Here is a 115343-nt window from a genome sequence, read left to right as displayed (position 1 = left end):
CCCGCGTTTTCAGCCCTCTGGCTCGCAGCCAAGCTACCGGGGTTTTTTACCAAGAACGCAGACATCGACCTCAATCTGGTGACCACTCAAAACTTTTTGTCGATGGAACCGGGTGTCACTCCGGACATCTTCATCACCAAAATGGCCAGGATTCAGGATGGCTACCGTAGTTATCCGTTGTTTCATGACGTCATCTACCCGGTGTGCACACCTCGTTATAAAGAGGAGCATCCCGAACTGTCCAGCCTGGAAGGATTACGCGACGGGGTTTTGCTAAACCTCAGCCCCTATGGCAGATCCCAGGTAGCGGAGCACGTTGACTGGGGCGTTTGGCTGGCTTATCACGATGTTGATATCGAGAAACGCCCCCACGACAGCCCTCACGTTTTCAACGCGAACGACTACAACCTCGTGATAAGCATGGTGTTGACCCATCAGGGCGTAGCCCTCGGATGGAATCACCTGGTTTCAAACCTGATCGAAAACGGCACGCTGATTCGTCCGATCGGAGAGGAAGTGGTTCTCCATGAAAGTCAGCACTATCTGACATTTCGTGAAGACCGGATCAATGACGACGCCTGTTGCCGGCTACGCGACTGGATTCTCGCCCAGTTTTCCTGAACCGTTTAGAAGAAAGAAACCCGGGCAGTGGCTGAGCAGTCACTCGGGTTGCGGGGAGGGAGAGAGGTTTGAAGGTGAACTGAAGGGGATGCCGGTGGTGATCCTTCGTGGTTCTCACCACCGGCAGTGACGCACTTAACCGACAGATCTTAACGGGATCGTGTCATTGAGCTGCTCAAGCATCGTTTTGCAGTACCAATCATCGAACTGGCACACGCCAATTTCGCTGGCCACCGATAACGGACCTGGCTCGTAAGCAGGAGAGCTGACACCCACCTGTGCGCCTTCAACCAAGGTGCGATCCTGGTCATTGGTTGCAAGCCAAACCTTGGTCAGGCGATCGATGTCGTAGTCGACACCTTCCTGCGCGTCCTTCTTGACGATCCATTTTGTAGTGACCATCGTCTCGCCCGGACCGATGGGCAGAACGCGGAAGCTCAGTGCGTGATCGCCCAGAAAGTGGTTCCAGGTTGATGGGTAGTTGAAATAAAGCAGCGCACCGATGTTGGCTTCACCGGTTGTGTCCAACCGGCCAGCGACCGCAGGCTTGCCATCCATTGTGTAGCTGACGGCCCCGGAAAACAGGGGAATGCGCGTCATTCGGAAACGACCTTCATCATCCATGACCAATCGGCTAGGCAGACCTGCCGCTTCGCAGCGATCCCAGTGCTCTTTGAGTTCGAGATCCTCATCGCCGCCAGCACCCCCCACCGATGGGTTGTCCACGAATGAGTGCATCAATTCCGGGTGAGTACAGTCGCAGTGGTAGCACTCACGGTTGTTCTCGAAAACCAGTTTCCAGTTGCCTTTCTCGATGATGTTCGACTCAAACGCGACTTTGCAGTCGTCCAGGTTATGAGGCGCAACGAAAGGGGTGACGGATTTTCTGAACGAAGAAAAGTCTGGGGCGACATCAGCTACGCACACATAGATGTACGTTTCGACGACCTCGCAATGCACGGACTTCAATCCATGCTGAGACTTGTCGAAATCGTCCCCCATGTTCCCGGCGAAAAGCAGTCTGCCATCCAGCTCGAATGTCCATTTGTGGTAAGGGCACACCAGCTTGGCTACCTTGCCGCTGGCTTCCGGGCACACCTTTGAACCGCGATGACGGCAGGAGTTGTGGAAGGCCCGAATCTGTTTGTCTGCGCCACGGACGACCGCGACGGGGTAGTCGCCGACTTGCAGCGACAGGTACTGACCCGACTTCTCCAGCTCAAATGTGTGCCCTGCGAAGATCCAGCTTTTGTGCCAGATCTGTTCCAGATCCTGCCTGTAAACGTCTGGATCGCTATAAAGGGCACCTGGCAGCGCGTGGTCAGGCTTGCGCTGCGCGATTAGATTTGAAACTGCCGATTTAGTGCTCACGGTCAACACACTCCAAAATACCAAGGGGGCGACACGTTCAGCCTGCTCTGCGAGGTGAGGCCAAACGGTCTTGAGTTCGCAGTACCGTCTGTGGATGCAAGCCCATCAAACCGTGCTGCTTCAATCCGCGAACCGGAACGGTTTGCCACGTCCGGGAAGCGCCTTACGAAAAATGTGCCTTCTTGGATGGTGGTGCCATCCGTGCACTCATTTCGTTCCAGTCCTTACTAATGCAGACATTTCTGTAATGCCGATGTTTGCATCAATAGCGATATTTTCTACAGTTCCTTATTCGAGCTCGGGCAAAGGGATCCTAACTAATGGAACGAGTGTACGAGAAGTCTTCGTCGCCAATTCGTCGGTAAATTATCGCTGTTGTAAGGCTACGACGGTAATCATGCACCAACAAGAAACTTTTACGCTGATCAATGCATAAACAAATGTTATCGATTGAAGCTATGAGCTCAGCGACGGCGTTTCAAGTCATTGAATATCAAGGAGAAATTTTTTTATGCGGTGGTCGATTTTTCGATCTGAGAATGTATGCGGCAGAAATACACGCTATTGACCGTCTTCTTGGCCCATGCCAGTCTGGATTCAACAGTTAACCGTACTAGTCGATCAAGCAACCTCTGGAGGTCATTTGTGAAAGGCAGCAAAAGTGCTCTTTACAAGACTTGAAGCGTCAGATTCTGACAATGGAACTTGATCCAGATGAAGCGCTGGACGAGGTTGTTATTAGTGAGCGTTATGGTCTCTCGCGAACGCCCGTTCGTGAAGTGTTCAGACGTCTGTGCCGTAGTTGATCTCGTGTTTGAGCATTGGGGACTGTCCCGTGAAAACATGCAGATTTTTATCGCGCCTCAAGGCATCAAGGCTGACGCGCTCGTTGATCTTCCACCTAACTCGCATTCGGAGCATTTATCTTGAAATTTGAAGGTATTTATACGCCAGCAGTAACTCCTTATAACTCTGATGGGGAGATTGACTGGAATGTGTACTCGGAAGTTTTGGAGTCGCTGATTGAGGCGAAGGTGCACGGCATTATTATCGGCGGGTCGACCGGCGAGTATTATGCGCAGACTTCGGAAGAACGCACCGAGTTGGCGGCCTACGCCAAAGATGTGATCGGCACTCGGGTGCAACTGATCGTCAGTACCGGGGCGATTCGTACCGAAGATGCGGTTCAGTACGCCAAGGATGCCAAATCGATCAAAGCGGACGCCATTCTCGTCACGTCCCCGCCTTACGCGCTGCCAACCTCACAGGAAAACGCGATTCACGCACTCACTATCGATCGCGCAGCGGACCTGCCGATCATGCTTTACAACTATCCGGGGCGCATGTGCGTTTCGATGGATGAAGAGTATTTCACGCGTGTCAGTCAATCGAAAAACGTCGTCGCCATCAAGGAAAGTTCCGGCGACATGGGCCAGGTGCATAGGCTGGCCCGGCAGTTCCCCAACATCGCCTTGTCCTGCGGATGGGACGACCAGGCCCTCGAGTTTTTTGCCTGGGGCGCCCGCAGTTGGGTGTGCGCAGGTTCCAACTTCCTGCCCAAGGAACACGTTGCGCTTTATGAAGCCTGCGTGATTGAAAAGAACTTCGACAAAGGCCGTCAAATCATGTTGGCAATGATGCCGCTGATGAATGCCCTGGACGGTGGCAAGTTCGTGCAGTCGATCAAGTACGGCTGCGAAGTTGCCGGATTGAAAGTCGGTAACGTGCGCCTGCCATTGCAGCCACTTGAAGCGGACGAAAAGCAGAGTTTCGCGTCGGTCATTACTGAACTCAAACGCAACGTAGCCAACATTACTTCGGGGGCCAGCCATGGGTGATCTTCTGAGCAAGGCCGAATATGCCGCTCTAGCCAAAGACATTTCGTTGCCATCCAAGGCGTTCATCAATGGCGCGTTCAAGCCCGCGATCTCTGGCAAAACCTTCGCCACGAACAACCCGGCAACGGGTGAGTTTTTGACAGACGTCGCTGCCTGTTCGTCCGAGGATGTCGACGTTGCGGTGAGTAATGCCAAGGAGGCCTTCGAGGATGGACGATGGAGGTCGATTTCTCCCAGGGAGCGCAAAGCTGTTCTGCTGAAGTTTGCGAGCCTGCTTGAAAGCCATCAACACGAACTGGCCGTCCTCGAGAGCCTCGACAGCGGCAAGCCTGTGAGCGAGTGTCAGCTGGTCGATGTGCCGGACACCATCCACACCCTGCGTTGGCACGCGGAACTGATCGACAAGATTTATGACAACACCGCGCCGGTGGGCAGCGACGCGCTGACCATGGTGGTCCGGGAGCCGATCGGCGTGGTGGGCTGCGTATTGCCCTGGAACTTCCCGCTGCTGATGCTGGCTTGGAAAATCGGCCCGGCGCTCGCTGCGGGCTGTTCGGTCATCGTCAAACCTGCAGAACAAACGTCGCTGACCACGTTGCGCGTCGCTCAGCTGGCGTTTGAAGCCGGTATACCCGCCGGTGTCCTCAACATTGTGACCGGCACGGGCAAAGAGGTTGGCGAGCCCATTGGCTTGCATAACGACGTCGACATGGTGAGCTTTACCGGCTCTACCGCGACCGGCCGCCGTTTCCTGCATTACGCCGCCGATTCGAACCTGAAACGCATCGTCCTTGAGTGCGGCGGAAAAAATCCGGCCGTGGTGATGGACGATGCCCAAGATTTGGATCTCGTCGCTCAGCATGTCGTCAATGGCGCGTTCTGGAACATGGGCGAAAACTGCTCCGCGACTTCACGTCTGATCGTCCATGCGTCGGTTAAAAACGAGCTGCTGGAGCGCATGGGCGCCTACATCCGCGAATGGAAGATGGGCGACCCACTCGATCCGCAAAACCGCGTAGGGTCGCTGGTCAGCCCAGAGCATTTCGCAAAAGTGAAGTCGTACCTTGAGCACGCCACCGCCGGGAAGCTTGAAGTTGTTTACGGTGGCGCGACCAAAGACGGTGCCTTCGTAGAGCCAACCGTGATTGACGGTGTCGGTCGAGACAACCGTCTGTTTCAGGAAGAGATCTTCGGCCCGATTCTCTCGGTCACCTCCTTCAACACGATCTCCGAAGCCATTACGCTGGCCAATGACACGGTCTACGGCCTGGCCGCCTCGGTATATACCGCCAGCCTGCGGCGGGCAATCAAGTTGTCGCGGGAAATTCGCGCCGGCATCGTCACCGTGAACTGCTTTGGTGAGGGCGATGCATCGACGCCATTCGGTGGCTACAAGGAATCAGGGTTCGGCGGTCGGGACAAATCCATTTTTGCCCATGACCAGTACACCGAAATCAAAACCATCTGGATCGATGTGTCTGATCGGTCGGATGAAGAGACCGAAAAATGAGCACCCATACCATCAAGCGCCTGCCGGTAGACACCGGGGTTTCAGGTTGGGAGGCGATTTCCGCACGCACTGCGCCTGTCCGCATGCTTGATGGAAACGTGACGGCGGACTGGCTGATTATCGGTGCCGGTTTTGCCGGACTGTCCGCCGCACGCAGACTTTCACAGCTGCACCCGGGCGACAGCATTGTTGTGGTCGACGCTCATGAAGTCGCCAAGGGCCCGGCGGGTAGAAACTCTGGCTTCATGATCGATGTGCCGCACAGTCTGTCGTCCGGGGAATACTCCGTGGCGAGTGAGTCTGCAACGGCGCTGGAAATCACGCAAAATCGTTTTGCCATTGCTTTTGCCGCCGACGCCGCACGCGAGTACGGCATGTCCCCAGATACCTTCGACCCTTCCGGGAAGATCAACGCGGCCGCCACTGATCGGGGATTGAAGCTGAACTTCAATTACGCCAAATCCCTTGAGCGCATTGGCGAAAAGTTCGAGATGTTTGATGCGGCGCAAATGCGCGAAATCACCGGGTCCACCTATTACCACGGTGGGATCTACACGCCCGGCGCAGTGATGATTCAACCCGCGCAATACATTAGAGACCTGGCAGCAGGGCTCGAAGGGAAGATCACGCTGTTCGAACGCTCTCCGATTATTGAATTGACCAAGCAGGGAAGTGGTTGGAGCGCTCGATCTCACAACGGCACGGTGCACGCACCTAAGGTCATTCTGGGGGTTAACGGGCACATTGAAGACTTTGGCCATTATCAAGGACGCCTGTTGCACGTCTTTACGTACGCCTCCATGACGGCAGCGTACAGTGATGATGCATTCAAGAAAGACGTGCCGGGTAAAGCCAGGTGGGCATTGTTGCCGGCTGATCCAATGGGAGCGACTGTTCGTAAAATCTCTACAGACGGTCTCTCACGTATCGTTATCCGGACAAAGTTCACCTATGACCCGAGTATTCAGGTCACCCCAGAGCGTGTAGCTGCGGTTGCCAAAGAACAGCGACATTCCTTGGATGCCCGCTTTCCCGAATTGAAATCCACTGCGTTGGAGTTCAGTTGGGCCGGCCGTCTGTGTTTGAGCCGTAACAGCGCCGCTGCATTTGGCGAGATCGAAGAAAACCTGTATTCGGCTTGCTGCGAAAATGGGTTGGGAACGGTCAAGAGCACCCTGGCAGGTGTCATGGCGGCGGAAATGGCTTCGGGTATACGTTCTGATTTTCTGGACAGTTTCAGTCACGGGCCAGGACCCAGCAGGCTACCCCCCAAGATAATAACGAAGCTGGGCGTCAGTTCGGTTATTCGCTGGCATGAGTTTTGGGCCGGGCGAGAAGGTTAGTAAGTTAAGTCGTCGGCTTTTCCTATAAAGGCCGTTTAATAAGTCACTAATAAGAACGGGACAATCCATGAAGAATATTTGGAAGGCGCTCTGCGCGCTCGCGCTTGTGGGCATGATGAGTTTGCAGGCACAGGCAGAAGAAAAAAACATAGTAATGGGTACCATGTCCTGGGAGGATTTGGTGCCCATTACCGGCATTACCAAGAAGGTACTTGAGAACGCTGGGTATACCGTAAAAGTCGTGGAGTTTTCCGAGTGGGGTATCGCCTACGCTGCACTCAGCAAAGGGGATATTCAGGTGTTGGCATCCCAGATCGATTACGCCGCTGCCGATTATTGGAAAAAGAACAAGAACAAAATCGAGAAACTGTCACCGGTCTCCTTTGGTCTTTATCAGGGCATGGCAGTACCCAGTTACGTAGACATCGACTCCATCGAACAACTGAATGCAAACGCGGAAAAACTGGGGAACAGAATCATTGGCATCGAGCCAGGTTCCGGTTTGATGAGTGACGCGAACAACGTGGTCAAAGCGTACGACATCAAGCTCAAGCTGGTCGAAGGCAGTACTTCCGCCATGACCGCGGCTTTAAAATCGGCAGTCGACCGCAGAGAGTGGGTGGCGGTAACCGTCTGGGATCCTTCGTGGATGACCAAGAAATTTGATCTCAAGTTCTTGAAAGATCCAAAAGGGGTCTTCCCACCATTGCAGGGTTATCACTGGATCGGACACAAAGGCTTCGCTGAAGCCAATCCGCGTGCGCGCGAACTGATGGCCAGCGTTTATGTACCCATCACTGACATCACCGCAATGAATGCTGAAGTCAAGGATGGCAAGACCATGGACGAGGCTATCAAGGGCTGGATAGACAGCCATACAGATCTTGTAAGTCGTTGGGGAAATATCAAGAACTATTGAGTTTTGTTTGTTTGCCACTGCCGCCCTTTGATTAATTAAAGAAACCAGCAAACAACTGGTTCGATGGATTGCGAAATGACAATGGCCACAATTAATACTGACGAAGTGCTGGTAGATTGCCAGTCGGTTTGGAAAATCTTCGGTAAAAGTGCACCGGCAGCCATGGATGCGGTTGTCCAGCAGGGTCTTTCAAAGACCCAGATCCTGCAAAATTACGGCTGCGTGGTCGGGGTTTCCGATGTCAGTCTCCAGGTTCGCCGCGGGGAAATCTTTTGCATCATGGGTTTGTCCGGCAGTGGCAAATCCACCCTTATAAGGTTGCTGAACAAGCTGATCACCCCTAGCTCGGGGAAGGTGCTGGTCAAAGGCAAGGACGTTTCATCCTTGTCACCCGCACAGCTGCGAGAGGTGAGGGCGCGTCACATCGGTATGGTCTTTCAAAGCGTTGCCTTGCTGCCTAATCGTACGGTTCTTGAGAACACCGCGTTTGGCCTGGAAGTGCAGGGTGTGGGCAAGGCTGAACGTTACAAAGTGGCCGAGCAGGCACTGGCGAAGGTTGGATTGAGCGAGTGGACTTCGCGCTATCCCAGTGAACTGTCCGGGGGCATGCAACAACGGGTCGGGCTGGCGCGTGCACTGACTGCCGATCCAGAAGTGATTTTGATGGATGAGCCATTCAGCGCACTTGATCCGCTGATTCGCCGACAGTTGCAGGATGAGTTCCGCCAGCTGACCAAGGAGCTGGGCAAGTCCGCAGTGTTTATTACCCACGACCTGGACGAAGCGATCCGCATTGGTGATCGTATTGCGATCATGAAGGATGGGGCCATTATTCAGGTTGGCACCGCCGAGGAGATCGTGCTCAACCCGGCTGACGACTATGTGGCTGAATTTGTTGCCGGCATTTCCCGACTGCATCTGGTGAAGGCTCACTCGGTCATGGCGTCGGTCCAGGCCTACAAGGCAGCACACCCGATGTGCGACATCTCCAGGCTCACCAAAACCTCCCTTGACGCCGATATCAATGAGCTGATCGGATTGACGATGAAGTCCGAGCGCGACGCGCTGGCCGTCGTCGATAACGCAACAGTGGTGGGGATCATTACCCCCCGTGATCTGCTGCGGGGCGTGCAAGGTATTCCCAATGAACTGGCGCCCGTAGCAACTGCCAATGCTATGGAGGCGTCTGCATGAGCACGCCGGATTTTTCCAGTCAGTTCGATGCATCCATTGATACAGGGCTGGAATGGCTTTCGGATAATGGCGAGTTCGTGTTCGATGCCGTCAATGCGGTGCTCAATGGCATTTACGGAGGCGTGCTGTGGTGTATCGCTTATCCACCCCATTACGTCGTGGCGATTGTCCTGGCGTTGATTGGCTGGCGTGTGGTCGGCGTTCGCTTCGCGATTCTCTCAGGTCTGGCATTGCTGCTGTGCGACCTCATCGGTTTGTGGCCAGAGACAGTCAGTACGCTTGCACTGGTGCTCACCGCTACTGTGTTGGCACTGGCGGTCGCCATTCCGCTGGGAGTCGTCGCGGGTCTGGCGCCGGCCTTTGATCGTGTGGTTGATCCTTGTCTGGATTTGATTCAGACGATGCCGCCCTACATCTACCTGCTACCGGCCATTGCACTGCTCGGCTACGGCCCCGCCACGGCGCTGTTGGCGACTTTTATCGTCGCGCTTCCCCCAGCTCTACGACTGACCTCCCTGGGTATTCGCATGACGCCCAAGGAGTTCATCGAATTGGGAGATGCCAGCGGCGTGACGGGTATGCAGATGTTTTTCAAGATCCGCCTGCCGTTCGCCATGCCCAGCATCATGGCCGGCGTTAACCAAAGCCTGATGATGGCATTTGGCATGGTTGTCATTGCAGGCATTGTAGGTTCGGGCGGCTTGGGCGAGGCGATTTACGGCTCAGTTCGTACTTTGGATATTGCCAAGTCGATCAACGCAGCCATCGCAATCGTCATTCTGACCATGATCCTGGATCGTCTGGCGCAGAGCGCTGCACAGTCGCGGGTGGGGGCTTCTCAATGACAACGCACATTCAATTTTCTCCAGGCGAATACCTGGCGCCTGCCGTTGATTGGCTGAACACGAATTTACATGGTTTGTTCAAAGGGATCAGCCAAGTCGTTGAGGCGGTACTCGGTGCAGTGGAGGGAGCGCTGCTTGCTCCCCATCCGTATTTGTTCATCGGTATTGTCGTCGTCGCGGCGTTCTTTTTTGCCAATAAGCGGGTCGCTGTTTTCGCCGCGGTGATGTTGGCTTTCTGTTTGTTCGCGGGCCTTTGGATCGCGTCCATCCAGACGATCGCGCTCGTCAGTGTGGCGGTCCTGATCTCGGTGGCCATTGCTTTCCCGCTGGGGGTTCTGGCTGCCCGGGTGAAGCGTGTAGATGAAGCGTTGCTGCCGATTCTGAACATCATGCAAACGGTGCCGCCCTGGGTTTACCTGATCCCCGCAGTGATGCTGTTCAGCTTGGGGCGGGTGCCCGCGATCATCGCAACGATTGTTTACGGCATCCCGCCGATGCTCAGATTGACGACCCTGGCCTTCAAACAGCTGCCCAAGGATCTCCTTGAGCTGGGCCAGGCATCAGGTGCTTCACCTAAAGACATTCTGTTCAAGATTGAACTGCCGACTGCCGCACCCACGCTGTTGGTAGGCCTGAACCAATGCATTCTCATGTCCTTGGCAATGGTGGTGCTGGCAGGTCTGGTGGGGGCAGGCGGTCTGGGGGCTGAAGTGACCCGTGGCCTCTCCAGGATGGAGATGGGCCTGGGGCTTCGAGCGGGCCTGGCCATTGTCGCTATTGCGCTGCTGTTGGATCGACTGTCACGGGGCGCGTTGCAGCGTCACTCCTCCAGCAAACTCCTTTGAAAGGGCATCAGTATGAGACGCAGCTTTTTTTGCATTGATTCCCACGCGTGCGGCAACCCGGTTCGGGTTGTAGCGGGCGGAGCACCGCTGATGCCCTCCGTATCGATGGCGGAACGTCGCGATATTTTCGTGCGTGACCACGACTGGGTACGCACCGCATTGATGTTCGAGCCCCGGGGGCACGACATCATGTCTGGCGTCATTATTTATCCATCGGTACGTGACGACTGCGACTTCGGTGCGTTGTTTATCGAAGTCAGCGGCTGCCTGCCGATGTGCGGAGCGGGCACCATCGGGTTATCGACCGTGGTCATTGAAGAGGGCCTGGTGACACCTCGCGAGCCGGGAAAACTGGCCATTGAAACACCGGCGGGACGGGTCGATGTCGAATACGCCATGGGCGGCGAATTTGTTGAGTCGATTCGCTTGTTCAACGTAGCCAGCTACCTGCACAGCGCCGACGTGGTGGTGGAAGTACCTGGCGTTGGAACATTTACGGTGGACATCGCCTACGGCGGGAATTTCTATGCGGTGGTTGAACCACAGGAGTGCTGGACTGGATTCGAAGGGCAGACGACGGCTGACATCGTGGGGTTGAGCCAGAAGCTGCGCGCAGCGCTCTCGGCCATTTGTGACCCAGTGCATCCAGAGAACAGCAGAATCAGTGGTGTTCATCACATCATCTGGTGTGACAAACCACAGAGCAGAACCGTGCATGGACGCTGTGCCGTGTTCTACGGTGATAAAGCTATTGATCGTTCTCCCGGCGGTACCGGTACCTCGGCCCGGATGGCGCAGCTCTTCGGAAAGGGTCGGCTGAGCGTCGGCGACGTTTATCGACTCGAAAGTCTGATCGGTACGATCTACGAAGGAAAGGTGGAGGCGTCGGTAAAGGTCGGAACCTTCGACGGCATGAATCCAAGTGTCAGCGGCTGGGCTGAGGTGATAGGTCACAACACTATTTTCGTCGATGACAAAGACCCTCTGGCCCATGGGTTCCAGCTCGCATAAACAGTAGGTCACGGCGCCAGCGGTTGATTCTTCGCACGCGCAGATTCAACCGTGGTTTGCACAAAGGCTGCGTTCGTCAGGGTAAAGAAGCGAGGCGTAAAGTGATCGAACGACGAGATCAAATAACAACTGGGTACCACACCGCAAAAAATACTGCGCCCACCGTTGCCGCTAGTCCTGGGGTCGCAAGGCCCCAACTCGGGATTTTGTTATGCCTGCTTTCAATGCTTATCTTTGCGAGCCAGGACGGAATAACCAAGGTGCTTGTCAAAGACTTCCCGGTCGCCCAACTGGTCATGGTGCGTTATTGGGTGTTTGTCGTTTTTGCTCTCGGATATGCCGCCTACCAAGGTAGGGGCAAAGAGTCATTGCGCAGTAAGCACCCTTGGCTCCAAATCATTCGAGCGTTGTTAGCCGTGGGTGAAACCATACTGTTTGCAGTGGGGCTACGATATTTGGGCCTGGCCGAAATGCATGCGCTCTATGCCGTATTTCCACTCATGGCACTGGCATTGGCGGGGGCCGTGCTTGGGGAGTTCATAGGTCTGCGGCGCTGGATTGCCGCCGCCATAGGGTTCACCGGGACACTGATCATCCTTCGGCCTGGCGCAGGCATTTTTGAAGTCGCGGCGCTGATTCCCCTGCTGGCTGCTTTGGCGTTCGCGGTGTTCAACGTACTGACGCGCCGGATTAGCCAGCACGACTCCTTTGCTACGAACATGCTCTTTATGGCAAGTGTGGGTGCCCTGACGGTCACATTTGCGGGGCTACCCGCATGGGTTTCTCCGACTCCGGTCCAGGGCCTCTTGATGGGGATCCTGTCATTGACGGGCGTAGTCGCTCAGATTCTGTTCATTCAAGCACTGAAATACGCAACTGCTTCTACCCTGCAGCCTTTCAACTATGCGCTTCTGGTGTTCGCCACTTTGATTGGTGTGATCGTTTTTGCCGAGCGCCCGGATACCTGGGTGGTTGTCGGCGCAGCGTTGGTGATTGTCGGGGGGCTGTATGCGATTAAAGCGAAGGCGTGAACGTACCTGAGTGTCTGTAGTAATCAATGTGTGGTTGGTTTCCTGGATGAGCACGGCCATAAAAAAGGGCAGCTCAAAGCTGCCCTTTTCCCAACCTGGTCCTCAGGCGGCGCTAAACAGCTTGTGCGGGTCCATGACGAATTTCTTCGGCACCCCGGCATCGAACTCGTGGTAACCGCGCGGCGCGTCGTCCAGGCTGATCACCTGCACGCCGACGACCTCGGCAATGTTGATCCGGTCCCACATGATCGCCTGCATCAGCTGACGGTTGTACTTCATTGTCGGGGTCTGGCCGGTGTGGAAGCTGTGGGACTTGGCCCAGCCAAGGCCGAAACGGATGTTCAGGCTGCCATGCTTGGCGGCTTTGTTGACCGCGCCCGGGTCTTCGGTGACATACAGACCGGGGATCCCGATATTGCCGGCGACCCGCACCACGCCCATCAGCGCGTTGAGCACGTCGGCCGGGGCCTCGTGCTGCGCGCCGTCATGGCCGTGGCCACGGGCTTCGAAGCCGACCGCATCGACCGCACAATCGACTTCCGGCTCACCGAGCAGGTCGGCGATTTGCTCGTGCAGCGGAGTGTCCTGGGTCAGGTCGGCGATCTCGAAGCCTTGGGCCTTGGCATGCGCCAGACGCAACGGATTCACGTCGCCGACTATCACCACCGCTGCACCAAGCAGGCGGGCGGAGGCGGCAGCAGCCAGTCCGACCGGACCGGCCCCGGCGATATACACTGTGCTGCCAGGGCCGACACCGGCGGTCACCGCGCCGTGGTAGCCGGTCGGCAGGATATCGGAGAGGCAGGTCAGGTCGCGGATTTTCTCCATGGCCTTGTCGCGGTCGGGCAGCTTCAGCAGGTTGAAGTCGGCATACGGCACCAGCACGTATTCGGCCTGACCGCCAACCCAGTCGCCCATGTCCACATAGCCATAGGCACCCCCGGGGCGCGCCGGGTTGACCGTCAGGCAGACGCCGGTGTGCTGTTCCTTGCAACTGCGACAACGGCCGCAGGCGACGTTGAACGGCACCGAGACCAGGTCACCGATCTGCACGTTTTCCACGTCACGGCCCTTCTCGATCACCTCACCAGTAATCTCATGGCCGAGCACTAACCCGACCTGGGCCGTGGTCCGACCACGCACCATATGCTGGTCGGAGCCGCAGATATTGGTTGAAACCACGCGCAGGATCACGCCATGGTCGATGCGCTTGCCGCGCGGGTCTTCCATTTTCGGATAGGGGATGGTCTGCACCTCGACCTTGCCTGCGCCGAGATACACGACACCACGATTACCAGACATGTTTTCACCTCGCTTTTGTTGTTGTGAGAACACGGCCCTTGTACTGCGAAGGGTCTTACAGTGCAGCGGTATATGTCTTGCGTTTGCGCGTGAATGCAGATTGGTTGGAAGTCACCTTCCAACGATGCGTGATTAGCAGTCATCGTATCGATCCTACGCCTGGTATCAGCACCCTGCGAGAGCATTTAGCACCCAATCACCCTGTTTCCAGCCATGCTCCGAACAATCGCCGATCGTCGGTTCGGATGCTAGTTGGAGGTATGCATCGCGAGGAGGGTAAGTGACTCCCTCCGTCGCAAGTCGGGCTGATTCGATCAAAACGGCAGTGGCAGTTTCGCCGTGCGCCCCCCATCCACCACCAGCACCTGCCCGGTGATGAAGGCCGATGACTCCGAGGCCAGGAAAACGACTGTCCCGCCAACATCCGCCGGTAATCCGGTACGTCCGACCGGGTGAAGGCGCAGGAGTGCCTGGCGCGCCGCACGCGGATCAGCTTGAGCGGCGAGGTACGCATCACTCAACTCGGAATTGATCCACCCTGGAGCAATGGCATTGCAGCGGATGCCGTCCCGGCCGAGATCGACTGCCAAGGCTCGGGTCAGCCCATGGATGCCGGCCTTGGAGGCACAGTACGCGGCATGTTCAGGGTTGGCGCCTATCCCTTCGATCGAGCCGATGTTGATGATGCTGCCACCGCCTCGCTGACGCATCTGGGGCACCAACGCCTTGCACAGGAACGCTGGCGCCCGCAGATTGACAGCCATCATGCGATCCCAGTCCTGTTCGGTCATATCATCAATGGATTTCTCGAACATGAACCCGGCGTTGTTAACCAATACATCGATTCCGCCAAGCTGCTCCTGGGCGAACTGTGCAATCAAACCGGGTGACTCCATCGAGGCGAGATCAGCCTCGACGAAATAGACTTGAGGGTGATCTCGCAAGTCGTCGTCCAGTGCCTGGCGCTGAGCGATCAACACGCAAGCTCCCGCCTCAAGCAATTGTTCGGTGATGCCTCGGCCAATCCCTCTGCCGCCCCCGGTCACCACTACATTTTTACCTTTGAGCATCGCTACCTCTCCTTAGCCGGACACCGGCTTGGCGCCTGTGACTTCTACCGTTTCGCCAGCGATGTACCTGGCCTCGTCGGACGCCAGAAATGCGATGACATCCGCAATGTCTTCAGGCTCGGCGATACGGCCTAATGGCACGCTCTTGTTCAGTTCTTGCACGGCTTTGTCCGGATCCAAGCCGCGACGCTCAAAGCCGCTGCGTATCATCGGGGTATTGATTTCGTGCGGGCACACCGCGTTGACACGGATGCCCAAGGGGGCGCAATCGCGGCCCAGATTCTTGGTTAAAGCTGCGACGGCCCCTTTGCTTGTGCAATACGCCACGTGGGCGGGGCCGGGATAAATGCCCCAGACAGATGATGTGTTGACGATTGCGGCACCCTGGCGATTTTTCATGTGCGGTATCGCGGCACGGCAGATGAAGAACACTGCATTCAGGTTTACGCCCATGGCGTCGAACCACATGTCGTCAGTGGTTTCCTCAATCGTGCCGCGGGGAATGATGCCTGCATTGTTCAACACGATATCGATCCCTGAAAAAACATCGACGGCAGTTTGCACAATCGCTTCGCAATATTCTTTCCGGCGTAAATCGCCTGCCACGTAGTGCACTTCGGCGCCCAGTTCACGAACTTTGGCTGAGATTGATTTGCAACCGGCTTCGTCAAGATCAGATAAAACAAGCTTTGCGCCTTCTCGGGCGAACAATAACGCTAACGCCTGTCCGACACCGCCGGCAGCGCCGGTAATGACCACCACTTTATTATTAAACTTCATATGGCAACCTACTTGGTAGTTTTTTGGCGGAGACATTATTTAATTTAAATGGATCGCAGCGTCCAGCAACTTTTTTATGGGGCCAAAGATAACGTGGCGTTATCCAAAAAATCTGACTCGAAAGTTTGGAATCGCGCAGAAACCGGTTGGCATATGTCGTTTGGCTGCATGATGACTGGCATAGCGCGCGATCCCGAGAAGCGTCAGCCATTCATGACGTGAAGTAATCATTTGTCCATCTAAAATATCATTATGGGCAGGGAGTATCCGCTGCTAAGGTTTTCTATAAGAAAAAATCTACTAATTTGCAGTTTGCAAGCCTGATTGTTTTTGCTGGCAACACCCGGTCGTTGAATGCACAGAGCTTGAGCGCCTAATGAAGAAGAATAAATAGCCGCCAGTAAAGTCTTTTTGTTTGCGCACACAGCAAACATCCTCGCTTTACTTGAAGGACCTCACATTTCATGGCTGCACTTTCCAGGAGGATGCAGTTTTCGATGAGTTGGTCAGTCATATTGAACACGGTCGTATCCGTTCCTTTGTCAGCAACAGTTATCCGCTGTCCGACATTGCCAAGGACAGAATGACTTCATAGAAAAACGTTATGCGGGAAAACTGGTATTGGTGCCGGGTGAGAGCGGGTATCGCCGAAATGGCAGACATGCTCATCGGCCGGGATCCCCGTCAGGTTGACCGTATCCAGGATTGGGACTCACGATCAATCGGGACGTCATCGGTGAACCCGTAGCGACCTATCGCTGAGTTGACCTCCAGCGGCGCGGCGCATGAAGTATTTCGTGCGCCGCGTTTTTTTGTGTGAAATCCGCGCCTTTCCACCAGTGAATTGATTCGTATCCATTAACGGTGTGCTTACTTGATTCTACAGGACGAGCGTCTCGAAAATGTACGGTCGTGTACATGCCGTGTACGCCACGGATCCCGGGGTGTACAGTGGAGAAGAATTTCAAATTAAAGGTGCAACCCGAATGTCACAGACAGGAAGGGCGAAAACCAAAGCGCAGGACGCAGGCTGGCGAGGCTCCGTCGATGGTTGGCTGGATGCCGCCTACGATGCTCTGAAAGAGTCGGGTGTGGACGCCGTGCGGGTGATGCCGCTGGCCAAGCGCTTGAATTTGTCTCGTACCAGCTTCTACTGGTTCTATGAAGATCGGGAACAGCTGCTCGCGGCACTCCTGGCTCGATGGCGGGACAAGAACACCGGCGGCATGGTCAGCCAATGCGAGAGTTACGCAGAAAGTATTTCCGAAGCGATTCTCAACGTCTTCGAGTGCTGGGTGAACCCTGAGCTGTTCGACTCGCAATTCGAATTTGCCGTGCGCAGTTGGGCGCTGCAATCGGACGAAGTCACAGCTGAGATCGCTTCGGCCGATGAGGCGCGGATGCATGCCCTGGCCGCTATGTTCCGACGGTTTGGCTACGACGCAGAGGGCGCCGATGTTCGGGCCAGGACGATCTACCTCACGCAGATCGGCTACATCTCCATGAAAACCAGTGAAGACATCGTCATACGATTTCGACGGATTCCTCAGTACGTGAGCGTATTTACCGGCAAAGTACCGAAGAGGCGCGAGCTGGATCGCTTTTATGGAAAGTTCGGCTACGCGGAAAAAGAGCCTGGCGTTTTCGTTCCCTTGGTCGAAACATTCGAGGAGTCCACTGCCGATGGAGAATAGAACGCTGGGCATCATCGGAGGCACCGGCTGGCTCGGGCGCGCAATCGCCCAGGCGCTACTCGATAGCGGGTCCCTCGGGCCTGACCATTTGTTGATCTCGAACCGCTCCGGCGTCAGTACCTTCGAGCCAGGCGTGAGGCTGCTGGCCGACAACCAGCAGTTGGTGGACCTCAGCGATATTGTCATGCTGTCCATCCGGCCGGAGCAGTTTCGCGAACTGCGGATCAACGCCCGCGGCAAGCTAGTGATTTCTCTGATGGCCGGAGTTCCGGCGGCAGCCATCAGCGCGGCCACCGGAGCGGATGTCGTGGTGCGGGCCATGCCGAATGCGGCCGTGGAAATCAGGCAGTCGTTCACGCCCTGGTGCAGTGTCGGAAACCTTGTTGAACGCGACAGCAAGTGGGTGCAGCGACTGTTCGAGTGCGTAGGTTCGGCGGACGAAGTGCCTGATGAAGACTGTATTGATTACCTCAGCGCGTTGTCCGGGACTGGGCCAGCCTTCCCGGCAATGTTGCAAATGGCACTGGCTAACCAGGCGGTGGCTGCGGGAATTCCCCTTGCCATCGCGCAGCGCGCTGCACAAGGCGTAGTGGTGGGGGGCGGCCAGATGCTTGCCAGCCGCGATCCGCAGCAAATGATTGAGTCGTTGATGGCTTACCGTGGCGTGACGGCGGCAGCGCTGCAGTCGATGGCCGATCAGAACATCGAGTCCATTGTGGGGCGGGCAATAAAGGCAGGCGCTGAGGTTGCGCGGCGGGGAATGTAGCCAGGGCAGGGGATATACAGTGAAGGCCCGCTGAAGGGCCTTCACGGCAGAAGGCGTCAGACGGTTGCCTTCGATTTAATGGTCACTGCTGACATGACTTCCCTCTTGTTCATGGCGAGCCTCCGTTCCACCAAGGAGGGAGGCTCGGATTCAGATTTCTTTCACCAGGCGCAACGCGTCGTAGATGGCCGCGTGGGTGTTGCGAGCAGACACGGCGTCGCCGATCCGGAACAGCTGGAAGCGTCCTTTGGGATTGGTGATGATGTTCTGTGCCGTGCCGGCGATCAGGTCGTGCTGTTCTACCGCGCCGCCATTGGTGGAGAGAGGACGCAGGTCGAAGTACAAGTCGTCCAGGGGAAGGGTGCCGTGGTTGACGACCACCTGATCGACCACGCGCTGCTTGTGGACCTGTCCGTAATCGCTGCCAAAGGTTGCAACGAGCCCGCCATCACGTTTTTCCACTGTATCGACCCGGTAGGTGACGGTGAAGGTGACGTCCAGATCCTGCAGGCTGCGCATGTAGGGCACCAGGTTCATGGCCATGACTTCAGGTGCAAACGAGCGGTCAGGGGTGACGATCTCCACGGTCGCACCGCTTTGCGCGATGACCTCGGCTGCCTGCAGGGCAGCATGATCCCCCGCATCGTCGAAGATCAGTACGTTGCGACCGGGCTTGATGTCGCCGGAAATGATGTCCCAGGTTGAAACCACGAGTTCGTTGCCTTTGCGGAGCACCTCGGTATCCGGCAGGCCGCCGGTCGCAACGATAACCACGTCTGGCTCGAAGGCTTGCACAGTGTCGGCTTCGGCCCAGGTGTTGAAGTGAAACTTCACCCCCAGCCGTTCGCATTGCGCCATGCGCCAATCAATGATGCTGATCATCTCGCGACGACGCTCGCTCAGCGCAGTCAGACGAATCTGCCCGCCAGGTTGGTCAGCCGCCTCAAGCACCGTCACGTCATGGCCGCGCTCACCGGCGACCCGCGCCGCTTCCAGCCCCGCTGGGCCGGTACCGACCACCAGCACCTTGCGCTTGACGGCAGCTTTGGGAATGTCATGAGGCATGGTGGTTTCCCGACCCGTCGCTGCGTTGTGGATGCAGTAGGCCGCGCCGCCCTGGTAGATGCGATCCAGGCAATAGTTGGCGCCCACGCACGGGCGAATGTCTTCTTCGCGCTTCTCGATGATCTTGCGCACGATGTGCGGATCGGTCATGTGCGCGCGGGTCATGCCCACCATATCCACTTTGCCCGAAGCGATCGCGTAGCGCGCGGTGGCGACATCGGGAATCTTCGCAGCGTGGAAGGTCGGAAAGCCTGTCGACGAGCGGATCTCGCCAGCGAAGTCGAGATGGGGCGAGTTGCGCATACCCTGAATCGGGATCACATCGGTCAAGCCGGCATCCGTATCGATGTGACCGCGCACGACGTTCAGGAAGTCGACCAGTCCGCTGTCCTTGAGCATATGAGAAACCTGCATGCCCTCGCTGGCAGTGAAGCCACCGGGCAATTCTTCATCACCGGTGTAGCGAACCCCGAGCAGAAAATCTTCGCCGACCCGCTGACGGATGCCACGCAGGATGTCGAAGGTAAAGCGCATGCGGTTTTCCAGCGATCCGCCGTAAGGGCCGTCGAGGTCATTCGTCAGCGGCGACCAGAACTGGTCCATCAAATGCCCGTAAGCCTGAAGCTCCAGGCCATCGAGACCTGCCGCCTTCATACGCTCCGCGGCATCTACATAGTCCTTGATGATCCGCTCGATGTCCCATTCCTCCATTTTCTTCGGGAAGGAGCGGTGCGAAGCCTCGCGACGGTGTGACGGCGACACCACCGGTAACCAGTCGGCCTTGTCCCAGCGGGTGCGACGGCCCAGGTGAGTCAGCTGGATCATCACTGCCGCGCCATGTTCGTGGCATTCATCGGTCAGGTCCTTCAACCATCCGACTACTTCGTCCTTGTAGGCGAGCACATTGTTGAACACCGGCGGGCTGTCTCGGGATACAGCAGCGGAACCGGCAGTCATGGTCAGGGCGACACCGGCTTTGGCGCGCTCCACGTGGTAGGCGCGATAGAGATCCTTGGGCATGCCGTCCACAGGGTAGGCCGGTTCATGGGAGGTGGTCATGATCCGGTTTCTGAGGGTCAGATTCTTGATTTTATAGGGTTGCAGCAAGGGATCGCTGGACATCGTGGTGCGCTCCAAAGTGGGCTTTATCAGGCTCGGTGACTTAAAATTAGGACAAATGTACACCTGTGTCAATTGATGATGACACAGGTGTACATTTTGCTTGCGTGCCAAAAAATCCAGGATTAACATCCGTCAAAGCCCGGACTGATTTGACTCATCCGCGCCTGTCGTCCATCCCATCGATTGGTCAGTGCCCGAAGGAGTCATGAAAGTGCTCGCAGCGGTAAACCGCGCCATCGACCCGAACTCGAAAGTGGGTGTTAAAGGTGACGGTTCAGATGTGATTTTTTGAGATTAAAGAGGGCGCACCCGTGCTTTCTGAAGCTTCTGCCTTATTTACATTTTGGAAAGGAGAGCATACGTGACAGAGTTATTTGATATTCGCTTGGCTAGCAAGCAAACAGCTTTCACTGAAATTCCAGTCATAGATATATCGTTGCTCATAAACGGCGAAAATCCGCTGCAGGTGGCAAGCCAAATAGGTGATGCATGCGAAAAGGTGGGTTTTTTTTATATAAAAAACCATGGCATTGACCAGCAATTAATAGATGAGATGTATAATCTTACCAAAAGTTTTTTCAAGCTTCCTTATGAGGAGAAGAACAAACTTAATGTCGTGAATTCCGGGCTCACGCTACGTGGCTATATTCCGATGTACGCGGAAAACGTCGATCCTGCTAATACCCGAGATTTCAAAGAGTGTTTTGATTGTGGAGCTCATTACGATGAGGTCTCTCCATTTTTTGGTCCTAATCAAATGCCGTCTGTACTGCCGCAATTCGAGAAGGTTGCCGAAGATTATCATTCCTCTGTATTGGCGCTCGCGCGAATGCTTATTGGCGGGATCGCGCTGAGCTTGGGTTTACCACAAGATTACTTTGAACATCTTCAGCGTAAGCCCATCACTATTCAACGGATTTTGCGTTACCCGCCCCAGATTGGAAGGGTTTCCCAAGAGGAGATAGGTATTGGGGCACACACGGACTATGGTTTCTTGACGGTCCTGTCCCAAGATGCGGTTGGCGGTTTGCAAGTCAGGAACCGTGCAGGGGAGTGGGTTACTGCCCCACCCGTTGAAGGCACTTTTATCGTCAACATTGGTGATCTAGTTCAAACCCTCACCAACGATCGCTACACCTCGACAATGCATCGCGTCATAAATACCAGCGGTCTAGAGCGCTATTCAATACCATTCTTTATTGATTTGGATTTCGATGCGGTTGTTGAGCCTGTGCCAACCTGCGTGAGTGAGGCTCTACCCGCAAAGTATGAAGCGTACACTTGTGGCAAACACAAATTTAAGCGTTTCGTTGATAGCTATGCACATCTGAAAGTCGAATAGGGTTTTTTTTTATGTGCATCCTATACATGGCCGACCCCGCCGATGCGAAGAAATGGCGAGATTGCCTGTCAACGCTCGCCCCCGAACTAGAGTTCCGCCAATGGCCTGATATCGGTAACCCGACAGAGGTGCACTACATCCTGGCTTGGGAGCCTCTTGCCGACATTGCGGAGCAGTTTGGTAATCTTCGACTCCTCTACGCTGCCGGGGCTGGAGTTGACCAGTTCGATCTGGCCCGTTTGCCTGCTCACGTGTCGCTAATAAGGCTGGTAGATAGCTCGATGGCTGACATCATGGCCGAGTATGTTCTGTTTGGTGTTCTTGCCTTGCATCGAGACATCCTCGCTTACCAAGAGGATCAGCGCAGTGGTCGCTGGCAACCTCGACCAATCGTGCACGCTTCACAGCGGCGGGTTGGTGTCATGGGGGTTGGCAATCTCGGACGCGCCGCGCTTGATCGCCTTCAGCCATTGGGATTTCAGCTCAGTGGCTGGAATCGTTCTTTGAAGGAGGTGCCAGGTGGCCACTGTTACGTCGGCCCGGACGAACTGGAGGCGTTTTTAGGGCAGTGCGACATCCTTGTGAACATGTTGCCACTGACTCCCGAAACAGACGGGATACTCAATGCTGCGAAGCTCGATTGTCTGCCTCATGGAGCTGGACTGATTAACGTGGGACGCGGCGCCCACGTTATAGAAAAGGCTTTGCTTTCTGCATTGGATGAAGACCGTCTGGGAGGTGCAGTACTGGATGTACTGGTACAAGAGCCTCCCTCTCAAGACAACCCACTTTGGAAACATCCTCGAGTGCTCCTGACCCCTCATGTTGCAAGCGATGTGCAGATTGAAGGTGGTGTGGCGGTGATTGTTGAGAATCTCCGAAGAGAGCGTGAGGGAATGCCCCTCTTGAATGTGGTTGATCGGTCTAAAGGCTATTAGATTTTCCGCCTGCGACAACACCATGCTGATAGCGGCCTGACTGGCGTAGGCCAAATCTGGCAACCTTTCCTCTAAAGGAAATTTATAAAACGCATGAGGAAAGTTTGGGAAGTGATCCGCGGTTCAGGTATGCGACTTGCGCGGCTGACAGCGAGAGCGCTCAGGTTGAGATGTAGAGGGGGGCGCCTTACCTTCGCTATTCATGGCCAGTTAAGCCTTTGGGCTAGGTCGGTTCCTTGATAAGGCCTTCGTACATTTTACCAATGGTAGGCGAATGTTTGATCTGGTGTTAATCGAGGGCGACCTTTTCACGATCCCTGATCTTTTTTCAGCAGTTCCGAGGAGGCTTAACCCCCAAACAGAAGTTGGCCCTCGCGGCCTGACCTCTAATTCTGGTGAGCACAAAAATGGGGGCAATACCCAATGCTTTATCCTCTCCAAGGGCGGATGGCCCGACGCACTTAAACTTCCTGAAGATTTTCCAGGCCTGCTGTGCTGAGTAAGCAGTTTATCTTTGACATTTCAGCGCGATGGAGGCATATGAGGTAGCTGGGGGCGAACCTGGCCGGACCCTTCTGGGTAGAGGCATCGGAGGGTGTAAACAATGGATCTGTTTCAGGACGACGTGCCGGTGATGGCACAAAATCTCTCTTTGAGCCAACTTGGCTCGTCGCCCGAGGCGTCATCTGAACTGCCGGCAGAGGTGAGACTGGTTGCGGCCGTTTCTCGGCTTATCGATTTCCACCAGACCCGCAGTAGTGGTGGGAGTATTTCGATCCCAGAGGTTCCTGAGTCCGCAGCAGGCAACCTTCATCTCGCTATCTCGTTGATATCCGCGCTTGGTCGCTGGGAGCTGGAGCAAGGTCAGACTCTGGTCTCGATCAAACTCCTACAGCAGATCCTTAGCGAGGACGTGCAAGCCTTCGATGAGGCAGCGTTGGAACACTGCATCCTGTCGCTTTCCCGTTCACGAGAAATTCGTTACGGCGTCCAGACCACAGAGGGCATTGCCTACGCTCGCACCAGCGATACGACGCCGCTTCTGATCTTTGATAGCAGCTTGAGACAGGTTGGTCTTACCGATAACGCGAGACTGTTCATCCGTGTGTCTGAGCTAAAGGACAGCTGGTTGTACAGCGATCTGGATGCGCAGCGTTTGCTAGCCGCTCTCGAGCGGCGGCAGTTTGGAGATATCCCGCGCTTCTGCCGGGAGATGCTCCGAGATCTTGCGGCCAAAGCCCGTAAAATTTCGGATGTTTCGGAGCGACCAGCTTATACCGATCTGCGCGATGGCTTGATTCGCGAGGGTGTCACCATCAGCGGTGCACTTCGGGATGCTGCAGATCTAGTGCATAAGGCGATGCAACACCTCTTCTCGCCACCTGTAGTAAGCGCCTTCGATCTGTGGAAAGTCTCGAACAACATTTCGTATGATCTGAGTAATCTCCAGGCGGAGATGGAAAACGTTCTTCAGGTGACGGAGAGTCTTTCCAGGAAATTCGTGCGTTTTCTGACCGATGCGCAGAAGGCGCAAACAGTTCGAAGCCCATCGGTAGGGTTTTTGGAGCTGGTCCACTCGCTTCATTCGCGACCAGATGGGTTTCTTGAGCAACTCGAATCTGCATCGACCGATTTTGTCCCCTGGTCCCCCGAATTGGCTTTTTTTAGCCCCGATCTCATCGCCGGCGAGATCAGCCTGTCTAGGCTCTATTCCCAAAGTCTACCTGCTCCGCCCAAGCTCTCGTTCCGCCAGACCGATCAAGTGGATGATCGTGTTGAACAGGTGCATGAATTCCTGCTGCGCAATGCTGAGCTGATCATTGATTCGTTGAAGGTTGGCCCCAAGCCACTCGAAGAGCTGATGAGTCTTGACGGGTTGGTCTACGAAGGGGGGGAGGGGCTAGCCGACTTCACAGGTGTTTACTCCTACCCTGAGGTCTTCGAGGTGGGTAACCAGAGCATCCGAGTGGTGCATCAGGACGACCTTATTGAGGTTTCATCAGAAAACTCCGTGCTGGTCACCAGTAATCCGATTCTGTCCCTGGAGGAAGTAGCTGATGTCCCCAGCTGAGCAAGGCTTCGTTTTCTCGATGCTACTTAAACACCGGGAACTCTCCACCCGTCCAGTAGGGCGCTCGGCGTTTCCCGAAGAGATACGAACAGCTCGAATCTTGTACGACTGTGGGCAGACGGTACTTGATGACTTCGATGAATTTCTCTCCGGGCAAGGTCTTGGATTGCGGATTCTCGATGGCATCGCAGACCTCGCTATTCCGGACCAGAGCGGGCGCCCGATTGTCTACTACATCCTGTGCCGTCGGTTCGGTGAGGAGGCTCCGTCCTATGTGGACGTCCGAGCATTCTTTTCGGATTTCCGCGACCGGCGTCGAGAGCGTAGCGCTGATGACGAAGCGGTGGAGTTGAACAAAACATCCTCGGTGTTTTGGATTGCGAGGCTTTGGTTGACCCTCCAGTACTTCTTTTACGATCGAATTGATCGGCCGGTAGGCAACCTCTACAACTGGCGCAACGCCATGGTGAAGGAGACAGACTTCATCACTCAACTGAAGGCTGATGTCGAGACGATGGGAAACGCAGGTCGCCCTGAAGGCGAGGCTGGGCTTCTCTGGGACGATTATTGGCAAAAGCGAGAGAGCATCCCTCAGATTGCTCGCCGTTTCTTCAAGCTCATGAAGCAGTACCGAATGATCGAGCCGACTGACCAGGAAGGAATTTGGCGTCAGACACTGGTGGCTGCCGTGGATATGTCTGGTATCGCTGACCGCTCGTTGCGCTACTTGATGCCCGCGGCCGATCAAGCGCTTTTGCTTCGCTCCCAATCGCTCATCAACGGCTATGAAGAGTTTTCTATAGGAGAGGAAGATGCCCCTGATTCACGCATTTGAGGTCTCAAACTTCCTGAATCATCGACGAAAATCTCCTTGGATGCCCGACTGGCCCTGCAATCGCTTTCTGCTGGGTGGCTTCCATGCGGCGCTCAACATTCCGAACGGGCGCGGCAAAAGCACGATGATGTTGATGCTCCTGGCGATGCTGGCGGGGAAAACAAAAAAACTGAATCAACTTATGCGAACACACGGCGCGCCGGAGTTTACAGGTTCATTCACGCATCTGCGCGTCGAGATCACTCACCGCAATCCGGACCACGAAGACCTGCTGCTGGGGCTTGTTGGACCCAGCGATGGCGAAAGAATGGTGTTCGGTATCTATGGCAACGCGAGGGAAAACCGGGCATTCGATTTCTACGCCTATCGAGGGACATTAGATGACTGCCCTCTGGGAGTGCAGGTAGGGCCGGTCATCGACCTGTGCTCTCGTGAGGAATTTTTAGATTGTCTGAGGAAGCGCCCAGGTCTGTTTCCAACCAACCAGAAGGAGCGGCAGGACGAAGAGTGGCGGCGCTTCATCGCGGAGCACTTCGATTCGGCGGCAATTCAGCAGCAATACGCCTATCAGTTGGCGAACGCTGCAGAGGGTGCAAGCACGTACTTTGATGTCGCCTCCAAGACCGGCAACTACAGCGGCGAACTGTTCTACAAGCACCTCGCCCCTGAGCTACTCGCAGATGTGATGGGGAGTTACAGCGAGGAAGATGAACGTGGCATCGAAGATACTATCCATGAAAAGGCCAGTAGCGTGGTGCGGGCGCGCAAGCGAACTCGGGAGACAGCGCGCGAGCTGGGAGAGGCTAATCGTGTTCTTGAGTGCTTGAGTGAGCTCGACGCTGAAGTGCAGCAGATTGAAGCGGCACAAGCCGATCTACATGCCACACGGCAGCCATTGATTGAGGAACTTTGCGTTCTTGAGGACGCCGTCGTCACGAATCCGATCGCAGGTTCACCCAGGGTTCCTTCTGCAGATGATCCCGATCTGTATCTCTACATGCTTCTCCAGCGCAGCGAATGGTGGATCACCGATCAGGGGCTCGCATTCCTGCTGAATGAGTCTGTGAAAACTATTAATCAGCGAGCAATGAGGGCCTTGGTTGCATGCACCGACATCACTAGTGTCCAGAAATCGCAAGTCATTGATTTATATTGTGACCTTGCTCGTCGAACGCCTGATCGCGGGGGGCATTCAGCCAAGCTTTACAATCTGCAGGATGCTCTGACTGTCTGCTTCGACGCGATGAAAAATTGGCCGGAAGAGGACAGCGAAGCCGTTGTTTCTCAGTTGAAAGCGGCTTTTGCTTGGGCGAAGGATCAGGCAGATACCAATCCGGCTCGTCGCGAGATCCGAAAGGCTAATCTGCAACTAGCTGCTATCGCGACGCAGAGCCGCGTTTTGGAAACGGAGAGCGCATCGCTTGATGAAAAAGCTTCCGAATTGAGGCAAGAGGAAGAAGGCCTTAAGAGCGGCGGCATGGCTTGGGAGGCGCTTCAGAAAAGCGGCTACTTCAGTGAACAAGAGCTAGCTGACCCAACAAACACTGCAGCAGTTGTCGCGTCTGAAGCCGCGCGCGCCAACCAGGGGGTCGATGACCACAACAAGATCACGTCCGAACATCGATTAGTTTTTTTGCAGTGGCAAGCATTCCATGTCGAATACGGTGACGGCACCTCTCCAGGAGCGCAGGCGGAAGACCTGGAGCAAGAGAAGACCGTGGCAGAGCAACAGTCGAAAGACGCGGAGGGCCGCCATGCTACCCAGAAGGACTTGGTCTCGGGATTGTCTCGGGAACACGAACAGGCTAGATCCACCGTAGAGCAACTTCGCCAAAGTCATTCCAAGGTGCTCCACCATCTCCCTGGCACCTACAAGTTCAAGGAGATGTTTGCGGGTGAACCCTCGGACGGGTTGGAGCAACTAGTTCGCAGCCAGCTAGATGATGCCAAAGCGAAGCAGAAGCGGTGCTCTGAAGATATGGGAGCACTCTTTGGAGCAGTCAAAGCGCTCAATGTATTCAATCAAGCGTATCCAAACAGTGACCCGGCTCAGTGGCTCCGTGCGCGAGAGGATGCGCGAAAGGAATTGATAAACCAAGATGCAGCCACTCGCATGGCATTGGGACGTTCGCAGGAGTTGCTGCAGCGCGCCGACAAGCATTGGCAGACAGCCATTCCATTTGAGCTGCGCTTCTCGGGATCCTCGACTGAGGGGTTGGAAGCGAACGTTCTGAACGAGCTCCAAAGAGCACAAGCGTCGCTCGACCAAGATGAGTCTGCCCTGCGCTCCATTCAGCCGGACTTGGCGGCGATTGAGCAGTTTCAGCATCGCTTCCCCAACATGCATCCTAGTGAGTGGCTGGCAGACCGAGACCAGAAGTCGGCTCATGCGGCCGAGCAGATTTCTGCAAACAGGCCGCGATTGGAATCGTCACTTGCTCAGCACCAGGTCGTTTTGGAGCAGCGGGCTCAAGCTGAAGGATATGACACTTGGTTCTTGAATGAGGATCCGTACGGCCTGGCGGGCAAGGTCGTAGCACAGTTGGAATCAGCAAGACAGCGGCGAATTGATTTTGCCAAAGCCCTGACTCACATCCAGGCAGAGCTAGATGCTGTCGATGCGTTTAGGGCCGAGGTTGCTGAGGTGGAGCCCGGTCTCTGGCTTGAACAATGGCGTGCATCTCGTTTTGACGTTGAGCATGCTCTGGCCGAGAAGCGCGGAGAATATGAGCGCGTCGCTGAGCGACGCCGAATCCTCGATAAAGAGCCTGTAGTACCGAATGCAACGGCACGTGCGGCGACGGAAATAGCGGGGACTGCGGCTCAACCACTTTACGCTTTTATCGAGTCTCTAGAGCTCAATGAAGCTCGCAGGGAAGTGGTTCTATCGCTGTTCTCTGCTCTGATATTTGCTCCCGTGCTGTCCAACGTTGAAGCTGCTGCCGAGGTCGCTGTGCGCTTGGCTGCAGCCGATATTGACGTGCCCGTATTGGTTGCCGGTCCGCTGGCCGAGTTTTGTCGCAGCGGATCAATTTCTTATCGAGATGGAGTGGCTGATAGCTGGCTAGTAGGAGTGAAGACCTGGCCGGTAGCTTGTCTGCTAGACCCTAATCTTCTTCTGCAAGAGCGCGCTCGGCTTAATTCTTTGCTCAGTGAGCTGCTGAGCCATATTGGCGACCTGAAGACAAGCTACGAGCGGTTCGTGGCGCAGGAGCCATTTGCTCGTATTGCTGCGCGGGCCCAGGACGCGATTGAGCGAGGGATCCCCGATCGCGGAAGTGAGCTCAAAGCCCAGATCCAGCAAATCGACGAGGCCCTCCCAGCACTTGCCAATCGTGCCTCTGATGAAGCTCAGCGAACGATTGAGTCTCGGATTGTTGTCACCGAAGTATTAGGCCTGGAGTCCGGAGTTAGTTGGGATTCCATTCTGCACTCCATGGCTGAATTGGATAGCCATATCCAGGAGCTTCAATCCTGTATCAGTGCGGCGCAAACCATGCTTGCCGAGCTTGAGCGAGATGTGGACCAGGAAGCCAATGCGGCCATCGCTGCGAAAGCCATTAGTGAAGGCAAACCATCTCAGGCAGAACAGCTGCGCGGATCCATTGCCCGCCTTCGCTCTGCATTGCCCGGTTTTGAAGATAGGGTGTCGGAGAAAGCTAGGTCTTCTATTCGCGCCATGGCAAGCCTCCAGGACTTGCTTGGACTCGCTTCTCACGCCTCCTGGCAGATCGTTTTGGAAGCACGGTCCAAGGTTGAGGAAGAGCAGGCCGTCCAGGGGGCAAAGCTCCAGGAAATTTTCCAATCGATCGAGGAGTTGAACCAGTCTTCATCGATTGAGTCCTGCGCACGCGAGGCAGCCGCGGCCATCGAAAGCGGAGTTCCTGAGCGACATGCTGCATTGGTGTCGCTGAACATTGAGCTTGGCCAAAGGATGCCTCTGCTTGAGACGCGAGCTTCGTTCGATGCACTTACGTCCATTCGAGCCATGCGTGCTGTAGAGCAGGAGCTGCAGGGTAGATCGATTGATGAGTTGAGTCTTGCGATTGAAGCGGCGGATACCAAGCAAGGCGACCTCTCTGACGATCTCGCTACCAACCAGACATTGCTCCAGAAGCTGGAACAACTGGGCAAAAAATGCCGGGAAAGACTTCTCCAAGCCTATTCACAGTACCGCCAGATTGATGACCTCAGAGGTCTCCAGGCCTTCGCAGATCACACGGAATATGGGCCCGACTTCATGAGTAGGGCTGACGATACAAGCGTCCACCTTGAGCGTGCGCGAGATCATGCTCAGCGCAGAGCTGCGTTCGATTTTCAGGGTGTGACGCAGTTTGTGGAAAGCGGAGGAAGCGCTCGCCTGACGTCAATTCAGACGGAATTAGGGCAGGGAGAAAAGCGCCGGCTAGACATTGCCGAGGTGCTCAAGACCAATCTGACAACGCATGAACAACTACGGCAGGCCCAGGATCCGCTTCGAAGAGCTGCTCAGATCATTGACGAGTCAATCATACGAGTGCGACGTAGCTACCTAGAGCGCAAGAAAGTAATACCTGACGCCATCGCTCTGAGCCCCGGACAGCTCCGCAGCCACGAGCTTTATCAGGCGTTTCATCCTAAGGGCGATTTCTTGCTCATGGACCTCGCGCGCAGCATGGATCAAGCATGTGAAAGACTAACCTCGGAGGAGGCTGAGCAGCTGCAGCAACGCTACAAAGATGCTGACCAGAATCTCCAGCGTCATACGGAGAATTTCATTAAGCTCATCGACAAGGCGCTGGGCGACTCCTACCTCAAGTTGCCTGAGGTGGCACGCACGCAGCTACGGCAAGCGCGACAAAATCCATCGTTAGTCACTGCGATGCTACAAGCGACCCAGGTGTCTTACACTGAGAACCTGAAGGTCAACACGATTGCTGATAATCACCTTACTGAGGAGCGTGCTGGACTCAGCAGCTGGCTTACAAACTTCACGCTACGCCTGCCCGACAACCTTAAGACATTGCGAAGTATCTTCTCCCCCAAGATGGACCCAGTCTCCAAGACTGTACTTCGGGCTGGGTTCATCATCGAGGCAAAGGTTATCGATTCAGAGGGAATCCAGGCGTTGATCGAATCGATCATCCAGGATGTAGAGGATTACGAGGCAAATGATCAGGCTAAGGAGTCCTTCGTAAGGGATACCCTGAAGCGCTCGTTGAGAGACAATATCCGCGAGAACTTCTATCGGAAAGTCATCGTCAGCCCGCGCATCTATCTCGTTCTGCCCGCGATGAGTGCGGTAACTCTCGAGATGGAACGCAACATGGCAAGCTCCGGGCAGGGAATCGCAATCACCTTCCTGTGGATCTTGCGGCTTTCTGAGTTCATCAGTGAGCGAGAAATCCGTCGACAAACCGTTGGGCGTGCACAACGTAAGCGGATGCGCGATAGGTCCACAGGCTTCACCATTCTGGACGGTGCCTTCTCGCACCTGTCTTCGAAAAACTTGATCGCCGAAACCTTGAAGGGGATCGAGGATACGACGGGCCGCTTCCAACTGATTGTCACAGTCCACGATCCGGCCTACCAGAATGACTTCAACCGGTTCCCGGCCCTGGTTGTAGCGAGAGAGATGCAGGGGTATTACATGCGCGCCTGGTCTCACCTGAATGAAATCGGAGAAACAGACGCTTTAGGTCAGAACACCCTTGCTACCTTCCAAGCCATACGGGTGTTACGACCAGCCTCAACGGAGGATAGTCGGTGAGCATTGATGACCGGTTGCCGGAGCTACAAGATGCAATCTGGAAACGACTTGGGAAAGGTTCTTTTCTGAGGCCAACTGGGTTACTGGAAAAGCTTGGTAAAGACCTGGGAATTCACCCCGACGACGTCCGGCGTGGATTTATTCGTCTCAAGGAGCAGGGGTGGCTGGGAAACGTGGCATCCAACGGGGTTCCGCTCGGCCAGGTCAGTATCCTGGCTCCGAAGCCAGCGGAAGCTGAACCAGCATCGCTATTTGCTTGGCGCTCGGCATTGCAGCGCTGTGCCTTGGATGAGGGGTCCAAGGCCCTGCTCGAGACAATGCATTTGGTGACTGATGGATTGTCTCCAGAGATGTTGGAACGTTTGGCGGCTGGACTTGGCCACTTGCGAAACGAGCTTAACCAACCCTCAACAGAGTCGATGTTTGTCATTAGCTCCAAGCACCTACTCGGGTCATCAAAAGTCATCGGCAAGCTTCCTGCAGCTACGTTGCGACAGTTCTGTCCCTCCCTGTTCGCCCAACCCGATCGCATTCCATATGTGGTGACTGCTGGTCCCGCGATGCCAGAGCGTGTCGTACTGATTGAGAATCCTTGGGCATTTGAGCGCGCCATTGAGGCGGGCCTGGCGAAGCGTCACGCATTGATTGCCACTTTTGGTTATGGGCTGTCCAAGAGCGGTGATGCCTATGGCAAGCAGTTGCAGAACCTTCTTACAGGAAATTGGTCAGCCTTGATCCAATTACGGAGAAACTCCGAAGTAGCAGAGATGAGTGAGTTGCTCACTCATCCTAGGATCGAGTTCTGGGGCGATTTCGACCTGGAAGCGTTTCGGATATACCGGAGTCTGCTTAAGCGCATTCCGCAGCTTGTTCTTAGTCCTCTTTACGGGCCACTGCACTCCCTCCTTCAGGCAGGCAAAGGACATGAGTATCATCAGATCACTGGTAAGGAGGGACAGGCTCCTTTAAGCGCCGATGAGTTTGCGGACCTGCCAGAGATCCGACAACTTGCGGAACTGTGCGCCAAATGCGGCTTGGATCAGGAGTGTCTCTCGCTGCAAGAAATTGCCGCCCATGGCGAATCCGAACACCAATTTCCATGCTAAGTGGTGGAGAATGAAGCAGTGAAAGTCGAAGCTCAAGAGTGATCTCAAGCGGAATCCATGTCTAGTGAACCTGGATCTGTCTTTTCGGTGGGGACCCATCCCCCGTTGATCCTGACACCGCCGACTTGATGATCGTTCGTCCGATTGGCTATGGGTTCGGCCCATACCCTGAAGACCAGGCTACGACTGACCACCCACCGGCGGTTACGGCCATCAGAATAGGCTGATGTTATAGCTGAGGATCAGCCGGTTCTCGTCAATATCGCTACGGTAGTTGGAGCGAGCAGTAACGTTACGGATGCGCACACCCACGCCACGCAGCGGTCCACTCTGGACAGCGTAGCCAATATCCAGATCGCGCTCCCAGTCCTTGCCTTCGAAGCCTTGTCCGGTGCTGACGTTGTCCCCGGTCACGTAGCGCAGGGTGGTGGTCAGGCCGGGAATGCCGAGGGCGGCGAAGTCGTAGTCGTGACGGACTTGCCGAGAGCGTTCGTCCGGTGCGGCGAACTCGTAGGTGGGCAGGGTGTTGCCCAGCGGGTTGGTGTTGGCGCCGATCTGGATGAAGCCGTCGTCACCCCCGATCTGCTGGTAGCCCAGGTAGAAGGTATGGCCGCCGTGTTTCGCGGAAAACAGGCTGAACAGTGCGTGGTTGTCGAGCTTGCCGGCGATGCTTCGGCCGTCGTCGCTGGCGTCGAAGTAGCCGGCGCTCACGCCGAGTGTCCAGTCTCCCACGGGTTCGGCGTGCTTGAAGCTGTAGTAGCGCTGCTGGTAGATGTCCTCCAGTTGCGCCTGCCAGAGGCCGACGCTGGTGCGGTTGGAGTTGAAGCTGTAGTCGGCACCCAGGTAGTTGAAGCGGTCGCTGGTGAATTTGGCGATACGCGCCGGGTTGATCGGGTCATTGATCAGCGCATACATGTCCTGGGTGTTGGTCGAATCGCGCAGGCTGGTGGAGTGGAGTTGGCCGGCGTTCAAGGTCAGGCCGGACCATTCGTTGGAAACCAGTGAGGCGCCCTGGTAGGTCGGCGGCAGCAGGCGCAGGTCGCTGTGCACCAGTACCGGCAGGTTGGGCCGCAATTCGCCAACCTTCAGCTCGGTGCTGGAGGCCTTGAACTTGACGGCTGCACCCAGGCGGCCGTACTCATCGGCGGATGTGCCGTCGTCGTGTGTCGGCAGTAGTCCGGTCTTGGCGCGGCTCGGGCTGCTGTCAAGCTTGACGCCGTAGAGGCCGAGCACGTCCACGCCGACACCGACACTGCCCTGGGTGTGGCCTGAACGGGCATCGAGGATGAAGCCCTGGGCCCATTCCTCGGCCTTGGATTGCTTATTGGGGCCGACAATGTCGGAAAAGTCGCGGCTAAAGTAGTAGTTGCGCAATTGCAAGTTGGCCGTCGCGCCTTCGATGAAGCCGGCTTCTTCGGCGAGCAGTGGCGGGGCCAGGCCCAGCGTCAGGCAGCCGCCGAGGGTACCGCTGATTGCATGGGCTTTGCGCAGTGCAGGAGTGTGCATGCTGTTGATCTCTGGAATGAGGACAAAGCGCCTCCCGTCAGACGAGGTCGAGGCCTGTCCGCAGGAGGGGATTGAACATGGGGTGGCTGATGGCTCGAGGGCCTGGTTTGAGCTGCTCCGCGTCGGTGGGATCAGCCGCAAGGGGGGCTGTATGAGATCCCCTTGCGACTCACACCAGGACACGCAGTCGCCTGGCTGACGTGTCTCAGCGATTGACCAGCTTGGCCGGCAGGGCGATCACCAGGAAGCTGCTGAGAATCAGGCAGCCGGCGAAGAACCACAGTGCGCCGGCGCTGCTGCCGGTGACGTCGATGGCCACGCCCATCAGCGAGTTGCTGACCAGCCCGGCGATGTTCGCCACCGAGCAGGCGAGGGCGAAGCCGGTGGCCGCCGCGGTGCCTTTGAGAAAGGTTGCCGGCAGGCTGAAGAACACCGGCACCGCGCCGATGATCGCCGCCGATGCAATAGCGAACAGCGCCACGGTCGCCACCACGTTGTGGACAAAGAAGGGCGCACTGGCCATGGCTGCCGCGCCCACCAGAAAGGGCACGATGATGTGCCAGCGGCGTTCGCGGTGTTTGTCGGAGCTGGCGCCGATCAACAGCATGCCCAGCAACGCGGCGATGCTCGGCAGCGCGGTGAGCACGCCGATGTGAAAGGTATCGACGACGCCTGCGTTGCGGATGAAGGTCGGCATCCAGAACCCCATGGCATAGGCGCTGAGCAGGATCGAGAAGTCGATGCCGCCGAGCATCCACACCTTCAGGTTGAAGAAACCGTCGCGAAAGCTGTGCTTGCTGCCGGTGGAGTCGGCGTCGTCGGCGCGCAGTTCCTGTTCCAGCAGGTTTTTCTCGTCATCGTTGAGCCATTTGGCCTGGCGGTAGTTGTTCGGCAAGGCCCAGAAGGTCAGCACACCGAGCAACACGCTGGGTATCGCTTCGAGGAGGAACAGCCATTGCCAGCCGCGCAGGCCGCCAGCGTTATCGAAATGCCCCATGATCCAGCCGGACAGCGGGCCGCCGAGCACGCTGGACAACGGCAGGCCGATCATGAACAAGGCGATGATGCGGCCGCGGCGATAGGTCGGGAACCAGGTGGTAAGGTAATACAGCACCCCCGGCAGAAAGCCCGCTTCGGCGGCGCCGAGCAGGAAGCGCAGGATGTAGAACTGCGTGGTGGAAGTGACGAGCATGGTGCAGGCCGAGAGCAGACCCCAGGTGATCATGATCCGGGCGATCCAGATCTTCGCCCCGACTTTTTCCAGGACCAGATTGCTCGGAACCTCGAAAATGATATAGCCGACGAAAAACAGACCGGCGCCCAGGCCGAAAGCCGTTTCGCTGAACTGCAGATGCTCGAGCATTTGCAGTTTGGCGAAGCCGACGTTAATCCGGTCCAGGTAGGAGGCCAGATAGCAGAAGCAGAGGAAGGGAATAAGCTTCCAGGTGATCTTGCGGTAAAGCGCCTGGACTGGGTCTGCGACGGTGGTCGCAGTGGGTGTACCTACATTTGCAGAGGGCATGGGTGTCTCCTGGCGGTGACTTTGTGATTGTTGTTTAGCCGCGGATCAATGCTTTGGTAGCACCGGTCGGCGGCTTCCAAAGGCAGTGTCAGAAGACTGGGCAGGGTTTGATGTCGACCCTTGCTCAGTATTTGGCGACCAGTGCTCTACGGCCTGGTTCGACGGCAGATATCCATTTCTGCCGGTTATTCGGTAAAACCGTGAATCTGTGGAGGTTGCAGGCTTGCCCGGAAGGACACTGCGTCAACCCGGGAGAACCAATGGCCATTTCATTGTCTGAACTGCTGCATGGCCTCCTGTTTACTCACCACGTCGCCATACTTGCTATCAATGTCGAACAGGTTGGCTTCATGGGGCGCCGGATGCCGGTCACCGACGCATTCGCGAACAACGATGGTCCGGAATCCGTGCTGCACGGCATCTACCGCCGTCGCGCGGATGCAGCCACTGGTCGAGCAGCCGGCCAGTACCACGGTGTCGATGCCTTGGGCGTGCAACATCGACGCCAGGCTGGTGCCGAAAAACGAGCTGGCGTATTGCTTGCTGATCACCACTTCATCGGGGTTGGGCAGCACCGGCTCGCAGAAAGCAGCCAGTGGGTTGCCCTCGACCATATCTTTCATGACGGGTGCTTTTTTCACCCACATGCCGCCGTCGGCAAAATGCCCTGGGTGGTAGCGAATGTTGGTATGCACCACCAGGATTTCATGTTGCCGGGCGCAGGCCAGCAGTTCGACGCTCTCGGCGACAGCGCTGACCACGCCTGGCGCGTACAGCGGTGCGCCTTCGAGGGTATAGCCCTGCATGAAATCGATCATCAGCAGCGCAGGTTTATTGCCAAAGCCGATGCGCTGGCCCCACACGCCCTGATAGTTGGCGTCGGCACTTTGTTCTTGGCTCATGATACGCTCCTATTTATAGGCGCCAGACAGCAGCGCGCCCGCACCCGGAACGATGGGCTCCAGGTCCAGTGCCTTGAGCATTGCATAGGTGGTGGCAATGGCGGCGGTGAGAACCGGTTTGCCGGTTTCGGCCTCGACTTGCGAGACCACGCCCAGCGATTGCATCTGCACGCAGGCCGACAGGACGATCACATCCACACCCTCAAGGTTCATGTCGCGCACGATGGCGGGCAGGTTGTCCGGGTTGTGGCGAGCGACTTCCAGGTTGTCGGGAATTTCCAGGGCGCGCCAGTCCACCACCTCGAAGCCTTCCTCGCGGATGTAGTTAACCACCAGTTCGGTCAGCGGCTTCATGTAGGGCGCGACAATGGCGATGCGCTTGGCGCCCATGACCTTCAGGCCATCGATCAGGGCGCCGGCGCTGGTGATGACCGGTGCGTTACCGTCGTTGTCGGCGGTGGCCTGGCGCAGGCGTTTTTCGGACTGGCGATGGTAGCCCAGGCCCATGGCCATGATTGCCACCAGGCAGGCATAACCCAGCACGTCGACCTTGGCGTCAGACAGCTCGACCGCACAGCGATCGGATTCGCCATCCATTGCCGCCAGCTCTTCCTTGCGCACCTGCTTCATGCGCATGCGGCTGGAATGAAAGGTGAAACGTTCGGGGCGGATCAATTGGCGTGCTGCCAGCATCGCCGGGATCTCGGTTTCCATGGTGGTGTTGGAACTTGGCACAATCTGGCCGATACGATAAGGCTTGATCACAAGCTGTCTCCTTTGCAACGTGCGTTGAATTCAGGTCAGGGGCTGGCCGAGGAAATCGCCGAAAGCCGCGAAAAAACCTTCGAGGTCATCCCACGGAATCATGTGTCCCGCGTTTTCAACGCGAGCAATCTGGATGCCGGGTTGTAGATCGCGAATTTCTGCTTCGTCCCCGGCCTGAATCACGCCGCCGCGGCCGGCAACGATCAGCAGGGCAGGGACAGGCAGGTGCGGCAGATCTTGATGAAAGTCCACCTCGTGGAAATCGTTGAAGGCGCGGACGATGGCCGGTGTGTAGCAGGTGTGCAGCCACTCGGCGCGGACTTGCAGCTGCTCCTCGGTCCAGGTCGGGCAGAAGGCGCGCATGGCGTTGGCGTCCATCCCGGTCAGTGATTGGCGGATCGAGTCCACGTACCAGGGCAGCTTGCTCGGGTACTCGCGCCGACCCGGGCCGGAAACGGGCGGATCGATCAGTACCAGGCTTTGCAGGCCTGCTGGATTGCGCACGGCGCTGCGCACGGCAAAGCGCGCGCCCATGGAGTGGCCCACCAGGTGATAGGCTTCGATGCCCATGGCGTTGGCAAATGCGCCGATGTCATCGGCGCAGGCGTCGGTGCCGTAGTCCAGTTCCGGTCCGGTGGAGGACAGGCCGCGGCCGCGAGCGTCGAGTACGTAGGTATCGAAATGCTCGCCCAGGCGCTCGGCGACGAACCCCCAGGTGATAGCCGGGCTGGTGATGCCGGGAATCAGCAACACTATCGGCTTGCCGGTGCTGCCCTGGCCGCCATAACGCAGGTAGTGCTGGCGGATACCATTGGCTTGAACGTTGCCGCCCTGAATGAAGGTGCTCATGCGGCCACTTCCGATTTCAGAGAGTGGCTGTAGAGGTCATAACCGTAGACCCAGGCCGGATCTTCCTGTGTGCGCAGCCAGGTGTTGGCATTGGACACGGCCTGTACTCGCGAGGCGCGGTCCTTGCGGTTGGCTTCGTAAAGCTTGAACGCGGTGCGGTAATCGGTGAGGCCGGTTTCCTGCAGGCAGCGGGTCAGCATGGCGGCATCTTCGATGGCCATGCCCGCGCCTTGCGCCATGTGCGGTTTCATCGGGTGGCAGGCATCGCCCAACAACACCATCCGCCCACGGCTCCATAGGGGCAGTGGATTGCGATTGAGCAGCGGCCATTTGGTCACGCTTTCACTGGATTCGATCAGCGCCTGGACGGTGGGGTGATAGCCCTGGAATGCGTCATACATTTCGTCGCGGCTGCTATCGATAAAGCTGCCCTGGAAATCCCAGGCCGGGTGCGGAACGCCGGTGACGTAGTAGTACTCATCGCGCTTGCTGGTGGTGTGGTAGACCATCATGTGACGATCTTCGCTCCACCACTTCACGCAGTTTTCAAAGTCCATGTCGTACTTGGCCAGCACCTCGCCGCGAATCAAGGCGCGATGCGCAACCCAGCCGCTGTACAGCGGTCTTTCCGCTCCGAGCAACTCTTCGCGAATTCTGGAGTTGATGCCATCGGCGCCGATGACAATATCGACCTCCGTGGTGGTGCCGTCGCCGAAGTGCAGGCGCACCAGTTCATCGGTTTCCTCGATCCCGGTCAGGCGCTTGTTGAAGTGCACAGTGCCCGGCGCAATGGTCGACATTTGCAATGCATGCAGATCCCCGCGGTGCACGGTGATGTAAGCCGCGCCGTATTCCTTGCGGGCGAATTCACCCAAGGGAATGCGCGACAGGTAGTCACCGCTGGCGCCGTCGCGGCTGAACCAGAAATCGGGGTGCGAACCCATGTCGCTCAACTTCTGCTCGATGCCCATGCGACGGAAGATTTTCATGATGTTCGGGCCCATGTGGATGCCCGCACCAATACGGGAAAACTCTGGCGCCTGTTCATAAACATCGACCTCGAACCCGGCTTTCTGTAACAGCGTGGCAGCAGCAGCGCCACCTAGACCGGCGCCGACGATTGCGATTTTTTGTTTGTTTCGCATGGGGCTTTTCCTTCGATTTGAATATGTGGCTGGTGAGATCGGGTTGTCGTCTCGCCGCGATTTGGAGTGTATACGCTATTGTTTTTCGAATGGAAGAGGTCGCTCGAAAAATAAAAAATCAACGATAAACGGTGTGCGTAACGCTTAGTAACCCTGAATTAGCGGCTTTGTGTCGCTTTGTAACGTTTCACTCCTTCTCTTAAGACGTCCGTTAATTTGCTGTGTTATCGTCATTAAATAGCGTATACACTTCAAATTCGTGCGAATGCCAAGCTCGCTGCCTTGCTTTGGTGCACAGGACGCGAGGCGTCGATCGAACTCAACAGGTTAAGAGGAAGACAAAAAATGCCGGTAAGCGATTGCGAACTGACCCAGATGTTTGAACACGTGTTGAAACTGTCGAAAGTGGACTCGACCCAAAGCGTCGCGGTGCTGAAAAGTCATTACTCCGACCCGCGTACCGTGCGGGCGGCCATGGACGCCGCGCAGCGTCTTGGGGCCAAGGTCTATGCGGTCGAGTTGCCGTCGTTCAACCACCCTATGGCCATGGGCAATGACATGACCGCTTATTGCGGCGACACCGCGCTGACCGGCAACATCGCCGCGCAACGGGCGCTGGAAGCGGCGGACCTGGTGGTCGACACCATGATGTTGCTGCACTCGCCGGAGCAGGAGCAGATCCTCAAGACCGGGACACGCATCCTGCTGGCGGTCGAGCCACCGGAAGTGCTGGCGCGGATGCTGCCTACGCTGGCGGATAAAGAGCGGGTGATGGCGGCCGAGAAGCTGCTCAAGCAGGCGCGCTCGATCCACGTGAAGTCCAGGGCCGGCAGCGATTTCAAGGCGTTGCTCGGGCAATACCCTTCAGTCACCGAGTACGGTTTTGCCGATGAGTCGGGGCGCTGGGATCACTGGCCCAGCGGCTTTCTGTTCTCCTGGCCAAACGAGGAAACCGCCGAGGGCGTACTGGTGATCGACGTCGGCGACATCCTGTTGCCGTTCAAGAATTACTCGCGAGAGAAGATCACCCTGGAAATCGACAAGGGCTTCATTACCTCGATCCATGGCGGTTTCGAGGCCGAATACCTGCGCGACTACATGAAGTACTTCAACGACCCCGAGGTGTACGGCATCTCCCATATCGGCTGGGGGCTGCAGCCGCGTGCGCAGTGGACCGCCATGGGCTTGCATGACAAAAACGACGGCATGTGCATGGATGCCCGGGCGTTCTATGGCAACTTCCTGTTCTCCACCGGGCCCAATACCGAGGTGGGCGGCACCCGAAAAACCCCGTGTCACCTGGACATCCCGCTACGCCATTGCGATATCTACCTCGATGATCAGGCGGTGGTCCTGGGCGGTGATGTGGTAGCGCCGCAGGCTTCTATCGCGCGGTGATATAAAAGAGGGGGGCCGGGACAGTGACCCACCACGATTGAGTTACCTTGATCCCCCTCGCAGGTTAATGTAAACGCCACTTACTTTTTTTTGATAGAGCCCGCCGTGCCGGATACGACAGACAACACCCCACAGACAACCGCGCCCTATGCCTTTTCCGAGCAGGTCGGTCATTTGCTGCGCAAGGCTTACCAGCGCAATATGGCGATCTTCCAACAGAACGTCGACGATTCGCAGCTGACCGCCGTGCAGTTCATCACGCTGTGCGCCGTGCGTGATGGCGGGCCGAGCTCATTGACCGAGCTGGTCAAGGCCACTGCGGTGGATCAGGCGACCATTCGAGGCATCGTCGAGCGGCTCAAGGCGCGCGACCTGATCACCCTGGAGCCGGACCCTCAAGATCGGCGCAAAGTCATCGTTGGCCTGTCCGACAGTGGCCATCAATTGGTGCGTGACACCGTGCCTCATGCTGCCCGCGTCAGCGAACTGACCATGGGTAACCTCAACCCGGGCGAGCGCGTCGCGATGCTGTATCTGCTGCGCAAAATGATCGATGACATCGACGATTAACGAGTGACAAGCCGCCCCTGGCATTCTTCTTGCCTCTTTTTCATGAAGTGGACACTTCATGAAAAAATGTAGTCAGGGGTAACGTGAAGAGTCGGGTAGCCATCCCCCTCTTCAAGCTCCAGCACCCGCAATGGCACTGCGCTCGACCTGCGCAGTCCGCACTCGCGGCCCCGGTCACGCCTTTTTCATGTAGTGGTTACTTAACAAAAAAAGCCGCACCTCAAGAGGGCGGACGGTAACACCCAGGGAGTGCGACATGAGTGAGCAAGCACGAGTGCCGGAAAACACTGTGACGCTGCGAGTCAATGGCCAGACCACTACGGTCTGTGCCATGGCCGACACGCCGCTGTTACTGGTGCTGCGTAACGATTTACAGCTCAACGGTCCGAAGTACGGTTGTGGCCTGGGCGAATGTGGCGCCTGCACGGTGATCATCGATGGTGTTGCGGCGCGGGCGTGTGTGTTCCCGTTGTCCGGGGCCGAGGGCCGGGAAATCACCACCCTCGAAGGCATTGGCACCCGCGAGCATCCGCACCCGGTGCAGCAGGCCTTCATTGATGAGCAGGCGGCGCAGTGTGGCTACTGCATGAACGGCATGATCATGACCGCCAAGGCCTTGCTCGATCGCAACCCGCACCCCAGCGAGGCACAGATTCGCAACGAACTGTCGGCCAATCTCTGCCGCTGTGGCACCCATATCGAAATTCTTCGTGCGGTGCTGCGTGCCGCCCGTCAAAAGCCTTGAACGGATTGATGACCATGACCCATGCAACGCTCACCCGTGATCAGCTGTTGACCAAGTCCGGCGTTTTGTTGATCGTCGATCAGATCCAGCCACCGTCCGGCCCCGTGGCCAAAGGTGGCGTACCCGTGATCAAACCCCAGGAGCTGGCGTTGTTCATTGCGGTCAACGACGACGGCAAGGTCTATGGGTTCAACGGCCACGTGGATCTGGGCACCGGGATTCGTACTTCGCTGGCGCAAATCGTCGCTGAAGAGCTGGACCTGGCGCTGGATCAAGTCTGTATGGTCCTTGGCGATACCGACAGCGCGCCGAACCAGGGCGCAACCATCGCCAGTGCGACGATCCAGATTTCGGCCGTCCCCTTGCGGAATGCGGCGGCTGAAGCCCGGCGATTTTTGCTGGCACGGGCGGCCCGGCGTTTTGCCGTTGCGGCTGACACCTTGCGCATCCACAGCGGGGTAGTCAGTAGCGAAGACGGTCGCCAGTTCACGTTTGCCGAACTGGTGGAGGGCGAGCATGACCAGTTGACGATTTCCGGCGATGCGCCGCTCAAGCGCCTGGAAGATTATCGGCTGGTGGGCAAGGGCGCGGCGCGGGTGGACATTCCCGGTAAAGCCACCGGTGAGCTGACCTACGTGCATGACATGCGGTTGCCGGACATGCTGCATGGCCGGGTGATACGCCCGCCTTATGCCGGGTTGGATAGCGGAGATTTCGTCGGCAACAGCCTGCTGGAGGTGGACGAGTCCTCCATTGCGCACATCCCCGGCATCGTCCGGGTGGTGGTGATTCGCGATTTCGTCGGCGTGGTCGCCCTGCGTGAAGAGCAAGCCGCGAAGGCCGCCCAGGCGCTGAAAGTCACCTGGAAAGCCTGGAACCACAAACTGCCGAACATGGATGACGTCGCCCAGGCCATTCGCGACAACCCCCGGGTACAACGCGTCGTGCTGGACAAGGGCAATATTGATCAAGCGCTGGAGCAGGCCAGCGAGCGCATGCCCCGCACCTACCTGTGGCCGTATCAGCTACACGCCTCCATTGGCCCGTCCTGCGGGCTGGCGGACTATCACGAGGACGGTATTCGTGTCTGGTCCGGCACGCAAAACCCGCATTTACTGCGCGCTGACCTGGCGTGGCTGCTGGAGTACCCGGAAGAGCGGATCGAGATCATCCGCATGGAAGCGGCCGGTTGTTACGGGCGTAACTGCGCCGACGACGTGTGCGCCGATGCGGTGTTGTTGTCCCGGGCCGTCGGCCTGCCGGTACGGGTGCAACTCACCCGCGAGCAGGAGCATGTCTGGGAGCCCAAAGGCACGGCACAACTGATGGAAGTCGATGGCGGCATCAATGCCGATGGTGGTGTGGCCGGTTACGATTTCCAGACCAGCTACCCGTCCAACGGTGCGCCGACCCTGGCCCTGTTGCTGACAGGGCGGGTCGAGCCGGTGGCGGCGATGTTCGAAATGGGCGACCGCACTTCGATCCCTCCGTATGATTTTGAACACATGCGCGTGAGCGTAAACGACATGGCGCCCATCGTTCGGGCTTCGTGGATGCGGGGCGTGTCGGCGCTGCCCAATACCTTCGCCCATGAGTCGTATATCGATGAGTTGGCCTTTGCCGCGGGTGTCGACCCCGTCGAATACCGCCTGCGCTATCTCAATGATGAGCGCGCCTCGGATCTGGTCAAGGCCACCGCGGCCCGCGCCGAATGGACGCCGCGTACGCAGCCGATGCAAATCCCGGAGCAAGACAACATCCTGCGTGGCCGTGGTTTCGCTTATGCCCGTTACATCCACAGCAAATTCCCCGGTTTCGGCGCCGCGTGGGCGGCGTGGGTCGCGGACGTGGCGGTGGACAAGCGCAGCGGCGAAGTGTCCGTCACCCGTGTGGTGATCGGTCATGACGCCGGGATGATGATCAACCCGGCCGGGGTGCAGCATCAGATTCACGGCAATGTGATTCAGTCCACCAGTCGCGTGCTCAAGGAGCGCGTGACCTTTGAAGAGTCCGCCGTTGCCAGCAAGGAATGGGGCGGTTATCCGATCCTGACATTCCCCCAGGTGCCGGAAATCGATGTGCTGATGATGCCGCGCCAGAACGAAGCACCCATGGGGGCGGGCGAGTCGGCGGCAGTGCCGAGCGCAGCAGCGATCGCCAATGCGATCTACGACGCCACCGGCATTCGCTTTCGAGAACTGCCGATCACCGCCGAGCGTGTGCTGGCCGCGCTCAAAGGCTCGGCGGACGACGCAAATGCCAACCCCCCGAATTCGCCAAAGGCCAAACGCTCGAAATGGTTATTCGGCTCATTGTTCGCCGCGTTCGGCGCGATACTGGGCGTGGCTGCCACCGCTTTGCCCTGGCGTGCGGAAATCGCACCGATCACGCCACCCGGCGCGGGCACCTGGTCTGCGGCGACGCTGGAGCGAGGTCGCTTGCTGGCGGCAGTCGGCGATTGCGCGGTGTGCCACACAGCGCCAGGCGGCGCGACTAATGCCGGCGGGTTGGCCATGCAGACGCCTTTCGGAACGCTGTACAGCAGCAACATCACACCTGACCCGACAACCGGGATTGGTAATTGGTCCTACCCCGCGTTCGAGCGGGCCATGCGCGATGGCATCAGTCGCGATGGCAAGAATCTGTATCCGGCATTCCCGTACACGGCTTTCAGGAATATCAACGATGCCGACATGCAGGCACTGTACGCCTACCTGATGTCCCAGGCCCCGGTGAGCCAGCCAGCCAAGGTTAACGACATGCAGTTCCCGTTCAACATGCGCCCGCTCATGGCGGGGTGGAACGCGTTGTTCCTGCGCAAGGGTGAAATCCAGGTGCAGCCGCAACGCAGCGAGCAGTGGAATCGCGGCGCCTACCTGGTCAATGGGCTGGGTCACTGCGCAGCCTGTCATTCGCCGCGCAACCTGATGGGGGCGGAGAAGGGCGGTAAAAATTTCCTGGCGGGCGGCATGGTCGATGGCTGGGAAGCCCCTGCGCTCAATGGCTTATCCAAGTCGCCTACGCCGTGGACTGAAGATCAACTCTTCACCTACCTGAGCAGCGGTTATTCCGATGCCCACGGTGTCGCGGCGGGCCCCATGGGGCCGGTGGTGAGTGAATTGGCGAAGTTGCCCAAGGCAGACATACGGGCGATGGCGGTGTACCTGGCGTCGCTCGATGGCACGGCGCAAGCACAGACTCGCTCAACCACACAAACCGTAGCGCAACCCAGTGTCACAGCGGTGTCGTTGAGCAATGGTCGGCGGGTGTTCGAGGGTTCCTGCCAAGGCTGTCACGCCGATGGTCTTGGGCCGAAACTCTTTGGTGTCAGCCCGTCGTTGGCAACCAACACCAACCTTCACAGCGCACTGCCAGACAACTTGCTGAAGGTCATTTTGCAAGGCATCTCCAATCCGGCGACGCCGGACCTTGGCTATATGCCAGGTTTCAAGGACAGCCTGTCCAACAGACAGGTCGCCGAACTGGCGGCCTACCTGCGCAATCGTTTCGCCTCAAGTGAACCTGCGTGGCAAGGGCTGGAGCAGAAGGTCGCGCACTTGCGGGCCAACCCCGGAACTCATTGAGCAGAGGATGACTGAGGTGCCGGCAGCGTCAGCACGCCGCGCACCACCAGGTCGCTGATGAAGGCCAGCCAGTCCTGCTGCTGGCCTTGATCCGCCAGGTCTTGACCCAGAAACGAGGTGAGGGTGTGCCGGTTGGAGTTATAGAAGTAGCAGAGCGAAGCGATCATCAGGTAAACGTGATTGATGTCGATGTCCTGGCGAAACAACCCTTGCCGCTGACCCGCTTCGATGATCGGTGTGATCACGCCCAGCGTGGTACTGGACAAGCGACGAAGCTCACTGGACTGCCTGGCGTGCGTGCCCTCGTGCAGGTTTTCGATATTGAGGATAGCGACGAATTCCGGATGCTTTACGTAGTAATGCCAGACGAACGCTACCCGGTCACGCAGGGCCTGCACGGGGTTCGAAAGGTCCGGGCGCAGCATGCTTTCGGCCAGGTTGAAGGCTTCATAGGTGTGTTCAAGCACCCGGACGAAGAGGTTTTCCTTGCTGCCAAAGTAGTAATAGATCATTCGGTCGTTGGATTCGGCCTCACTGGAAATCTGCTCGATACGCCCGCCCGCATAACCATCACGGGTGAAGACCTTGACCGCGGCCTTGAGAATACGAGCCTTGGTCTGGTCGGCCTGCTGGGCCCTGATACCTGTTTTTTTGTTCACGCTGTTGTCCTTGAAGATGATGCGTAGCGCTGTTTATGACTAGGACATGACATTCGGTGCCAGTGAGCCTGCGTGTGTTGTTCTTCGACGAATGCAAGGGGATGAATAGTACCCCCGTTCAACTGAATATGACCCGGGAGAGTGGCCATGTCTGATTTGTACTCCTTGCTGGATGCATTGGATCAAGCCGGCAGCGAAAAGATCGATGCTGTTCTGGCCACGGTCGTCAAGGTCGAGGGCTCGGCCTATCGGCGTCCTGGTGCCAGGATGCTGATTCCACTTTATGGCCAGACAGTCGGAACCATCAGTGGCGGTTGCCTGGAGCAGGAGCTGGCCAGGAAGGCCTGGTGGTTGACCGAGTCCGGCGGGGCAGTGGTTCGTCGTTACAGTACGGCGGCCCAGGAAGATGAAGAGGCCGATGCTGAGGACGCGGCGCTGACCTTTGGCCTGGGCTGCAACGGTACCGTGCATGTACTTCTGGAGCGCCATGAAGCCGGCAAGAAGAGCCTGTTGCTCGATGTGCTGCAACGGGTAAAGGCCAGCGGTCAACCGGCCGCCCTGGCGACCGTCCTGGCGGCGGGCCGAAAATCCCGAGTACGCATCGGTGCCCGGATGGGCCTGGATGCCTTTATGAACCCATGCGAGGGGATTGACTGCCAGGCACTCGAACACACCCTTCGTGGCGATTTGCACCGAACCCTTGAGGTCAAGAAGTCTTCGCTGATGATTTACGGGCAGGGGGCCGATGAGGTTGAAGTGTGTCTTGAGTACCTCGCGCCACAGCACCGACTGGTGATCTTTGGCGCAGGTCATGACGCTCAGCCTTTGGTGCGGTTCGCCAGGGAGTTGAACTGGCATGTAACGGTGGTGGACGGGCGTGCGCACTTTGCTCGCCCGGAGCGGTTCCCTGGAGCAAGCCAGGTCATGGTTGCGCCTATCGACGAGCCGTTTAAATTGTCCAGTGCGGTCGATGGTGCCGCGGTGGTGATCATGACCCACAGCTATCGACAGGATCGGCATTGGCTGGAAAACGTTATGCAATGTTCACCCGCCTATGTCGGGCAGTTGGGCCCTCGAGAGCGAACAGAACGACTGCTTGATGAGATGGACGTATCGGCATATCAGCCCGGAATTCTGCCCAGGCTTCACTATCCGATCGGGTTGGACCTGGGGGGCGATACCCCGGCGAGCGTGGCGTTGGCCATTGTTGGCGAGATCACGGCCTACCTCAATAAGCGCAGTGGCGGGATGCTGAAGTACCGCCAAACCGCCATTCACCCAGCTTGTGAGCCAACCCGCCCTGGCGAGCAATTGCTCTGCACATCTGCTATCGCGTCTTTGATCAATTCGCGTAGCCAGGTAATGGCCGGGTCGGCGTGATTTCGGGGATGCCAGGCCAGACGCAGGGTGAAGTCTGGCGCTGCTCCCCGTCTGCCTCACAATGTTTTCAGGTATTCCACCAGGGCGTCCTTGTCTTGCGCCGGCAGCCCGGTGCCGAACGTGTGGCCCTGGTTGCCGCCGCCCTTCGCACTGACCTCGTGGCGGGTGCCGATGCGCTGGGCCTCCGGGCTCTGGGTTTCGAAGCCTGCGCGGATCGGATCGTAGACGTCATAGCCGCGCCAGAACACGGCGGGGCGTTGCTCCGGCGGCTCGAGCAGGTCGCGCAGCGTCGGCACGGAGCCGTTGTGCAGGTAGGGCGCGCGCAGCCAGATGCCGTCCAGGAAGGCGGCGATGTAACCGCGCAGCGGCTCCTCGACCAGGCCGGGGCGCTCGATGCCCATTTCCCTCACCACCTTGTTGGCTTCGATGGCCGCCTTCTCGCCCCAGGTATGGAGGCGGTCGCGGTTGGTGCCGACCTCTGCCAGCGGCACTATGGTGCCGGTACGGGCCGAGGCGTGGCAGGCGGCGCAGGTGCTGTCGAACACCGCCTTGCCGCGCCCGGCCTTCTCTGCATCCACCGGGAAAGGATATTTCGGTGCCGGCTTGTTCGAGACGTAGTCCTGCAGCCAGCGCACCTGGGCGAGAAACTCGTCGTTGTCCTTCGGTGCGGCGCCGAGCAGCCCCAGCGCCGAGTCGATGATCACCGAATACGGATCGTGGCTGTCTCCGGCGAAGTTCATGCGCATGCCCTGTTCCGGCCGATACTTCTTCAGGTTCCACAGCGAGGGCATGTCGGTGGGACCGAAACTGTTGTCCATTGGCCAGCGGATCATGAAGTACTTGGTCAGGTTCATGGCGTCGTCGCGCCCGCGCCCCCAGGGCGGAAAGTCTTCGCGGTAGAGCCAGGCGAACTGCTCTTCACGCGCAAGCAGGGTCTTTTTCGTGATCGGGATGAGCAGGTAACGGTAGATCACGCGGTCGATAAAGGACAGATCGGTGACCAGTCGGATCTCGGCCATCAGGTTGTCGGCGTTGAAGCGCGGGTCCTTCGCGCAGTCGACCAGGAAGCGGAAGAAAGCCCACAGGTTCAGCGTATGGTTCGGCCCGGTTGGCACGAAGACCGGCGCGGAATCGGCATCAGTGCGATAGCTGGCGGTGTGGCAGGAGGCGCAGTTGTTGGCGACACGCGCAAAACCGACCACCTTCTTCGAGAAGCCCACCGGCAACTCCTGGCCTTCCTCCCACGCCACGCCGAGTGAAGCATAGCCGCCGGGGCCAGGCAGCTTGTCGGGGAAGATGCGCGGCAGCACGTAGAAGATCCAGTAGGGGATGCCGGCGTCGCGCTCCGCGCCGATCGAGCCGTACTTGAAGCGCATGTCCGGATCGTTGGTAACCCATTCGGGTTGCGGCTCCTCGCGGAAGAACTTGTACCAGGTGAAGACCCCGCCGCCGGCACCCAGTACCAGCAGCACGACGAGCACCGCGAGCAGGCTGCGGCCGAGGTTGCGCGCGAAGCCGGGACCGCCATGGCGGCCCGTGTAACGCGTACGGAAGGTAGGTTGCATGATCAGTCTCCTATTGCGCTCAGAAGGTCTTCAGATGCTCGATCAGGGCGTCCTTGTCGGCCGCCGGCAGTTCGGTGCCGTAATCGTGTCCCTCATGACCGGCATTGCTGTTGCCCGGTTGACGGGTGTCGAACAGGAGCAGGCGCGGGCCATCGGCCAACGCTGGTGCCGACGGCGCGGCCGCCGGAAGGTCGGCGAAGAAGCCCACCCGCTGCGGCTCGTACACATCGTTGCCGCGAATGAAAGTGATCGGCCGCGCGGCAGACGGCTCGAGCAGGTCGCGCAGGGTCGGAACGGAACCATTGTGCAGGTAGGGCGCGCGCAGCCAGATGCCGTCCAGAGGCATGTTGGCGTAGCCCCAGGTCTTGCGGAAATGACGGAAGCGGTGCGGATAGCCGGCGTACAGCGTGGCCTGGTTGACGGCAAGATCGCGGGTGTAGGAATCGAGCCGCGCGCGGTCGGTGCCGATCTGTGCGAGCGCAGTCACGTGGCCGACCTTCGCGCCCTTGAAGTCCTGCCCGCCAGCTCCGTGGCAGGTGGCGCAGTACTGCGCATAGAGCGGCGCACCGCGTGCCGCCAGCGCGTGGTCGATGGGGTAGGGGTAGGGCGGTGGCGCCAGATCCAACAGCCAGTCTTCCACCCGCCCGATGGCGGCGAGGTCGATCGTCGGTGGCGTGGTGCCTGTGCCGAAGGCAGCGCTCTTGTTGCGTTCCTCGGTATGGGTGTTGTTGCCGTCCCAGTGCAGCTCCATACGCCCGCCGTCGTCGCGCGTCATGCGCTTGCGCTGGTTCCAGATCGACGGAAAGTCGGACGCGCCGAGCCGTTCCTGCGGTGGCAACTGCATCATCGGGAAGTTGAACAGCACCTTCGCCGAGTTGAAGGTATCGACCCGGCCCGGGCCCCATTCGGGTTGGTCGAAGACGAACTCGAAGCGCCCGCGCAGCATCAGCAGGCGCTCGCGCATCAGCGCGATTGCCACCGGGTAGACCACGTAGCGGTCGAGAGGATTGAGGCCGCCGGCGAGGCGGTCGATCTCCGGCACGATGAATTCCCTGGAGAACTTCGGCCCGGCGGCGCAGTTGAAGAAGAAGGTTTCGAAGGCGCGGATGTCGAAGCGGTGTGCCGGCATGCCGACGATCAGTCGCGGTTCGCCGTCGACTGCATCGCGCACCGTGCTGGTGTGGCACGCCGCGCAGTTCAGGAATACGCGGTCCAGCCCGAGATTGCGTCGCTTTGACACGCCGACCGGCAGGTCGCGGCCGGGTTCGTAGATCAGACCGAGCGAGGCGTAGCCGCCAGGCAGATCGTCGGCGCAGACCTGAGGCAGGGCCTGCCAGATCCAATAGGGAAAGCCGGATTCGCGCTCGCCGCCCGTGGAGCCGTATTTGAAGTGCTCCACCGGATCGCTGTACTGCACCGCAACATCGGGCAGGAAGCGCACTGCGGCGTAGAGGCCGCCGAGCACCAGTAGAATCCAGGGCAACAGCAGGAGCGCTCGGCCTGACCAGCGCAGCAGGGCTGGGTGGCGGGATCGGTCGGTCACCTGCGTTCTCCTTGATCCGGGTCAATGGGTGGGACGCAAGGTGCCAGGCTTGGGTAGGGGCGCTCGAGTACAGCGTCGCCGCCCAGGCCCCCGCGCACGCGCGTCAGGGTTTCCAGTGCGCTCAGCATCGCCAGCAGATCGGCGGACTGGGCGAAGCCGGGAGCATGGGCGGCGGCCGGTGGCGGCATCGGCGTTTTCAGCTGCGCGGCGGCCGGCAGGTGGTTCATCTGCAGGCGGTACAGGATGCGTTCAGCGCAGTCGGCCAGCTTGGCGCGCACGCGGCTGTCGTCGCCGTGCAGGAACCCTGGCGGAAATCTGCTCGCTGCGCTGTGGCATAAACCGCACTGCCGAACGAAAGGCAGCAGGTCCGCTGCCACCGTCATGTCGCGACCGGACGCGACATCGGCCAGCCGCGCCGGCGGCAGCGGGGGCCGTTGGCCTACCGGTAAAGGAACGCCGAGCCGTGCAAACAGGGGGGGCAGCAGCGCGTCTCGGCGTAGCGCTTGCGCATTGAAGGCATCGCTGTCACCCGCCAGGGTGGTCTGCGCCAGCGCGTCGATAGCGGCGTCCAGCGGGGCGAGATCCGCAACGAGCTCGAGCCTGGCGGTCGCCGGCGTATCGCCGCGCGCGCGCGTCAGCCACAGCCTGCGGATGCCTTCGCCACGGGCACTGCGCACACCGCCGGCGTGCCCGCCGAGGGTAAAGCCGATATCCGCGGCGTCTGCGCGCGGCGTGCCATGGCCGAGTGTGATCGGGCCACTATGGTCAGCCCCTGGCAGGCTCAGGCGGTCGATGCTGCCCGCGGCAATGAGTCCTCCGTGCAGGTTGAGCCGTGCCAGCAGACGGCTGCCCTCGGCACCGTCGCAGTCGAGATCGAGCCGGGCAGTGCCCACGCGCTCGCGACAGATAAAGGTGACACTGTGTAGCGGCGCATCGGGGGCGGCGGCGAGTTGCCGGCTCAGCAGGCCGATATCGGTTTGCGAGAAGAACAGTGACAGGGCGTGGACGAAGCGGGCAACGTCGGCGCTATCTTGCCCGCGCCAGATCGCCAATGGCGGGCGCAGCGCCAACGGGTCGAACGCGGCGCCGATGTCGGCGATGCGGCGGGCGGCCAGGCCGCTCGGTAGAGCAGCAGTGACGGTGCCGGAAAGGTCGATGGCGGAGAACGGCTGACGGTTGGGCAGTTGCGGGTCGGGTAAGGGCAGGCCGGACGGCCAGCGTGCACGCCAATGGGTCAGGAGGGGTTCGAGCAGATCGCGCCGGGCGGTCGGCGTGTCGAGCGTCATCGTGCGGCCGCCGCCGAGTCGGTAGCGCAGCGCCACGCGTAGCGCCTCGGCGCGGCAGGCGATGGCCTGCGCGCGCGTCGGCGCGGCACAGCCCTCGCGCCACAGACGCTGGGCGAGGGTGAACTGGTTGGAGCGGGCAGTCGCGGCGTCGATCGCATCCGGCACGTCCACACCGTGGCGCCAGGCGATGCCGTAATAGGGTTGGCCGGTGGCTGCGAGGCGCGCAGCCACGGCCGGGCTGGCGGCGGTTTCGTCCCAGGAGGGGCGCGAGAAGATCGGCGCGGCATTCTGATGACAGGCCAGGCACAGCGCGCGGTTGGCATAGTCCAGCGTGGGACGATGGTCAGCGCGGTAGTTGTGCACGACCTGGAACTCGAAGCGGCCAGCGGTTTCGTTGTAGCTGATCACCTCTAGCGCAGCGGCGCCTTCGTGGTAGCCGAGATACAGGCGGTCCTTGAGGTAGAGGTGGCCGGCCGCTGCAGCGGCGGGTGGTTCGCCCGTGACGGCGGCGACTACGCGCGGCTGGCGAAACGCCTGTATGTCCGCCACGGCGGGACGCTGCAACGATCGGCCAAGCGGAATCAGCACCACGGTCAATCCTCCCGAAGCCTGGTTCGAATCCAGCTCGGCACGGATGCGCCCGAGCAGGGCCGCGAACGGAAAGGGCACCACTGCCTCCCCCGTCGGCCCAGGCGGACCGAGCAGGATATCGAACAACGAGCGCCCGGCCGACGGCAGGGGCTCGCCCGGCGCTTCGACCGCCTCCAGCGGCGTGGAAGCCGGCGTTTCACCGGCCATGACAGACATCGTCGCCAGCCAGCCGAGCAGCGCCAGCGTCGTCATCCGCCATGCCGTTTGGACCATCATCCGCTTCGGTTACTGGCCGCCGGGAGCGCGAGCGACCTGCGTGCCAGTCCAGCAATCTTCCTGTACCTGGCCACTTTCCATGAACGCATCGCGGGCGCGCTCGGCGATCTCCTTGTTGTACAGCACAAAATTGACCACGAAGCTGCGGTCCATGTAGGCGCGGCCGAGATAGAAACCGGGATATACCATGCGGATCTCGTCGCGGATCGCGAAGCCGTTGCGCCCGGCCATCATGTCTGGCAGACGACGGTAACCTGGCAGCTCGTCGGTGAAGGCGTAGTCGATGATGATCGACTCGCGCCGGCTGTCGAGCAGGCTTTGCCCGCAGTGCAGCTTGGCCGGGAACAGCAGCCATTGATCCTTGCCGTTCACCTTGATGGACTGCAGCGGTTGGTCGGCGCGTTCCTCGACCAGTCCCAGCTTCTTCAGCGTACCGAGATCCTCGATGCGATTGCGCAGCAGGCGCTCGTCGCGATAGAACACCTTGCCCTTCCACAGGGTTTCACCGACCAGGTCGAGCTTGTGCCCGCCCATATTCACCAATAGCTCCCGCAGCCCGCCGCCGGCGATTTCCGACAGGCGCAGCTTGCCGCTACCACCGCGCGGGAAGAACAGGTCGCCTTCGAAAGGCCCGTCCGGAATCGGCCCGGCTGACAGCCGGGCATAGATCTGGTCGACCTGCTCCTGATCGAGGAAAGACAGGTTCTTCGGTGTGATCTTGTAGAGGTCCTTGGGCGACAGCGGGTACTGGTATTGCAGCTGGGCGAAATCCGGTTTCTCGGAATAGCCTTCGCCATAGGGGGCGAAGCTGATGTCCGGGGGCTTTTTGTCGGGATCGAAGAACCCGCAACCGGATCCGCCTAGGGCGATGGCGGCACAGATGGCGAAGGTGGCGATCCTCATGGCGGCTCCCCTTGCACTCAGAAGGTGGCAAGGAAGGCTATCAGCGCCTTCTTGTCTGCGTCGGACAGATCCTCGCCGAAGCGGTGACCTTCGTTTTCGATCTCGGCGGTGCAACTGCTGTAGACCTGCTTGATCAGATAGGGGCGTGCCTTCAGTGCCGCCACCAACGCATTCGGCTTGCCGACCAGTTCGCCGGTGATGACCTTCAGGTCGGCGAGCACCTTGGCGCCGGTGTCCTTGCCGAAACGTTGGGTCAGACTCGCCTCGAGCTCCTGCGGCGCGGTCTTGGCGCGCACCAGATCGACGATGAAGCGTTTGTGCTGGAAGTTACCAATGGTGCCGGCGGTGACGCCGCGGCCGTCGATTTCGCTCGGGATGGTGAGTTCGAAGCCAAGCAGCCTTTCCTTCGCGGTGCCGTCCCACAGGCGCGGGCCGATGCGCAGGGTGACATCCTCGCTCAGCAAGGTAACTTTCGGGATGCGCTGCGCCGGGTTCAGCAACTCCTGCATCGACATCTTGTAGAGCCGGTAGCGGCCCTCGACGCTGGGGTCGTATTCGAAGCAGGCCGGTTGCTGCTCGGCGGGCAGGAGCTTCACGCTGCTGCCGTCCACGTAGCGCGGGCGCATCGCATAGAAGTCGTTCGCGGCGTTCTGCGGCTTGCCGCACAGCTCGGGGCCGAGCGCGTTGTTGTGCAGGAAGGGGGCGTGTGCCCACAGGTTGAGCAGTGAGATGTTGCGATAGTGGCCGCGCCCGCCGTCTCCGGGCTCTTTGACGTTGGGGTCGGGCGGCTGCGCACGCAGGGTCTCGGAGCCGTATTCCTGCCAGATGTGGCCGGCCATGTGGTTGGAGTGCAGGGCGCGGCAGCGGAAGGTGCCGACTTCGGAGACCGGGGTGCTGCGGTCGTTGCCCAGCCATTCCTCGCGCATGCCGCTGCCGAGGTCGATTTTTTGGAAGTCGAGGCTGGCGAACTGCCCAGCCGCCGCTTCCGGCTGGCTGGAATGGCAGCGCGCGCAGGTGTTGGCGAAGATCTCGCTGCCACGCGCCACCGCATGGTCGCCGAACTCGCGTTCAAGGGCGGCGATCAGGTCCTGCTCGGTATAGCGGGCGTCCGGTGTCGTGGCGCGCAGCTGGTTTTCGCGCGCGGCACGCAGATCGGTGACGTGTGCTTCGGCCGACATGAAAAAATCGAGGATGTTCGGCAGCCGGTCCTCGATGGCGCGGAAGTTGGGACAGTCGCGCCGGCACTGGCCGATGTTGAACGGCGTCTGGCCAAAGCCGCGCTGCTGAGGATCGATCTGGCGCAGGTCGGAGAGGTGGTTCATCCAGCACTGTTCCGAGCATGAACCGATGTTGAAATACACGCGCTGGATCGCCTCGAGCGCGCCGATCGAGTCTTCGCCACCCTTCAGGATGTGGTGCACGGTTTCCGGAGCGAGGGACTTCTTCCAGCACTTGCCGTCGCGTCCCGGTTCGCACCAGCAACGGGTTTCGTCGCGGTCGTCGACGCAGGAGGCAACCTTGCGCCATTTCAGCACTTGCTCGTCGGCGAAGGTCGGCCGTTTGGCGATGTTGATCAGGGCGTTGATCGTGCCCGGGTTGTTCAGCTGGTCGGTGGGAATCGCCGAGGTGTCGCTGGAGCCGGGGCGCGCATGGGCGAACATCTGCCATTCCAGCGTGTTTGAGGGCATGCCCGAGACCATGATTTCGGAGATGCGCGAGTACTGGTTACCGACCAGGCCCTTGATGTTTTCCCACTTGGGGTTCGCAGGGTCGGCGGGTGGGTTGAGCGGATCGAAGGCGATGTGGCAGGAGCCGCAGGCGGTGCCTATCAGGAAGGGCGGCTCGATGGCGCCATCCTGCAGGTGCGAGCGCGCCGCCTCGCCTGCGCCGGCGGCCGCAATCGGCCGGTCGTAGCCTTCCCAGCTGCCGGGGCTGCCGTTGAGCCGCTGCCAGGCCGCCTTGTCGAAGCGCGGGTTGGGAAACTTGCGAATGCCGAGCGCGCCGGTGGAGGTGCCGAATTTCAGATCGCAGGCCGATTGGCGCTGGTCGGCTGGCCCATGCACGTCGCCTTCCTTCAGCAGCGCGTCGTGGAAGTCGCATGCCGGATCGGTATAGCCGCTGCGTCCGACGTAGCCGAGCATCTCCTCGTCGCCCGGGCACCAGTCCATGCCGTAGGTCTCATCCAGGCTCTTCGCCGGGCAGTCCGGCGAGCCCGGTGTGCAGCAGGCCGGATCGTTGATAATGCCCCAGGCGCGGAAGCGGTCGCCGCGCTGGTCGCTGCGCAGTACGCGGTACCAGTCGATCAGTACGCCAACCCGCTGTTGGAAGACGAAGGTATGGAAACGGTCGTTGCCTGCCGTGGCCTTGAACCAGATCAGGCGGCCGGCGCATTCCGATTCGTTCAGCCCTTCGCGTGCACAGGCCTCAAAATAGGGCGCATCCTGCGCGTGCACACTGCGTGTTTCGGCCGTCGCCTGCGCGACCGCGGTCAGCGAGATGGCAATGAGGAGAGACACCACGAAGGGAATGACAACGAGCAGCACACGCTTCATGGTGCGACCTCCTTGCGGTCGGACCGACATTAAGACACGACGGGAAGCCCCCGAAGCACTGCTGGTGACAACGTTTGGGTCATCGACTGCACCCAGCGAGAGGAGAGATGCAGGAAGGCGTTCTGTCGATCCGCAAAGCGCATCGCACCCAAGGGCGATCCGCCGTTCAATATGTCCAATTAAGGCTTAGCAGGCCGCAGCCCATTTGCAAGAAATTTTACATTGCTATTTGTCGGGCATGCAGACACTTGGCAGCCGGCCATGCAGCGCCTGCCGACGTAGTGCTGATGGATCTGCACAGTTTCTCAGCCGCTAACCAGGGCTGCCGTTCTTCGATTCTTTGCGTACTCTCAAGCTGACGTCTTAGGCGGATGAGGCGTCGTACGGCCATCGATAGCGCTCTTTATGACCTTTCTATGTGCCACCCAACCGCGCGGGAAACTGTACGGGGAACCAGGGAGAAAAGAAGTCAGGAAAGGGAGGTGTAGCGAGTAGGAAAATTCGCTGCAGTTTAATAACGACGCTTCCTACACCCCCATCAGAAGCGTCCTATTTCCAACTAAGTCCACTTCACCAAAGCTTCCATCCCCCAGGACCAGGGTGGAAGCAAAGCCCTTCCTGATCGTCAATATTCAGACCAGGAAGGCCTGACCATGTCCGAGCGCATACGCACCTTCTTCGACCACAGCCGCCACAAACTGTGGGTCATCAATTCCGACCTGACCCTCGACGTCCTGGCCTTCAACGGCGAAGAGCAACTGAGCCAGCCGTTCCACTACGTCATCGAATTCACCTGCACCGAACAGGACCTCGCCGCCGACCAGCTGCTCAACCGCGCCGTCCAATTCAGCCTGCACGCCCCACCGCAAAAGCTCACCTTCCTGACCCGGGACCTCAAGGTCAAACCGCTGCGCACCGTGAACGGCGTGATCACCGGCTTCAAACGCCTGTCCGGCTCGGTCGACGAAGCCCGCTACGAAATCACCCTGCAACCGCGCCTGGCACGGCTCGCCCGTGGTCAGCAGTTCCGCCTCTATCAACACCAGTCCGTGCCGGAAATCGTCGGACACATCCTGCGCAGCCGCCACCATTTCCAGGGCCAGGATTTTTTCTTCAAGCTCTCGCGCAACTACCCCCGGCGCCTGCAAGTCATGCAATACGGCGAAAGCGACCTGGCCTTCATCGCCCGCCTGCTGGCCGAAGTCGGCATCTGGTACCGCTTCACCAGCCACGAACGCCTGCACATCGACGTCGTCGGGTTCCATGACGATCACCTGCATTACCAGTTCGACATCGAGCTGCCGTACCACTCGCCCGCCGGTCTGAGCAGCAGCGAGCAGGACGGCGTCTGGGCCTTGCAAACCCGGCACCAGGTGGTGGAACGCCAGGTCAATATCCGCACCTACCAGCACCGTGACGCCCGCGCCCACCTGGACGGCGAGATCGACCACACCCGCGGCGCGACCACCACCTACGGCGAGGCCTACCACTACGCCGAACCCTACACCGCCCTCGGCGACCGCTACCAGTTCTACGAAGACCTGCCGCCGGAAACCGGCTACTTCTTCGCCCGGCTGCAACACGAACGCTACCTCAACGATCAGACCCGCCTCAGCGGCACCAGCAGCAGCGCCACCCTGGCCCCCGGCCAGGTGCTGAACATCACCGGCGGGGCGCCCCAGGCCTTCGCCCCCGGCACGGTGATCACCCACCTGCGCACCCACGCCGCCCGCGATGCCAGCTTCCAAGCCAATTTCCAGGCCATCCCCTATTCGGAAAGCGTGTGCTTTCGCCCACCGCTGCTGGCCAAACCGCAAATCGCCGGCACCGTCCCGGCCCGGGTCAGCAGCCCGCAAAAACACGACCCCTACGCCGAAATCGACGTCGAAGGCCGCTACCGCGTGCACTTCCTGTTCGACCGCGACACCTGGAAACCCGGCCAGGAAAGCATGTGGCTGCGCCTGGCCCGGCCCTACGCCGGCGACACCCACGGCCTGCATTTGCCACTGATCGCCGGCACCGAAGTCGCGGTGGCCTTCGAACAGGGCGACCCGGACCGCCCCTACATCGCCCACGCCCTGCACGACAGCCAGCACCCGGACCACGTGACCCTGCGCGCACGCAATTACAAGCGCAACGTGCTGCGCACGCCGGCCAACAACAAGCTGCGGATGGAGGACACGCGGGGCGAGGAGCACGTCAAGCTCAGTACCGAGCACAGTGGCAAGAGTCAGCTGAATCTCGGGCATTTGGTCGATGCCGAGCAGCAGAAGCGCGGTGAAGGGTTTGAGCTGCGCACGGATGGTTGGGGGGCGATTCGGGCGGGGAAGGGGCTGTTGATCAGTGCCGAGGAGCAGACCAAGGCGCAGGGGCAGGTCCTCGACATGAGCGCGGCCATCGGCCGCCTGCAACAGGCGGGTGAGCAGCTGCAATCGCTCTCCGTCGATGCCCAGGCCGCCAATGCAGATCCCGCCGACGTGACCGCGCAACTGAACCTGCTCCGGCAAGAACTGGAGCAGCTCAAGTCCTCCGTCCTGCTGCTCAGCGCACCCCAGGGCATCGCCCTCACCAGCGGCAAACACCTGCAACTGGCCGCGCAAACCAACCTGATGCTCAACGCCGGTGGCGAAGCCGACCTCAGCGTGGTCAAGCGCTTGTTCATCGGCGTAGGGCAGGGGTTGAGCGTGTTTGTACGCAAGCTGGGCATCAAGCTAATTGCCAACCACGGGCCGGTGAGCGTCCAGGCGCAGAACGACAAACTGGAATTGATGGCTCGCCACGGCCTGGCGATCACCAGCACCGAGGACGAAATCCACATCACCGCCAAGAAGAAAATCACCCTCAACGCCGGCGGCAGCTACATCACCCTCGACCCCTCCAGCATCGAATCGGGAACGGCAGGTGATTACAAGGTCAAGTCCGCGCAATTCGACTACAGCGGTGCCGCCAAGCAATTGCTGGAAATACCACCGCTAGCTCAATTAACCGAGCATGACTCCACGTCTCTTGGGCGTACGGATTTCTCCGGCTGACCCCTTTTTCGCAAAACAAGGAGCGACATTCAACATGGCCAACTTGCTTGCCCGACTTTTTGGATTGGATCGGCCGGCATCACCGGTCTTCCCGACGCCTGACACGCGTCCCGTCCAGTTGTCTGCGCAACCCAGCACCGACGCCCTGCCACCGCTGAAAAACTGGAGCCATCCGTTCAAGGACAAAGATCCGGTCAAGGACAAACGCAATCCGCTGTTGCAGCTGACCCACCTGGCCAAAGCGGAAGCAGGCTATTTCCCCTTGGGACGCAGCGGCCTCTGGCACGGCGGCGTGCACTTCGACAGCGGCACCGCCGACACCCTGGATCAATCCAGCGTGCAGTGCCTGGCCGACGGTGAGGTGGTGGCGTACCGCATCGACACGCAAGCGCCGACCACGACTTACTTCGTCAGTAAACAAACCGTAGAAAAACCGTTTTCGCGCAATTTCGTGCTGGTTCGCCACCGACTTCAGCCACCGAAGCTCGAAGGCAGCCCGGACTCACCGCCCAGCCTGATCTTTTACAGTCTGTACATGCACCTGCGGGATTGGTCGGTGTACCGGGAGGACGCCACCCTCGCTCGTCCGGCGTTTTGGCCCGAGGGACCGACCCGTCACGTCAAACAGACGGTGAACGACGTCCGCCCCGGAAACCTTGAAGAACGTGGCCTGAACGTGCGCATCAAGGCATGGCCGGGCAAGGTGATCGACCTCCTGCCACGGGGTGCCGAGGTGACCGTCAGTGGCGAGGGGGACTACCGCAAGCTGGAGAACAGCCTCGGGCCGGCCAAACTGATCAACGCCGATGGCTCGATAGCGGGCTACCTCGCCGCCAGCCTTCTGAAACCTGTTGGCGATCACGAGTACCGCATCACATCGTCGCAGGAGTGGGTCAATGTGCGCGCCGAACCAAGCGTTACTAGCGAGAAACTTTTAGAGCTGCCGGTTGGGACGGTAGTCAGGGTCAGCGGTGAAGGCGAATTTCGTAAGCTGGAACGCGTGAATCAGTATGTGCATTTCGACTCGCTGGAAGGTGCGCAGGAACCGTTGGCGGCGGATCGCGTGGTGGTGCTCGACTCGCCTGTCCCCATCAAGGCGGGCGCGTTGATCGGTCACCTCGGCAAGTATCAGGACGGCGGCGCGGATCACCCAGAGGAAAAGCTGCACCTGGAAGTATTCAGTAACGATGACGTCGATTTATTCATCGAGGACAGTCGCGCCTGGGCCCAGCACATACCGGATAAAGACAGAACCTGGCTGAAGTTCGCCAAAGGCACCGCCGTGGTGCCTCATCAAGAGAATGTCACTGCCGCCCAACTGAAGGTATTGAGTGCCGCCAGCCCGCTCAGTGCTGCCGACCTGCTGGTCCCCCAAAGCGTGCTGGATGAGCTGCCGGCCGACAGGAAAATTCAGGTGGCCGCGCGCGAAAGCCGCAACGCCAGCAACTGGTATCGCCTGGATGGACTGCTCCACGACGCCGGCAACCAGCTGCTCAATGGCTGGGTGCGCGAAGAAGTCGGCGTCACGCCTTGGCTCAGCCCCTGGTCTTGGGAAGGCTACGACATCATCGACGAATACGACGTCCCTCAGGAGTTCCTGGCCTCATTCCTGCGCGCGGTTAAACGCCTGAGCGAAGCGCAACTCGAGCGTTTCGGCCCCATGGCGGATGAAGGCGACACGGGGCCATTGAAGACCCGGCTGTACGACATCATCGACGCCAACCGCGATGGCAGGATGACGGCTGAAGAGCTGCGAACGGCAATCAGCCTGCCCGCCCATGCGCAGTCTATTTCGCAGTTGATCGTCAATTGTGAAAGCGAGTGGTACCACAAGCCGGGCAAGTGGGACCGGCTGGATGAGGTACTTGGGCATAGTGGTTCGACGCCACATTTGAATTGGTTGGCGGAGAAGCAGCGGATCAGGCAGATGTGTTGGTGGGGGGAGGTGGCGGCGGGAGTTGGGCTTCCGGCGCATGGGGAGGTTTATTACTTTCATCCTGTGGGATTGGTAAGCAGTTTCTTCGCCGTTGATGATCAGAACGATTTGCGCTGGCTAACAGTACCTTATGGTCAACTAACCTTTGATGCCGAAGGCAATGATATAGAGGATGAGTCGCACCCATCGTACAGATACTTCAGTAGAGTTGCGCACTGGCCGGGTGGCGTATCTGGAGTAACAATTGGCCGTGGTTACGATCTAGGTCAGCGGCCTAATCCAAGAAAAGACCTGTATGCAGTAGGCATTGAAGAGCCGCTGCTAACTTGGCTGATCGGGGCTAAAGGTCTTCATGGTACAGCAGCGAAGAATTATATCGATAACGCTCCGATGGCTATCCGAAAGCATAGGGTTTCTAGAAAGCAGCAGTATGAACTGTTCTTGCCTGTTTATGATTACATGAAAAAAGATGTGGTTCGTATATCGAGTGCAGCAGCAGCCAAAGATGCTTATGGTGTACTCGTCTGGGGAATGGTGAACAGCAAGATTCAAGATATTGTAATTGACCTGATTTATAGAGGTGATTATACCACGCATGCGAGAACTTTCATTCAAAAGCCCTTTGTTGAAAGTGATATTGGGCTGGTAAGAAATATAATGTCCAATAAAGATCGTTGGTCGAACGTCCCAGACGATAGGTTTAAGCGAAGAGCGGAGTATATAAAGCAATGAAAACAATTTTTTTATTTGTACTGGCTGTTTTCGCCGCTGGCTTGGGTGAGGCTTCTGAATTTAACTACAAGAGAGTAATTATGGCAGGGACAGGCGACGTAGGAGATCTTTTGGTTCGATATCTTATTTCATCGGATGAGTCATGTATTGTTATCCAAAATTTGCTTCCTGGCGGTAGAGGGACGGTATCAGCAGAGAAACGAATCTGCTCATTAGCTGGTAAAGGCTTTGATGACGGATACACAGCTGTGGATGTCAAAGAGGGCGCCTTCAAAGATGGAAAACTTCTATTTAAAATTGGAGTGACCCCCCTACAGCCCATTGGAGAGACAGTTATGTCCTGCGAAGCAATATTTTATAATGGACTGGCAGATCACCTTTCCTGCCAGAAAAAGGAAGAAATCAACGAAGTGACGTGCAAATGCAACACGGAAAATTAGTATTTATAATTTTCAATGTCGTAGGCACCGCAAGGCCCGTCGAAGAACTACAAGCGCCGGCAAAAACACTCTTCTTTCGAAGGGGGGTGGAGTTCGTGAGCGCGACGTTATCCGAATGGTTCGGCAGGGCGAACTAGTAGGTGCAAAAAATGATTAAATTTTAATTAAATATATTTTTGGTCAGTCGCAGCGGCGAACTCGGTCGCGTGGAAGTATATCGACCTATTGAAGTAGGAGGGGCGATGCTGTGTTTGGTGTGTGCGTAGACTATTTATAGCAAGGCGATCCATGGCTTTGATTTTTGAATATTACTAAAGAGAGCCTGTGAGATTAAGCGCAGGGTTCTAGAATGGGGTTGAGTATGAGTGGCAAACGCAATGGTCGTAGAAAAAACACCGACGAGGGAACCGTTTTTCCAGGCTTCGTTGTAATGAAGCTCGTAAATATCGATGCGATCTGTAATGACGATCTGTTGCGTTGTCCGATTCCAGTCTACGGTCGTATGATCATTGCTGAAGGTCACTCACCGATTAAAGACAGTGTTGATCCGCTTACATTTGTTGGCCTTCTCCACATCAGCCGTTGTGCATTGATATCATCCCTGTCTGAAACGGGAGCGCGCTAACTATGCCCATCAGACTGGATAAAGTTCCACCTCTCGCGCCACGTCCCGCACGGCCTCGTGCCTGGTTGTGGCTCGGCTTGCTGCTGTCCGGTTTGTTGTTGGGGGTAGCAGGGACCTTACTGTTCGGCGACGAAACATTGCCCCAGAAGCCTGTTGATTTCTGGGGTCTGGCGGTAGGCGTACCGATCCTGAGTTGGTGCGTGCTGGGGTTTGCGCGAGTGCTACGTCATATAGGCGAACAATCTGCTGCCGACGGCTGGGATGAAGCCCGCGAAAAAGACCTGATCCGCAAGATTCGTCAGGGTCGACGCTCGCAGCAAGTATTGGGCGTGAGTTTGTACACCGCACTTCGAGCGCCAGGGGAGCAACCGGCAGCACAATTGGATGCCTTGCTGAGCGCAACCAAAGCCCTGAAAGCTCAACCGTCCAGGCTGGACCTGACAACGTCTAGTCATAGTCGCCTGTCAGACGATACGGATGCAGATCTCAAACGAATACTGCTGCGAACACTTACACCCGTGCTCGCCGACTTGGCGGCAACCCTGGCGCGATTGCCTGATAGCGCGCCACTGGCTCTGTTGCTGGAAGTCGATAGCGGTTTGTCTGAGGACCAGTGGCGCCGAGTGTGGCGAAAGGCATGGCGCGAGTCCGGCATCCGCCAATCGACGGTACCTGTCGAGGGCAGTGGGCTGGCCGCGCTGGACCAATGGCTCGACCAGCGCATCGGCGACCAGGCGTTGCTCATGGTAGTGGCCGTGCGTTTTGCACCGGAACAGCCCGAGGGCACGGCAGAAGTCGCCGTCGGCGTGTTGTTCGGCAACCGCCTGACGCAAACCACCCTGGCGCCGATCGCCTACCTGCACCGTCCTGAGCAGGAGCGCAAGCCTACCGAAGCAGATCTGCTCTACGCCACACGTCAAGCCCTCGACTGGGTGCCGCTTGAAGCGAAGTCAATCGAGAAGGCCTGGCGGGTGGGTATCGACCCACAACGTCATGCCGCCATCGCAACCGTGTTGGCTGAAGAACCCATGCTGGGCCAGCAGGCGCCTTGCGATCTGGATGCGTTGCTGGGGCATCCGGGAAAAACATCCCCTTGGCTGGCCATCGCTGCCGCGACGCAGACGATTGAGCGCGGCGCTGGAGCGCAGTTGATTTTCAGTGGTGGTGGCCCGGCCACGGCCGGACTCTGGGGCACGGTCTTGATGCCGGTGTCAGCACTTTCTAAATAGGAATCTCGCATGCAGTTTCGCCACGCTGTAGGAATGGGGATGCTGGTTGGCCTGCTGTTGCTGACCGGTGTGATCTTGGGGGTGCTGGTTTGGCATGACCCCGAGTCGCTGGGGCTTGCGGCCGGCAGTGAACGGCAAACGATCTGGCTTTGGGTGGTATCGGCCACGACTTTGGTCCTGGTGGGGCTGCTGGCAGGGTATCGACTGCTGGGCCTTCAGTTGGGGCATTCGGCTTTTGACCGGCTCGACGCGGATGATGCTGTGCCGCCTGCGCAACCCGCCGCCACGGAATCCCCTGATACTCGAGTGCAACCGACCGCCCTCGTTCAAGCGTATTTGCGCGAGCGTCACGGTCCCTTCTGGCGCCGTAAAATCCGCCTCCTGCTGGTCGTCGGCGAACCCGAACAAATCCACGCCATCGCCCCGGGCCTCACCCAAAAAAACTGGCTGGAAGGCCAGGACACCGTCCTGATCTGGGGCGGCAGCGTGCAAGGCAACGTGGAGGATGCGCCCTTTGCCCAGTACCGCCGCCTGAACCGCTGGCGCGCGCTCGACGGCGTGATCTGGGCCCTGAACAAGGAACAGAGCAGCGACGCCGCCGCGATGGGCGCTGGCGTGCGCTACCTGCAAGCCCTGGCCCGCCAGCTGCACTGGCAGTTGCCGCTGTACCTGTGGCAGGTTTGCTACAGCGAGTGGCCGCAGCCCAAGCGCACGACCCAACCGGTGGGTTGCCTGCTGCCCGCCCGCGCCACCGCCGTGGACCTGGAAACCGGCCTGGACAAGCTGATCCTGCCCTTGCGCCAATCCGGCTGGGCGCAAATATTCGGCGACATGAAGCATGACTTCCTGCTGCGCCTGTCGCGCGATCTGCAGGCCGAGGGCATTCCCCGCTGGCGCCAGGCGCTCGCGCCGCTGTTTGGCGAATTCGCCCGCGGTCTGCCGTTGCGCGGGCTGTGGTTCAGCCTGCCGTTGCCCGAGCACCAGGGGCACGCGGCGCACCATTGGCCCATCGATCCGGCCTGGCAGGGCGTGCTCGATGACAAGACCGTGCACAGTCGCCGTTTGGGTTCGCACCCCGTGCGCATCGGTTCGGCGTTGGTGATGGGCCTGGCGCTGGTGTGGGGCGCCGGCCTGCTGCTGTCCTTCGCCACTAACCGCGTGCACATCGCCCAAGTGCAAAGCTCGCTGGCATCCCTCGAACAAGCCGGCCAGGGCGACGCCCAACTGCTGGCCCTGAACGACCTGATGCGCGAACTGGCGCGCCTGGATTACCGCGCCGAACACGGCGCGCCCTGGTACCAGCGCTTCGGCCTGAACCAGAACCAGAACCTGCTGCAGGTGGTACAGCCCATCTATGTCGAAGCCAACCAGCGCCTGCTGCGCGACCCGGCCGCCGCCAATCTGCAGGCGAAACTCACCGCCCTGATCAAGCTACCCCCGGGCAGCGCCGAACGCGGCCAACGGGCCCGGGAGGCCTACGACCAGCTCAAGGCCTACCTGATGCTGGCGCGTCCGGAAAGAACCGACGCGGCGTTCCTGGCCAACATCCTGCAGGCGGCCGAGCCAACCCGCGCCGGCCTGTCGCCGGGACTCTGGCAAGGCCTGGCGCCAAGCCTGTGGCAGTTCTACGCCGAGCACCTGGCGGCGCACCCCGAGTGGCGCATCGAGGCCGACCCGAAACTGGTCGCCCAGGCACGGCAGGTGCTGCTCGGCCAGCTGGGCCAGCGCAATGCCGAAACCAGCCTGTACCAACAAGTGCTCGACGCGGCGGCCAATCACGCCCCGGCCTTGAGCCTGGCGCAGATGGTCGGCGACACCGAGGCCGGCGCGCTGTTCACCAGCCGGGCCAGCGTGCCGGGGGTGTTCACCCGCCAGGCCTGGGACGGTCAGGTGCGCCAGGCCATCGAGGCCATCGCCGAGGCGCGGCGCGAGGAGATCGATTGGGTGCTCAGCGACAACCCCACCGACCTTGCCGCCGACCTGACCCCGGACGTGCTCAAGGCGCGCCTGACTGAGCGCTACTTCAAGGACTACGCCAGCGCCTGGCTGGATTTTCTCAACCGCCTGCGCTGGCAGCCGGCCGCTAGCCTGGGCGAGGTGATCGATCAGTTGACGCTGATGAGCGATGTGCGCCAGTCGCCGCTGATCGCGCTGATGAACACCCTGGCCTACCAGGGCCAGGCCGGCGTGCGCGGCCCGGCGTTGGCCGAGTCGCTGGTGAAATCGGCGCAGAAGCTGGTCGGCCAGGCCCCGGTGCCGGTGATCGACCAGCAGCTACAGGGACCGCGGGGGCCGCTGGACGCCACCTTCGGCCCGTTGCTGGCCGTGCTCGGCACAGACGCTGAAGGCCGCAGCGACAGCGACCGATTGAGCCTGCAAGCCTTCCTCACCCGCGTCACCCGGGTGCGTTTGAAACTGCAGCAAGTGGACAACGCGACCGACCCGCAGGCCATGACCCAGGCCCTGGCGCAGAGCGTGTTCCAGGGCAAGAATGTCGACCTCACCGACACCCAGGCCTACGGCAGCCTGCTCGCGGCCAGCCTCGGCACCGAGTGGGGCCAGGTCGGTGAAACCCTGTTCGTGCAGCCGCTGGACCAGGCCTGGCAACGGGTGCTGCAACCGTCGGCGGCGGGCCTCAACCGCCAGTGGCAGCGCGCAATCGTCAGCGACTGGCACAGCGCCTTCGCCGGCCGTTTCCCCTTCGCCGCCACCGCCAGCGACGCCTCCTTGCCGATGCTGGGGCAGATGATCCGCGCCGACTCCGGGCGCATCGACCAATTCCTGCAGCAACAACTGGGCGGCGTGCTGCGCCGGGAAGGCAGCCGCTGGGTGGCCGATCCGCGGCACAGCCAGGGCCTGCGTTTCAACCCGCAATTCCTCAGCGCGATCAACCAGCTCAGCCACCTGGCCGACGTGCTCTACACCGACGGCGGCATGGGCCTGAGTTTCGAACTGCGCGGCAAGCCGGTGCGCGACGTGGTGCAAACCACCTTCGTGCTCAATGGCGAGACCCATGAATACTTCAACCAGAAGGAAAGCTGGCAGCGCTTCAGCTGGCCCGGCTTCAGCAGCCACCCGGGCACCCGCCTGACCTGGATCAGCGTGCAGGCCAACGAACGGCTGTTCGGTGACTACGAAGGCACCTGGGGTTTGATCCGCCTGCTGGAAAAAGCCCGGGTCACCCCGCTGAACGACAGCGACAGCCTGCACCGCCTGCAGGTCAGGGCTCCGGACGGCCTGGACCTGACCTGGAACCTGCGCACCGAACTGGGCACGGGGCCGCTGGCGCTGCTCAAGTTGCGGGGGTTCACCTTGCCCAGGCAGATTTTTTTGAGTGAAAGCGATGGGTCGGTGCCTGGTGCGCGGAAGAGGAGGATCAAATGATGCTGAGTGCGATGGCGTTAATGGGCTGAAAGCCTTTTTTGTCTGTCACTCGCACAAAAACAAACGCCCCGAACAAGTCGGGGCGTTTGTTGGGCCGGCCTTCAGTGCGTTTTCAAACAGCCTGCGAGGGTCGTCTCGGTATAAACACCTATTGTGCAATCAACCTTATAGAAACCCCCCACCAAGGGGTTCCCAACCGGTGGCTGATGGATGCCAGGCGTTTGCCCATGCTTTGTGCCATATCGCGAAATCTTTACCCACACCGAAGATGTCCAGTCGATCTGATTCCCAAGAAACGACGGTTGGAGCGCTTGCGAAGATGCCGCCAAGGTTTTCCCATCCGGAAGGCGACGGATACCAGCCGTCGCTCCACGCTTTGTGGTACATGGCACCATCGAGACCCACTGCAAAGATATCGATTCGACCCGGGCCCCACGCAACCACAGCGGGTGGACTCAGGAACTTGCCTCCGAGCGGCTCCCAGCCTTCTTGCGATGGGAACCAGCGCTGCGCCCAAGCCTTGTGCCACATGCTACCGTCGAGCCCGAGCGCGAAAATATCAAGTCGATCGGGGCCCCAGGAGCAGACTGCCGGAGGGCTGGTAAAGCCTCCGCCGAGGAACTCCCAGCCAGGTGATGGGTGCCAGCCATTGGCCCAGGCCTTGTGGTACATGGCCTTGTCAAGGCCGACGCCGAAGATGTCCAGTCGTTCCGGCCCCCAGGACGCGACCGATGGCTGACTGATGAACTTGCCTCCAAGAGGCTCCCAGTCGGATTGCGAAGGATGCCAGCGCTGCGCCCAGGCTTTGTGCCATACGGCTTGGTCGAGGCCAAGAGCGAAAATGTCCAGACGGTCAGCCCCCCAGGATGCGACGGTTGGCGGGCTGATGAAGCCCCCACCGATCGACTCCCATCCGGCTTGCGAGGGATGCCAGCGTTGCGCCCAGGCTTTATGCCACATCGCCTTGTCGAGGCCGACTCCGAAGATATCCAGACGGTCTGTCCCCCAGGACGCGACAGCCAGAGGGCCGGTGAAGCCTCCTCCGAGATCTTCCCAGGCCGCCTGGGATGGATACCACGCTTGTGCCCAGGCTTTGTGGAAGGCTGCCTTGTCGAGACCGCGGCCAAAGATATCCATGCGGTCCGTGCCCCAACTGGCGACAGCCGGCGCGGCGCGGTCGATCGCCACAGGTGCCATGACCTCGGCTGTCAGGGTGACTTCTGAAGCCGTCGCGGTATCGATAGTGAGCTGAACGGCCCCCTTGCTGGATACCATCGAAGCTCCGGGGGACGCCGCGAGCGCGCCAATCTGCAGGGACATCCCCGAGCGATTTTCCAGACCGGTCAGGTGTGCGATGACCCATCCGGGGCCTTGATGCGGCAGGCCCCGATCCCACCCGGTGCAACTACGGTATTCGAGGAGAAGTCGCTGGCCAGCTACGATACCGTCGGCAAACGCGCAGAGGCGATTTCCCGCCGTGACGGGCAACGCGGCAAGTTTGACTTGCGCGCGGCGAACGCCAGCGTTCAGAGGTGCGCTAATGTCGACAGCGTGCACTGCCAGATCCAGCCAGCCGCAAGCGATGAGAGACGGCGCGGCCATGCCGGGCCCGGTATCGGACTGAGTCGTGTCGATTCTACCGTCAGGCCGCAGGCGGTTCAGCGGAGTGTGGACGAAACTGTACTTGGCACCCTCGCGCCCCATGATGCAGAACCGGTCGCCATACTCGATGGGTCCTGCGGGTGAGTCGAGATTCGCATGGCCCGCACCAAAAAAATGCCCGAGCTCGTGTTCGAGAAGGGCAGGATCGAGGCTTTGCGCACCGACATGGACATAGTTGGGATATTGCGGTGAAACCGCTGCGCTCGAAGCGTCGAACTTGTCGATCACCAAGGCGAAATGGTCGTAGGGCGCGAGATCGACATTGAGCCCCTGCGCGACAAGCGGGCTGACAGCTGGACCCGCGCCGAATCCCAAGTCGTTCCACTGCTGGCTGGTGTGAGGCAGCTGGAACCAGTCGAAAACGCGAAACTCCATGCTGACGCGACCACCGGACTGATCGAGAAAATAGCCAGCTACGTTACCGACGATAGAGTGGACCCGCTCTCGACTGAAATCGGTTACCCGAGCTGAGCCAGTACAGGACAGGAGCAGAACTGCAAGCTTCATTCAGTTGCCTCCATTCAGCGCATGTGCTTGAAGACCCAGCTTCAAAGCTTACCAGCAAGGCTTTATTGCTGTGCCTGGCGCAAAACGTAGATAAGCAACTTGGGTCACTGTGGCGGGTATTGGCAGCACAATCGTTGGAATGACACGCAATACAGCTCGTATATGCGATTGTATTTACCATCCCTCCTGAACCTATCAACGATAGTTTCTGCCGCAGCAGGGATCAGATTATGAAGAAATTAGAAAGTGGTTTTTAATTTGAAACCGAAATCGAAAATTTCCTCTGCGGGGGGCGCTAACCAAAATCAGGTTCAGGGTTCAGGCTTTCTATGACGGATTTCCCCTGCCCGTCGCGCCGGCCATGATCAGGTTGCCATTGATGACTCTCGAAGCCTTGTAGCGCACGACGGAAATTCGAAAGCCATCGCGAGCGATCAGGCTGATGGAATCTGGAAACAGGGCTGCTGGTGGAGGCGTCGCCGTGGCCTGGCGCAAGTTGCGCAGGCCGCGGTACCGAACGGCTGGCTTGATGCGCCCCTAGCCAGCGCTGATGTTGCCGCAGAAAAGAGGACGGCTGCCGTCTGCCGGACTGGTGCGAACGAGCAAGGCATAATCACCTTTGGCCAGTTCGCTCAGCGCCACCGGTGCCTGGGCCCAATGTTGGGTGCGCGGGGCCAGCGATGGATAGTCGACGCTGTTGGCCTGCCGGGTCTTGTACGCCGGTTGTGCGCCCAGCTGCTGGCAAGAGCCAGCGTAGATAGCGGTGTCGAGGCGGCTGGATACGGCCATGTCGTGGGGGACACCACCGACGGTGAGCCAGATGCTGGTTTGGTTGCCCACCGGGCTGAGGGTGGCTCGAGCGATATGCTCTGCGTTTTGCGGGGTGGCATCGAGGGGGACATCGACGATCTCGGTTCTGCTCGCGCAACCCGAAATCGCCCCTACCGCCACCACCAACGCCAGCCAAGATGTTCTGTTCATCACAGATCTCCTGATTTGAGGTGCGTTGATTTCATCCCCCTTGTGAAGTCTAGTGGCCTGCTGCGGATGCGGGATCTAGCTGATGGGTGGTCACGCCCAAGCCTCTGGATAATTCAGCCTTCAAGATCGTCCGGCCACCCGCCCTGGATAGTTCAGCACAAACTGGACATGCGCCTTCACCCCTGTGGCCAGGGTCGCATCGTCCGCGGTGAAGTAGGGGCTGTGATTATTCGGGGCCTTCTGCATGTCCTGGTTTGCAGGCGTTGCCCCAAGGAACACGAACAGCCCCGGCACCTTCTCTGCGTAGAAGGCAAAGTCCTCACTCGGTGAGAGCGAGGATTCCAGCCGCTCGACCTTGCCCGGCGCAGCCAGCTCCAGTGCGGGCACCATGGCTTCGGTCAGCGCAGGGTTGTTGGTGGTCACCGGGGCAATGTTCACCAGTAACAGGTTGGCCTGGGTCTCATAGGCGCTGGCGATGCCGTTCACCAGCGGCGGCATCTTCTGCAGCATGGTGTCGCGTATCGAGGCGTTATTGGTGCGAATGGTGCCAGTGAGTTCCACCGTCTCGGGAATGATATTGCTCGCCGAGCCGGCATTGATCGTGCCGACACTGATGACGCCCATGCCCTTGGTCATGTCGATCCGCCGACTGACGAGGGTCTGCAGGCCGCCGATGATGTTCTCGCTGGCGATGATCGGGTCCACGCCGCTCCACGGCGCCGAGCCGTGGGTCTGCTGGCCTTTGATAGTGATGCGAAAGGCATCGTTGCTGTTGAGCACAGTCCCGGATTTGTAATACAGGTGGCCGGTCGGGTAACCGGCCATGACATGCACCCCAAATATGGCCTCGACCTTCGGCGAGTCCAGTGCCCCATCGCGGATCATTGCCTGCGCGCCGATCACCGCATCGGCCTGGAACTCATCCACGTCGGCGGCGCCTTCTTCGGCCGGCTGGAACAGAAAAACCACGGTTCCGGCGACCTCGTCGCGATGCTGCGCAAGTACCTTGGCCGCGCCCAGGAGCATCGCCGTGTGCGTGTCATGCCCACAGGCATGCATGACCGGCACCGTTTCCCCCCGGCGCAGGCCGGTTGCCGTGCTGGCGAACGGCAAGTCGGTCATTTCCTTGACGGGGAGGGCATCCATGTCCGCGCGCAAGGCCACCACCGGGCCGGGTTTACCACCCTTGAGCACGCCGACCACGCCAGTCTTGCCGATGTGGGTGCGCACCTCCAGCCCCAGTGCCTTGAGCTGCTGTGCCACCAGTCCTGAGGTTTTCACCTCCATATTTCCCAGCTCGGGGTTCTGGTGAATAGTGTGGCGCAGCTCGATGACTTCCTGATTGACGGAGGCGACGGCCGGGTCGACCCAACTGAAATCGGAGGCTTGGCAGAGGGCTGCCGAAAAGGTGCTTAAGAGAGCAATGCCGAAAGGTCGTGGGGATATACGCATGATGAGTTTCCGCTGAGGCTTGATGGTTGCTCGGGAGGAGAGGTGCTCTGAAGGTAGATGGGGATACTGGGGGACGGTTATGCAGGCTGGGGTCATGACTATGCGCGTCAGGTATAATTGTGATTGATGCCAGTTTCCTCGGTGTGTTTTAGGTCGTCTAATATCGAGCAAGTATTGCTTGATACTTAAAAGGTATTTTGTGCGTAGGATGTTCACTCCCGAGTCTTGGCACGGCACAAACAATGGCAAGATCGCAGCCTCGCTTCGTTCGACAGCTGGCATTCGTCAGCCCGAAGGGCACCAAGCGCTGCATTTTCGATTCTATCGACCGGGTAGCCGCCACCCAACAATCGGCAAACTGCGCATTCTGCTCTTTCGATATGCAATAAGTGAAGGCACAATGCGCATCCTTTTTTGGCTGGCCTTGCCGGAGGCGCCTCGAAATGATCAAAACGCCGTATTACCTCATCGATAAACAAAAGCTGCTGGCGAACATGCAGAAGATCGCCTATGTGCGCGAACAGTCCGGGGCCAAGGCCCTGCTGGCGCTCAAGTGCTTCGCCACCTGGTCGGTGTTCGACCTGATGCAGCAGTACATGGACGGCACCACGTCGTCGTCGCTTTACGAACTCAAGCTCGGTCGACAGAAGTTCGCCGGCGAGACCCACGCCTACAGCGTGGCCTGGGCCGACGACGAGATCGAGGAGATGCTCGAGAACTGCGACAAGATCATCTTCAACTCCATCGGTCAGCTGCAGCGCTACACCGAAGCGTCGGCGGGCAAGGTCCGCGGCCTGCGGGTCAATCCGCAGGTGAGCAGCTCGGATTACCTGCTGGCCGACCCGGCGCGCCCGTTCAGCCGCCTGGGCGAATGGGACCCGGTGAAGATCGAACAGGTCATCGGGCAGATCTCCGGCTTCATGTTCCACAACAACTGCGAGAACGGCGACTTCGGCCTGTTCGACCAGATGCTGTGCACCATCGAAGAGCGATTCGGGCATCTGCTGCACAAGGTCGAGTGGGTCAGCCTCGGTGGCGGCATTCACTTCACCGGTGAAGGCTATGCGCTGGACCAGTTCTGCGCGCGCCTCAAGGCCTTCTCGCAGAAATACGGCGTACAGGTCTACCTGGAGCCGGGCGAAGCCGCCATCACCCAGAGCGCGTCGCTGGAAGTCACCGTGCTCGACACCCTCTACAACGGCAAGCACCTGGCGGTCGTGGACAGTTCCATCGAAGCGCACATGCTCGACCTGCTGATCTACCGCCTGAACGCCAAGCTGGCACCCAGCGAGGGTGAGCACACCTACATGGTGTGCGGCAAATCCTGCCTGGCCGGGGACATTTTCGGCGAGTATCAATTTGCTCGGCCGCTGGCCATCGGCGATCGGCTGTCGTTCGTTGATGCAGCGGGCTACACCATGGTCAAGAAGAACTGGTTCAATGGCTTGAAAATGCCGTCCATCGTAGTGAAACAACTCGACGGTAGTATCGAGGTGGTTCGCGAATTTGGTTACAACGACTACATGTCCAGCCTTTCGTAAGCTGGCGCAGAGGAGAGTTAGATAAATTGAAGAAGAACGTACTTATCATTGGTGCAGGAGGTGTCGCCAAGGTGGTGGCCCACAAGTGCGCGCAGCACAACGATGAACTCGGTCGTATTGCTATCGCGTCGCGCAACATCTCCAAATGCCAGGCCATCATCGACAGCGTCAAGGCCAAGGGCAGCCTCAAAGAGCCCGCTGAAATCACGGCCTTTGCGCTGAACGCCATGGATGTCGAGGCGACCAAGGCGCTGATCCGCGAAACCGGCTCGCAGATCGTAATCAACGTCGGCTCCAGTTTCCTCAACATGTCGGTGCTGCGTGCCTGCATCGATACCGGCGTGGCCTACCTGGACACCGCCATTCACGAAGAACCGGGCAAAATCTGCGAGACACCGCCCTGGTACGGCAACTACGAGTGGAACCACCTCGCCGAGTGCAAAGAGAAGAACATCACCGCCATCCTCGGCGTGGGCTTCGACCCGGGTGTGGTCAACGCCTATGCGGCGCTGGCGCAACAACAGTATTTCGACCGCATTGATTCGATCGACATTCTCGACGTCAATGCCGGTTCCCATGGCAAGTATTTCGCCACCAATTTCGATCCGGAAATCAACTTCCGTGAGTTCACCGGACAGGTGTGGAGCTGGCAGGACAGCCAGTGGACCAGCAACACCATGTTCGAAGTCAAACGCACCGACGACCTGCCGGTGGTAGGGTCGCAGAACCTGTACCTGACCGGCCACGATGAGGTGCACTCGCTGTCGAAGAACCTCGACGTGCCCAACGTGCGGTTCTGGATGAGTTTCGGCGAGCACTACATCAATGTGTTCACTGTACTGAGGAACCTCGGCCTGCTCTCCGAGCAACCGGTCAAGACCGCCGAAGGCCTGGAAGTGGTGCCGCTGAAAGTGGTCAAGGCCGTGCTGCCCGATCCAAGCTCGCTGGCGCCGGGCTACACCGGCAAGACCTGCATCGGCGATCTGGTCAAGGGCATCAAGGATGGCCAGCCGCGCGAGGTGTTCATCTACAACGTGGCCGATCATGAAGACGCCTTCGCGGAAACCGACAGCCAGGGCATTTCCTATACCGCTGGCGTGCCGCCTGTGGCAGCAGCCCTGCTGGTCGCCCGCGGCGAGTGGGACGTGCAGCGCATGGCCAACGTCGAAGAGCTGCCGGCCGAGCCGTTCCTCAAGGCGCTGGACGTGATGGGCCTGCCGACCCGCATCAAGGACGAACATGGCGATCGTCCCCTGGCGCTGTAACGCCTGATACCCCCTCAATACAAGGTGCGCCAGGGCAGGTGCACCTTGCTGTTCAGTTCATCTCCCCCCTGCACGAACCGCTGTTTTGCTGATCCGCGGACACCGCTATGGATTTGCTCGCGGCACGCGTTTGCCTTGTGTGATTTTCAATAGGGTATCCGGGGATACATCGATGTTGGATGTACTGGCCTCTTCGCGGGCAAGCCTCGCTCCTACGGTAGATTGTGGTGCACACAAATATCCAGACTTGCCATGGATCCCTGTGGGAGCGGGCTTGCTCGCGAATGCGGTGTGACAGTCGATAAGCGCGTTGCAAGCGTGCTACGTCATCCAGTCCACGTCAGGACTATCCTTTTACTGAATCAACCATGACCCGGGTACCCCGACATTCGCAGGAGATGCCCATGAACCCGTCCGATCTTCACGCCCAGTTACCGGGTGAGCCCCCCGAAGACGCTCAGGAAATCGCTGAATGGCGTGACGCTCTGCTCTCCGTCATTGCCCATGGCGGCACGGCACGGGCAAAGCAGATCCTGGACATGCTGGTGGCCGTGGCGAGCGCTTCGGACATCGGCTGGCGGCCCAGCCATGGCACCCCGTACATCAACACCATCAGCGTTGAGCAACAACCGGTGTTTCCAGGGGACCTGGCCATCGAAGAGCGCCTGGCATCGATCATGCGCTGGAATGCCCTGGCCATGGTTGCCAGGGCTAATCATGCTTATGGTGAACTGGGTGGACATATCGCCAGTTACGCAAGCGCCGCCGACCTGTTTGAAGTGGGCTTCAACCACTTCTTCAGGGCCCGGAGCGAAACCTGCGGTGGTGATCTGGTGTTCTACCAGCCGCACTCGGCACCCGGCGTCTATGCCCGGGCCTTTCTCGAGGGACGCCTGGAGGAACAGGATCTGCAGCACTATCGACAAGAGATCGGTGCACGCGCCAATGGCGCCCGGGGGTTGTCGAGTTATCCGCACCCCTGGTTGATGCCGGGCTTCTGGCAGTTCCCGACCGGTTCCATGGGGATCGGTCCGATCAGTTCGATTTACCAGGCTCGCTTTATGCGTTATCTGAAGCACCGCGGCCTGCAAGACACCTGCGGGCGCACCGTCTGGGGGGTGTTTGGCGACGGTGAAATGGATGAGCCGGAAAGCATGTCGGCCCTGACGCTGGCGGCGCGTGAAGGGCTGGATAATCTGGTCTGGGTGGTCAACTGCAACCTGCAGCGCCTGGACGGTCCCGTCCGGGGCAATGGACGCATCATCGATGAGCTTGAGGCGCTGTTCGGCGGTGCCGGCTGGAATGTCATCAAACTGGTCTGGGGCTCCGACTGGGACGCACTGTTTGCCCAGGATAAAGACGGCGCATTAGTCCAGGCATTGTCCAGCACCGTCGATGGCCAGTTTCAAACCTTTGCGGCAAAGGATGGGCGCTTCAACCGCGATCAATTCTTCGGCCAGAACGAGGCGTTGGCGCAGTTGGCCCAGGGTCTGACCGACGAGCAGATCGACCGCCTCAAGCGCGGCGGTCACGACGTGGTGAAGATCTTTGCCGCGTATCAAAGCGCACTGCGCGAGGGCAAGAAGCCCACGGTGATCCTGGCGCAAACCAAGAAAGGTTTCGGCATGGGCGCTGCCGGGCAGGGCAAGATGACCGTCCACCAGCAGAAGAAACTCGATAATGAGGCAGTGCTCGCGTTCCGCAACCGTTTCAACCTGCCATTGACCGATGAACAGGCGATCGCGCTGAGCTTCTTCAAGCCCGAGCAGGACAGTGCGGAAATGCGCTACCTGCATGAACGCCGCCGTGCATTGGGCGGATACATGCCGTCGCGGCCTGCCACTTCGCAACCATTGGCCGTGCCCGATGTATACAGCTACGCCGGGTTTGCCATCGCCGCCGAAGGCAAGGAAATGTCCACCACCATGGCCTTCGTGCGGATACTCAGCGGGTTGCTGCGAGACAAGCAACTGGGACCGCGAATCGTGCCGATCGTGGCGGATGAGGCGCGCACGTTCGGCATGGCCAGCCTGTTCAAGCAGATCGGAATCTATTCCAGCGTGGGGCAGCGCTATGAGCCAGAGGACATCGGTTCGATCCTCAGCTATCGGGAAGCCCTGGATGGCCAGATTCTCGAAGAGGGCATCAGCGAGGCCGGCGCCATCAGCTCCTGGGTGGCCGCCGCGACCAGCTATTCGGTGCATGGCCTGCCAATGCTGCCGTTCTACATCTACTACTCGATGTTCGGCTTCCAGCGCATTGGCGATTTGATCTGGGCGGCGGCGGATCAGCGGGCTCGCGGGTTCCTGCTCGGCGCGACCGCAGGGCGCACGACGCTGGGTGGCGAAGGTCTGCAGCACCAGGACGGCAACAGCCACTTGATGGCGTCGATGGTGCCCAACTGCCGCGCCTACGATCCTGCGTTCGCCGGCGAGCTTGCGGTGATTCTGGATCATGGCATGCGCCAGATGCTGGAGCGTCAGGTGGACGAGTTTTATTACGTCACCTTGATGAACGAAAACTACCCGCAGCCCAACCTGCCTGAATCGGTCGAACAGGCGATTATCAAGGGCATGTACCTGTTTGCCCGGCATGAAGTCGAGGGCGCGCGCGGCGCAGTCCGGCTATTGGGTTCCGGCGCCATCCTGCGCGAAGTGATCGCTGCCGCACAGTTGTTGGCCAGCGATTGGGGCATTGATAGCCAGGTCTGGAGCGTTACCAGTTTCACCGAGTTGGCACGTGATGCCCGTGAAGTGGATCGCTGGAATCGCCTTCATCCTGGACAGTCTGCGCGATGCAGCCATGTACAGCAGTCGCTCAACGACTTGACGCCGATCATTGCCTGCACCGATTACGTTCGCGCCTTGCCCCAGCTGATCTCAAGCTATCTCCTGGCCCGTTACACCGTGCTCGGCACCGACGGATTTGGCCGCAGCGATACCCGCAGCCAGCTGCGCCGGTTTTTCGAAGTGGACCGTTATCAGATCGTCTTGAGTGCGCTGACTTCATTGGTAAACGAGGGACGCCTCGATGCCAGCGTCTGTGCCGAGGCCATTGCGCGGTATGCCATTGACGTGGATGCAGTGGCACCCTGGGACGCTTGAAACCGGGCATCGGCGATGCCAAGGGATCAGGCATTGATTTTGAGTGACTGACCCGGATTCAACCGGTCAATGCAACGAATCCCACGCCAGGGCCTCATATGGAGACGAACGGAGCCATTGGCACCGATGCAATGGCCGATTGCGGTTTCACCCCGACAACAGGTAATTGTTTTTATGACGGCTGCTGAAAAGAACCAAGTGACCTGGCTGGTCGAGCAATCCATGCTGCAGGCCGCCAGGCAGCGGGCCAGGCTTTACTCCGGGCAAGGTCGGTTGTGGCAACAGCCCTATGCCCATACGCGGCCCCGTGATGCTTCGGCCCTGGCGTCGGTGTGGTTCACCGCGTACCCGGCTTCCATCATCACCCGGGAAAACGGCACCGTGCTCGAAGCGCTGGGCGATGAAGCCCTGTGGCACGCGCTGTCGAAAATCGGCATCCAGGGTATTCACAATGGCCCGCTGAAGCGCTCTGGCGGCCTGAAGGGAAGTGAATTCACCCCGACGATCGACGGCAATTTTGACCGGATCAGCTTCGACATCGACCCGCAACTGGGCACCGACGCCCAACTTCACGCGCTGACCCGCATGGCCGCCGCACACAATGCGGTGATCATCGATGACGTCATCCCCTCGCATACCGGCAAAGGCGCGGATTTCCGCCTGGCCGAGATGGCGTACGAGGACTATCCGGGCCTCTACCACATGGTGGAGATCCGCGAAGAGGACTGGCCGCTGCTGCCGGAGATCGCCGAGGGGCGCGATGCACAGAACCTCAGTCCGCCACAGGTAGACGTGCTGCGGGACAAGCATTACATCGTCGGCCAGTTGCAGCGGGTGATTTTCTTCGAGCCGGGGGTCAAGGAAACCGACTGGAGCGCGACATCGGTGGTGGTGGGCGTCGACGGCAAGCCGCGTCGCTGGGTCTACCTGCATTACTTCAAGGAGGGGCAACCGTCGCTGAACTGGCTGGACCCGACCTTCGCCGCGCAGCAGATGATCATTGGCGACGCATTGCATGCGATTGATGTCATGGGCGCGAAGATCCTGCGCCTGGACGCCAACGGCTTCCTCGGTGTCGAACGCAAGCTGGATGGCACCGCCTGGTCCGAGAGCCATCCGTTGTCGATCACCGGCAACCAGTTGCTGGGTGGTGCGATTCGCAAGGCCGGCGGCTTCAGTTTTCAGGAATTGAACCTGACGGTCGACGACATCGCCTCCATGTCCCACGGTGGGGCCGACCTCTCATATGATTTCATCACCCGACCGGCCTACCAGCATGCGTTGCTGATGGGCGACACCGAATTTTTGCGCTTGATGCTGCGGCAGATGCACAACCTCGGCATCGACCCGGGCTCGCTGATCCATGCCTTGCAGAACCATGACGAACTGACCCTGGAACTGGTGCATTTCTGGACCCTGCACGCCCACGACACCTTCCTTTATCAGGGCCAGACCTTTCCCGGCAACATCTTGCGCGAGCACATCCGCGAGCAGATGTACGAACGCCTGGCCGGAGAGCATGCCCCCTATAACCTGAAATTTGTCACCAACGGCGTGTCCTGCACCACCGCCAGTATCATCACCGCGGCGCTCGGCATTCGCGACCTCGATGCGATCACCCCGGCGGATATTCAGCAGATCCGCCAGGTCCATCTGCTGCTGGTGATGTACAACGCCATGCAACCTGGCGTGTTCGCCCTGTCGGGCTGGGACCTGGTGGGGGCATTGCCGCTACCGGCCGAGCAGGTCGCGGATTTGATGCTCGACGGCGATACCCGCTGGATTCATCGCGGAGCCTACGACCTGGTCGACCTGAATCCCGATGCACCGCTGTCGGCGGGCCAGATGCCGCGGGCGAAAACCTTGTATGGCAGCCTGATCAGTCAATTGGACGACCCGGATTCGTTCGCCTCGCAGCTGCAGAAGATTCTCGCGGCGCGCCGCGCCTACGACATCGCCGCCAGCCGCCAGATCCTGGTGCCGGATGTCGAGCATCCGGGGTTGCTGGTCATGGTCCATGAATTGCCGGCCGGCAAAGGCACGCAAATCACCGCGCTGAACTTCGGCTCGACACCGATCACCGAAACCCTGCACCTGCCCAATGTTGCGCCCGGGCCGGTGGTCGACATCATCAATGAACGGGTCGAAGGCGATCTCACGCCTGAAGGCGATTTCACCATCACCCTGGATGCCTATGAAGGACTGGCGCTGCGGGTGGTCAGCAGTTCGCCGATGATCTAGGGCGGCATTCCCGCTGCCCATCACCTCGCGCAGCAAACCCTGTGAGCGGGTATCGCGCAAAGGCGTGCCGGACTCGCCGACGGCCAGGCTGTTGCGCGAGGCCTTGCTCAATCCCCATCGAGCTGTCCGGCTCGCCATCCGTGCACTTTTATAAAGCCCTGACGCAGGCCGCTGCACTATGCGAAGGCAAAACCGCGGATGTTCATCCCTGTGCTCTTGCATCGCCAAGTGCCTGATACGCGGGCCTGAAGCGGTGTCTGCACGACCTGGCACAATCGCTGCATAACACTCTACAGGCCCGCCGCGAATACAGTCGAGTGGGCAGCCCCCTCGGTCAACGACGATCGATTCGTGGGCAACATCGGTGAATCAGGCATAGACGTCTGGTTTCAACACCGCAAAAGAACAGGCAAAGACGCCTGGAACCGCAAGGTTTCAGGCGTTTTTTTTTGCATTTTTGAACCGTGACGGGCTTTAGCCGGGTGCTACTTATGAATTCCAATGTTGCCGCGTTGAACAAGCTGCAAACGCTGATCGTGATCGGCAATGGCATGGTCGGCCATCATTGTGTCGAACAGCTGATCGAGCGCGGTGCCCTCGATCACTATCGGCTGCACGTGTTCAGCGAGGAGCCGATGCGCGCTTACGACCGCGTGCACCTTTCCGAGTATTTCACCGGCCGTGATGCCGAGTCGCTGGCGCTGTCTGACGCGGCGCTGTACCAGACCCCGGGCGTCACCCTGCACCTGGGCGTGCCGGTGCTGGAAATCGACCGCTCCCGCCGCCAGGTGATCACCGCGCAAGGCTGCGTCGCCTACGACAAGCTGGTGCTGGCGACTGGCTCCTATCCTTTCGTGCCGCCGATCGAAGGCGCCGAGGGCGACTCGCGCCTGGTCTACCGCACCCTTGAAGACCTCGACGCCATTCGCGCAGCGGCGGCCAATGCCCGACGCGGTGTGGTGGTCGGTGGCGGCTTGCTGGGTCTTGAAGCCGCCAACGCCCTGAAAAGCCTGGGCCTGGAAGCCCATGTGGTGGAGTTCGCCCCGCGCTTGATGCCGGTACAGCTGGACGAGATGGGGGGCCTGGCACTCAAGTCGCAAATCGAACGGCTGGGCGTCGGTGTGCACCTGTCCCGCGCCACCCAATCGATCAGTGCGGGCCAGGACTACCGCTACCGCATGAACTTTGCCAACGACGAATACCTCGAAACCGATCTGGTGGTGTTCTCCGCCGGTATCCGTGCGCAAGATGCGCTGGCCCGTCACTGCGCGCTGGAGATCGGCCCGCGCGGTGGCGTGGTGATCGACGACCATTGCCTGAGCATCGACCCGAACATCTACGCCATCGGCGAGTGCGCTTCCTGGAACGGCAGCCTGTTCGGCCTGGTCGCGCCCGGCTACCAGATGGCGCGCAGCGTCGCGGCGCGGTTGTGCCACGAGGTCGCCGAGCCGTTCACCGGTGCCGACATGTCGACCAAGCTCAAGTTGCTGGGGGTCGATGTCGGCTCCATCGGCGACGCCCACGGCAACACGCCGGGCGCGCGCAGCTATCAGTTCATCGACGAAACCAGCGCCAGCTATCGCCGCCTGGTGGTGGATGCCACGGGCAAACACGTGCTCGGCGCGGTGCTGGTCGGCGACAACAGCTACTACGATACCTTGCTGCAATACATGCAGAACGCCATTGCCTTGCCGGCGGAACCGGCCAGCCTGATTCTGCCGTCGTCCGAAGGCGCGCCGACCCTGGGCCCGGGCGCGTTGCCCGAGTCGGCCACGGTGTGCTCGTGCCATAACGTCGCCAAGGGTTCCATTTGCTCGGCCATCGACGGTGGCTGCACCGACCTCGGCCTGCTCAAGGCGCAGACCAAGGCCGGCACCGGTTGCGGCGGTTGCGCCGGGCTGCTCAAGCAGGTGTTCGAGCATGAATTGATTGCCCGTGGCGTCAGTGTCGACAAAAGCCTGTGCGAACACTTTGCCTACACCCGTCAGGAGCTGTACGCCCTGGTGCGGGTAGAAGGGGTGATCACTTTCGAAGAACTGCTGGCCAAACACGGCCGTGGCCACACCGGTTGCGATGTGTGCAAGCCTGCCGTGGGTTCGATCCTCGCGTCGTGCTGGAACCAGCCGATCATGGACGCCTCGCTGGTGCCGTTGCAGGACACCAACGACACCTTCATGGCCAACATGCAGAAGAACGGCACCTATTCGGTAGTGCCGCGCATCCCCGGTGGCGAAATCAGCGCCGACAAACTGATCGCGATCGGCGTCGTCGCGAAGAAATACGACCTCTACACCAAAATCACCGGCGGCCAGCGGATCGACCTGTTTGGCGCGCAGTTGCACGAATTGCCGGACATCTGGGCCGAACTGATCGAAGCCGGTTTCGAGACCGGCCACGCCTACGGCAAATCGACCCGCACGGTGAAGTCCTGCGTTGGCAGTACCTGGTGCCGTTATGGCGTGCAGGACAGCGTGCAAATGGCCCTGACGATCGAGGACCGGTACAAGGGGCTGCGCTCGCCGCACAAGCTCAAGTTCGCCGTCTCCGGCTGCACCCGTGAATGCGCCGAAGCCCAGAGCAAAGACGTCGGCGTGATCGCCACCGAGAAAGGCTGGAACCTCTACGTGGCCGGTAACGGCGGCATGCGCCCGCGCCACGCCGAGCTGTTCGCCACCGACCTCGACGATGCGACCCTGATCCGCTACATCGACCGCTTCCTGATGTTCTACATCCGCACCGCCGACAAACTGCAGCGCACCTCGGTCTGGCGTGAAAGCCTGGAAGGCGGCCTGGACTACCTCAAGGACGTGATCATCAACGACAGCCTGGGCCTGGGCGCCGAACTCGAGTCGCAGATGCAGTTGGTGGTCAATCGCTATGAATGCGAATGGGCCAACGCCCTCAAGGACCCGGAAAAACTCAAGCGCTTCCGCACCTTCGTCAACGATAAACGCCCGGACCCGGACATCCACTTTGTCCAGGAACGCGGTCAGCGGCGCCCGATCATGGCCGCCGAACTCAACCTTATCCCTGTCATCGAGGAGATTGTCTGATGAGCCAGTCCAATACCCAGCGTGTCGAATCCCTCGCCAATACCGATGTCTGGCAAACGGTGTGCGAGCAACGGGATCTGGTCAGCAACTCCGGCGTGGTCGTCTGGCTCGACGGCGCACAAGTGGCGCTGTTCTACCTGCCGAGCGTTCACGGCAAGACCCTGTACGCCATCGACAACCATGACCCGCAATCCGGGGCGAATGTCATCGGGCGCGGTTTGGTCGGCAGCATCAAGGGCGACCTGGTGGTTGCCTCGCCGATCTACAAGCAGCACTTTCGCCTGGAGGACGGCAGTTGCCTGGAATACCCGCAGCAGCGGCTGCGGGTGTGGCCGGTGCGCTTGAATGCCGGCGTGGTGGAGGTGGGGGTGGCTTGATGCCACGCTCGTTGAGGTCTGGGCGCCAGTATTGGAGGCACTTATGAAAACAGCCGCACAGTTACTCAAGCTGAAGGTCGTGCAAAATCGCCAGGTGCATAGCATAGCGCCCGACGTGATGGTCCTCGATGCACTGAAGATCATGGCCGAAAAAAACGTCGGCGCGCTACCGGTCATTGAAGACGGGCAGGTGGTCGGCGTGGTCAGCGAGCGCGACTACGCACGCAAGGTGGTGCTGCAGGGACGCTCTTCGGTCGGCACGCCGGTCAGGGCCATCATGAGTGCGCCGGTAGTCACGGCAGACAGCCAGCAAAGCATCGAGCGTTGCATGCAAGTCATGACCGACAGTCACCTGCGCCATCTGCCGGTGGTGGAGGGCGGTGAACTGATCGGGCTGTTGTCGATCGGTGACCTGGTCAAGGAGGCCATCGTCGAGCAGGCCGACCTGATTCGGCAGCTGGAGCACTACATTCGCGGGCATTGAACGGTCAAACCGGCTTGCAGAATTTTTTTTGAAATCAAGGGGTTGCCAGCCTCGGGAAATCAGTACATAATTCACGCCATCGAAAGCACTGACCGCTCAAAAAGCTCAATGTTTTCAAGGGGTTAGATCGAGATCTTACTCCAAGTTTGTACGCGTTTGGTGTTGTGCTACATGACATCAGATGTTTGAGGCCGAGTAGCAAAATGGTTATGCAGTGGATTGCAAATCCACCTACGCCGGTTCGATTCCGACCTCGGCCTCCACTTTAAACAAGCTCCGTAGATCTATGATTTACGGAGCTTTTTTATTTGCATTGTCCTGCAAGATTTAGTCTTGAAATGGGCATCTGCGAACTTGCTTCACCGGGGCGGGATGTATATATTTCCACCTCTGCTGCATAAGCGTCAGAAATGCCAGCTTCGTTATTGGCAGTATTCAGACCGCTTCACCGCGCTACCGCCCGAATGGCGAAACTGGTAGACGCATGGGACTTAAAATCCCCCGCTCGTAAGGGCGTGCCGGTTCGATTCCGGCTTCGGGCACCAATAGTATGGTTTCAGATGTTCCCGTAAACAGCTGAAGCCTAGAGAAACCGGCTCTATAGCCGGTTTTTTTGTGTCTGAATATCCCCGTATGTTCCTGTACAGCCCCACGATTTAGGTATACGTTTAGGTATATATCGGTTCGATATCGAGGCGTATACCTATGGCGCGCACCGTAACCCCCCTTACTGACCCCAAATGCGAGGCCGCCAAGCCCCGCGCAAAGGACTACACCCTATTCGACGGGCAAGGGCTTTTTTTGCTTGTAAAGGCTACCGGCACCAAGGTCTGGCGCTTCAAGTATAAAAAGCCAAGCGGTAAGCCCGGTCTGGCTACGTTCGGCAACTACCCGGCTCTCACTCTGAAAGCCGCCCGTGCACGTCGAGCCGAGGCACTCGAGTTGCTTGCGCATGACCAAGACCCCATCGAGAGCGCTAAGCAAGCAAAGATCGAGGCGGCCAGTGAGGCGGGGCACATCTTTGAGACGGTGGCCCGGGAATGGCACGCCAGCATGGCCGGCAAATGGTCGAAGGATCACGCGGTCAGGGTGCTGAAAGAGATTGAGGTCGATCTTTTCCCCATGCTGGGCAAACGCCCCGTATCCGACTTGAAAACCCGCGACTTGCTGGTCTGTCTGAAGGCGGTAGAGAAACGCGGCGCGCTTGATCTGGTTGGGCGACTGCGCCAGCGCATCGCCGGAATCATGCGAATCGCCGTTCAGCACAATTTGATCGAATACAACCCGGCGCTTGATCTGGTGGGGGGGACTGCCACCCGCAAGACCAAACACCGCCCGGCCTTGCCCCTTGAGCGGTTGCCGGAGTTGTTGCAACGCTGCGAGGCAGACACCGGACGACCGCTCACCTGTCTTGCTGTAAGCCTCGCTTTACTGGTGTTCATTCGTTCTAGTGAGCTGCGCTTTGCCCGCTGGTCTGAGTTCGACTATACCCGGAGCATGTGGACGATTCCCGGCGAACGGGCACCAATCGAGGGTGTCAAGAGGTCGCACCGAGGAGCCAAGATGGGGACTCCGCACCTTGTCCCGTTGTCACGCCAGACGCTGGAAGTACTAGATCAGATACGCCGGCTTAGCGGGCGTTTTGAGCTGGTGCTGCCAGGCGATCACTACCACTGGCGGCCAATGTCAGAGAACACCGTAAACAAGACACTGCGCCGCATGGGGTACGACACCAAGATAGAGATTTGCGGGCACGGTTTCCGCACTATGGCCTGTTCCGCGTTGGTCGAGTCCGGCCTATGGTCGCGTGACGCGGTCGAACGGCAAATGAGCCACCAAGAGCGCAACGGCGTGCGCGCTGCCTATATCCACAAAGCTGAGCACCTGGAAGAGCGCCGACTGATGATGACGTGGTGGGCTGACTACTTGGACGCCAATCGGGAAGAGCACATTACGCCCTACGAGTTTGCGCATAAGGTCAGTGCTGACGAGCCCAGAGCTCTAGGGGCGGTGGGCACGTGATAAAGCCTGACATGCTGTCGATCATTTCCAGATGGGCGCGCCAGGCCAATACATGAACACGGGTACCCTTGGAGCTCGGTTCTCCAGTGCCAGTCGCTTAGCACTTTGGTAAGCACCCGCAGCAAAGGCCTTAAATAATCAACTGATTGTAACGTAGCGCCGAAATGGTGGGGTTCCTTTCAGGTCGTTACAGATTACTCGCCAGCCGCGTTACGCTGTGCCTCGACGGCCTCATTGAGCCCTATCATCAGCATGATCATATCTATACGCCAATCATCCTTTAGCCGCTCGGCTTTTAAGGGGGCATCCGTCACCATGGCGTGCATATATAACTCATTGGCACGCCCCAGGGTCTCTAGCATGGGGGGATTTCGATCATCATTTAAGAGGTTCCTTTCTGTTTCACGGCGGTTGCACAACTGCACCACTAAAATCCGCAAGGCGCCGTCCTGGATGTCGCAATACACCCGGTAACTCACCCAGTTAGCCAGTGAGGGCGTTAATGGTCCTGCCTACCGCAATCGATTAAGCCGAGCGTCATTCAGCAGTGCGCGCTCAAAAATTGGAGTCCGCGGAAAACGTTGAACAACCACTGCTGCCGCAGTTGTCCATGTCGGAAAAGCTCGAGCTGGAAAAATCAAATGAGGATCCATCAAAAGCATGTAAGTCCATTCCCATGGGGTTCCCCATTACGTCAATGAGCCCATCAACCATTGGCAATCCAGTGGCCGGGTTTATCGAGTAGAGCCCCATGCCTATCGAGTCCCCTGCACAGTCCGCCATTGCAATCGATTCGCTGCTCATCAGGTCATCCTCAACCGTGTGGAAGGCGGCCGTATTCAGCAACGATGCTGTCGACATGACTCTTGCGTCCTCATACCAGGAGCGCTCAGCGGCGACGCCCAAGTCATCATGCACAATCACTGCATGACCTCGTGTGGGATAAATTACAGTTGTATATACCGCTGCTGGTCGATTCAGAGCGGACCGAACAGCGGTGATGAGATTATTCACGATATTCAAGAGCAGCTCCTCCGACTGAGAGATTTCAGCGTGCCCTACGGGATTCGGGTTTCAAGAGGCAGCCTGCAAATTTTTTTCACTCTGGCTTGAGCAGCCCGAAGCCCTTACTCGACAAGCCATACTGATCAAGAGTTCTTACCTGACACCGAGGTACGACGTTGTCCTGGGAAAAGTCTTAAGGTTCTGAGGTGAGTCATAGCGAGCTTTTCCTCAAAAGATTGTCCGGGCAAAACCCAGCTCTGGACGCTCTTAACCCGATTGGCTATGCTGCCACGGCACGTAGCGAAATCAGTGATTCCCCTACGCAAGGGTTGCTGAGCCCTCTAAATAAACAGCCTAAAACCTAAGCCCTTGTGGCTTCAAAAGCATTGAAAGAACCTTAAACAGTGCCTAAACCGGCGTCACCCAACCTTATTCAAAGCGCTGCACTTCAATAAATTTAGCCGACTCGAATCGGCGCCAAACCTTCAAAATCCGCAGCCGTCATGCGGATGAAAAATCAAAACGATCCCCCACGGCCGAGTTGCGCCTTTTTTTCGTGGTGGGCTCCCATCCTGATGTGCCTCCCGGCACCTGGTCTTTCGGCAGACCGGAACGATATATCCCAATGCAAAACAGGCTGAATCTGAAGAGACGCATGTCGTCATCTCTTCATCTCGTCAGCGGCATGTCATCGCCCGCGCGTCTTTCGGACTCGTCCTGCTTTACAGCTGTTTCTGAAGATCGTTCAGAAACAGCTGTTGTCAGCCATCACCCAACCCGTGCTAGTTGCGGGCTACAGCCCTTCACGATGCGCGTGAAAAGGCTGGAAAAATCTCAATAACCTCAAAAAACCAATCCTGACGGCAGTCGTGGATCGAGAGGGCCTCCAGTTTCAGTGGGGGCTCTAGCTGGGCCAGCACTCGAAGAATGCCGAATCAAAGTTCTCAGGAAAAGTACGGGAAGAAGTGCAGCGCCCGTCCCCAAAGCTGCCCTGCTCACGGTTGCCTCGAACGTATCGAGTGCGAATAAAACTTACCGAATCCCAATGGTCCTGAGCAGACAACCACCCGAGCCACGTCCTTCGGATCCGTGGCCTACCCCTTTTCATTCCAGGAGGACCCCGCCATGTCTCGTAACTATGGTTTAGGCAGTCGCAACATGGCCTCGGCGGCACGCATCGCCCTCGATCGGGCCGCTCAACGCGGCGAGCTGTCGTTTTCAAGTGTCGCCACCCTGTCTGAACGCTTTTCCCAGTTTGCATCCGCTGCCAGTGCCCAAGGCATCGGCCGGATGGAACGCATCAGCCCAGAAGGGGTGCAGGCCTACGGTCAGCAACTCGCTGCCCAAGTTCAACGCGGTGAGTTATCAGCCGCTTATGCGCAGAACCTGGTGAGTGCGATCAATACGGTCATGCGCCTGGTGCGCAACTGGCCCAGTGTCAGCCCTACCAAAGCGTGTGGGATTGCCCAGCGCTGCGCGGTGCGCGACACCCCGCCGTTGGGCGTGGACAGGACCGTGCTCGAGCGCGGTCTTGAACAACTGCGTGGTGATGACCAACTGCGAGCGGCTGCAGTCGCCAATTTGGCTCGTGAACTGGGTCTGCGCAGCAAGGAAGCAGCGCTACTGAATGCCCACAAGGCGCTGCAGGAAGCCCGTGAGTGCGGCCATGTGACGATTGTCGACGGTGCCAAGGGCGGACGCTCCCGAACGGTACCCATTAGTCAGGAGCGGCAGCTGAGCGTCTTGGCGAAAGCAGCCACCCTGCAGGGAACCGGTCGCTCGCTGATTCCAGTCGAACAGAACTGGAAACAGTTTCGCGAGTACACCCTACGCCAAGGACGTGGGCCTCTGCAGCAGGCCGGTATTACCGGCTACCACGACTTGCGCGCCGCCTACGCCTGCGAGCGCTACCAACAACTCACCGGTCACCCCGCGCCGGTGATTGCCGGTGGCATTGTCGACAAAGACCAGGATCGAGCAGCACGCGAGCAAATCAGCGCTGAACTGGGCCATGGCCGCATTGAGGTAGTCGCGGAATATATCGGAGGTCGAGGATGAAGCTGCTCGAAGAAGTCGAAAACCTCAGTCGCGGTTATGTGCGCAAAGGTGGCAAGGACAACCGTCGTCAGCAGCGCGCCCGCATGCTCGCCCTGGCCGCCTTCTGTGCCGCAGATGGCGCCCATTCGCTGGCCCAAGTCGGTGCTGGCCATGTCATTCGCTATTGGCGCGCTACTCGCCACCTCAGTGATGCGACCCGCTACAACCATTGGCGGGCGTTTTGTGTGTTGTGGACGCTGTGCGGAAAATCGGGAAAGCCGCCTAAGCCGCATGGAAGAAACTGACGACATCATTAAGTTGCATGTTGATTGTTTCTCATATGGTTTTTTTTAATTAAATTTAGGGAGCTGTTTTATGACTGATTTGGAGCTTTGTGGTGTGGGTTCTAATAGTAAATCGTTGCCAGGCAAGGAGGCATCAAAAAAATATTTAGGAAAGCTTATCCCTGCACCAAGTTTCCCTCACTACGGTGTTATGTATTTTGTCCCTATGTCATTGATGCAGATAACTGTTGAGCTCAAAAAATCTTGTGATCGACGCGGCATTTTTATTATGCATTATTTTTCTGTTGGTGATGGGTCATTAAATTTTAGGTTTACTTCAGATTTTTGCCTGAAGTTTGAAGGTGGTTATCTTAGGCTTTACGCAATAGATTATTCTAGGGGGATGGTTCCTTACCTGATGAGTAAAATATATTGGATAAAATTTTTACCCTTGCTTTCTTCTGAAGCAGGCAGCGCTATGGTCCGGTTTCCGGAAGAGGGTGAAATCATTGAGATGTGTCACCGGCTAAGGAAGTCCTGGCGAGCGTCCAGAAGCATCCCTAATGCTCACAATAAATTTGCTCATTTTCTTAATCGATCCAGTCGGAAAGCTGAGCCTGTTCCTCAGTTTGAAAGAAAAAGTAATTTTATGCGTTTGGTTGGGTTTCTTTTGAGAGGAAAAGTAAATTAATAGTCTATCCCAGGTTGTCCGCATTTTTGAACGGCATGAAGCTTGAAGGGGTTTGGGTAGGGCTTACGTTGGTGCTGACGATCTTGACGTTAAAGGTGATTGCGTTCGTTTAACATGAACGGACACAATCGCCCTTATTACCCAAGGTCGGAAGGTCTGTTCGCCATCTGCTTACGGTTTAGCTAGAGGCGTCGCGGATTAATAAATGATTATAGATGATTAGAGTGTGAGCCGTTTTTTTCTGAGAGCCTCGTCGTTTCTTGGTTTCGGAGTGCCGACGAGGCTGAGTGTCTACCTGATGTAACGGTATTTTCTACCTGTCGCGACGTGGAGAGATACCATCTATGACGGTATCTTTACCCGCCACGACGGTACGAATTACCAGCTGTAACGGTATTTTTATCGCTCTTACGCTTGGCCAAGTGGCTGAGTTGTGCTTTGCTTGGAGTCTTTTTGATTTTCACTAGATCATCCTGTATTTGATAGTCAAAAAGTTCATTGTGAGCGTGACAAACTTCTTTCAGTGTGTCTAGAGCGTCCTTTAATTGCTGGCGAAATTTCGATAGGTAAGTCGAGTTGCTGCCAGATAAAAGGCGGAGTGTTTCGACTCTTACCGGGTAAGGATTAGCGTGGCTCGAATAGTATCCGTGTAACCACTGCGCAAGAAATTTTCCATTTAGATAATGTCTAATTTTCCAATCAACTCTAGTGAATTGGTCAGATTCAAACATTTTGCTAAGAGATGGGTTGAGGCGGATTATAGACTTTCCGCTAATTTCGTCGCGTAGAATTTCATTTATAAGGCTGCCTTCATAGTAAATATCGTTTTCAATTTTAATATCTAATGCGCTTGCGCTGAGGCGGCTGAGACGACGTTTGAGAACCTTTCGATTGGCTCCTGTGTCTGTTTTGTTCAAAAGTTTTAATAATCTATATGTGCTAATTATGCAATCTTCGCCAAGGGGTTGGCTTCGGGCTATATGCAATAGGTTTTCCCACAGATCAAGATCCCCTTGGTCCAATTGCACTCCAGTATAGAGGATCATAGTGTTTGCTTGAGAGAATACTCTTTCTCGCTCAAAATAGCGTCGATTGCCTTTGCCTATTGCGCCAAATAAAGCGGAGCGCAACGCAATATTAGGTACCTCGCGGATATTCTCGAATTTGGAAGGAGGTTGGTACTCTTTCGGTAGTGAGGTTGGCGGGGAGGCTAGATTTTTAGTCCTTCCCTTAGCCAGGGCTTTGGCTGCAACAGCTTCCATCTTAGCTAGGTTACCCCACAGCGGGAGTTTTTTATCATCGATAGTGTTCATTGTTTAGAAGCATCGCGTTGGGCGATACGGCTTGCAATCCAAGCCTCAACTTCAGCTACAACGTAGTACGTGGCAGCTTGTCTGGTGTTACCGTCCTTGATGGGCTTCGGAAAGCTTTCGTCTTTTTTTCTGAGCTTGTCCAGGCCCGATCGGGAAAGGTCGAGTTGTGCGCAGAGGTTGGTTTGGCGGATCAGTGCTTTACTGGTGTCAAGATGCATTTGAGCGTCTCCCTAGTGTTGACGCTCGTTACGTTATGCATCCGGAATTGATTGCACACTACTGTCAGGGTGGGTGAAATTCACTTTTCGTGTTTGCTCACCGAGCGCTTTTCGTAGTCTGGAAGCCGTCCACGCTCAGCCTCATTGAGGCCACTGCATAGGAAACTGCATTCTGGGAGCTCGACGAAATCAGGGATTGTCCAAAGTTCATCTGAGGAGAATCGGGGTTCTTTGGCATTGTTACTAGAAACCTTTGGAGCTATCTTAACTAACTCTTTCGCTATACTAAGTTGTCGGAGATATGAATCTGAGTCGTGCTCTGCCGTGTCGTTGATTATTATGTAAGCTGCCCATAAGTGCGCAGCTGGTGTATAGGCTGTCCATGCACGCCGTATCGAGCTCTCTGATGAAGATATTTTACCCATGACTTTGTTTTGAGCGTGCTCGAAAAAGCTGTCTCCTAGGAACATTGCCTTGTTGACGCTGGCGTCTTCGCCACTGCAGTGAAGTTTAACTAGATTAAGAAAAATCTCAGCGGCGACGCATGCTTGTTTTACAATATGCTCAGTCATTTCAGGGGCGCTGACAGTACTATTTTCGAGTAGATCTTGGAGGATCTCAGCAGGTATCAGGTGGCTTTCTTCTTGTGATTGTTTTAGCGTGTACTCCGCCATTTTTTTTGCAAGATATGCACTTCTCTTAGGGACGTTTTTAGGAAATAGCATATATGCGGTTATTTCGTATGGTAGAAATGCACTGTCATAAGGTGCATGGAACTCCATGATTGGCATACTGTGGCGCTCCATCTTATTGCCGGTGGTCACGTTCACGATTTTGTCAAATTCAGTGCAACGTGTGGGGGCTAGCGGCCGTTTTTTGCCTGCCAGCAGTTACTCCGGTGTCATCATCACCGCGAGTGTCATCTTGATGAATTCCTCGTTGCGGTCGATCGCATCCAGGGCGCCGCGCACGTTTTCGGCGACATCTACGGCTCCCCGCTGCTCGACCCAGTTCGTGAGTTCCATGATGGCAGCTTCTAGAGCGAGTTGATTTTCGTTGATCTTGAACAGCAGGGAAGGGAGTAGGTCAGAGTTGGGCATCGGGAATCCTCCATGGTGATTTCAGCGTAGCAGCAGAAATTGAGTGGAAGTGTGGGCTTGCAGATCGGTAGAACGACCTGGAAAGAGTTAGGCAACCCAGAGTGGTTCCCGGAGATTTCAGAGGGGGGGCGGAAATGGTCGAAAAGATGCGGGAACGATCAGGGGAGTGGCGACCGAGCGCGCCAAACCCCAGAAACGACAAAGCCCTGAATAATCAGGGCTTTGTCGTATAAATATGGCGGAGGCGATGTCCGCCACTTTAGTGTTTTTAGAAGTCTAGCGATGATGAAAGGTTTCTATAAAATCTCTATAAAAACAGATGGTTGAGTTATTTATTTTCTTTTGTGTTCCAAGCGTGACTACCGGAAGCTAGGGTCCAAGGTATGGGCTGGAGTATGGGCTGGAGTTCATTTAGATTGAGTCATCATCCTTTCAAATTGGAGGTGATTGATGGCGTCTCTGACGACGAAAGCGGTAGAGAAGATAGTCAGAACCGGGTTGCCAGGAATGACCAACGATGGTGACGGCCTGTACCTGAAACTGGGCCGTACCGGTAGAGCAAGTTGGATTTTCCGCTACAAGCTTGCCGGTAAGAGCCGAGACATGGGATTGGGCAGGCACCCCGAAGTAAGTCTCTCGGTAGCCCGCGAGAAAGCAGCAGACGCCAGAAAGCTGAGCAAGTCAGGCATTGATCCCCTTACCAGTCGGGATGAGGAGATGGAACGGCAACGGCTGGAAAAAGAAGCCGATCGTTTAGTTCAGGATGCAGTCAGGGCCAAAGCAACCACTTTCAAAGAGGTTGCTCTCGACTACATCGCTGCCCACAGAGCGGGGTGGAGAAATGCCAAGCATGCTCAGCAGTGGGAGAATACTCTGGCTACTTATGCGTTCAAGGTCATAGGCGACCTTCCGACGCAGGAGATAGGCATTGAGCATGTGCTGAAGATCCTCAAGCCAATTTGGACAGGAAAACCCGAAACTGCCAGTCGCTTACGAAGTCGCATTGAGCTGGTACTCGATGCAGCAAAGGCCAGAGAGTTGCGTGAGGGTGAAAATCCCGCTCGCTGGCGCGGGCACCTAGACAAGCTACTTCCAGCTCGCTCAAAAATTCGTGCTGTAAAGCATCATGCAGCTATGCCGTGGACAGAGCTTCCTGCCTTTATGGCAACTCTCGGGAAAGTAGAGGAGCTGAGTTTTAAAGCCCTTCGTTTCACCATACTGACGGCTTGCCGAACCAGAGAGGTGCTTGAATCAACGTGGGCGGAGATTGATGTGGCTGCCGGGGTATGGATCATTCCGGCATCGAGGATGAAAGCAGGGAAGGAGCACCGCGTGCCACTGTCAAAAGCGGCATTGGATCTACTCGCAGCGCTTCCTCGTGTTGAAGGCAATAATTACCTGTTTCCTGGGGCTCGTAAAAAGCGGCCTTTGAGCAATATGGCGATGTTGATGGCATTGCATCGGATTAATCGGAACGATCTCACGACGCATGGATTTCGCTCGACTTTTAGGGATTGGGCGAGTGAGGTCACGCATTATCCTCGAGAGGTCTGCGAGCAGGCGCTTGCACATGCGATAGAGAACGCGGTGGAGGCAGCCTATCGCCGTGGTGATCTTTTCGAAAAGCGACGGCGGTTAATGGACGATTGGGCGGGATATGCCATGGGCATCATAAGATAAGAAGCAAGTATGTCTGTCAGTCCTATAACCGGTCCATACACGCATCAGAAAAGCATGGGGTGCTAGGGGTGAGTGTTTGAATCACTCCGTCCCGACCATATTTCTCAATGACTTAGCCCAATTTGAAAAGGTTGGGCTTTTTCATGCCTGCGATTTTCGCTTTCTGGTAGTTAAATGGTAGTGAATTGAGACTTGCTGGCGCCTTGCCGGTTGCTGGATAGCTATCAGTGCCAATGCAAGCTTCCCCATTCCCATCCCGCAGGTTCAACTGATCCGCTTGGGTGTGTCATGGCTTTATCCGCGTTGCCTAGTCGCCGCCGAGAAAGGTAAAACGGCCGGACTCGGTGGCGCCATTGAAGCGACCGTTGGGCGAGGACACCGACATTTTCTGATAACGGTGGAGTCGTACAGGTTGATGCGATTGAGCCAGCCGACATGCAGTGTCAGGTTGCCGATTTCCTGAGACTTGAGGTACGCACCGCGGAAGGTCTGCGGCAGCAAGCGGGTAGGGCGTCGGTGATGCGCAGCTTGGAGGGGAAAATTTAGGGCCAGTTAAGGTAAGTTCGTCTGCAAGGCTGGTACGAGCAATACATCCTGCTCGCCATTGGTAGTGACGAGCACTTAGGGGTCGATATCTGACACGCCTTGACGATCCCTGCCGCCGACAATCGGGTGATTTCCTGACACCTTTGACGCGGCGCGGAGATCGACGATGGCTATCAGTGTGCTTGACTTGTTCAAGATTGGAGTCGGCCTCTCCAGCTCGCATACCGTCGGCCCGATGCGCGCCGGGGCTCTGTTTGTCGAGGCCTTGCGCGAACGGGAAATGCTGGCGTAAGTGCAGCGTATCGACGTGCGGTTGTATGGTTCGCTGTCGGCCACGGGTATCGGCCCTGGCACCGATAAAGCGACCCTGCCAAGCGTAATAAATCAGAAACCGTATTGCATGAGCTTGGCCGTCTCGCTGTCGATCCGCGATCTGGAACCCTTACCCAAATCGGGCGGCCATGATCATTGCCGGGCTGGCACTTGAAGAAATGTTGGTCTAGCTCGTGGTGTATGCCGTGACTTGAAGCTGTCATCGTTGGGCGGCAGGGGCTAGACTGACTCAATAAAATCACAATACAGATGTGACCTTGCCTGCATGAAAATCCATCCTCTACCGCCACTCAACAGTCTGGTGGCATTTGAAGCGGCCGCGCGCCATTTGAGTTTTACGCTGGCAGCACAGGAACTGAATGTCACCCAAGGGGCGATCAGTCGGCAAGTGCGTCTGCTCGAGAACTACTTGGGAAAGACTTTGTTCGAGCGCACCACGCGCTCGATCCACCTTAGCCCAACCGCCAGCCAGTACTATGAAACGGTGCGAGCATCACTGATGCAGGTAGCCCAGGCGACAGGTGAAATTCGCCACTGGCAGGGCGCGCAGCAGGTCACAGTGGCCACCAGTTCCGCGATGGCTTCACTCTGGTTGCTACCCAAGGTGTCTGAGTTTCAGAGCAATAACGAAGACATTGATCTGCGCATTATCGCCTACGATCAAGTAAAGGACTTCTCACGACTCGATTGTGACTTGGCTTTGTACTACTGCCGAACCCCACCGCAAGACATGCAGGTAACGCCACTGTTTTCGGAAGAGGTGTTCCCGGTCTGCAGCCCGGGCTACCTGTCAAAATACCCTGAATTGAAAACGCCTGAGCAATTGGCTGATTGCACCTGGTTATGGTTAGAAGATCCGCAGCGTGACTGGATTGGTTGGACTGAGTGGTTCCAGCGTCTCGGGCTAAAGAGCGTTGAGCCAAGGCGCCGGATCAATATCAACAGTTACTCCATGCTGATCCAATCGGCACTCAGTGGGCAGGGTATCGCTTTGGCTTGGTCGAACCTGGTCGACAATCACCTGCAAACCGGTGCTTTGGTGCGGCCGATCGATACAGTATTGAGTTCAGACGCACAATTCTGCCTGCTAGAGCCGAAGGGCCAGGGGAGGATGCGGCAAAGTGTTAAATATTTTCGCACCTGGTTGATCGAGCAGTTACCGACGACGCTCAGTGACTCAGAGTTCGGTTCCAGCGAGTAGATACCGTTCTTAAAGAAAACATGCCGCAGGTGGGTAGCCTGCGGCACGGTTACACTATGGCTCCACTGCCTCCCCGTCTTTGTGCATCATCAAAATTTGCTGCATTCCCACTGCCTGAAAGCGTTGATCAACGATCTTTTGAAATCGCGTGTGTGTCGCTCTGATGTATGAATCTGGCGTGTTTGAATTGATGATTAAAAGTCATAAATGGTGACGTAAATATCGTTTGTCGAACAATGCTCTATTTCTCGAAACTCACTGCCAACGGACGATGGCCAGTGAGCCTGCCGAACATTTCACACCGTGCCCAGCAGGGGAAAACAATAATGAGCAATACCGCCTTGCAACAAATTCCTGTGCATCATCTGGAAACTGTACTTAACCCGATTCATCAAGCCACCGGGTTGAGCAACGAGTTCTATACCAATCATCATTACTTCGAATTGGAACGCGACCAGGTGATGGGCAAGACCTGGGCGTGTGTCGGTTTCGCCAGCGACCTGACCAAGAACGGCTCGGTCAAGCCTGTCGACTTCATGGGGCTGCCATTGCTGCTGATGCGCAACCGCGAAGGCCTGGTGCAGGTCTTCCATAACGTCTGCAGCCACCGCGGCATGAAGCTGGTGCAGGAAGAAGGTGAAGTACAGGGCGTTATTCGTTGCCCCTACCACTCCTGGACTTATGACCTCAATGGCGCCTTGCGTGGCACTCCGCATGTCGGCGGTATTGATAAGCACAAGGACGAGCGTTTTGCTTGCGAAAAGCACGGTTTGAAAGCAATCAACAGCGCCATCTGGATGGACATGGTGTTCATCAATCTGTCGGGTGACGCACAGCCGCTCGAAGAAATGCTTGCTCCCTTGACCGCGCGCTGGACGCAGTTCCTTGGCGAGGACGGTATGAGTCAGCTGCGCCGCCGTCCGGGTCATGACGCGACCACATTGGATATCAACTGCAACTGGAAGTTGGCCGTCGAGAACTACTGCGAAGCCTATCACCTGCCGTGGGTGCACCCGAGCCTGAACTCGTATTCGCGCCTGGAGGATCACTACAACATCCTGTTTGACGAGCATTTCGCCGGTCAAGGCAGCTATGCCTACAACCTGTCCGATGTGGCCGGTACGCACTTGCCCAAATTTCCAAGCTGGCCCCAAGACCGCCTGCGCAATGCCGAATACGTAGCTTTCTTCCCCAACGTACTGCTCGGCATCCAGGCCGATCATGCGTTCGCCATGCAATTGGAGCCCGTAGCACCGGGTCGCACCATTGAACACCTGCGCCTGTTCTATGTTGGGGACGAGGCTCTGGGTGATGAATACGCCGCCTGTCGTAACGCCATTCTGGAATCCTGGAAAGTGGTATTTGCCGAAGACATCAGTTCGGTCGAAGGCATGCAGAAAGGCCGTCACTCTCCTGGTTACAAAGGTGGTGCCTTCTCGCCAGAGATGGACGTTCCAACGCACTTTTTCCATCAGTGGGCTGCGCGTCAGCTGCTAGCCACCGTACCGGACGCCTGAGGAAATGAGCATGTATTCAATAGCATCCCATTGGCTCAATTACATCGATGGTGAATGGCTTGATAGCCCGCAGCAGCTGTCGGTGAACAATCCAGGCACCGGCCAGCCACTGGCGACTATCGCCCAGGCCACTGTCGATGATGCCGAGCATGCCGTGCGGGCGGCTCGTCGTTGCGCCGACAGCGGTGAGTTGACCCGCGTTCGTCCGGCGCAGCGTGTCACTTGGTTGCTGCGCATTGCCGAAGAAATCCGTGCCGTGGCCGAAGAGGGCGCTTGGGTGTTGTGCCAGGAAAACGGCAAGAGCCTCAACGATGCCAAAGATGAGTTCGTCGAGGCTGCACGCTACTTCGAATACTACGCAGGCATGGCTGACAAGATCGAAGGCACTTCGATTCCATTGGGCAATGGCTACATGGATTTCACCCTGTATGACCCGATGGGCGTGTCCGCGCAAATCGTGCCGTGGAACTTCCCGGTTTCGATCTGTGCCCGCTCGCTTGCACCGGCGTTGGCGGCTGGCAATGCGGTGGTGATCAAATCGCCCGAACTGTCGCCTTTGGGGATGTGCGTGCTGATCCGCGCTATTGCCAAGGCCGGGTTGCCCAAGGGCGCGGTCAACCTGATTTGCGGTCGTGGCCGTGAGGTTGGCGCGCACCTGGTTGGCCATCGTGCTGTCGATCAGATTGTCTTCACCGGCTCAGTGCCGACCGGTCAATCGATTCTGCGCGATGCCGCCGAACATGCCATCCCCAGCGTTATGGAGTTGGGTGGCAAGTCAGCCGCGATTGCTTTCGCCGATGCGGATCGCGAACAACTGCTTGCCAGCGTCAAGGGCGGTATTTTCTTCAACGCCGGACAGGTGTGCTCTGCCATGTCGCGCCTGCTGGTGCAGCGTGAAATTTATGAAGAGGTCGTCGAGTCTGTTGTCGCCTTGGCCGAAGGTCTCAGCGTGGGCGTCGGCCACGACAACCCAGACCTCACACCAGTGGTCAGTGCCGGGCAACTGGCAGGCATCGAAGCCTTGTGTCGGCGCGCCATTGAAGAGGGCGCAGTAGCGGCCACTGGCGGTGAGGGGTTCAGTGACCGTGCCGGGCACTTCATGCGACCGACCGTGTTCCGCGACGTGAGCCCCGAGATGTGCATCGCCCAGGAAGAGGTCTTCGGTCCGGTGTTGGCGGTGATCCCGTTCGACAGCGAAGAAGAGGCGATCGCGATCGCCAATGGCACCGCTTTTGGCCTGGTCGCGGGTGTGTTCACCCAGGACATCAGTCGCGCCATGCGCTGCACCCGTCGCCTGAAAGCTGGCCAAGTGTTTGTGAACGAGTGGTATGCCGGTGGAATTGAAACCCCGTTTGGCGGTGTCGGCCTGTCCGGTTTTGGCCGGGAAAAAGGGCAGGAGGCCTTGTACAGCTACGTGCGTACCAAGAACGTGGCGATCCGCGTAGCGGGGGAGTGAGCAACATGTTCAAGACTTGGCTTTGTGTGGTCTGTGGGCTGATCTACGACGAGGCCCTCGGTTGGCCGCAGGACGGCATCATCGCTGGCACGCGTTGGGAGGATGTGCCAGAAGACTGGAAATGCCCCGAGTGTGGCGTCGGCAAAAGCGATTTCGAGATGTTGGATATCAGTGAGCCGGTGGTGGCGACCGCAGCCGTTAGTGCGCCGGTAGTGCCTGCAGTGCAGCTGCAAACGCCGCCAGCGGCCACACTGCCACGCCAGCCGATCGTCATCATCGGCAGTGGCTATGCTGGTTACGGTCTGGCCCAGGCGTTGCGCAAGGCCGACCCTAAGGTCGAGATCCGCGTGCTGACTCAAGAGTCTGGCCACTTGTATTCCAAGCCGGCGCTGTCCATTGGCCTGGCACAGGGCAAGAGCGCTGAGGCATTGTCCGGCGAGGCGCCGCTGGCGATCGAAAAGCGCTTGAATATCCGCGTCTATCCGCACTGTACGGTGACGCGTATCGACAGCGCGAGGCAGCGCCTGCACACCAATTTCGGTGAGATGGAGTATGGCCAATTGGTACTGGCCAGCGGTGCGCAGAGCATCCGACTGCCGATCGAGGGTGAGACTGCGGCATTACTCAGTGTCAACAACCTGCACGATTACCAGCGCTTGCGTGAACGCCTGGTGGGCGTGCGGCGAGTGGCAATCCTGGGTGACGGCCTGATCGGCTGTGAGTTCGCCAACGACTTGGCAGGCAGTGGCTTTGCCGTCAGCGTCATTGGCCTCGGCCATTGGCCGATGGAGCGTCTGCTGCCGGCGCAGGCCGGACGGCGGCTGCAATTCGCCTTGAGCGAGCTGGGGGTGAGCTGGTATCTGGAGAACACCCTGAAACGTTTTCAGCCGACTGAAGGCGGCTATCACCTGACCCTGGCTGATGGCCAAAGCCTTGAAGCCGACCTGGTGTTGTCCGCCGTGGGTTTGCGTCCCAACCTGAGCCTGGCCGAGACCGCCGGGGTCGCCGTTGGTCGCGGCATTCAAGTGGACGCCCAACTGCAGACTTCGCAAGCGGGCATTTATGCCCTGGGCGACTGCATCGAAATCGACGGCCAATTGCTCCCGTACCTGGCACCCATCAACCAAGGTATTCAGGCACTGTGCAAGACCTTGCTCGGCCAGCCTACCAACGTCAGCTATCCATTGATGCCAGTCACCGTGAAGACCCCGGCGGCGCCACTGTGCCTGCTTCCACCTGCCGTCGGCGTCGCCGGGGAGTGGCAATGCACGCCGACTGACGATGGCCTCAGTGCCAGTTATTACGACATCGAGGGGGCACTTTGCGGGTTTGTCCTGCTCGGTCGCCAAGCACAATTGCAGCGCAATACATTGCTGCAGTCCTGTCAGAACGCTCAGCGGGCCATGGCCTGAGGGCAGCACCATGAAAAATACAATCAACCTTCCCCATGACGATGCCAGCTGTGGCTGGTATGCCGCCATGCCTGAGCAGCCACCTTGCACGCGGTTGGAGGGTGAACAGCGCGCCGACTACACCGTGATCGGCGCCGGCTTCGCTGGCCTGGCCGCGGCCCGCCGGTTGGCCGAGCTCTGTCCTGAGGCCCGAATCCTGCTGGTCGATGCCCAGCGCGTCGCTTATGGTGCCTCTGGACGCAACTCGGGTTTTGTCATCGACCTGCCACACAAATTTGCATTGGAACATCCGGACCCGGCGCACAAACAGCGTTTGCTCGCACTCAATCGCGCTGCCATCGCCCAGTTGCAGGGATTGATTCAAACCCATGGAATCGATTGCCAATGGTCCCATGCCGGCAAGTATCAAGGCGCGGTAGGTCCTCGCGGCCTGGCTTATCTGGATCATTTCGAACACTTGATGAGCGAGCTCGGTGAGCCGTTCCGTCGGGTCGAACGCGCCGAGTTGGCTCAGGTGGTTGGCAGCAGCCATTACAGTGGTGCGATCTACACCCCTGGTTGCTACTTGATGCAGCCGGCAGCGCTGGTCAATGGCCTGGGCCGCTCACTGCCGAGTAATGTCGAGCTGCTTGAGGAATCACCTATCCAGCGCTTGGAGCGTGACGGCCAAGGCGGATGGATTCTACATGGCGCTCAGGGCCGGATTCGCACCGCGCAGTTATTGCTTGGCACCAGCATCTTCACTCAAGAGTTCGGTTTCCTGCGTAATCGTCTGTTGCCGGTGATGACCTTTGCCAGTTGGACTCGCCCTCTGACCGATGCCGAGTTGGCGGTCTATGGCGGTCAACTCGATTGGGGGCTGACCCCGGCAGACCACGCCGGTACCACGGTGCGTATGACTCAGGATCGTCGCTTGATCATCCGCAATACCTACAAGCATGTTCCCAAGTACGGCCAAAGCACCAACGATGCCATGCGCGACAGTGTGCGCAAGGATCACCGAAAAGCGTTCCTGGCGCGTTTTCCGCAACTCGCCGAAGTGCCTTTCAGTCATACCTGGGGGGGCGTCTACGCCATCTCGCGCAACTTCACCAACTTCTTTGGCGAACTGGAGAAAGGTGTCTATGCCTCGGCGTGCGACAACGGCGTCGGCGCGGCCTGGGGCACCATTTCAGGCACCTTGCTCGCAGACCTTGCCGTGGGCGCCGATTCGGCGCAACTGCGCGACATTCAGGCCGTGACGGGAATGCCTTCACTCAATCCACCGGAACCCTTCCTCGGCCTCGGTGTGCGTTCACGTATCCGCCTGGCGGCCTGGAACAGTCGGAGTGAGCTATGAGCAGGGTCGTTACTGGAAAAGGCCCAGTGCTGCGCGTCGATCATCATGATTTGGATTTCACGCAGCGTGGTGGACCCCCCGGTGCCGCTTATGTCGCCCGTGCGATCAGCAATGAAGTATCGCCAAATATCGGGGTCGGCTTTGCCCGTTGGGAGGGCGCTGAAGTGGCGTGGACCCTGCTGTATGACGAGGTGATCTTCGTCATCGAAGGCTGCTTCGAATTGCAGGCCAACGGTGAGCTGTACCGGGTTGAACCGGGACAGTTGCTGTGGATTCCCGAAGGCACCGAACTGGTCTATGGCGGCCATGCGTTGTTCGGGTATGTGGTTCAGCCTGGCGACTGGAAACAGCGGCACGGTTTAGCCTGAGTCGGGAGCGCAGAGCAATGCAGAATATACAGAGCGATGTCATGGGGCGGCAACGTTGCAGCTTGCAATCTCACGCACACATCATTGACGAGGCTGCTCAGTGATTGGACTGACGAAGGCGTTCGGCGCCCTGTATCTGAGCAGCTTATTGATGCAGTTGGGTTCGACCCTGTTGATGACCTACCTGGCGCTGCGCCTGAACGCGGGGGGTGGAGCCGAGACGTGGAGCGGTGCATTGATGGCCGCCAACGCCTTGGGCATGGTGTTGGGAGGCAAGGTCGGGCATTACCTGATTGAGCGGGTCGGGCACATTCGCAGCTACGTCACCTGCGCCGGCGGGATTGCCGCCGCAGTTCTGGCTCATGAATTCAGTAGTGCCTTGCCATTTTGGCTGCTGCTGCGAGCGCTGGTGGGGGTGGCCATGATGTGTCAGTTCATGGTGTTGGAAAGTTGGCTCAACGATCAGGCTCGGACGGAACGGCGCGGCAGCGTGCTGGCCCTCTATATGGTTGCCAGCTACGTTGGCATGATGCTTGGCCAGCTGGCGCTGAGTATCAATGGCGACCTGGGAGTCCATGCGTTGCTTGGCGTGGCCATCGCTTTTGCGTTGAGCCTGGTGCCGGTGGCGTTGACCCGCTGCCCGCATCCGACGCCCATCCTTGCGGCGCCTGTCGACGTTAAATTGTTCCTGCGTCGAATACCGCAGTCGTTAGTGACCCTGGTGGTGTCGGGCATGATGACGGGTGGCTTTTACGGTCTGGCCTCGATCTATGCCAGTCAGCAGGGACTCGATACGGTCGAAATTGGTCAGTTCATGGCCTTGGTGATTGGGGCCGGATTACTGGCCCAGCTACCCTTGGGCTGGCTTTCGGATCGATTGCCACGTGCCAGCTTGATTCGCGCTGTGGCAGTGCTGCTGATGCTCGTCACGCTGCCGCTGGGTTTTTGTCAAAGCCCTTCGTTCAACACCCTGATGCTGTTCGGTGCAGGGATAGGCTTTTTGCAGTTTTGCCTGTATCCGCTCGGTGTGGCACTGGCCAACGACAATATTGAGCCGCAATTGCGTGTTTCATTGGCCAGCGTGTTGTTGGTGGCGTTTGGTGTGGGTGCCGGCATCGGTCCGCTGCTGGCCGGTTCACTGATGGAGCACTTCGGCGCATCGAGTCTTTATTTCTTCTTCGCTGCCTGCGCTGCGCTGCTTGTCGTGTTTGTAGGGCAGGGCAAGGTCACCGGTGAGCATTTGCAAGAGGATGCTCCCCTTCATCACCCGTCAACGCCCAATGGCCTGGCCAGTTCCAGTCTGGTGGCGGTTGTCGAGTCGGTCGGGGCAAACGCCCAGAGCTCGCAGTGCGACAGAGTGATCAACGAGACTGAAATCGCCACCGCGCTGAATTGTCCATGACGCCAAATGGTGACGTTCCTTTCTCCTATTGTGATTAACGGAATCGAAAGCATGTTCGAAAATAAGAATAAGTACCGTACGGGCGATGACTCCACGCAACCCTTGCACAACCCGGTCACGCTGGAAACGCTGCAATCGGCGCGTACCTACCGCCTGCAGCGGGTGCGCGATCAGTTACTGGCGCGCGATTGTGCCGCCATCCTGCTCTATGATCCGGTCAATATCCGCTATGCCACTGACACGTCGAACATGCAGGTGTGGACCTTGCATAACTTCGCTCGTTACGCGTTGGTGTTTGCCAATGGGCCCGTGATCCTGTGGGAGTTCCACAATTGCGAACACCTGCATAAGGGCATCAGTCTGATCGATGAAGTGCGCGAAGCGGTCAGTTGGAGTTATTTCGGTGCCGGTTCGCGCATATCCGAGAAGGCTGCCATTTGGGCCCGTGAAATTGTCGAGGTGGTGGGTGAGCACGCTGGTGCCAACGCGCGCCTGGCCGTGGACAAGGCAGACTTCGAAGGGCTTGAGCTACTCCAAGCTGAGGGGTTGAGCCTGGTCGAGGGGCACAGTCTGATGGAGGAGGCGCGCAAGATCAAATCAGCCGCCGAACTGGAGCTGATGCGCTGGACCATCGAGGTGTGCGAGAAAGGCATTCAGCGCATGCATGATGAGCAGCGTCCAGGCATGACCGAGAACCAACTGTGGGCCTGGCTTCACTACGAGAATATCCGCCACGGTGGAGAGTGGATCGAAACCCGCCTGCTCGCTTCCGGACCTAGAACTAACCCGTGGATGCAGGAGTCAAGCGATCGGGTGATGCAGGAAGGTGAAATCATTTCCTTCGACACGGATCTGATCGGCCCCTATGGCTATTGCGCGGATATCTCGCGAGCTTGGACCGTCGGTCACGTTGCCCCTACGGCCGAGCAGCGCAAGCTGTATACGCTGGCCTATGAACAGATTCAGCACAACATGGCGCTCTTGCGCCCTGGCCTGAGCCATCACGAGTTCGTTCAGCGATCCTGGGACATTCCACAGCCCTATCAGCACAACCGTTACTGCTGTGTAGTGCACGGTGTTGGTTTGGCGGATGAATATCCGGCGCTGACGCATAAAGGCATTGATTGGGAAAACAGTGGTTATGACGGTATTTTCGAAGAGAATATGGTGATTTGCGTGGAAAGTTACATGGGCGAGCGAGGAGGGAGGGAAGGTATAAAACTTGAACAGCAAGTTTTAATTACCCAAAACGGCTGCGAGGTGCTTTCACATTATCCGTGGCAGGAGGACTGGTTGTAAGTCATTCCTCGCTGGTGGTTGCAGTGATGCGCACAGCCCGATCTGGAACATGAGTACTCATGAGAAATAGTCATTAGTGGCGCAGATAAAATGATTTGTCGTACACCGCTTCCTGTTTGAACATCAATTCCAATGTGTTGCCGTGCGTTCTGGTCTGGATAACGTTACGCCTAATTGGCGGTTATTCGATATTGGCTGTAAATACAAAAATAATAGAGAGGCCCTTAGCATGAAAGAGTTAGTCGTCGATGAAGGATCCTATTCTCGAGCGTTCAATACCCGAATATTAGGATTGAATATTCATCGGGTTATTTTTCCTGTTTCATTCTTGATTGTATTGGCGCTGGTTTTAGTGGCATTGCATGACCCGATAACCTTCAGCCAGTCCCTGGAGGGGGCCAAAGGCTGGATCCTGAAGAACTGCGACTGGTTCATAATGATCATGGGCAATCTGGCCGTGCTGTTTTGCGCCGGGGTGGCCATTTCACCTTTTGGTAAAATTCGCTTGGGTGGCAAGGAGGCTACGCCGGAGTTCAGCACACTGTCCTGGTTTTCGATGCTGTTTGCCGCCGGGATGGGTGTTGGCCTGCTGTATTGGGGCGTGGCTGAGCCGGTAGCACAATACACCGCTTGGTGGAAAACGCCACTCAATGTCCTCGCGAACACCCCGCAGGCCGAGCATGCAGCAATGGGTGCGACGATCTTTCACTGGGGCTTTCATCCTTGGGCCATCTACCTGACCAGTGCATTGGTGGTTGGCTTTTTTGCCTTTAACAAAGGCCTCCCATTTGCCCTTAGTTCGGGGCTGCAGCCATTGATTGGTAAAGCACATCGAGGGCTGCCAGGGCAGTTGGTGGACGTTTTTACTGTGGTGCTTACTGTGTTCGGCTTGGCCACCTCTCTAGGCCTCGGCGCCATGCAGTCGACTGCCGGTATCTCACAAGTACTGGGCATTCCCAACTCCTTTGGATTGCAGTTGTTGTTCATCTTGGTCGTGACTGGCCTCGCCGGATTTTCCCTATGGCGCGGCATGGATGCTGGAGTCAAGTTGCTAAGCAACATCAATATGTTGCTGGCGTTGGGCTTATTCATACTGGTCGTGATCGGTATTGGGGTGTCTACCTTTTTTTCCGGTGTGCTGAGCACGACCGTTGATTATGTCGAGTTCTTCCTGCCGCTGAGTAACTGGGTCAATCGTCCAGACCAGGATTGGTTCCATGGATGGACGGTGTTCTATTGGGCGTGGTGGTGCACATGGGGCCCATTGGTCGGTGTATTCGTTGCGCGTGTTTCCCGAGGCCGTACGCTCCGTCAGATGGTCGGTGTGGTGATGTTGGTGCCAACCCTGGTGGCTATCGCCTGGTTCACAGCGTTCGGAGCGGGCGCCATCGATCAAGTCATCTCGGGGAGTGGATCCCTCGCGGCCGGTCTAACCGACGTCAATATGGCGATCTTTCAGTTCCTCCAAATGCTTCCGATGCCGTTCATTAGCTCAGGACTGGTGGTCATTCTGCTGGTCATCTTTATGGTGACCTCCATGGACTCTGGCGCCTTGGTAGTCGACAACCTGGCCGCTGGCGGTGACCCGGACACTTCGCCAGTACAGCGGGTGCTTTGGTTAGTGATGATTGCATTAGTCACCATCACGCTGTTCGTAATCGGTGGCGACACCGCGCTGAAAGGCATCCAGGCCGGTGCAGTGGCCATGGGGTTACCGTTCATGGTGCTGATGCTGTTGCTAATGATCGGTTTTGTTAAAGCGCTGGCCAAGGAGCCTCGTGACTAAGGTTGTTTCAAGGAGAGCGGGCCTACCTCTTCGGGGGCAGTCCGCTGGCCAATGTGTGGAAGGCAAACCGGCCAAAGGGGGAAGTTGAAGATGGAATCGCAACAAGACGACATACAGATTTTGGTCGGTGAACTAAGGAACGTTGTGCGCGAGGCGGCGAATGAGGCCGAACTGCTTTTGCTCGTCGGACCTTTGGTTCAACGAATGGTGCAAAAGCGTAGTTGGCTAGGTGCCGATATGTATAAGGCCGACCCGGAGATGGGGTATGGCACGACGCTGTTACACGTAGAGCCCGACCAGTCATTATTCATGGTGGTCGATAGCTGGCTACCCGGACGTGGCGTACCGCCCCATGACCACGATACCTGGGCGGTTGTGGTGGGTGTCGATGGCACCGAACGTAACCTGTTTTGGCAGCGTCTGGACGATGCGCAACGTCCTGGATACGCCGAGCTGCAGCTAATGGGTGAGCAATGCATCACAGTTAGAGAGGCGCTACTGTTACCAAGCGGCAGTATCCACAGTGTGATCAATGAAACTGAGCACACCAGCCTTTCGTTTCATGTGTATGGCCGGCATTTGAATTACACCGAGCGACGTCAGTTCGACCCGGAAAACAATCTTGAGCGGCCGTTCAAAATATCCCCGCGCTGATGCAGTTTTGTCTCGAGCGTTGCGCCGCTCAGTTGAAGGTCACCTTACGTGTAACAACCCCCCTGACATGTTGAAGGAAGCTCTCGTGAAACTTCGAGTTTTTTTCTGCTGCGGTACTAGCATACTGAAGTCCATTTCGATGATCGGTTCGAAGGGGCGAAAAATGAATTTTTCTCCACTGTATTCAAGTGCGCTGATGGGATCGATCAAGGCGACTCCCGCCCCCAGTCCAACGAACTTACACATTGGCATCGAGAGCTGGGTTTCAAGGTTCATCCTGCGCTCCACCCCATACGCGGAAAAGATGGAGTCGATGTGTTGACGCGAGGCGACTGCGTGCGGATAGGAAATGAAGCACTCCCCCTCAAGGTCCTGCGGGACGATCACCGCCTTGTCGCGTAGTCGGTGATCGAAGGGCAGGGCGCATCGCAGAGATTGACTGAATAATCTTCTCGCCACGTGGGCTGGGATAAGCGTTGGGTTGAGCAATAAACCCGACATCGCATCGTTCGTCCACAATTGCGTCCACCACTTCTCTGGAAGATTGAACTACCAGGGTTATTTGTGCGTGCTCATGCATTTCGAGAAACGCACTGATGACACGCGGCAAAAACGACAATCCCAGTGCCGGAGCGCAGGCTATCTGAAGTGAGCCGCGCTTGAGATCAATGATTTCACGCGCCGTGCGGGCGATACGCTCGACTCCGCAAGTAGACGAAGCCTAAGCCTGCCTTGACTCATCTCACAATGATTGAATCTGTTGCGCATGATCTGTAACGGTCCGGCGAAGGCACCTACCACCTTTTCGCCGAATCGTTATCAGGTTCAGAAATATCAGTCATCCCCAATTGGCAATTGTCACGTTCCCCAAAGTGTCGGTTGAGCTGAGCTGTCACCAACCAAGACGGTTTGATACGCTCTCCTGACAAACCATGCAGATCCGAGCCAATGCTGGAAGAGCTACGAAGAATCGACCTGAATCTATTGCTGACCCTCCACGCATTGCTTTTGGAGCGGCACGTAACCCGAGCATCGGTTCGTCTTCATAAAAGTCAGCCAGCGGTCAGTCATGCCCTCGCTCAGCTTCGAGCGCATTTTGACGATCAGTTGCTTATCCGCCGCGACGGGAAAATGGTGCTCACCGCCAGAGCGCAAGGCTTGCTTGCACCGCTTGAGCAGGCACTCAGACACCTCAACGACTTATTAGGGGCTTCTGACTTCGATCCCGGTAAATCTCAAGCACGTTTCCGGTTATCACTGTCGGACTATGCTACTCGCCGAATACTGCCAAGACTGGTGCGTCACGTTCGCAGCGTCGCACCCGGAGTGGATCTTGCTGTGAGTCAAGCGAGCCGTGAAAGCATGATGGCCCAGCTTGCGGACGGTGAACTGGATGTAGCGCTGGGCATTTTTCCGGAATATCCAGAGGGCATCCATGTACAGGGACTATTCCCAGAGCACTTCGTTAGCCTTGCCGACGAAAAGGCCCTGCCGGAGTGTGGCCGCCTGACGTTGGAAGAATGGCTGGAACGTCCACATGTGATGCTCGCGTTGCGGCCCGACGCCAATGACGAGATTGAAAGAGTGCTGGCAAGCATGGGACTGCGCCGAAGAATCGCTGTGGCGTTACCTCATTGGAGTGCGGCAATCGAGCTGATTGCCGGTACGGATCTTATTCTCACCGTTGCCAGCTGGGCGGCTAGTGGGCTGGACAATTATCCGACACTTCGAACATTCGATGCCCCCCTGGATCTACCCGTTCTATCGTATCAGCAAGCTTGGCATACCCGTAAAGACGCGGATCCTGCCAATAGGTGGATCCGCCAAGCGATCTTGGATTGCAGCAAGGACACGTGATTTTGAGTCACATGGTTTCCGCTTGCGCTGGGCCTTTCAGTTCGACTTGATTACCGTCTGGATCGAAGCAGTAAATCGATGGGCCAACGCCTTCTGCTCCATACCGGGTCACTGCCTTGTCAGCGGCGATGCCATGGTTTTGAAGGTGGGCGAGGATCGCCGTCTCATCGAACGGTTCGACACGAAGGCAAAAGTGATCGACATTGCGTCGCTCTTTCCCTGGTGCCCCGCCGCCCATGGCACCTAGAGGGCCATCGATATCTACCAGATCTATCATTGAGCTTCCTGCTGCAAGGTGGATCATCGCGTATTGATCGTTGCGTTTCTTGACCAAGCACCCGAGAACCTCAATGTAAAACTCCAGACTTCTTTCCATGTCCTTAACGCGCAGGACAACGTGATCGATGTGCTGAACTTTGAAAATAGACATTCGGTTGTCTCCTGAGGCAGAGAACGACCCTTCGCACCGAAAAGCGCGAAGGGTCGCTGAGGACGACTTAGTTGATTTTGTCAAACAAGGTCGGCATGTCGCCGGAGAAGTCCACCCAAGGGTTGGTATTCAACAGTTGCGGATTCGGCGCAGTCGGCTCGTCGTAGTGCATGTCGAACTCTTCAGGGCCATGGGCATACGCCACGACCAATCCCTGTTTGGCATCCATGTACCCAGCGTGGATACCCATGCCTGGGTAGCTCAAGCGGATCGCGGTTTCTTCAGTAGCTGGGCCAACAGTGAGTCGTACCACCACAGCGTCTGGGAGAACAAACATCCAGGTGAAGGGGCCACCCGATACGACGGTCATCACTTCATCGATGCCTACACCGTTGCGCGCCATGTTGACGTGGAAGCGGCCAAAGGTTTCCAGAACGGTTGCGCGGTAATCGTCCGGAATCGCCAGCATGTCGTAGACCTTGGGATAGGGGGAAACTCCAGGCTGACGGGTTGAAAGAAGGCCGCCACGTGGCGTCTCGGGCACACGGCCAGCCAGTTCGATCTGCTCAAGCAACTCTGCCCGGTTCAGGCTGAAGAGCTTGATCAGTTCTTCTTGCTCGGCCTCGGTGACAGTGCGAGATTGCGATGCTTTCAGAATGGGTTTGGCTGCGTCCGGAATGCTCACGGTGCTTGCACGAACACCTACGCTTCGCAGTACGGCGTTCACGTCTTCAAGGCCAACAGCGTTCGGACGGCCATCACTGAATTGCAGTTTAACGATATTCATAAATTCACCTCAATCAGTTAACGAAAATAGAGTGCTGAACGACCGCTCATATGCACCTCTTGCCACACGAGAACAACTTCTCGGCTTTTCGCACGCAAGCCGCATGCGCTGGTACGACTAAGTGCGTCGACCGGAATAAAAAGGGCTGGCGCTTGGGAGCAAAAAACAGCCAAAAGGGAGGATTTGGTTTACTTCAGGCTCACGTTCGCGGTGGCGGCTTGAACCACGTTGTCGGAGCTAGCAGGAGCTTTGTTTGAGCCGGCTTGAACCACTATTAGCCCGAAGAGGATGATCAGCACCCCTGCAATCCGAACCAAATTGATTGGCTTCGCAGTTAGGCCCAAGAGGCCAAAGTGGTCGATAAGCATTGCGGCTATGACCTGACCCACCATCACGAACAGGATGTAGTTCGAAGCCCCAAGTTTTGGCGGCAGGAAGGTGGCCATCGCCACATAAATGGCACCACTGAACCCGCCGATCCAAAGCCACCATGGCCCCTGTAAGGCCCCCGCAATGTTGGGCTGCGGTAGACGAAGGACGACGATGGTTGCGATCAATACAGCAGAGCTGACGATCAACGAGGTGAGAGCAGCCCACAGTGGATGTCCAAGCTCACGGCCAAGGGCGCCATTGCTGGAAGCTTGAAGAGGAATCAAGGCACCGGCTAAAAGAGCCAGTCCCATTGGAACACTTGCGAGAATCGATATTTTCCCAAACATGACCGTAACCTCTGGTGTTTCGGTGTCGATGGGGAAATATTGAAGCATCCGGTATATGAATTGAAATCACATATGTGCACATGCTGAATTCGTCAGGCGAATAACAGCCCCTTTGATTGAAAGTCTGATACCAGACTCTTGTCGGTGAGTGGATGCAGCAAAGCTGCGCGTTAGGTAGGCAACCAGTTATGCGGTAGCAGCATCCTGATGCCACTGGCCCTCTGGGTGGGCAGTCGAATCAAAACGTCCTTCAGATAAGCGTACGGATCATGCCCGTTCATGCGAGCGGACTGGATCAAACTCATGATCGCCGCCGCCCGTTTGCCGCTGCGTAGTGAGCCAGCAAACAACCAGTTCGAGCGCCCAAGTGCCCATGGTCGGATTTGGTTCTCAACTTGATTGTTGTCGATGGGCACAGCCCCATCGCCGAGGTAGCGCGTCAACGCTACCCAGCGTTTAAGGCTGTAATCCAGGGCTTTGGCAGTTGCCGATCCTTGAGGTACCCGATCTCGCTGGGCCAACATCCAGCCATGCAGTATTTTCGCCAGCGGCGCCGCTTTTTCTTGCCGTATCCGCCAGCGATCCTCAACGCTCATGTCCCGCGCTTGGCGTTCAACTTCATACAAGCCGCCAATCGACTGCAGAGCCTGTTCGGCTAACTGGCTTTTATTCGCTATGTGGAGATCAAAAAACTTACGGCGGGCATGAGCCATGCAACCGATTTCGGTCATGCCTCTCTCGAAACCCGCCTTGTAACCCGCAAAGTCGTCGCACACCAACTTGCCGCTCCAAGCGCCGAGGAAGTTGCGCGCATGCTCGCCCGCCCGACTTGGGCTGAAGTCGTAAACAACGGCTTTGAGTGCCGAGAACGGTGTGGTGCTGTAGGCCCAAACATACGCTCGGTGAGTTTTCTTTTTGCCTGGCGCAAGCATTTGAACCGGTGTCTCATCGGCGTGAACTACGCCCTCGGCCAGCACCGCTTCGCGCAGGGCATCGACTAGGGGCTGAAGATGTACGCCGGTTTGACCAACCCACTGTGCCAATGTCGAGCGGGCGATCATCAGCCCTGCTCGGCCAAAGATTTTCTCCTGCCGGTACAGCGGCAAGTGGTCGGCAAACTTTGCCACCATTACATGCGCTAGCAGGCCTGCGGTCGGGATGCCCTTATCGATTACTTGGGCCGGTACTGCCGCCTGGATCAGCGTTTCGCACTGGCGGCAGGCCCATTTCCCACGCACATGCTGTTCAACCGTAAACACACCGGGTGTGTAATCAAGTTTCTCGCTGACGTCTTCGCCGATGCGTTGAAGCTGGCAGCCGCAGGCGCACTGGGTATTTTCTGGCTCGTGACGGATCACGGTGCGAGGGAACTGAGGTGGCAGCGGCGCACGTTTCGGTTTCTGGCGTGGCTCGGCAGGTTCAGGTGGCGGATTGACCGCCTTCAGCTCGGCTTCGATGGCTGCGATGTCGGTGTCGAGTAGGTCGTCGAGCAAGCTGCCTTGATCAGGATTTAGCTGTTCGCTGCGCTTGGCAAACTTGTGTCGCTTGAGGATGGCGATCTCATGAGCGAGTTGCTCGTTGACTGTTTCCAAGCGATGGATTTTCTGACCCATGGAATCGACCTGGGACAGCAGCTCCATGGCCTGCTCAGCCAAGGCGCGCAGCTGTTCTGGTGGGATTTGGTCGAGATTGGGCAAGGAAGTCATGCCGCTGATTGTTCCAGAGCAGGCCGTCAGCGGCGATAAACCGATAGGCTAATAGCCGATGCTAAAGCACTGTGATCGAGCCGCCCAAACCGACCCGCTGCCAAGGTAACCCCAGCACCAAGGCCTGAAGTTGCTCGTTATCAAGTTCAACTTCCAATCCACGGTGAATGCCGGGCCAGTGAAACTTGCCTTGGTTAAGGCGTCGCGCTGCCAGCCAGATACCAACGCCATCGTGTACTAGAACCTTCATCCGGTTGGCGCGGCGATTGGCAAAGAGATAAGCACAGTGCGGTTTCGCCGCACCGAATACCGCGATCACTCTAGCCAAAGCCGTCTCGGTACCTGCGCGCATATCCATCGGTTCGGTGGCGAGCCAGATGGCGTCAATGCGGATCACTGGGCAAGCTCACGGATCAAACGGGCGCATCCGACAGGGTCTGAGGAAGGCCAGTGCACAGTTAGTTTTTTCTGCCCGAAAGGGATTTCGATACTTATTGGCATCAGCTGAGCACACCAAGTCGGGGGCTCCAGTGGAACAAACGCAGGCCACGTCGGCGCCTGACGATCTCCATAAGCGGGTATCCATTTTCGAACCAGATTGGCATTGATGCCATGACGCAACGCGACGCTGGCAATGGACACGCCTGGTTGCAGGCATTCTTGGACGACTTGGGCTTTAAATGGTTTGGGATAAGAAGTTCTTTGGCGCATGGCAATCCTGACGATAAGGGCAATGGTGTCCACGTATTTTTAGGTGGACACCATCGCCCTTATGGCCGGGATCGAGAAGGTGACTTTGCCGGACGCTTACCATGATCTATCAGTTTCGTATTTGTGAGCGACTCCAAGCGCTCGCCAAGTAATTTCCACGCCGCGGCCATTTCGGCAGCGTAACTGTGACGCTGATAAATTCGTTTCATTTTGTTGTCTTCGGTGTGATTGAGGCAGCGCTCAGCTACTTCAGGCAAAACCCCGAGCGCAGTCATCAGTGTTGCCCCTGTGCGGCGAAGGTCGTGCGGTGTCCATTTCCCGTCTGAAAGCAGCAGGGCCTGAGCTTTGGCGCTGCGTCGGCTCATTGTTCCTTGTTCGGGCTGACGTTGACGGTCACCTAATTGTTTGGTCACGGTTTTGGAGCAGACCGGACCGTTGCTATCTGTGTTCGGGTAGCACTAGGTCGATTTGCCATTGATCTGCTGGACTCGCTTGAATTGTGTCATGGCGAACCCCGATAGACTGACCACGTGCGGTTTGCCGTTCTTGCTATTTTCGCTAGGAATTAACCAGGTTTTTTGCTCAAAATCGATATGCTCCCATCTGCTGTTCAGCAGCTCACCAATACGACAGTAACTAGAGAGTGCAATCCAGATTGCCGCTTCGGTAGTGACCAGTAGACCCGCTTTCGGAGCTTTTTGGGCGAGCAAACGTATCTCATCGTCGCTTAAGACCCGATCACGCTCTACATCTTTGCCACCAATTTTGGCTTTACGAATCCCTACACTGGGATCGTGTTCGATGAGGTCCCTGTCTACTGCGAATCGGAACATTTGACGCACAAGAGAGAAGGCTATTTTTGCGGCACGATTAACACCACGAGAAAGCATTGCATCAGTTACTTGTGTGATGTGTCCCTTCTTTACGTCCGCTACAGCGACGCTGCCGAGGAAAGGTAGTACGTCTTTTTCGAACATTCGGCGCACCTCTGCGCCTACGTCCTTGCGGTTGATTAGGTCGACTTTGCCCAGTGTTCAAACAGTTCAGTCACACTCTTTCGTGCAGTATAGAGGGCAAGCTCAGTTGCGGCATTCGCTTTCTCGGCGTCTAGCTGAGCCAGCTTGGCTTCTCGGGTTGCAACGCGTGCGGCTTCTTCGGATTCAAGGTGTTCACGAATATTTTTGATGCCTGTTTTGTGTAGGCTGGCTAACTCCATCGCTCGTTGTCGTGCGTCCGACACCGTCATGGTCGCGGCATCGTCCCCAGGTCCATCTGAACTGCGGCGAGGAAGGGTAGGTAACTCTGGGTTCACGCCT

At 58.0% G+C, this 115343-nt stretch carries 90 protein-coding genes, 2 tRNA genes and 4 pseudogenes (1 of these 96 running past the window's edge); 58 read left to right on the top strand and 38 right to left on the bottom strand.

From position 1 onward, the window contains the following. A protein-coding gene (locus F8N80_RS00765) for a LysR family transcriptional regulator (protein ID WP_191632832.1) crosses the window boundary here: on the top strand, positions 1-621 show its 3' portion. The gene continues 333 nt to the left of window position 1, outside the view; the window shows 621 of its 954 coding nt (coding positions 334-954); its start codon lies beyond the left edge, outside the window; it ends in the stop codon at positions 619-621. A 135-nt stretch (positions 622-756) separates the two neighbouring features. Here the strand turns inward: F8N80_RS00765 and F8N80_RS00760 are convergent, their stop codons facing one another. Beyond that, entirely contained in the window at positions 757-1992 is a 1236-nt protein-coding gene (locus F8N80_RS00760) for an aromatic ring-hydroxylating oxygenase subunit alpha (protein WP_150744961.1), read from the bottom strand. A gap of 645 nt (positions 1993-2637) precedes the next feature. On the opposite strand from F8N80_RS00760, the pseudogene F8N80_RS32060 reads away from it, so the two are divergent. The 10 genes and pseudogenes from F8N80_RS32060 to F8N80_RS00710 all read left to right on the top strand — a co-directional run. Further along, a pseudogene (locus F8N80_RS32060) lies at positions 2638-2786 on the top strand (GntR family transcriptional regulator); the annotation flags it as partial. A gap of 132 nt (positions 2787-2918) precedes the next feature. Beyond that, positions 2919-3830 (top strand): dihydrodipicolinate synthase family protein, encoded by a 912-nt coding sequence (locus tag F8N80_RS00750; RefSeq protein ID WP_150744960.1) that lies wholly within the window; start codon positions 2919-2921, stop codon positions 3828-3830. Continuing rightward, complete coding sequence (locus tag F8N80_RS00745; protein ID WP_150744959.1) at positions 3823-5340, top strand: aldehyde dehydrogenase; 1518 nt, start codon at positions 3823-3825, stop codon at positions 5338-5340. Before F8N80_RS00750 ends, F8N80_RS00745 begins: the two co-directional genes overlap by 8 nt. Further along, positions 5337-6683: an NAD(P)/FAD-dependent oxidoreductase gene (locus F8N80_RS00740; protein ID WP_150744958.1), complete on the top strand. Its 1347-nt coding sequence runs from the start codon at positions 5337-5339 to the stop codon at positions 6681-6683. Before F8N80_RS00745 ends, F8N80_RS00740 begins: the two co-directional genes overlap by 4 nt. 67 nt (positions 6684-6750) lie before the next feature. After that, complete coding sequence (locus F8N80_RS00735; RefSeq protein WP_150782976.1) at positions 6751-7602, top strand: glycine betaine ABC transporter substrate-binding protein; 852 nt, start codon at positions 6751-6753, stop codon at positions 7600-7602. A gap of 75 nt (positions 7603-7677) precedes the next feature. Further along, positions 7678-8796, top strand: coding sequence for a quaternary amine ABC transporter ATP-binding protein (locus F8N80_RS00730; RefSeq protein ID WP_150745025.1), 1119 nt, complete (start codon positions 7678-7680; stop codon positions 8794-8796). Then, entirely contained in the window at positions 8793-9641 is an 849-nt protein-coding gene (locus F8N80_RS00725) for an ABC transporter permease (protein ID WP_150744956.1), read from the top strand. Before F8N80_RS00730 ends, F8N80_RS00725 begins: the two co-directional genes overlap by 4 nt. Then, positions 9638-10486 (top strand): ABC transporter permease, encoded by an 849-nt coding sequence (locus tag F8N80_RS00720; protein WP_150782975.1) that lies wholly within the window; start codon positions 9638-9640, stop codon positions 10484-10486. The genes F8N80_RS00725 and F8N80_RS00720 overlap by 4 nt, the downstream gene beginning before the upstream one ends. 12 nt (positions 10487-10498) lie before the next feature. Next, positions 10499-11497 carry a 4-hydroxyproline epimerase gene (locus tag F8N80_RS00715; RefSeq protein WP_150782974.1) on the top strand — a complete coding sequence of 333 codons (999 nt, stop codon included), beginning with the start codon at positions 10499-10501 and terminating at the stop codon, positions 11495-11497. Positions 11498-11598: 101 nt separating this feature from the next. Beyond that, a complete protein-coding gene (locus tag F8N80_RS00710; protein WP_224790625.1) occupies positions 11599-12528 on the top strand; it encodes a DMT family transporter in 930 nt (309 codons plus the stop codon). A gap of 102 nt (positions 12529-12630) precedes the next feature. Here the strand turns inward: F8N80_RS00710 and fdhA are convergent, their stop codons facing one another. The 3 genes from fdhA to F8N80_RS00695 form a co-directional block, all read right to left on the bottom strand. After that, positions 12631-13830 carry a formaldehyde dehydrogenase, glutathione-independent gene (gene fdhA / locus F8N80_RS00705; RefSeq protein ID WP_150782973.1) on the bottom strand — a complete coding sequence of 400 codons (1200 nt, stop codon included), beginning with the start codon at positions 13828-13830 and terminating at the stop codon, positions 12631-12633. 314 nt (positions 13831-14144) lie between these two features. Continuing rightward, positions 14145-14900 (bottom strand): SDR family NAD(P)-dependent oxidoreductase, encoded by a 756-nt coding sequence (locus F8N80_RS00700; protein ID WP_150782972.1) that lies wholly within the window; start codon positions 14898-14900, stop codon positions 14145-14147. A 12-nt stretch (positions 14901-14912) separates the two neighbouring features. Then, positions 14913-15680, bottom strand: a complete 768-nt coding sequence (locus F8N80_RS00695) for an SDR family NAD(P)-dependent oxidoreductase (RefSeq protein WP_150744951.1) — start codon at positions 15678-15680, stop codon at positions 14913-14915. A gap of 986 nt (positions 15681-16666) precedes the next feature. Here F8N80_RS00695 and F8N80_RS00690 point away from each other — a divergent pair. Further along, positions 16667-17374, top strand: a complete 708-nt coding sequence (locus F8N80_RS00690) for a TetR/AcrR family transcriptional regulator (RefSeq protein ID WP_150782971.1) — start codon at positions 16667-16669, stop codon at positions 17372-17374. Further along, positions 17364-18140 (top strand): pyrroline-5-carboxylate reductase family protein, encoded by a 777-nt coding sequence (locus tag F8N80_RS00685; protein WP_150744949.1) that lies wholly within the window; start codon positions 17364-17366, stop codon positions 18138-18140. The genes F8N80_RS00690 and F8N80_RS00685 overlap by 11 nt, the downstream gene beginning before the upstream one ends. Positions 18141-18290: 150 nt before the next feature. On the opposite strand, the gene F8N80_RS00680 is transcribed toward F8N80_RS00685, so the two are convergent. Beyond that, a complete protein-coding gene (locus F8N80_RS00680; protein WP_150782970.1) occupies positions 18291-20327 on the bottom strand; it encodes an NADH:flavin oxidoreductase in 2037 nt (678 codons plus the stop codon). A 361-nt stretch (positions 20328-20688) separates the two neighbouring features. Between F8N80_RS00680 and F8N80_RS00670 the strand changes: the two genes are divergently transcribed. The 7 genes from F8N80_RS00670 (at position 20689) to F8N80_RS00640 (ending at position 32368) form a co-directional block, all read left to right on the top strand. Next, positions 20689-21669, top strand: a complete 981-nt coding sequence (locus tag F8N80_RS00670) for an isopenicillin N synthase family dioxygenase (RefSeq protein ID WP_150782969.1) — start codon at positions 20689-20691, stop codon at positions 21667-21669. A gap of 26 nt (positions 21670-21695) precedes the next feature. Further along, positions 21696-22607: a 2-hydroxyacid dehydrogenase gene (locus F8N80_RS00665; RefSeq protein WP_224790618.1), complete on the top strand. Its 912-nt coding sequence runs from the start codon at positions 21696-21698 to the stop codon at positions 22605-22607. Between the two features lie 274 nt (positions 22608-22881). Then, positions 22882-23106: a hypothetical protein gene (locus F8N80_RS00660; protein WP_150749105.1), complete on the top strand. Its 225-nt coding sequence runs from the start codon at positions 22882-22884 to the stop codon at positions 23104-23106. Between the two features lie 105 nt (positions 23107-23211). Further along, positions 23212-24678 carry a hypothetical protein gene (locus tag F8N80_RS00655; RefSeq protein ID WP_150782967.1) on the top strand — a complete coding sequence of 489 codons (1467 nt, stop codon included), beginning with the start codon at positions 23212-23214 and terminating at the stop codon, positions 24676-24678. Continuing rightward, positions 24665-25513, top strand: coding sequence for a hypothetical protein (locus tag F8N80_RS00650; protein WP_150749107.1), 849 nt, complete (start codon positions 24665-24667; stop codon positions 25511-25513). Before F8N80_RS00655 ends, F8N80_RS00650 begins: the two co-directional genes overlap by 14 nt. Then, a complete protein-coding gene (locus F8N80_RS00645; protein ID WP_150782966.1) occupies positions 25491-31262 on the top strand; it encodes a hypothetical protein in 5772 nt (1923 codons plus the stop codon). The genes F8N80_RS00650 and F8N80_RS00645 overlap by 23 nt, the downstream gene beginning before the upstream one ends. Then, on the top strand, positions 31259-32368 hold the full coding sequence (locus F8N80_RS00640) for a hypothetical protein (protein ID WP_150782965.1): 1110 nt from the start codon (positions 31259-31261) through the stop codon (positions 32366-32368). Before F8N80_RS00645 ends, F8N80_RS00640 begins: the two co-directional genes overlap by 4 nt. A 213-nt stretch (positions 32369-32581) precedes the next feature. Here F8N80_RS00640 and F8N80_RS00635 read toward each other — a convergent pair whose 3' ends face one another. The 6 genes from F8N80_RS00635 to F8N80_RS00610 form a co-directional block, all read right to left on the bottom strand. Then, a complete protein-coding gene (locus tag F8N80_RS00635; protein ID WP_224790617.1) occupies positions 32582-33874 on the bottom strand; it encodes an OprD family porin in 1293 nt (430 codons plus the stop codon). A gap of 205 nt (positions 33875-34079) precedes the next feature. Further along, the gene (locus tag F8N80_RS00630) at positions 34080-35396 is read right to left on the bottom strand and encodes an MFS transporter (RefSeq protein WP_150748819.1); all 1317 of its coding nucleotides are present in this window, start codon (positions 35394-35396) and stop codon (positions 34080-34082) included. 269 nt (positions 35397-35665) lie between these two features. Continuing rightward, positions 35666-36298 carry an N-carbamoylsarcosine amidohydrolase gene (locus F8N80_RS00625; protein WP_150748820.1) on the bottom strand — a complete coding sequence of 211 codons (633 nt, stop codon included), beginning with the start codon at positions 36296-36298 and terminating at the stop codon, positions 35666-35668. A 9-nt stretch (positions 36299-36307) separates the two neighbouring features. Further along, on the bottom strand, positions 36308-37063 hold the full coding sequence (locus tag F8N80_RS00620) for a maleate cis-trans isomerase family protein (RefSeq protein WP_150748821.1): 756 nt from the start codon (positions 37061-37063) through the stop codon (positions 36308-36310). A 30-nt stretch (positions 37064-37093) separates the two neighbouring features. After that, positions 37094-37912 (bottom strand): alpha/beta fold hydrolase, encoded by an 819-nt coding sequence (locus tag F8N80_RS00615; protein WP_150782964.1) that lies wholly within the window; start codon positions 37910-37912, stop codon positions 37094-37096. Next, entirely contained in the window at positions 37909-39057 is a 1149-nt protein-coding gene (locus tag F8N80_RS00610; protein ID WP_150782963.1) for an FAD-dependent monooxygenase, read from the bottom strand. The genes F8N80_RS00615 and F8N80_RS00610 overlap by 4 nt, the downstream gene beginning before the upstream one ends. A gap of 345 nt (positions 39058-39402) precedes the next feature. Here F8N80_RS00610 and F8N80_RS00605 point away from each other — a divergent pair, with 345 nt between their 5' ends. The 4 genes from F8N80_RS00605 to F8N80_RS00590 all read left to right on the top strand — a co-directional run bounded on the left by F8N80_RS00605 (position 39403) and on the right by F8N80_RS00590 (position 45354). Beyond that, positions 39403-40455 (top strand): 2,5-dihydroxypyridine 5,6-dioxygenase, encoded by a 1053-nt coding sequence (locus tag F8N80_RS00605; RefSeq protein ID WP_150782962.1) that lies wholly within the window; start codon positions 39403-39405, stop codon positions 40453-40455. A 105-nt stretch (positions 40456-40560) separates the two neighbouring features. After that, complete coding sequence (locus F8N80_RS00600; RefSeq protein WP_150782961.1) at positions 40561-41025, top strand: MarR family winged helix-turn-helix transcriptional regulator; 465 nt, start codon at positions 40561-40563, stop codon at positions 41023-41025. A gap of 256 nt (positions 41026-41281) precedes the next feature. Beyond that, entirely contained in the window at positions 41282-41770 is a 489-nt protein-coding gene (locus F8N80_RS00595; RefSeq protein ID WP_150782960.1) for a (2Fe-2S)-binding protein, read from the top strand. A 14-nt stretch (positions 41771-41784) separates the two neighbouring features. After that, positions 41785-45354, top strand: coding sequence for a molybdopterin cofactor-binding domain-containing protein (locus F8N80_RS00590; protein WP_150782959.1), 3570 nt, complete (start codon positions 41785-41787; stop codon positions 45352-45354). Here the strand turns inward: F8N80_RS00590 and F8N80_RS00585 are convergent. Continuing rightward, complete coding sequence (locus F8N80_RS00585; RefSeq protein ID WP_150782958.1) at positions 45348-46013, bottom strand: TetR/AcrR family transcriptional regulator; 666 nt, start codon at positions 46011-46013, stop codon at positions 45348-45350. The two genes, F8N80_RS00590 and F8N80_RS00585, sit on opposite strands and share 7 nt — an antisense overlap. A gap of 147 nt (positions 46014-46160) precedes the next feature. Here F8N80_RS00585 and F8N80_RS00580 point away from each other — a divergent pair, with 147 nt between their 5' ends. Beyond that, on the top strand, positions 46161-47393 hold the full coding sequence (locus F8N80_RS00580) for an XdhC family protein (protein WP_150782957.1): 1233 nt from the start codon (positions 46161-46163) through the stop codon (positions 47391-47393). A 56-nt stretch (positions 47394-47449) separates the two neighbouring features. On the opposite strand, the gene F8N80_RS31965 is transcribed toward F8N80_RS00580, so the two are convergent. Genes F8N80_RS31965 through F8N80_RS00555 form a run of 5 tightly spaced genes read right to left on the bottom strand, consistent with a single transcriptional unit; the run spans position 47450 to position 56109 of the window. Next, the gene (locus F8N80_RS31965; RefSeq protein WP_150782956.1) at positions 47450-48958 is read right to left on the bottom strand and encodes a c-type cytochrome; all 1509 of its coding nucleotides are present in this window, start codon (positions 48956-48958) and stop codon (positions 47450-47452) included. A gap of 19 nt (positions 48959-48977) precedes the next feature. Then, the gene (locus F8N80_RS00570) at positions 48978-50501 is read right to left on the bottom strand and encodes a c-type cytochrome (protein WP_150782955.1); all 1524 of its coding nucleotides are present in this window, start codon (positions 50499-50501) and stop codon (positions 48978-48980) included. After that, a complete protein-coding gene (locus tag F8N80_RS00565; RefSeq protein WP_150782954.1) occupies positions 50498-52630 on the bottom strand; it encodes a hypothetical protein in 2133 nt (710 codons plus the stop codon). Before F8N80_RS00565 ends, F8N80_RS00570 begins: the two co-directional genes overlap by 4 nt. 33 nt (positions 52631-52663) lie before the next feature. After that, complete coding sequence (locus tag F8N80_RS00560; RefSeq protein WP_150749188.1) at positions 52664-53557, bottom strand: hypothetical protein; 894 nt, start codon at positions 53555-53557, stop codon at positions 52664-52666. Positions 53558-53574: 17 nt separating this feature from the next. Beyond that, positions 53575-56109: a hypothetical protein gene (locus tag F8N80_RS00555; RefSeq protein WP_224790616.1), complete on the bottom strand. Its 2535-nt coding sequence runs from the start codon at positions 56107-56109 to the stop codon at positions 53575-53577. A gap of 653 nt (positions 56110-56762) precedes the next feature. On the opposite strand from F8N80_RS00555, the gene F8N80_RS00550 reads away from it, so the two are divergent. The 6 genes from F8N80_RS00550 to F8N80_RS00525 all read left to right on the top strand — a co-directional run bounded on the left by F8N80_RS00550 (position 56763) and on the right by F8N80_RS00525 (position 67487). Beyond that, positions 56763-59141, top strand: coding sequence for a type VI secretion system Vgr family protein (locus F8N80_RS00550; protein ID WP_150782953.1), 2379 nt, complete (start codon positions 56763-56765; stop codon positions 59139-59141). Between the two features lie 34 nt (positions 59142-59175). Then, positions 59176-61809: a pesticin C-terminus-like muramidase gene (locus F8N80_RS00545; protein WP_150782952.1), complete on the top strand. Its 2634-nt coding sequence runs from the start codon at positions 59176-59178 to the stop codon at positions 61807-61809. Then, positions 61806-62249, top strand: coding sequence for a hypothetical protein (locus F8N80_RS00540; protein ID WP_150749085.1), 444 nt, complete (start codon positions 61806-61808; stop codon positions 62247-62249). The genes F8N80_RS00545 and F8N80_RS00540 overlap by 4 nt, the downstream gene beginning before the upstream one ends. Positions 62250-62610: 361 nt before the next feature. Next, on the top strand, positions 62611-62874 hold the full coding sequence (locus F8N80_RS00535) for a hypothetical protein (protein WP_150749086.1): 264 nt from the start codon (positions 62611-62613) through the stop codon (positions 62872-62874). Between the two features lie 2 nt (positions 62875-62876). Further along, complete coding sequence (locus F8N80_RS00530; protein ID WP_150782951.1) at positions 62877-64103, top strand: hypothetical protein; 1227 nt, start codon at positions 62877-62879, stop codon at positions 64101-64103. A 9-nt stretch (positions 64104-64112) separates the two neighbouring features. After that, on the top strand, positions 64113-67487 hold the full coding sequence (locus F8N80_RS00525; RefSeq protein ID WP_150782950.1) for an ImcF-related family protein: 3375 nt from the start codon (positions 64113-64115) through the stop codon (positions 67485-67487). Positions 67488-67652: 165 nt separating this feature from the next. Here the strand turns inward: F8N80_RS00525 and F8N80_RS00520 are convergent, their stop codons facing one another. From F8N80_RS00520 to F8N80_RS00510, 3 genes are all read right to left on the bottom strand, one after another. After that, the gene (locus F8N80_RS00520; protein ID WP_150782949.1) at positions 67653-69656 is read right to left on the bottom strand and encodes a hypothetical protein; all 2004 of its coding nucleotides are present in this window, start codon (positions 69654-69656) and stop codon (positions 67653-67655) included. 537 nt (positions 69657-70193) lie between these two features. Further along, complete coding sequence (locus tag F8N80_RS00515) at positions 70194-70637, bottom strand: hypothetical protein (protein ID WP_150748516.1); 444 nt, start codon at positions 70635-70637, stop codon at positions 70194-70196. A 120-nt stretch (positions 70638-70757) separates the two neighbouring features. Further along, on the bottom strand, positions 70758-72089 hold the full coding sequence (locus F8N80_RS00510) for an amidohydrolase (protein ID WP_150782948.1): 1332 nt from the start codon (positions 72087-72089) through the stop codon (positions 70758-70760). 443 nt (positions 72090-72532) lie between these two features. Here F8N80_RS00510 and F8N80_RS00505 point away from each other — a divergent pair, with 443 nt between their 5' ends. The 10 genes from F8N80_RS00505 to F8N80_RS00460 all read left to right on the top strand — a co-directional run bounded on the left by F8N80_RS00505 (position 72533) and on the right by F8N80_RS00460 (position 86176). Next, the gene (locus F8N80_RS00505; protein ID WP_150782947.1) at positions 72533-73630 is read left to right on the top strand and encodes a carboxynorspermidine decarboxylase; all 1098 of its coding nucleotides are present in this window, start codon (positions 72533-72535) and stop codon (positions 73628-73630) included. Positions 73631-73656: 26 nt separating this feature from the next. Then, positions 73657-74895: a saccharopine dehydrogenase family protein gene (locus tag F8N80_RS00500; RefSeq protein WP_150748519.1), complete on the top strand. Its 1239-nt coding sequence runs from the start codon at positions 73657-73659 to the stop codon at positions 74893-74895. Positions 74896-75299: 404 nt separating this feature from the next. Further along, the gene (gene mdeB, locus F8N80_RS00495; RefSeq protein WP_150782946.1) at positions 75300-77999 is read left to right on the top strand and encodes an alpha-ketoglutarate dehydrogenase; all 2700 of its coding nucleotides are present in this window, start codon (positions 75300-75302) and stop codon (positions 77997-77999) included. Between the two features lie 174 nt (positions 78000-78173). Beyond that, entirely contained in the window at positions 78174-80240 is a 2067-nt protein-coding gene (treS, locus tag F8N80_RS00490) for a maltose alpha-D-glucosyltransferase (protein ID WP_150748521.1), read from the top strand. 491 nt (positions 80241-80731) lie between these two features. Further along, positions 80732-83293: a nitrite reductase large subunit NirB gene (nirB, locus tag F8N80_RS00485; RefSeq protein ID WP_150748522.1), complete on the top strand. Its 2562-nt coding sequence runs from the start codon at positions 80732-80734 to the stop codon at positions 83291-83293. Further along, the gene (gene nirD / locus F8N80_RS00480) at positions 83293-83670 is read left to right on the top strand and encodes a nitrite reductase small subunit NirD (RefSeq protein ID WP_150748523.1); all 378 of its coding nucleotides are present in this window, start codon (positions 83293-83295) and stop codon (positions 83668-83670) included. The genes nirB and nirD overlap by 1 nt, the downstream gene beginning before the upstream one ends. A gap of 43 nt (positions 83671-83713) precedes the next feature. Further along, positions 83714-84154: a CBS domain-containing protein gene (locus F8N80_RS00475; protein WP_150748524.1), complete on the top strand. Its 441-nt coding sequence runs from the start codon at positions 83714-83716 to the stop codon at positions 84152-84154. 189 nt (positions 84155-84343) lie between these two features. Beyond that, positions 84344-84417, top strand: a tRNA-Cys gene (locus F8N80_RS00470). A 195-nt stretch (positions 84418-84612) separates the two neighbouring features. After that, positions 84613-84699: transfer RNA gene (locus tag F8N80_RS00465), tRNA-Leu, on the top strand. Between the two features lie 160 nt (positions 84700-84859). Then, on the top strand, positions 84860-86176 hold the full coding sequence (locus F8N80_RS00460) for a tyrosine-type recombinase/integrase (RefSeq protein ID WP_150782945.1): 1317 nt from the start codon (positions 84860-84862) through the stop codon (positions 86174-86176). A gap of 194 nt (positions 86177-86370) precedes the next feature. Here F8N80_RS00460 and F8N80_RS31365 read toward each other — a convergent pair whose 3' ends face one another. Together F8N80_RS31365 and F8N80_RS00450 are read right to left on the bottom strand one after the other, a co-directional pair. Continuing rightward, positions 86371-86655 (bottom strand): hypothetical protein, encoded by a 285-nt coding sequence (locus F8N80_RS31365; RefSeq protein ID WP_224790615.1) that lies wholly within the window; start codon positions 86653-86655, stop codon positions 86371-86373. Positions 86656-86731: 76 nt separating this feature from the next. Beyond that, the gene (locus F8N80_RS00450; protein WP_150782944.1) at positions 86732-87199 is read right to left on the bottom strand and encodes a hypothetical protein; all 468 of its coding nucleotides are present in this window, start codon (positions 87197-87199) and stop codon (positions 86732-86734) included. Between the two features lie 1107 nt (positions 87200-88306). On the opposite strand from F8N80_RS00450, the gene F8N80_RS00445 reads away from it, so the two are divergent. From F8N80_RS00445 to F8N80_RS00435, 3 genes are all read left to right on the top strand, one after another. Continuing rightward, the gene (locus F8N80_RS00445) at positions 88307-89239 is read left to right on the top strand and encodes an integrase domain-containing protein (protein ID WP_150782943.1); all 933 of its coding nucleotides are present in this window, start codon (positions 88307-88309) and stop codon (positions 89237-89239) included. After that, on the top strand, positions 89236-89523 hold the full coding sequence (locus F8N80_RS00440; RefSeq protein WP_150746929.1) for a hypothetical protein: 288 nt from the start codon (positions 89236-89238) through the stop codon (positions 89521-89523). Before F8N80_RS00445 ends, F8N80_RS00440 begins: the two co-directional genes overlap by 4 nt. A 70-nt stretch (positions 89524-89593) precedes the next feature. Further along, on the top strand, positions 89594-90193 hold the full coding sequence (locus F8N80_RS00435) for a hypothetical protein (protein ID WP_150782942.1): 600 nt from the start codon (positions 89594-89596) through the stop codon (positions 90191-90193). Between the two features lie 356 nt (positions 90194-90549). Here F8N80_RS00435 and trfA read toward each other — a convergent pair whose 3' ends face one another. The 4 genes from trfA to F8N80_RS00415 form a co-directional block, all read right to left on the bottom strand. Beyond that, positions 90550-91506: a plasmid replication initiator TrfA gene (gene trfA, locus F8N80_RS00430; RefSeq protein ID WP_150782941.1), complete on the bottom strand. Its 957-nt coding sequence runs from the start codon at positions 91504-91506 to the stop codon at positions 90550-90552. Next, the gene (locus F8N80_RS00425) at positions 91503-91724 is read right to left on the bottom strand and encodes a helix-turn-helix transcriptional regulator (RefSeq protein WP_150746926.1); all 222 of its coding nucleotides are present in this window, start codon (positions 91722-91724) and stop codon (positions 91503-91505) included. The genes trfA and F8N80_RS00425 overlap by 4 nt, the downstream gene beginning before the upstream one ends. Before the next feature lie 80 nt (positions 91725-91804). Further along, the gene (locus tag F8N80_RS00420) at positions 91805-92515 is read right to left on the bottom strand and encodes a hypothetical protein (protein ID WP_150782940.1); all 711 of its coding nucleotides are present in this window, start codon (positions 92513-92515) and stop codon (positions 91805-91807) included. Positions 92516-92614: 99 nt separating this feature from the next. Beyond that, positions 92615-92824 carry a hypothetical protein gene (locus F8N80_RS00415; protein ID WP_150782939.1) on the bottom strand — a complete coding sequence of 70 codons (210 nt, stop codon included), beginning with the start codon at positions 92822-92824 and terminating at the stop codon, positions 92615-92617. Positions 92825-93274: 450 nt separating this feature from the next. On the opposite strand from F8N80_RS00415, the gene F8N80_RS31885 reads away from it, so the two are divergent. After that, the gene (locus F8N80_RS31885) at positions 93275-94504 is read left to right on the top strand and encodes a tyrosine-type recombinase/integrase (RefSeq protein ID WP_150782938.1); all 1230 of its coding nucleotides are present in this window, start codon (positions 93275-93277) and stop codon (positions 94502-94504) included. A 310-nt stretch (positions 94505-94814) separates the two neighbouring features. Here F8N80_RS31885 and F8N80_RS00405 read toward each other — a convergent pair. Beyond that, positions 94815-95014 (bottom strand): annotated as a pseudogene (locus tag F8N80_RS00405) (OprD family outer membrane porin); the annotation flags it as partial. A gap of 202 nt (positions 95015-95216) precedes the next feature. Here F8N80_RS00405 and F8N80_RS00400 point away from each other — a divergent pair. The 12 genes and pseudogenes from F8N80_RS00400 to F8N80_RS00345 form a co-directional block, all read left to right on the top strand. Further along, positions 95217-95444: pseudogene (locus F8N80_RS00400) on the top strand (serine dehydratase beta chain); the annotation flags it as partial. A gap of 204 nt (positions 95445-95648) precedes the next feature. After that, positions 95649-96584 carry a LysR substrate-binding domain-containing protein gene (locus F8N80_RS00390; protein ID WP_150782937.1) on the top strand — a complete coding sequence of 312 codons (936 nt, stop codon included), beginning with the start codon at positions 95649-95651 and terminating at the stop codon, positions 96582-96584. A gap of 326 nt (positions 96585-96910) precedes the next feature. Continuing rightward, positions 96911-98101: an aromatic ring-hydroxylating oxygenase subunit alpha gene (locus F8N80_RS00385; protein ID WP_154504970.1), complete on the top strand. Its 1191-nt coding sequence runs from the start codon at positions 96911-96913 to the stop codon at positions 98099-98101. Between the two features lie 10 nt (positions 98102-98111). Further along, complete coding sequence (locus F8N80_RS00380) at positions 98112-99557, top strand: aldehyde dehydrogenase family protein (RefSeq protein WP_150782936.1); 1446 nt, start codon at positions 98112-98114, stop codon at positions 99555-99557. Positions 99558-99562: 5 nt separating this feature from the next. Beyond that, positions 99563-99727: pseudogene (locus tag F8N80_RS31345) on the top strand (rubredoxin); the annotation flags it as partial. Then, the gene (locus F8N80_RS00375) at positions 99716-100969 is read left to right on the top strand and encodes an FAD-dependent oxidoreductase (protein WP_224790623.1); all 1254 of its coding nucleotides are present in this window, start codon (positions 99716-99718) and stop codon (positions 100967-100969) included. The pseudogene F8N80_RS31345 and the gene F8N80_RS00375, both read left to right, overlap by 12 nt. Positions 100970-100979: 10 nt before the next feature. Next, positions 100980-102308, top strand: coding sequence for an NAD(P)/FAD-dependent oxidoreductase (locus F8N80_RS00370; protein ID WP_150782934.1), 1329 nt, complete (start codon positions 100980-100982; stop codon positions 102306-102308). Continuing rightward, entirely contained in the window at positions 102305-102676 is a 372-nt protein-coding gene (locus tag F8N80_RS00365; protein WP_150782933.1) for an ethanolamine utilization protein EutQ, read from the top strand. The genes F8N80_RS00370 and F8N80_RS00365 overlap by 4 nt, the downstream gene beginning before the upstream one ends. Positions 102677-102776: 100 nt before the next feature. Then, on the top strand, positions 102777-104078 hold the full coding sequence (locus F8N80_RS00360) for an MFS transporter (protein ID WP_150782932.1): 1302 nt from the start codon (positions 102777-102779) through the stop codon (positions 104076-104078). Positions 104079-104129: 51 nt separating this feature from the next. Then, positions 104130-105377, top strand: a complete 1248-nt coding sequence (locus F8N80_RS00355; protein ID WP_150782931.1) for a M24 family metallopeptidase — start codon at positions 104130-104132, stop codon at positions 105375-105377. Between the two features lie 229 nt (positions 105378-105606). Further along, positions 105607-107163 carry a BCCT family transporter gene (locus F8N80_RS00350; protein ID WP_150782930.1) on the top strand — a complete coding sequence of 519 codons (1557 nt, stop codon included), beginning with the start codon at positions 105607-105609 and terminating at the stop codon, positions 107161-107163. A gap of 90 nt (positions 107164-107253) precedes the next feature. Further along, positions 107254-107817, top strand: a complete 564-nt coding sequence (locus F8N80_RS00345) for a hypothetical protein (protein ID WP_150782929.1) — start codon at positions 107254-107256, stop codon at positions 107815-107817. A 39-nt stretch (positions 107818-107856) separates the two neighbouring features. On the opposite strand, the gene F8N80_RS00340 is transcribed toward F8N80_RS00345, so the two are convergent. Further along, positions 107857-108276: a LysR substrate-binding domain-containing protein gene (locus F8N80_RS00340; RefSeq protein WP_263596940.1), complete on the bottom strand. Its 420-nt coding sequence runs from the start codon at positions 108274-108276 to the stop codon at positions 107857-107859. Further along, complete coding sequence (locus tag F8N80_RS31880; RefSeq protein WP_263596939.1) at positions 108182-108487, bottom strand: LysR substrate-binding domain-containing protein; 306 nt, start codon at positions 108485-108487, stop codon at positions 108182-108184. The genes F8N80_RS00340 and F8N80_RS31880 overlap by 95 nt, the downstream gene beginning before the upstream one ends. Before the next feature lie 281 nt (positions 108488-108768). Between F8N80_RS31880 and F8N80_RS00335 the strand changes: the two genes are divergently transcribed. Continuing rightward, complete coding sequence (locus tag F8N80_RS00335; protein ID WP_150783112.1) at positions 108769-109674, top strand: LysR family transcriptional regulator; 906 nt, start codon at positions 108769-108771, stop codon at positions 109672-109674. Between the two features lie 7 nt (positions 109675-109681). On the opposite strand, the gene F8N80_RS00330 is transcribed toward F8N80_RS00335, so the two are convergent. The 9 genes from F8N80_RS00330 to F8N80_RS31945 all read right to left on the bottom strand — a co-directional run bounded on the left by F8N80_RS00330 (position 109682) and on the right by F8N80_RS31945 (position 115273). After that, positions 109682-110104 carry a VOC family protein gene (locus F8N80_RS00330; RefSeq protein WP_150782928.1) on the bottom strand — a complete coding sequence of 141 codons (423 nt, stop codon included), beginning with the start codon at positions 110102-110104 and terminating at the stop codon, positions 109682-109684. A gap of 67 nt (positions 110105-110171) precedes the next feature. Next, on the bottom strand, positions 110172-110891 hold the full coding sequence (locus F8N80_RS00325) for a hypothetical protein (RefSeq protein WP_150782927.1): 720 nt from the start codon (positions 110889-110891) through the stop codon (positions 110172-110174). Between the two features lie 188 nt (positions 110892-111079). Next, positions 111080-111610, bottom strand: coding sequence for a DMT family transporter (locus F8N80_RS00320; RefSeq protein ID WP_046810135.1), 531 nt, complete (start codon positions 111608-111610; stop codon positions 111080-111082). A 170-nt stretch (positions 111611-111780) separates the two neighbouring features. After that, positions 111781-113316, bottom strand: coding sequence for an IS66 family transposase (tnpC, locus tag F8N80_RS00315; RefSeq protein WP_150782926.1), 1536 nt, complete (start codon positions 113314-113316; stop codon positions 111781-111783). A gap of 61 nt (positions 113317-113377) precedes the next feature. Beyond that, on the bottom strand, positions 113378-113713 hold the full coding sequence (gene tnpB, locus F8N80_RS00310; RefSeq protein ID WP_150782925.1) for an IS66 family insertion sequence element accessory protein TnpB: 336 nt from the start codon (positions 113711-113713) through the stop codon (positions 113378-113380). Continuing rightward, complete coding sequence (tnpA, locus tag F8N80_RS00305) at positions 113710-114027, bottom strand: IS66-like element accessory protein TnpA (RefSeq protein WP_150782924.1); 318 nt, start codon at positions 114025-114027, stop codon at positions 113710-113712. The genes tnpB and tnpA overlap by 4 nt, the downstream gene beginning before the upstream one ends. 59 nt (positions 114028-114086) lie before the next feature. After that, positions 114087-114440 (bottom strand): hypothetical protein, encoded by a 354-nt coding sequence (locus tag F8N80_RS31955; protein ID WP_224790613.1) that lies wholly within the window; start codon positions 114438-114440, stop codon positions 114087-114089. A gap of 45 nt (positions 114441-114485) precedes the next feature. Beyond that, a complete protein-coding gene (locus F8N80_RS31950; RefSeq protein WP_224790612.1) occupies positions 114486-115004 on the bottom strand; it encodes a tyrosine-type recombinase/integrase in 519 nt (172 codons plus the stop codon). Between the two features lie 35 nt (positions 115005-115039). Beyond that, the gene (locus tag F8N80_RS31945; protein WP_224790611.1) at positions 115040-115273 is read right to left on the bottom strand and encodes a hypothetical protein; all 234 of its coding nucleotides are present in this window, start codon (positions 115271-115273) and stop codon (positions 115040-115042) included. Between the last annotated feature and the right edge of the window lie 70 nt (positions 115274-115343).

The organism is Pseudomonas fluorescens, from assembly GCF_902497995.1.
In the GTDB taxonomy this organism is placed as follows: domain Bacteria; phylum Pseudomonadota; class Gammaproteobacteria; order Pseudomonadales; family Pseudomonadaceae; genus Aquipseudomonas; species Aquipseudomonas fluorescens_BK.
The sequence above is the reverse complement of the archived record's forward strand: the minus strand, read 5'-3'. Positions and strand labels throughout refer to the sequence as shown.

Coding starts and splice junctions, on each gene's coding strand:
- F8N80_RS00530 (WP_150782951.1), top strand. CDS start 62,877: ATGCCCATCAGACTGGATAAAGTTCCACCTCTCGCGCCACGTCCCGCA.
- fdhA (WP_150782973.1), bottom strand. CDS start 13,830: ATGTCTGGTAATCGTGGTGTCGTGTATCTCGGCGCAGGCAAGGTCGAG.
- F8N80_RS31950 (WP_224790612.1), bottom strand. CDS start 115,004: ATGTTCGAAAAAGACGTACTACCTTTCCTCGGCAGCGTCGCTGTAGCG.
- F8N80_RS31945 (WP_224790611.1), bottom strand. CDS start 115,273: ATGACGGTGTCGGACGCACGACAACGAGCGATGGAGTTAGCCAGCCTA.
- F8N80_RS00725 (WP_150744956.1), top strand. CDS start 8,793: ATGAGCACGCCGGATTTTTCCAGTCAGTTCGATGCATCCATTGATACA.
- F8N80_RS00730 (WP_150745025.1), top strand. CDS start 7,678: ATGACAATGGCCACAATTAATACTGACGAAGTGCTGGTAGATTGCCAG.
- F8N80_RS00440 (WP_150746929.1), top strand. CDS start 89,236: ATGAAGCTGCTCGAAGAAGTCGAAAACCTCAGTCGCGGTTATGTGCGC.
- F8N80_RS00320 (WP_046810135.1), bottom strand. CDS start 111,610: ATGTTTGGGAAAATATCGATTCTCGCAAGTGTTCCAATGGGACTGGCT.
- F8N80_RS00590 (WP_150782959.1), top strand. CDS start 41,785: ATGACCCATGCAACGCTCACCCGTGATCAGCTGTTGACCAAGTCCGGC.
- F8N80_RS00625 (WP_150748820.1), bottom strand. CDS start 36,298: ATGAGCCAAGAACAAAGTGCCGACGCCAACTATCAGGGCGTGTGGGGC.
- F8N80_RS00425 (WP_150746926.1), bottom strand. CDS start 91,724: ATGCATCTTGACACCAGTAAAGCACTGATCCGCCAAACCAACCTCTGC.
- F8N80_RS00630 (WP_150748819.1), bottom strand. CDS start 35,396: ATGCCCTCTGCAAATGTAGGTACACCCACTGCGACCACCGTCGCAGAC.
- F8N80_RS00650 (WP_150749107.1), top strand. CDS start 24,665: ATGTCCCCAGCTGAGCAAGGCTTCGTTTTCTCGATGCTACTTAAACAC.
- F8N80_RS00565 (WP_150782954.1), bottom strand. CDS start 52,630: ATGACGACGCTGGCGCTGCTCGGCTGGCTGGCGACGATGTCTGTCATG.
- F8N80_RS00420 (WP_150782940.1), bottom strand. CDS start 92,515: ATGCCAATCATGGAGTTCCATGCACCTTATGACAGTGCATTTCTACCA.
- F8N80_RS00330 (WP_150782928.1), bottom strand. CDS start 110,104: ATGTCTATTTTCAAAGTTCAGCACATCGATCACGTTGTCCTGCGCGTT.
- F8N80_RS00460 (WP_150782945.1), top strand. CDS start 84,860: ATGGCGCGCACCGTAACCCCCCTTACTGACCCCAAATGCGAGGCCGCC.
- F8N80_RS00605 (WP_150782962.1), top strand. CDS start 39,403: ATGCCGGTAAGCGATTGCGAACTGACCCAGATGTTTGAACACGTGTTG.
- F8N80_RS00545 (WP_150782952.1), top strand. CDS start 59,176: ATGGCCAACTTGCTTGCCCGACTTTTTGGATTGGATCGGCCGGCATCA.
- F8N80_RS00735 (WP_150782976.1), top strand. CDS start 6,751: ATGAAGAATATTTGGAAGGCGCTCTGCGCGCTCGCGCTTGTGGGCATG.
- trfA (WP_150782941.1), bottom strand. CDS start 91,506: ATGAACACTATCGATGATAAAAAACTCCCGCTGTGGGGTAACCTAGCT.
- F8N80_RS31965 (WP_150782956.1), bottom strand. CDS start 48,958: ATGCAACCTACCTTCCGTACGCGTTACACGGGCCGCCATGGCGGTCCC.
- F8N80_RS00435 (WP_150782942.1), top strand. CDS start 89,594: ATGACTGATTTGGAGCTTTGTGGTGTGGGTTCTAATAGTAAATCGTTG.
- F8N80_RS00655 (WP_150782967.1), top strand. CDS start 23,212: ATGGATCTGTTTCAGGACGACGTGCCGGTGATGGCACAAAATCTCTCT.
- F8N80_RS00525 (WP_150782950.1), top strand. CDS start 64,113: ATGCAGTTTCGCCACGCTGTAGGAATGGGGATGCTGGTTGGCCTGCTG.
- F8N80_RS00535 (WP_150749086.1), top strand. CDS start 62,611: ATGAGTGGCAAACGCAATGGTCGTAGAAAAAACACCGACGAGGGAACC.
- F8N80_RS00635 (WP_224790617.1), bottom strand. CDS start 33,874: ATGCACACTCCTGCACTGCGCAAAGCCCATGCAATCAGCGGTACCCTC.
- F8N80_RS00350 (WP_150782930.1), top strand. CDS start 105,607: ATGAAAGAGTTAGTCGTCGATGAAGGATCCTATTCTCGAGCGTTCAAT.
- tnpC (WP_150782926.1), bottom strand. CDS start 113,316: ATGACTTCCTTGCCCAATCTCGACCAAATCCCACCAGAACAGCTGCGC.
- F8N80_RS31885 (WP_150782938.1), top strand. CDS start 93,275: ATGGCGTCTCTGACGACGAAAGCGGTAGAGAAGATAGTCAGAACCGGG.
- F8N80_RS00475 (WP_150748524.1), top strand. CDS start 83,714: ATGAAAACAGCCGCACAGTTACTCAAGCTGAAGGTCGTGCAAAATCGC.
- F8N80_RS00370 (WP_150782934.1), top strand. CDS start 100,980: ATGAAAAATACAATCAACCTTCCCCATGACGATGCCAGCTGTGGCTGG.
- treS (WP_150748521.1), top strand. CDS start 78,174: ATGACGGCTGCTGAAAAGAACCAAGTGACCTGGCTGGTCGAGCAATCC.
- F8N80_RS00580 (WP_150782957.1), top strand. CDS start 46,161: ATGTCTGATTTGTACTCCTTGCTGGATGCATTGGATCAAGCCGGCAGC.
- F8N80_RS00560 (WP_150749188.1), bottom strand. CDS start 53,557: ATGAGGATCGCCACCTTCGCCATCTGTGCCGCCATCGCCCTAGGCGGA.
- F8N80_RS00375 (WP_224790623.1), top strand. CDS start 99,716: ATGTTGGATATCAGTGAGCCGGTGGTGGCGACCGCAGCCGTTAGTGCG.
- F8N80_RS00415 (WP_150782939.1), bottom strand. CDS start 92,824: ATGCCCAACTCTGACCTACTCCCTTCCCTGCTGTTCAAGATCAACGAA.
- F8N80_RS00700 (WP_150782972.1), bottom strand. CDS start 14,900: ATGCTCAAAGGTAAAAATGTAGTGGTGACCGGGGGCGGCAGAGGGATT.
- F8N80_RS00665 (WP_224790618.1), top strand. CDS start 21,696: ATGGCCGACCCCGCCGATGCGAAGAAATGGCGAGATTGCCTGTCAACG.
- F8N80_RS00690 (WP_150782971.1), top strand. CDS start 16,667: ATGTCACAGACAGGAAGGGCGAAAACCAAAGCGCAGGACGCAGGCTGG.
- F8N80_RS00325 (WP_150782927.1), bottom strand. CDS start 110,891: ATGAATATCGTTAAACTGCAATTCAGTGATGGCCGTCCGAACGCTGTT.
- F8N80_RS00610 (WP_150782963.1), bottom strand. CDS start 39,057: ATGCGAAACAAACAAAAAATCGCAATCGTCGGCGCCGGTCTAGGTGGC.
- F8N80_RS00380 (WP_150782936.1), top strand. CDS start 98,112: ATGTATTCAATAGCATCCCATTGGCTCAATTACATCGATGGTGAATGG.
- F8N80_RS00355 (WP_150782931.1), top strand. CDS start 104,130: ATGTTCGAAAATAAGAATAAGTACCGTACGGGCGATGACTCCACGCAA.
- F8N80_RS00720 (WP_150782975.1), top strand. CDS start 9,638: ATGACAACGCACATTCAATTTTCTCCAGGCGAATACCTGGCGCCTGCC.
- F8N80_RS00390 (WP_150782937.1), top strand. CDS start 95,649: ATGAAAATCCATCCTCTACCGCCACTCAACAGTCTGGTGGCATTTGAA.
- F8N80_RS00555 (WP_224790616.1), bottom strand. CDS start 56,109: ATGAAGCGTGTGCTGCTCGTTGTCATTCCCTTCGTGGTGTCTCTCCTC.
- nirD (WP_150748523.1), top strand. CDS start 83,293: ATGAGCCAGTCCAATACCCAGCGTGTCGAATCCCTCGCCAATACCGAT.
- tnpA (WP_150782924.1), bottom strand. CDS start 114,027: ATGCGCCAAAGAACTTCTTATCCCAAACCATTTAAAGCCCAAGTCGTC.
- F8N80_RS00685 (WP_150744949.1), top strand. CDS start 17,364: ATGGAGAATAGAACGCTGGGCATCATCGGAGGCACCGGCTGGCTCGGG.
- F8N80_RS00615 (WP_150782964.1), bottom strand. CDS start 37,912: ATGAGCACCTTCATTCAGGGCGGCAACGTTCAAGCCAATGGTATCCGC.
- F8N80_RS00595 (WP_150782960.1), top strand. CDS start 41,282: ATGAGTGAGCAAGCACGAGTGCCGGAAAACACTGTGACGCTGCGAGTC.
- F8N80_RS00745 (WP_150744959.1), top strand. CDS start 3,823: ATGGGTGATCTTCTGAGCAAGGCCGAATATGCCGCTCTAGCCAAAGAC.
- F8N80_RS00540 (WP_150749085.1), top strand. CDS start 61,806: ATGAAAACAATTTTTTTATTTGTACTGGCTGTTTTCGCCGCTGGCTTG.
- F8N80_RS00365 (WP_150782933.1), top strand. CDS start 102,305: ATGAGCAGGGTCGTTACTGGAAAAGGCCCAGTGCTGCGCGTCGATCAT.
- F8N80_RS00520 (WP_150782949.1), bottom strand. CDS start 69,656: ATGAAGCTTGCAGTTCTGCTCCTGTCCTGTACTGGCTCAGCTCGGGTA.
- F8N80_RS00345 (WP_150782929.1), top strand. CDS start 107,254: ATGGAATCGCAACAAGACGACATACAGATTTTGGTCGGTGAACTAAGG.
- F8N80_RS00550 (WP_150782953.1), top strand. CDS start 56,763: ATGTCCGAGCGCATACGCACCTTCTTCGACCACAGCCGCCACAAACTG.
- F8N80_RS00515 (WP_150748516.1), bottom strand. CDS start 70,637: ATGAACAGAACATCTTGGCTGGCGTTGGTGGTGGCGGTAGGGGCGATT.
- F8N80_RS00445 (WP_150782943.1), top strand. CDS start 88,307: ATGTCTCGTAACTATGGTTTAGGCAGTCGCAACATGGCCTCGGCGGCA.
- F8N80_RS00680 (WP_150782970.1), bottom strand. CDS start 20,327: ATGTCCAGCGATCCCTTGCTGCAACCCTATAAAATCAAGAATCTGACC.
- F8N80_RS00510 (WP_150782948.1), bottom strand. CDS start 72,089: ATGCGTATATCCCCACGACCTTTCGGCATTGCTCTCTTAAGCACCTTT.
- F8N80_RS00385 (WP_154504970.1), top strand. CDS start 96,911: ATGAGCAATACCGCCTTGCAACAAATTCCTGTGCATCATCTGGAAACT.
- F8N80_RS00715 (WP_150782974.1), top strand. CDS start 10,499: ATGAGACGCAGCTTTTTTTGCATTGATTCCCACGCGTGCGGCAACCCG.
- F8N80_RS00660 (WP_150749105.1), top strand. CDS start 22,882: ATGTTTGATCTGGTGTTAATCGAGGGCGACCTTTTCACGATCCCTGAT.
- F8N80_RS00505 (WP_150782947.1), top strand. CDS start 72,533: ATGATCAAAACGCCGTATTACCTCATCGATAAACAAAAGCTGCTGGCG.
- F8N80_RS00740 (WP_150744958.1), top strand. CDS start 5,337: ATGAGCACCCATACCATCAAGCGCCTGCCGGTAGACACCGGGGTTTCA.
- F8N80_RS00645 (WP_150782966.1), top strand. CDS start 25,491: ATGCCCCTGATTCACGCATTTGAGGTCTCAAACTTCCTGAATCATCGA.
- nirB (WP_150748522.1), top strand. CDS start 80,732: ATGAATTCCAATGTTGCCGCGTTGAACAAGCTGCAAACGCTGATCGTG.
- F8N80_RS00695 (WP_150744951.1), bottom strand. CDS start 15,680: ATGAAGTTTAATAATAAAGTGGTGGTCATTACCGGCGCTGCCGGCGGT.
- mdeB (WP_150782946.1), top strand. CDS start 75,300: ATGAACCCGTCCGATCTTCACGCCCAGTTACCGGGTGAGCCCCCCGAA.